Source organism: Pseudacidovorax sp. NFM-22 (assembly GCF_021401245.1).
Taxonomy (GTDB): Bacteria; Pseudomonadota; Gammaproteobacteria; order Burkholderiales; family Burkholderiaceae_C; genus Xenophilus.
In genome coordinates this window covers 1-112,307 of the sequence record NZ_JACBFY010000003.1, presented here as the reverse complement: position 1 = coordinate 112,307, position 112,307 = coordinate 1, and the positions used below count along the sequence as shown (strand labels likewise).

The window sequence follows — 112,307 nt, the reverse complement described above, 5'->3', positions numbered from 1 at the left end:
ATCACCGGCCGCTACCAGTACCGGTTGCGCGGCGCGGCCGAGGAGCCGATCAACAGCAAGAGCCGCGGCAGCAGCACGCTGGGCATGCCGCCCTCGCACCCCACCCTGCCCTCGCTGCTCAAGGACGCCGGCTACCGCACCGCCCTGATCGGCAAGTGGCACCTGGGCTATCCGCCCGCCTTCGGGCCGCTGCGCTCGGGCTACGAGGAGTTCTTCGGGCCGCTGTCGGGCGGGGTGGACTACTTCACCCACTGCGACAGCCGCGGCACGCACGACCTGTTCTTCGGCGAGGAAGAGAAGCACGACGAGGGCTACCTCACCGACCTGTTCTCCCACCGCGCCGTGGACTACGTCGAGCGCATGGCCACCGGCGAGGCGCCCTTCTTCCTGAGCCTGCACTACACCGCGCCACACTGGCCCTGGGAGACGCGCGAGGACGCCGGCCGCGCCCCCGCCGTCAAGGACAACCTGTTCGATCTGGCCGGCGGCAACATCCACGTCTACCGCCGCATGATCCATCACATGGACGAAGGCATCGGCTGGATCGTGGAGGCCCTGCGCCGCACCGGCCAGCTGGACAACACGCTGCTCGTCTTCACCAGCGACAACGGCGGCGAGCGCTTCTCGGACAACTGGCCGCTGGTCGGCGGCAAGATGGACCTGACCGAAGGCGGCATCCGCGTGCCGTGGATCGCCCACTGGCCGGCCGCCATCGCCCCCGGCGGCCGCAGCGAGCAGCTGTGCATGACCATGGACTGGTCGGCCACCATGCTCGACGCCGCCGGCGTCGCCGCAGACCCCGAGTACCCGCTGGATGGCGTCTCGCTCATGCCCGTGCTGCGCGACCCGGCCGCCACCTTCGCGCGCCCGCTGCACTGGCGCATGAACCACCGCGGCCAGCGCGCCCTGCGCGACGGCCGCTGGAAGTACCTGCGCGTGGATGGCCACGACTACCTGTTCGACATCCCGGCCGACGAGCGAGAGCGGGCCAACCTGGCGCCGCGCGAGCCCGCCCGCCTGGCCGCCATGCGCCAGCAGTGGGAGGACTGGAACGCCACCATGCCGCCCATTCCCGAGGACGCCACCGTCAGCCTGGGCTATTCGTCCAAGGACATGCCGCAGCGCTGAGCGCACCCGCTGGCCGGAAAGGCCTGCGCCTTCCTAGAATCGTCCGAGGCATCCGGCCCGCCCCATTCCGGGGGCGCTGCGCCTGCAGCCCCTGGCGCGGGGTGGCGGTGCCATCCGCATAGGGAGGACGCCATGCAACCGCTGAGCTTCGGCCGCTGGGAACACTGGATGCTGGCATCGGCCGTGGTCATGGGGCTGGCAGCCCTGGCCTGGCGCCTGTGGGATGGATCGCGCGCCTGGCGGCAGCGCCACCACCGCATCGACACGGCCCGCTCGCGCTCGGGCACCCTCGCCATGCCGCTGCAAGGCCGCAGCACCGGGCCCGTTGCCCGTGCCCCCGTGCCGTCGCCCGCGGCGGCCCAGCCGGTGGCGAACACCGCGCTGTACGACAACCCGCATCCGACGCTGCGCATTCAGTACACGGACATCTATGGCCAGGCCTCGGACCGGGTGATCACGGTCGAACGACTGGACCTGTACCGCCAGGTCATCATCGCGCGCGGCACGGAGCGCGAGGACCTGCGCACGTTGTCGATCGGCCGCATCCGCATCGCCCGGGACGCCGGCACAGGCGCCCACTTCAGCCTGACCCAGTGGATCGACCGCATGCGCAGCCGCCAGGCCGGGACGGCCCACGACGCGTGATCCGCTGACATCGGCACACCGGCGGCGCCACCATAATCCGGCCGCACTTCCGCGACCTATGCGTGCCGCATCCGTCCCCACCCACTGGCCCTTCGTCCGAGGCGAATGCGCCGCCCTTGCGCGCGCGCTGAACCATGACCGCTGCCCCTTGGGGCCGCCCGAGCAATGGCCGCCGACGCTGCGCATGCTCATCGACATGATGATGCCGTCGCAGGCGGAGATCGTGCTCTTCTGGGGCCAGGACTACGTCGCCTTCTACAACGACACCTACGCGCCCACCATCGGCAACAAGCATCCCGCCGCCTTCGGCCGGCCCGCGCGGGAGCACTGGAGCGAACTCTGGGACGACCTGCAGCCGCTGCTGGACCGCGTGCTGCACTTCGGCGAGACGGTGGCCGCCCAGGACCGGCCCTTCCGCATCAACCGCCACGGGCAGATGGAAGACGTGTTCTTCGACATCTCCTACTCGCCCGTGCGCGAGCATGACGGCCGCATCTGCGGGGTGCTGTGCATCGTCAAGGAGACCACCGCCCGCGTGAACGCCACGCGCCGCCTGGCCGCCAGCGAGGCCCACCTGCGCGAGATGGAAGAGCAATGGCGGCTGGCCCAGGCGGCCGGCGGCGTGGGCGTGTTCGTGCTCGACATCCCGGGCGACACCGTCACTGCATCGCCCGGCTTCTACCGCGCCTTCGGGCTGCCCGCCCATGCCGCGCCCGTGCCCTCCTCGGTGCTGGAGAGCCTGAAGGTGCCCGGCGAGGCGGAGGGCATGTCCGACACCCGCAGCCGCAGCGACGGCAGCGCCCCGCTCGATGTCGAGTACCGCATCCGCCGCGCCGACGACGGCCGGCTGCGCTGGATCTGGCGCCGCGCCGAGATCGTGCGCGACAGCACCGGCACGCCCTTGCTCATGCGCGGCGTGGTGCAGGACGTGACCGTGCGCCACCTGGCCCAGGCCACCCTGCGCGAAAGCGAGGCGCGCTTTCGCGCCCTCGCCCAGGCCGTGCCCAACCAGGTGTGGACGGCGGGGCCCGACGGCGCGCTGGACTGGGTCAACCAGCAGGTGCTCGACTACACCGGCGCCCGCCCGGACGAGCTTCTTGGCCACCGATGGCTGGCGACCCTGCACCCCGAGGACCACGCCTCGATGCGTGCCGCCTGGGCCCGTGCCTGCACCGGTCTGACGTCCTACAGTACCGAGCTTCGCCTGCGCCGCTACGACGGCCGCTGGCGCTGGCAACTGGTGCGCGCGCAGCCCGTGCAGGGCGGCGACGGCAGCGTGCGCTGGATCGGGACCACCACCGACATCGAGGACCAGAAGGCCGCGCAGGCGCAACTGGAGGCCATGAACTCCACCCTGGCGCAGCGGGTGGAGGAACGCACGCGCGACCGCGACCGGCTGTGGCAGCTGTCCACCGACGTGATGGTGATCGCAGACCTGGGCGGTCGCATCCTGCACGTCAACCCGGCCTGGTACGCCATCCTCGGCTGGCGCGAGGAGGAACTGCTGGGTGGCCAGCTGCTGGACTATTCGCATCCCGAGGACCTGGCCGCTGCCGAGCGCGAGTTCGAGCGGCTGGCGCAGGGCATCCCCACGCTGCGCTACGAAGGCCGGATGCGCCACCGCGACGGCAGCTACCGCACGCTGTCGTGGACGGCCGTGCCCGACGCGCCCTATCTGCATGCGGTCGGCCGCGACGTGACGGCGCTGCGCGAGTCCGAGGCAAGGCTGCGCCACAGCCAGAAGATGGAGGCCATCGGCCAGCTCACCGGCGGCATCGCGCACGACTTCAACAACATGCTCCAGGGCATCACCGGCGCCATCGAGGTGATGCGGCGGCGCGTGGCCAAGGGCCAGACCGACGGGCTGGAGCGCTTCATGGACAGCGCCACGCAATCGGCTCACCGCGCCGCCTCGCTGGTGCAGCGGCTGCTGGCCTTCTCGCGCCGCCAGTCGCTCGATCCGAAGCCGCTGGACGTCAACCATCTGGTGCGCTCCATGGAGGAGATGCTGCGCCGCACGCTGGGCGAGCATGTGCGCCTGGACGTGGCGCTGGACACGCAGGCCTGCACCGCCGTCGGCGACGAAAGCCAGCTGGAGAGCGCCATCCTCAACCTGGCCATCAACGCACGCGACGCCATGCCCTCGGGCGGCCTGCTGCGCATCGCCACCACGCACCTGACGGTGAAGGACGGCGAAGTGGAGCCGCTGCGCCCTGGCCACTATGTCCGCATCACTGTGGCCGACACTGGCAGCGGCATGCCGCGCGACGTGCTGGCCAAGGCCTTCGACCCCTTCTTCACCACCAAGCCCATCGGCCAGGGCACCGGGCTCGGGCTGTCGATGGTCTATGGCTTCGCCCAGCAGTCGGGCGGCCATGTGCGCATCGACAGCGTGCCCGACCAGGGCACCCGCGTGGACCTGTACCTGCCCTGCTCCAACGAGCCGCCCGGCGAGCAGCCGGAGGCGAGCCGCGATGCAGGCAGGCCGCTGGCGACCGAGGGCGAGGTCGTGCTGCTGGTGGAGGACGACCCGGGCGTGCGCCTGCTGGTTCGCGAGGTGCTGGTCGATCTGGGCTACCAGACGCTGGAGGCCGCCGACGGCCCATCGGCGCTGCCCATCCTGCAGTCGAACCGCCGCATCGACCTGCTGGTGAGCGATGTCGGCCTGCCGGGCCTCAACGGGCGGCAGGTGGCGGAGATCGCCCGCCAGCAGCGGCCGGGCCTGCAGGTGCTGTTCATGACCGGCTATGCGGCGCGTGCCGCGATCCGGTCGGAGTTCCTCGCGCCCGGCATGGACATGATCGCCAAGCCCTTCGCCATCGAGGAACTCATCGAGCGCATCCGAGCGATGGTGGGACGCGGCCCGACCGAGCGCTGAGTCCTTGCGCATCCGCACCGCGCGGCACGACCGAAACCGACCCTGCGAAGACCGCGCAGCCCGCGGTCCAGAACGCGCTGACGGGCGCTGCTGAAGGCCCGCGCTGGCTGGGGGTTCGCCTCATGGTCGACGCGACGCGGCCCCTTAGAATCCGCCCGCCTTTCGCACCCGGCTCGCGGCCCACAACGCCAGCGTGCCGGGTGTGTTCGTATCTGAGAGGCCCAATTCAAAAATGGAGTAGACATGCAAGGCTTGCTGAGGCTCTCGCGCACCATCGACTGGCTCAATGCACAAGTGGGCAAGGTGGTGATCTGGCTGATCATGGCGTCGACCGCCATCAGTGCGCTCAACGCGCTGGTGCGCTACATCTTCAACACCAGTTCCAATGCCTTCCTCGAGGTGCAGTGGTACCTCTTCGCCTGGTCCTTCCTGGTGGCTGCGGGCTTCACGCTGCTCAACCGCGAGCATGTGCGCATCGATGTGCTCAACAGCCGCCTGCCCAAGAAGGCGCAGATCTGGATCGACATCGTCGGCTTCGCGCTCTTCCTCACGCCGGTGTGCCTGCTGGTGCTGTACTACACGGTGCCCATGACGATGCAGAAGTTCGCCTCGGGCGAAATGTCGGGCAACCCCGGCGGACTGATCCGCTGGCCGGTGTGGCTGGCGCTGCCGATCGGCTTCACCCTGCTGCTGCTGCAGGGCTGGTCCGAGCTGATCAAGCGCATCGCCTTCCTCACCGGCGATGGCCCTGACCCGACCGTCAAGCCCGGCGAGAAGACCGCCGAGGAAGAACTGGCCGAGGTGCTGCGCCAGCGCGCCGAAGCCGACGCCCAAGGCAACACAGCGGCTGCCACGGCGCCGCAGACCCGCTGAACCGGACGGGAGTAACCGACGTGGAGTTCATCACCGCCAACTTCGCCCCGATCATGTTCGCGGGGCTCATCTGCTTCCTGCTGCTGGGATTCCCGGTGGCCTTCAGCCTTGGCGCCTGCGGGCTGACCTTCGGCATCATCGGCATCGAACTGGGTGTGTTCCAGTCCTCGGTGATGGCCTGGCTGCCGCAGCGCCTGATCGGCATCATGGCCAACGACACGCTGCTCGCGGTGCCCTTCTTCACGCTGATGGGGCTCATCCTGGAGCGCAGCGGCATGGCGGAGGACCTGCTCGACACCGTCGGTCAGGTGTTCGGCCCCATGCGCGGGGGCCTGGCGCTGGCCGTGGTCTTCGTCGGCGCGCTGCTGGCCGCCACCACCGGCGTGGTGGCCGCCTCGGTCATCTCCATGGGCCTGATCTCGCTGCCCATCATGCTGCGCTACGGCTATGACCGCCGCTTCAGCAGCGGGGTGATCGCGGCATCGGGCACGCTGGCCCAGATCCTTCCGCCCTCGCTGGTGCTGATCATCATGGCCGACCAGCTCGGCAAGAGCGTGGGCGACATGTACAAGGGCGCCTTCGTCCCGGCCTTCATGCTGGTGGGCTGCTATGTGCTGTACGTGGCCTTCCTGGCCATCTTCCGGCCCGCCAGCGTGCCGGCGCTGCCCGCCGAGGCCCGCATCTACCGCGAGCCCGACGGCAGCGGCGGCTATCGCTCGCTGCTGGTGCTCATGGTCATCTCCTTCATCGTGTCGATGCTGGTCGCACGCCACCTGACCGATGTGCACAGCTGGTGGAGCGGCCAGACGGTGACCTCGGTCGCCACGGACGAAAAGGTGGTCGTGGCGATGTGCGGCGGCACCTTCGTCGCGCTGGTGATCGCCCTGCTCAACAAGTACCTGCGGCTGGGGCTGCTGTCCAGGCTGGCCGAGCGCGTGACCTTCGTGCTCATCCCGCCGCTGCTGCTGATCTTCCTGGTGCTCGGCACGATCTTCCTGGGCATTGCCACGCCGACCGAAGGCGGGGCGATGGGCGCCATCGGCGCGCTCATCATGGGCTGGGCGCGCGGGCGGCTGGACATGACGCTGCTCAAGCAGGCGCTGACCGCCACCACCAAGCTCGGCAGCTTCGTCATGTTCATCCTGATCGGCGCCACCATCTTCAGCCTGGTCTTCCAGGCGGCGGACGGACCGATCTGGGTCGAGCACCTGCTGGCCAGCCTGCCCGGTGGCCAGGTGGGCTTCCTGGTCGCTGTGAACCTGCTGATCTTCTTCCTGGCCTTCTTCCTCGACTACTTCGAGCTGTCGTTCATCGTGGTGCCGCTGCTGGCGCCCGTGGCCGACAAGCTGGGCATCGACCTGATCTGGTTCGGCGTGCTGCTGGCGATGAACATGCAGACCTCCTTCATGCACCCGCCCTTCGGCTTCGCGCTGTTCTTCCTGCGCTCGGTGGCGCCGGACAAGCCGTACGTGGACCGCGTGACCCGCACGGTGATGCAGCCCGTCACGACCATGCAGATCTACAAGGGCGCCATTCCCTTCGTGCTGATCCAGCTGGTGATGGTCGGCGTGATGATCTCGTTCCCCAACCTGGTCACGGGCAGCCTGGACAAGGTGCAGAGCTACGACCTGAAGAGCATCGGCGACCAGATGCGCGAGAGCCTGCAGCCCGAAGGCGGCGGGGCCTCGCCGGATGCCGGCTACGGCAGCGGCGAAGAGCCCTACGGCGGCACGCCCGCGCCCGGCGGTGATCCGGCGCCCGCGGCACCGGCTTCCCCGGAGGCGGCACCCCCCGCACCCGACGCGGACGCGCCGGCGTCCACCCCGGACGATCCGGTCAAGGCGATGGAAGAGGCGCTCAAGCGGGCGCAGCCTTCCAACTAGCCGCCGCCTGCCCGCCCACGTCCAGTGCGGGCGCCTGCGCCGGACGCCGCGCCTCGAGCGACGTCGGCGCGGGGCTCGCGGTCATCACCGCGGGCCATGACGACAGACGCAAAAAAGCCGCGCACTGCGCGGCTTTCTTGTGTGTGCATCGCGTCGTCGAGCCCGCCATCCGGCAGGCCCGGCGCCCGCACCGTCGTCAGATCTTGACGCCGTTCATGTACTGGTTGAACGGGTACTCCGAGAAGCGGTTCCACAGGATCTGGTCGCGCTGGAAGGCGCGCATGCTCTGATGAATGGCCTTGAACTCGGGCGACTTGGCTTCGTGGTCGGCGAAGACTTCCATCGACGACTTGAAGCCCGCATCCATCACGGCCTTGGGGAAGGCCTTCAGCTGGGTCTTCTCGGCCACCAGCTTCTTCAGCGCGATGGGGTTGTAGGCGTCGTACTTGGCGGTCATGTCGGTGGCGGCCACGGCCATCGCGGCGTTCAGGATCGCCTTGTTCTCGTCGGACAGCGCATTGAATTTCTTCACGTTGATGAAGAACTCCAGGTCGGCGCCGCCTTCCCACCAGCCGGGGTAGTAGTAGTAGGGCGCGACCTTGTTGAAGCCCAGCTTGGCATCGTCGTAGGGGCCGACGAATTCGGCCGCATCCAGCGTGCCCTTCTCGAGGGCCTGGTAGACGTCGCCAGCCGGCATGTTCTGCGGCACCACGCCGAGCTTCTGCATCGCCTCGCCGAACACGCCGCCGCCCATGCGCATCTTCAGACCCTTGAGGTCCTCGACGGTCTTGATTTCCTTGCGGTACCAGCCGCCCATCTGCGTGCCGGTGTTGCCGGCGCTGGCGGTGCGGAAGTTGTACTTGGCGAAGAAGTCGTCGAGCAGCTTGCGGCCACCGCCGTAGTCCTTCCACGCGGTGTTCTGGCGCGCGGTCAGGCCGAAGGGCACGGCGCAGCTGAAGGCGAAGACCGGGTCCTTGCCGGTGAAGTAATAGGCGGCGGACTGGGCCATCTCGATGGTGTCGCCTTGCAGCGCATCGACGACGCCGAAGGCCGGCATCAGTTCACCGGCGGGGTGCACGGTGATCTCGAACTTGCCACCCGACATGGCCTTGATCGTCTTGGACAGCATTTCGGCGCTGCCGAAGATGGTGTCGAGCGAACGAGGGAAGCTCGATGCGAGGCGCCAGCGCACTGCGGCCTGCGCGTGCACCGCTGGCGCCACACCGGCGGCCAGGACACCAGCGAGGCCGGCATTTTTGATGATGGAACGACGATCCATGAGCTTGACTCCGTTGAACAGCTGAAATACGAACGCGGCCCGTGGCCGCGTTGTCGACTCTGAAGAGGACCGATTCTAAAAAGATGCACCCGGCGGCCCCGTGGGGTTTCCCCTTGCGGTGCCCGGAACGCGCCCACGCAGCGCGCGGGTCAGGCCGTGCCGAAGCGCGCCTCGACGGCACTGCGGATGCCCGCGGCATCCAGCCCCAGCCCGGCCAACAGGCGGCCCGGGTCGCCATGCTCGATGAAGCGGTCGGGCAGGCCCAGTTGCAGCACCGGACGCTGGATGCCCGCGGCCTGCAAGGCCTCGAGCACGGCGCTGCCCGCACCGCCCATGATGGCCCCCTCTTCGATCGTCACCAGCGCCTCGTGGCCCTCGGCCACCTCGCGCAGCAACGCCTCGTCCAGGGGCTTGGCCCAGCGCATGTTGACCACCGTGGCGTCCAGCGCCTGGCCGGCCTCCAGCGCCGGGTACAGCAGCGTGCCGAAAGCGAGGATGGCGATGCGATGGCCCTGGCGCCGCACCTCTCCCTTGCCATAAGGGAGGGCATCGAGCGACAACGCAGGCACGGTGCCCACGCCCGCGCCGCGCGGATAGCGCACCGCCACCGGATGGTTCTGCGCAAAAGCTGTGGACAGCAACTGCCGGCATTCGGCCTCGTCGGCCGGGCAGGCCACGGCCATGTTGGGCACGCAGCGCAGGAAAGGGATGTCGTACGCCCCCGCGTGCGTGGCGCCATCCGCCCCCACCAGGCCCGCGCGGTCCAGCGCAAAGACCACCGGCAGGTTCTGGATCGCCACGTCGTGGATCAGCTGGTCGTAGGCGCGCTGCAGGAAGGTCGAGTAGATGGCGACCACCGGCTTCAGGCCCTCGCAGGCCAGGCCGGCCGCGAAGGTCACGGCGTGCTGCTCGGCGATGCCCACGTCGTAGTACCGATCGGGGAACTTCTGCTCGAACTCCACCAGGCCCGAGCCCTCGCGCATGGCGGGCGTGATGCCCACCAGCCGGCCGTCCTTGGCCGCCATGTCGCACAGCCACTGGCCGAAGACCTGGGTGAAGGTCTTCTTCGGCGCGGCAGCGGGCTTGACCAGGCCGATGGACGGGTCGAACTTGCCGGGCCCGTGATAGGCCACAGGATCGGCCTCGGCCAGCTTGTAGCCCTGGCCCTTGCGCGTGACCACATGCAGGAACTGCGGACCCTTGAGCTGCTTGAGGTTCTCCAGCGTGGGGATCAGCGAGTCGAGGTCGTGGCCGTCGATGGGCCCGATGTAGTTGAAGCCGAACTTCTCGAACAGCGTGGCCGGCACCACCATGCCCTTGGCCTGCTCCTCCAGCCGCTTGGCGAGCTGGAACAGCGGTGGCGCCGCCTTGAGCACGCTCTTGCCGACCTCCTTGGCCGCCGCGTAGAACTGCCCGCTCATCAGCTGCGCCAGGTAGCGGTTGAGCGCACCCACCGGCGGACTGATCGACATGTCGTTGTCGTTGAGGATCACCAGCAGCCGCGCGTCGTCGTACACGCCCGCGTTGTTCAGCGCCTCGAAGGCCATGCCGGCGGTCATCGCGCCGTCGCCGATCACGGCGATGGCATGGCGCGTCTCGCCCTTCTGGTGCGCGGCCAGGGCCATGCCCAGGGCGGCGGAGATGCTGGTCGAGGAATGGGCCGTGCCGAAGGTGTCGTAGGCGCTTTCGGTGCGCTGCGGAAAGCCGGAGATGCCGCCCTGTTGGCGCAGCGTGGGCATGCGCTCGCGCCGGCCGGTAAGGATCTTGTGCGGATAGGTCTGGTGACCCACGTCCCACACGATGCGGTCCTCGGGCGTGTCGAAGACATAGTGCAGCGCCACCGTGAGCTCCACCGTGCCGAGGTTGGAGCTGAGATGGCCGCCGGTGCGCGACACGTTGTCGAGCACGCAGGCCCGCACCTCGTCGGCCAGCTGGCGCAGCTGCTCGCGCGGCAGGCGACGCAGGTCGGCGGGATCGTGGATCGTGGGGAGAAGAGGTGCCATGGGGCGATGTTCGAAAAAGGCTACCGGTCGCGCGCAACGACCATTCGGGCCAGGGCGGCCAGGGCGGCGGTGTCGGCCAGGCCGCTGGCATCGAGCGCGGCCAGCGCCTGGGCCAGCAGGCGGTCGGCTTCGGCGCGGGCGCCGTCCAGGCCCAGCAAGGCGACGTAGGTGGGCTTGTCGGCGGCGGCATCCTTGCCGGCCGTCTTGCCCAGGGTGGCGGAATCGGCGGTGACGTCGAGCACGTCGTCCACCACCTGGAAGGCCAGGCCGATGGCCGCGCCGAAGGCGCGCAGGCCGTCGGTGGCGACGGCGGGCAGTTCGCCAGCGCAGGCGGCGCCCATCTCGACGCTGGCCTGCAGCAGGGCACCGGTCTTGAGGCGGTGCATCTCGCGCAACTGCGCCTCGTCCAGCCGCCGGCCGACACTGGCCAGGTCGATGGCCTGGCCGCCGGCCATGCCGCAGGCACCGGCGCCACGCGCCAGCAACGCGACGAGGCGGGCCTGCACCTGCGCAGGCAGCGCCACGGCGGTGCCGTCCGGCGGCGCGATCAGTTCGAAGGCCTGGGCCTGCAGCGCGTCTCCCGCCAGCAGCGCGCCCGCTTCGCCGAAGCGCACGTGCACCGTCGGCTTGCCCCGGCGCAGCACGTCGTTGTCCATGCAGGGCATGTCGTCGTGCACGAGGGAATAGGCATGGATCAGCTCGACGCCACAGGCGGCGCGCAGGGCCGCGTCGTCCAGCCAGGCGGGCGCGCTGCCCGATCCAGCCGCCCGCGCGGCGGCCAGCACCAGCAGCGGGCGCAGGCGCTTGCCGCCATCGAGCACCGCATAGCGCATGGGCTCAGCCAGCGAAGCCGGCGCACCGGCGCCCACCCATTGCTCGAGCGCAGCTTCCACACGCGCCAACTGCGGGCGCATCCAGGCCGAGAGTTCGGCCGGCGTCCAGGCAGCCGTGGCCATCAGGCGCCCGTCCATGGCTTGAGGTTGCCGGCGTCCAGCACCTTGATCTGCTCCTCGACGGCCTGCAGGCGCTCGCGGCAGAAGGCCAGCAGGCGGGCGCCGCGCTGGTAGCCGGCGAGCAGTTGGTCGAGAGGAAGCTGGCCCGATTCGAGCGCGGCCACCAGTTGCTCCAGTTCCTGCAGACCTGCCTCGTAGCTGGCGGGCAGATCGGCGGTGTCGGGCGCAGGCGCGGCTGCGGGGGCGGCCTTGGGCATTCGGAAGGTTGTCGGAAGGTGAAACGCGCGATTCTAGGAGGCGCCGTCCGAGGCGCCTGTCGGCCATCGGCGGGACCGGCGCCTTCGTCGCCCACGGTCATGGCACGGGATAAAACCGGGGTACAATTCCGGCTCATTCCCTGCGCCGGCGCCAGCCGGCTTCATTTTTTCTGCCCATTCCTCCAGGAGGCCACCCCTTCCGGGTCAGAGAAAACAGGGGTTTCCACTTCGCGTTACCTCCCTGTGGGGAGCTTGGTCAGGTCACCCATGTCTGATTTAAGTCTTCGACTGCAGCAGGCTTCGAGCCAACTTCCGGTCTCCAGCTACTTCGACGAGGCGCTCTATGCGAGCGAAATGGAAACACTCTTCAAGCAGGGCCCACGCTATGTGGGCCACAAGCTGTGGGTGCCCGAGGCCGGCAGCTACCACACGCTGCCGCAGGAAGGCGAAGGCCGCGCGCTGGTGCACACGCCGCGTGGCGTCGAGCTCATCTCCAACGTCTGCCGCCACCGCCAGGCCGTGATCCTGCGCGGCAAGGGCGAGCTGCCGCGCCAGAGCGGAGGCCACATCGTCTGCCCGCTGCACCGCTGGACCTACAACGCCGCCGGCCCCTCGCCCACCGGCACGCTGCTGGGCGCACCGCATTTCGCCCAGGACCCGTGCCTCAACCTGCACACCTATGGCCTGCGCGAATGGAACGGCCTGCTGTTCGAGGACAACGGCCGCGACATCGAGGCCGACCTGGCCGGCATGGGCCCGCGCGCCCACCTGAACTTCGACGGCTACGTGCTCGACCGCGTCGAGATGCACGAGTGCAACTACAACTGGAAGACCTTCATCGAGGTCTACCTGGAGGACTACCACGTCGGTCCTTTCCATCCAGGCCTGGGCAACTTCGTGACCTGCGACGACCTGCGCTGGGAGTTCAAGCCGCAGTACTCGGTGCAGACCGTGGGCGTGGCCAACCGCCTCGGCCGGGCCGGCAGCCCGGTGTACGAGCGCTGGCATGACGAGCTGCTGCGCTACCGCAGTGGCCGCCCGCCCGAGTTCGGCGCCATCTGGCTGACCTACTACCCCCACATCATGGTGGAGTGGTACCCGCATGTGCTGACCGTGTCGACGCTGCATCCCATGGGGCCGCACAAGACCATGAACGTGGTCGAGTTCTACTACCCCGAGGAAATCGCCCACTTCGAGCGCGAGTTCGTCGAGGCGCAGCAGGCCGCCTACATGGAGACCTGCATCGAGGACGACGAGATCGGCGAGCGCATGGACGCCGGGCGCCTCGCCCTCTTCCAGCGCGGCGACAACGAGGTCGGCCCCTACCAGAGCCCTATGGAAGACGGCATGCAGCACTTCCACGAGTGGTACCGCACGCAGATGACGGCCAGCGCCGCGGCGCGTGCCTGCCTGGGCAACGCCCGCGGCTGAGCCGCCCCAGGCCCAACCGATCGACGCCAGACAGGAGAACCCACCCGCGCATGCAAAGCCTCTGGATGGTCGCTTCGGCCCTGTTCTTCGCGACCATGGGCGTGTGCGTGAAGATCGCCTCGGCTTGGTTCACCAGCGGCGAGCTGGTGTTCTGGCGCGGGGTGATCGGCATGATCTTCATCGCCGTACTGGCGCGGCGCCAGAAGGTGTCGCTGGCCACGCGCTACCCGGGCATGCATGCCTGGCGCAGCGTGATCGGCACGGCCTCGCTGGGTGCCTGGTGGTATGCCATCGCCAAACTGCCGCTGGCCACGGCCATGACGCTCAACTACATGAGCAGCATCTGGGTTGCGGCCTTCCTGGTGGGCGGTGCGCTGCTGGCCTGGGCGCCCGTGCCGGGCCGTGGCGGACGGGTGCCGCTGCCGCCCATGCAGGGCCCGCTGGCACTCACGGTGCTGGCCGGCTTCGCGGGGGTGGTGCTGCTGCTCAAACCCTCGGTGCACGGCACCGACGCCTTCGCGGGCCTGATCGGGCTGCTGTCGGGCATGTCCGCGGCCTTTGCGTACATGCAGGTGATCGCGCTGTCGCGCATCGGCGAGCCGGAGACGCGCACGGTCTTCTACTTCGCCGTCGGCTCCACGGTGGCCGGGCTGCTGTGGACGCTGTTCACCGGCTGGTCGGCCTGGTCGTGGTCGCATGCCATCTGGCTGCTGCCGGTGGGCGTGCTCGCCGCCCTGGGGCAGTTGTGCCTCACCCGCGCCTATGCCAGCGCGAAGACGCAGGCGGCCACGCTGGTGGTGGCCAACCTCCAGTACTCGGGCATCGTGTTCGCGGCCGTCTACAGCGTGCTGCTCTTCGGCGACCGCATCGACGCGGCGGGCTGGGGCGGCATCGCGCTGATCATCGGCAGCGGCATCGCGGCCACCGTGCTGCGCCAGCGCGCGGTGCCCAAGGCGCCGGCCGAAGAGCACTGACCACTCAGGCGCCGGGCAGGCTCCGGCGCCACAATGGCGGCTTCGCCTTCGGAGCCTTGCCGATGCACGACACCCTCATTTCCGTCGACCAGCTGCGCGCGCTGCAGGACAGCCATGCGCGGCTCATGATCTTCGACTGCAGCTTCGACCTGATGAAGCCGCAGGCCGGCCATGAGGCCTGGCTGCAGTCCCACATCCCCGGCGCGCTGCATGCCGACCTGGACCAGCACCTCAGTGCGCGCCACGGTGCCCCCGGCCACGACGGCCGCGTGATGGTCGCGCACGAGGCCGACCGGCCGGCCTCCGGCGGCCGCCATCCGCTGCCCAGCCGCGAACGCTTTGCCGCCTGGCTCGGCAGCATCGGCTTTGCCAACGACATGCAGGCCGTGGTCTACGACCGCAACGGCGCCAACTATTGCGGCCGCCTGTGGTGGATGCTGCAGTGGGCCGGCCATGCCGCGACGGCGGTGCTCGACGGCGGCCTGCAGGCCTGGCAGGCCGCGGGCCTCCCGGTTGCCAGCGGCGAGGAGCCGGCGCACTTCCAGAGCAACTTCGTGCTGGGCGAGCCGCGCGTGAAGCTGGTCGACACCGCCGCGGTCCGCGCCGCCATGGACAGCGGCGCCACCCCCATCGTCGATGCCCGTGCCGCCCCGCGCTACCGCGGCGAGGTGGAACCGCTGGACCCGATCGCCGGTCACATCCCCGGCGCGCTGAACCGGCCCTTCGTGGACAACATCGGACCGGAAGGCCGCTTCAAGCCCGCCGCACAGCTGCGCGCCGAGTTCGAGGCGCTGCTGGGCGAACGTGCAGCCACGGGCGCGATCCACCACTGCGGCAGCGGCGTCAGCGCCGTGCCCAATGTGCTGGCCGCTCGCATCGCCGGCCTGCCCGAGCCCGCGCTGTATGCCGGCAGCTGGAGCGAATGGAGCAACACCCCCGGCCTGCCCACCCGGCAAGGCCCCAACCCGTGATCCGCATGATCCGCATGACCGTTCGACGCCTCACCGCCCTGCTCGCCCTGGGCCTTGCGACCGCCGCGGCACCCGCCCTGGCGCAGCAGAAGCCCGCCCCCCGCGCCCAGCATGCCCATGTACACGGCAAGCTGGAGTTGGACATCGCCATCGAAGGCACCGCCGTCACCATCGAGATGGAAGCCCCGCTGGACAGCCTGCTCGGCTTCGAGCGCGCGCCGCGCACCGATGCCGAGCGCGAGGCCGTGGCCAGCATGACGAAGCGCCTGCGCGCCGCCGACCAGCTCTTCGTGATCGATCCGGCAGCCGGCTGCAAGCTCGGTCCGGTCCAGCTCGATTCGCCGGTGCTCAGCGGCGACAAGCCGACCGAGACCAAGCCAGCGGCCAGCGCCAAGGCTGGCGATGCCAAGGCCGCCGCCAAACCCGCTGCGAAACCCGCGGAGGACGTCGACCATGCCGACCTGGACGCCAGCTTCGCCTTCAACTGCGTCGACGCCGCGCGCGCCCGCTACGTCGAGGTGCAACTCTTCGACGCCTTCAAGAACCTGCGGCAGATCGAATCCGAGATCGTCGCGCCGCAGGGCCAGTTCAAGCGCGTGCTGCGCCGTCCCGCCACGCGGCTGACCTGGGACAAGTGAGCGCCGCTCCCGTCCTCGAAGCCCGGGGCCTGCGCTTCGGCTGGCCTGGCGCGGCCGCGCCCTGCATCGACATCGACCACCTGGCTGTGGCGGCCGACGAGCCCGTCTTCCTGTACGGCCCCAGTGGCTGCGGCAAGAGCACGCTCCTGTCGCTGCTGGCGGGCGTGCTGCTGGCCGATACCGGCGAGGTGCAGCTGCTTGGCCAGGACTGGTCGCGCCTGGGCGGCAGCGCCCGCGACCGCCGGCGCGTGGACCACGTGGGCTACATCTTCCAGCAGTTCAACCTGCTGCCGTACCTGAGCGTGATGGACAACGTGCTGCTGCCGCTGCGCTTCTCGCCGCGCCGCCGGGCCGAGGGATCGCGCGCGCAGGCCGAGGCGCTGCTGGCCCGCATGGGCCTGGACGCCACGCTCTGGAACCGCAGCGCCCTGCAGCTGTCGGTGGGCCAGCAGCAGCGCGTGGCCGCGGCGCGCGCGCTGGTCGGCCGGCCCGAGCTGGTGATCGCCGACGAACCGACCTCCGCACTGGACGAGGAGCGCCGCGAGGCCTTCCTCGACACGCTCATGGCCGCCTGCCAGGAGGCCGGCAGCGCGCTGGTGCTGGTGAGCCACGACCCGCGCATCGCGCAGCGCTTCGCGCGCCAACTGCACCTGCCCTCGCTCAACAAGGCCGCAACGGCCGTTGCCGCTTCCGCCGCATGAAGACGCTGCTCGCCATCGCCGCCCGCAGCGCCTGGAACCGGCGCTTCACGCTGGCGCTCACGGTGTTCTCCATCGCGCTGTCGACGCTGCTGCTGCTGGGCGTGGAGCGTATCCGCACCGAGCTGCGCGACAACTTCTCGTCGGCCGTCTCGGGCACCGACCTGATCGTCGGCGCCCGCACCGGCAGCACGCAGCTGCTGCTGTACTCGGTGTTCCGCATCGGCGCCGCCACCAACAACATGGGCTGGAAGAGCGTGCAGGACCTGCAGGCCCACCGCGGCGTGGCCTGGGTGGTGCCGATCTCGCTGGGCGATTCGCACCACGGCTTTCCGGTGCTGGCCACCACGCCCGAGTACTTCAGCCGCTTCCACTACGGCGACCGCCAGCCGCTCGCCATGCGCGAGGGCAAACCCTTCGAGCAGCTCTTCGACGCGGTGCTGGGCGCCGACGTGGCCGGGCAGTTGGGCTACCGCCTGGGCCAGAAGATCACGCTGTCGCATGGCAGCGGCGAACTCTCGCCCGAGCATGCCGACAAGCCCTTCACCGTGGTCGGCATCCTGGCGCGCACCGGCACGCCGGTGGACCGCACGGTGCACATCGGCCTGGAGGCGATGCAGGCCATCCACCTCGACTGGGTGGCCGGCGTGCCCATGCCGGGCATCAAGATCCCGGCCGAGCAGGTGCGCAAGTTCGACCTCAGCCCCAAGAACGTGACGGCCGCTCTGGTGGGCCTCAAGAGCCGCGCCGCCGTCTTCGCCGTGCAGCGATGGGTGGCCGGCTACACCGAGGAGCCGCTGATGGCCATCCTGCCCGGCGTGGCGCTGGACGAGCTGTGGCAGGTGGTGGGCGTGGGCGAGAAGGCGTTGCTGGTGCTGTCGGGCCTGGTGGGCATCGTCAGCCTGGCGGGGCTGGTGTCGGTGGTGCTGGCCGGCCTGAACGAGCGCCGCCGCGAGCTGGCCGTGCTGCGCGCCGTGGGCGCGGGGGCACGGCACGTGCTGGCGCTGCTGGCGCTGGAAGGGGCGCTGGTCACCGCGCTGGGCGTGTTGCTCGGCGCCATCGCCGCGGCCGTCGCACTGGCCCTGCTGGGGCCGTGGCTGCAATCGACCTACGGGCTCGCGCTGACGATCTCGGCTCCTACACTGAACGAATGGACCTTGCTCGGCGCCCTGCTGGCCGCCGGCTGGCTGGCCAGCCTGCTGCCGGGCTGGCGGGCCTATCGCCTGTCGCTGGCCGACGGGCTCTCTCCCAGGATCTGATGACATGACCGCTTCTTCGCGCTCCCTGCTCGCCGGCCTTGCGGCCGCCTTCGTGATGGCCTCGGCCCAGGCCGCCGGCCCGGCGCCCGAGGCCACCACGGCCACCAATCCGCTGGGCGGCAAGAGCAGCAGCCCTGCCAAGCCCGCCGCGGGCGCCAAGCAGATCACCTGGGTCGAGCTGGTGCCACCGGGCTGGGACCCCTCCAAGGACTTCAAGGACATCGACCTCGGCAAGCTCGAGGACAACGACCCCCGCGCCGCCGAGCTGCTGCAGAAGATGCAGGACGTGCTCAACAACGCCCCCACCAACGCCGCCCTCAACGGCGTGCAGGTGCGGCTGCCGGGCTTCGTGGTGCCGCTGGAGGAAAGCAAGGGGCTGGTGAGCGAGTTTCTGCTGGTTCCCTACTTCGGCGCCTGCATCCACACGCCGCCGCCGCCGGCCAACCAGATCCTGCACGTGCGGCCGCGCACGCCGGTCAAGTTTCGCGCCATGGACGCCGTGTGGGTCAGCGGCCCGCTGCGCACCGAGCGCAACGACTCGATGATGGGCGCCAGCGGCTACAGCATGACGGCCGAAGCCGTCACCAAGTACACCGAGAGCGGCAAGTAGGGCCCGCAGGTCAGCTTCCCGCAGGTCGTATGGCCGCCGCGACCTACAGGTTTGCGCGGGCGACGCTGGCAGCGACTGCCTGCCAGCACCGGAAACTCATCGACACCACTGGTCACACAGCCGAGGCGCCGCGGGTGCACCGCGACAGATGCGGCGCCGTTGACCAGGAACCGGCAGGACTTCTCGTCCTTCCGACCGATGGGGACTTCCAACCATGCCCGCTTTGTCATTCCTTGCCGCCGCGCCGCAGCCATCGCGCGCGGCCGCCACCCCCCGCCCGCTCTGGGCGGCCCTGACGCTGGCCCTGGCGCTCGGCGCCTGCAACCAGACGTCGCCGTCGCCCGAAGCCCAGGCACCCGCTCCGGCCCCTGCCCCCGCAGCCCAGGCCGCCCCAGCCGCCGCGCCGGTTCCTGCGGCCTACACGCCACCTTCGGCCAATGCGCTGTATCGGCTGGTGGCGCCCATCGCGCTGTACCCGGACAAGCTGGTGGCCCAGGTACTGGCCGCCTCCACCTATCCCGACCAGGTGACCGCCGCCCACCAGTGGCTGATGCAGAACCAGCAACTCAAGGCAGGCCCGCTGGCCGATGCCGCCAACCAGCAGCCCTGGGATCCGAGCGTGAAGGGGCTGACCGCATTCCGGCGCGTGCTGGACCAGATGGCCGGCAACGTCGCGTGGACCACGGCCCTGGGTCAGGCCTACTACAACGACCCGACGGACGTGATGAACGCCATTCAGGTCATGCGCCAGCGCGCCCGCAGCGCCGGAGAACTCAAGAGCAGTTCGCAGCTGAAGGTGGTGCAGAGCAGCGCGCCACCGGCGCAACCCGTCACGGTGCAGCCGGGGGTGGTGGTGCAGTCCACCCCGGTGGTGGTGGAGCCGCCGCCGACCTACATCACCATCGAGCCCGCCCAGCCCGACGTGGTCTATGTGCCGCGCTACGACCCGCAGGTCGTGTACGGCGCGCCTGTGCCCTATTACAGCGGCTACAGCTACACGCCGCCCCTGCAGGTGGCCGAACCCGTGCCGGTGCAGCCCGTGGTCGTGGGCGCGCTGGCCTTCGGCGCCGGTGTCATCGTCAGCTCGGCGCTGCAGCGGCACGACTGGGGCTGGCGCAACTGGGACCTGCGCTGGGGCAGCCCGCCGCCGCCCCCGCCGCCTGGCGGCTGGGGACGCGACCGGCCGCCGCCCAACTGGCAACGGCCGGCCGTGGTCTACAACAACAACATCTACATGCCTCAGCCCGCACCGGGCTATGGCCCCCCGCCTCGGCCGTGGGGCGGCCCGCCCCCCGGCGGTCCGGATCCACGCATGCTGGCTGTCCAGCAACAGCAACAGCGGGAGTTGGCCGAGCAGGCCGCACGCCAGAGCCAGGAGCAGCAGCGGCAGACGCAACTGATGCAGCAGCAGATGCAGCGCGACCAGCAGATGCGTGAGATGGCGCAACGTCAGGCCGACGAGCAACGCCGCGTGGCCGACATGCAGCGGCAGCAGGCCCAGCAGCAGCGTCAGCTCGCCGACCAGCAGCGGGACATGCAGATGCGGCAGCAGGCGGCCCAGGCACAAAGCCGCGAACAGCAGGACCGCATGCGCCAGGCCCAGCTCGAACAGCAGCGCCAACAGCAGGAGGCGCAACGGCAGCAGGCGGACATGGCACGCCGCCAGCAGGAAATGCAGCAGCGTCAGCAGCAGGACCAGGCCCGTCGCCAGCAACAGGCCGCCGAAGAACAGCAGCGGCAGGCTCGCGCCCAGCAGGACCAGCGGCAGGCGCAGGCGGAACGCGGCCGCCAGCAAGGGCAGATGCGCGACCAGCAGCGACAGATGCAGGAGCAGGCACGTCGACAGCAGGAGCAGGTGCAGCAGCAGGCCCAGGACCAGATGCGCCGGCAACAGGAGCAGCGCCAGGAGCAAGCGCGGCAACAGCAGCAGCAAGCCCAGGAGCAGGCACGCCGCCAGCAACAGCAGGCCCAGGAGCAGGTCCGCCAGCAGCAGCAACAGGCGCAGGAGCAGGCCCGGCGCCAACAGCAGCAGGCGCAGGAGCAGATGCGCCAGCAGCAGCAACAGATGCAGGAGCGCGCCGGGCAACAGCAGCGGGAGGCGCAGCAGCGGATGCAGGAGCAGATGCGTCAGCAACAGCAGCAGGCGCAGCAGCGCGCCCGCGAGGCCCAGCCGGGGCACGGCGGCGAACGGCGGGACGGGCCGCCTGGGCCGGGCCGGCCGCCGCGCCCGGGCGAACAGCCGCCGTCCTGACCACGGCGCCTGCCGCACCTGAGGGCCAGCATGGCGCGGGCGCAGGCGGTCTGGGCTCGCAGGAAACCGCCTCAGTGCGTGTGCGGGGGCGCAGTGCTCACGGGCGGCGCCACTCCCTCATCGTGCCCATGCCCATGCTCATCGCCATGGGACAGGCGGCTGATCCCCGTCACCAGCACGATGCCCGCCAGCAGCCACAACACCTGCAGCACCGTCTGGCGTGCGGCCAGCCTGCGCTGCAGTTGGGGGATGAGATCGGCCAGCGCCACGTAGGCGAAGCTGCTGGACGCCAGCACCAGGAAGTACGGCAGCCAGCCGTGCAAGCGCTCGACCAGCCACCAGCCCAGGACGCCGCCCAGCGCGGTCACCGTGCCCGCCAGGGACACCTTGATCAGCGCGGCGCGCGCATCCGGCGAGGTCTGTCGCATCACCACCAGGTCACCCACATGGTGCGGCACCTCATGGGCCAGCACCGACAGCGCAGCCAGCAGGCCGAGCCGCGTGTCGGCCATGAAGGCGGAGGCGATGAGCACGCCGTCGCCGAAGCAGTGCACGCTGTCGCCGGCCAGCACGGCCCAGCCGCCGACCCGCGGTGCATGCGCATGTGCGTGGTCGTGGCCCGCGCTGTCGACGGCATGGGCATGAAGAGGCCCATGCCCCGGATGGTCGTGCCCATGTGCCGCGGCGTGCGCATGGGCGTCCGCGACGGGCCCGTGGTGGTGTTCATGCCCGTGGTGCCACAGCTCGGCCTTGTCGAGCAGGAAGAAGAGCACCAGCCCGCCCAGCAGCACGGCGAACAGCACCGAGGGTTCCAGCCCGCTCTCGAAGGCCTCCGGCAGCAGGTGCATGAAGGCCGTCGCCAGCAAGGCGCCCGCGGCCAGGCTCAGCAGATGCTGCGGCCCATGGCCTGCGTCCTGCGGCCGTCCGCGCACGCCCAGGCGCAGCAGCATGCCGGCGATCCAGACGCTGCCGATGCCGGTGACGAGGGTGGCGAGCAGGATCTGGAGCAGCTTCATCGGGGGGCGGACGAACGGGAGGGATGACGAAAAAAAGCCGCCCGAAGGCGGCCCGTGCGGGAGGGTCAGGACAGCGGGCGGGCGCCATTGTCGGCGGCCCGGCCCCGCGTGGCACTCAGGCCACGCCGTTGGCCTTGAACCAGGCCGTGGCGCGCTTCCAGCCGTCCTCGGCGGCACCTTGCACGTAGCTGGGCCGGTAGTCCGCATGGAAGGCATGGCCCGCCTCCGGATAGACAACGAACTGCGAGGCCTGGGCCGCCGGCGAGCCGGCGGCCAGCGCGGTCTTCATCTGCTCGACCGTATCCAGCGGGATGCCCTGGTCCTTGCCGCCATAGAGGCCCAGCACCGGCGCCTTGAGCTCGGCCGCGATCTCGACCGGGTGACGCGGCGTGAGCGGCGAGGCCTGTCCCACCAGACGCCCGTACCAGGCGACGCCGGCCTTGACCCGGCCGGTGGCCGCATAGAGCCAGGTGATCCGCCCACCCCAGCAGAAGCCGGTGATGCCGGCCCGGCTGGTGTCCCCCCCGTTGGCGCCGGCCCAGGCCAGCGCGCCGTCCAGGTCGGCCATGACCTGCGCATCGGGCACCTTGGAGACCACCTCGGCCATCAGCTTGGGGATGTCGGTGTAGCCGCGCGGGTCGCCCTGGCGCGCATACAGCTCCGGCGCGATGGCCAGGTAGCCCAGCTTGGCAAAACGGCGGCAGGTGTCGGCGATGTACTCGTGCACGCCGAAGATCTCCTGCACCACCAACACCACCGGCAGGCCCGCGCGGCCTTCCGGCGCCGCCGCATAGGCCGGCACGTCGAAGCCGGCCACGGTGAACTTGACCGGTCCAGCACGCAGTCCATCGGCTGGCGTGCGGATGGCGGTCTGCGCAGCGATGGGCAGCGTGGCGGCGGCATAGCCCACGCCAAGCGCCGCCTTCAGGGCGGTGCGGCGGCTGGCGCCTTCGGCTTCGGCGCGGCCAGGCCGCAGGGAATCGAAGTCGCGCTGGATGTCGTCTTTCAGCATGCGGTGTCTTCCTTGGCTGTAGGGGGTGTCGGAGTCTAGGGAGCGCGCGGCGCTGCGCTCGCAAAGCCCTGCAGGGTGCAGGGCCGGCCGCGCAGGGCTCTGCAAGCCCAACTCCGCAGTACGACGGGAAGCGCCGGGCGGATCAGTCGACACGCCCGCCACAGGCGGCTCAGCGCGCCGGCACCTTGCCGGCCGACACGTCCATGATCAGCCGCGTCGTCAGATACAGCCGCGGCGCGATGGAGTCGATCAGCACGTATTCGGCATCGGCGGAATGCGCGCCGTAGCCCTGCAGGCCGAAGCGCTCGACCACGGCCGCCTTGCCCGACAGGCCCGCGAAGGCCGCGTCGGTGCCACCGCCGGCCACCTTGTCGTCGGCGCCCAGCGTGCGGCCGAGTTCGCCGTAGATGCCCTGTGCATGCTTCGCCAGCGCCAGCGCGGCGGCATTGGCCTCCAGCGGCGGGCGGCGGCGCTCGAACACGGCCTCGACCTTGGCCTCGGGGATCAGCTGCGTCTTCACCCGCTCCTGGATGGCGCGCTCCAGCCGGTCGTAGTCGGCCACCTTGATCACGCGCACGTCGGCCATGGCCTGGGCCGACGCCGGGATCACGTTGCGGTTGTTGCCGGCCTGCCCCACCGTCCAGTTCATCTTGAGGCCGGTGGACGGGTCCGACAGGTCACGCATCTGCAGCACCTGGTGGGCCATCTCGTAGAAGGCATTGACCCCGCGCTCGGGCGCCGAGCCCGCATGCGAGGCCTTGCCCTGCACCTTGAGCGTGACGGCGCCGATGCCGGCGGTGGCCAGCGACAGCTTGTCGTCGTTGGCATAGGCACCCTCGTGCGACATCACCACGTCGTGCTCGGCGCCCAGCTTGCTGATCAGCGCGCGGGATCCGGGCGAGCTGATCTCCTCGTCGCCGTTGATGAGCACGGTGATGCGGCCGTAGTCCTTGAAGTCCAGCGCCTTGAGCATGGCGAGGGTGTGCAGGATCACGGCGATGCCCTGCTTGTCGTCGGCGATGCCCAGGCCGTAGGCCTTGTCGCCGTCGATGCGGAATGGCTGCCGCGCGCCCATGCCGATGGTGTAGACCGTGTCCATGTGCGCGATGAGCAGGATGCGCGCCTTGCCCGTGCCCTCGAAGGTGGCGCGCACCATCTTGCCGATGTGCTCGGGCGTGTCGCCCATGCGGTAGACCTCGGGCGACTCGGCGCTGCCCGGCTCGATCACCGACACCTGCCCGCCCAGCGCCCGCAGACGCCCGGCCACCAGCGCCGCCATGCGGTCCAGGCCGTCGAGGTCGCGGCTGCCGGATTCGATGGCGACCAGCTGCGAGAGCGTGTCGAGCAGCGGCTGCTTCTGCTGCTGGGCCAGCGTCTCGATGCGCGCGTCCCGCTGGGCGAAGGCGGGCACGGCGGCGGCCGCGAGCACCAGGGCGAGGATGAGGGGGCGGAGGGGTTGGAGCGTCATTGGCATGGATTCCTGGTTTCTGGATGAGTCGCTCGACGGCGACGCACGCGCGTCGTGAGACGGCGGTGAAGGGCAAGAGAAGCCGCGTTGGGGCAAAAGACGCCGAGCATCAGCCGCACCCGGGAGCGCCCTCTCCCCTCGCGGGAGAGGGCCGGGGAGAGGGGCTGCCGCGGTCGCCAGGCGAAGGGCTGGTGCGATGCGCGCGCTCCCTCTCTGCCCAACCCCTCTCCCGCGAGGGGAGAGGGGCTCGTGCACCTCAGGGACACGGTGGCGCGGAGATCAGTGCGCCTTTTCCCAGTTGGGGCCGAAGCCGATCTCGGCGAGCAATGGCACCTTGAGCTCGGCCACGCCCGCCATGATGCGCGGCACCTCGGCCCGCACCCAGTCGACTTCGGCCTCGGGCACCTCGAACACCAGTTCATCGTGCACCTGCATGATCATCTTCGTGCCCAGGCCCTGGGCGTCCAGTGCCTTCTGCACCGCATTCATGCTCAGCTTGATGAGGTCGGCCGCCGTCCCCTGCATGGGCGCGTTGATGGCCGCGCGCTCGGCCGCGCCGCGCCGCGGGCCGTTGGGCGAGCGGATCTCGGGCAAGTACAGGCGCCGGCCGAACACGGTCTCGACGTAACCCTTCTCCTTGGCGCTGGCACGGGTCTCGTCCATGTAGTTCTTCACGCCCGGATAGCGCGCGAAGTAGCGGTCGATGTAGCTTTTGGCCGCCGTGTTGTCGATGCCCAGGTTGCGCGCCAGGCCGAAGCTGCTCATGCCGTAGATGAGCCCGAAGTTGATCACCTTGGCATAGCGGCGCTGCTCGCTGCTGACCTGCTCGGGCGTGCTGCCGAAGACCTCGGCCGCCGTCGCACGGTGCACGTCGATGCCTTCGTTGAAGGCGCGCAGCAGCGCCTCGTCGCCGCTGATGTGGGCCATGATGCGCAGCTCGATCTGCGAGTAGTCGGCGCTAGCGATCACCCGGCCCTCGGGTGCGATGAAGGCCTCGCGGATGCGCCGGCCCTCGGTCGTGCGCACCGGAATGTTCTGCAGGTTGGGGTCGTTGCTCGACAGCCGGCCGGTCACGGCCACCGCCTGCGCATAGTGCGTGTGCACGCGCCCCGTGCGCGGCAGCGCCATCTGCGCCAGCTTGTCGGTGTAGGTGCTCTTGAGCTTCGAGAGGCCGCGGTGCTCCAGGATCTTGGCCGGCAGGGGATAGTCCTCGGCCAGCTTCTCCAGCACCTCCTCGTCGGTGCTGGGCGCGCCGCTCGGCGTCTTCTTGACCACCGGCAGGCCCAGCTTGTTGAAGAAGATGTCGCCGATCTGCTTGGGGCTGCCCAGGTTGAAGGGCTGGCCGGCAATCTCGTAGGCCTGCTGCTCCAGCGCCACGATGCGCTGGCCCAGCTCATGGCTCTGCGCGGACAGCGCGCCAGCGTCGATCAGCACGCCGTTGCGCTCGATGCGGTAGAGCGTCTCGCTGCTGGCGATCTCCAGCTCATAGACGAACTTCAGCCGCTCGTCGGCCTGCAGCTGCGGCCACAGCACGCGGTGCACGTCCAGCGTCTGGTCGCTGTCCTCGCACGAATACTCGGCCGCCTTGTCGATGGCCACCTGGCTGAAGGGAATCTGGTGCGCGCCCTTGCCGCACAGGTCTTCGTAGTCGATGCCGCTGCGGCCCGTGTGGCGTTCGGCCAGGCTGGCCAGGCCGTGGGGCTTGTGCACTTCGAGCACATAGCTCTGCAGCATGGTGTCGTGCACATAGCCCTGCACCTCGATGCCGTGGTTGGCGAACACATGGCGGTCGTACTTGATGTGCTGGCCCAGCTTGTGGCGGCTGGCGTCCTCCAGCCAGGGCTTCATGCGCGCCAGCACCTCGTCGCGCGGCAGCTGCTCGGGCGCGTCCGGGTAGTCGTGGGCGAGGGGCACGTAGGCGGCTTCGCCGGGCGTCACGCTGAAGCTGATGCCGACGATCTCGGCCTTCATCTCGTCGAGCGAGCTGGTCTCGGTGTCGATGGCGACCAGCTTTGCGGCCTGCAGCTTGGCCATCCAGGCATCGAAGGCCGGCCAGTCGAGCACCGTGTCGTAGACCAGGTTGCTCGCCCGCTCGGCCGCCGCGGCCAGGGTGCCGTCGAGCAAGCCGGTGCCGCCCTCGCCCGGCTGCGCGGCGCCATGGCCCAGCAGCTCGGGCGCGGCGGCGTGGGCCTCCAGGCTCTTGGCCAGGCTCTTGAAGCCGTACTGCTCGTAGAAGTCCTTCAGCGCGTCGGTCTGCAGCGGCTGGATGGCGATGCCCTCCAGCGCCGGCAGTCCCTCTACATGGCCGGCCAGGTCGCAGTCGGTGCGGATGGTGACCAGCCGTCGGCCCTGCGGCAGCCAGTCGAGCGCGCGGCGCAGGTTCTCGCCGGCTTGGCCCTTGATCTCGGCCGCGTGGGCGATCAGTGCGTCGAGCGAGCCGTACTGCGTGAGCCACTTGGCGGCAGTCTTGGGGCCCACCTTGTCCACGCCCGGCACGTTGTCGACCGCGTCGCCCACGAGCGTCTGGTAGTCCACCATCAGCGAAGGCGGCACGCCGAACTCGGCCGTCACGCCCGCCACGTCGCGGCGCTTGCCGCTCATGGTGTCGATGATGGTGACGTGCTCGTCGACCAGCTGCGACAGGTCCTTGTCGCCGCTGCTCACGATCACCTCGATGCCCTGGCCCGCAGCGGTGCGCGCCAGCGTGCCGATCACGTCGTCGGCCTCCACGTCGGGCACGCACAGCACCGGCCAGCCCAGCAGCCGCACCACCTGGTGGATCGGCGGGATCTGCGTGCGCAGGTCGTCGGGCATGGGCGCGCGGTGGGCCTTGTACTCGGGGTACCAGTCGTCGCGGAAGGTCTTGCCCGGAGCGTCGAACACGCACGCAGCGTAGTCGGCGCGCACCTCACGCCGCAGGGCCTGCATCATGTTGATCATGCCCCGGATGGCGCCCGTCGCGGGGCTGTTGGGGTCGCCGGGCACCGCACGCAGGTCGGGCATGGCATGGAAGGCGCGGTACAGGTAGCTGGAGCCATCGACCAGCAGCAGCGTTTTCTTCTCGGTCATCGGGCCATTCTCCCCTGCCGCCGGAATGCGGCTGTGCGTCGGCGCCTACGGGCTGCGGCAGCCTTCGACGACAGGGGGCAAGGCCGCGGGAACAAGGGGTGCGCACCTACAATCGCCCGACCATGCCTGCCCATTCCTCCCCGTCCGTGCGCGCAGCCCTGCTGGCTGCGGGACTGTCGCTCCTTCCGGCCCTCGGCCATGCCCAGACCCCGCCGCCCCAGTCGGCCTCGGCAGCCCCGGCGGCGGAGTCGCAGCCCCTGGACGGCCGCCGCAACCAGAAGATCGAGCACATCACGGTGGAAGACCGCGGCGCCAAGGTCGACGAGGTGCGCTACGGCGGCGTGACGCAGAGCATCACCGTCCAGCCCAAGGATTCGGCACTCCCCTCCTACGACATCCAGCCGACGGACGGCACGCGCCAGCGCACCGGCGCGACCGACGGCAACAGTTCCAGCGGCGGTCAGCGCGTCTGGAACGTCCTCAAGTTCTGAACCGCCCGTGGCGGTCTTCACTGAAGTCCAGGCCGACGACGCGGCCGAACTGATGCGCCGCCTGGGGCTGGGCGAACTCACCGCACTGCGCGGCATCGAGGGCGGCATCGAGAACACGAACTACTTCGCCACCACCGAGCGGGGCGAGTACGTGCTGACGCTCTTCGAACGCCTGACGCCGGCACAACTTCCGTACTACCTGGGGCTGATGAAGCACCTGGCCGAGCGCGGCATGCCGGTGCCCGAGCCGGCGGCGCGGGGCGCCGAAGGCGGTCCGCTCTTCGACGCCGAATCTCCAGACAGAGCCTGCCCGCTGCTGCACACCATCGCCGGCAAGCCCGCGGCCGTGGTGCGCAAGCTGCAGGGCCGCAGCGAGCTGGCCCCGACGGCCGACCATTGCAGCGCGCTCGGCGACCTGCTGGCCCAGCTGCACCTGGCGGGCCGCGACTATGGACAGGTGCAGCCCAACCTGCGGGGCCTGCCCTGGTGGAACGAGACCGTTCCGGTGGTGCTGCCGCATGTGGATGACGCCCAGGCCGCCCTGCTGCGCAGCGAACTGGCCTACCAGAACCATGTGGCCGAGTCCTCGGCCTACGCGGCCCTGCCCCGCGGCCCCGTGCATGCCGACCTGTTCCGCGACAACGCCATGTTCGCCCACGACGGCAAGGGTGGCACGCTGCCCGTGGTCACCGGCGTGTTCGACTTCTACTTCGCCGGCACCGACACCTGGCTCTTCGATCTGGCCGTGTGCCTGAACGACTGGGCCATCGACCTGCCCACCGGCCGTGCCGACCCGGCACGCAGCCGCGCCCTGCTCGATGCCTACCAGGCCCGCCGGCCGCTGGGCGCCGCCGAGCGCGAGCTGCTGCCCGCCATGCTGCGTGCCGGCGCCCTGCGCTTCTGGATCTCGCGCCTGTGGGACTTCCACCTCCCACGCGAGGCCAGCATGCTCAAGCCGCACGATCCGACGCATTTCGAGCGTGTGCTGCGCGAGCGGGTGCGCGCGCCGCAGGTGCCGGCCCTGCAGGCCGAACCCGTCGCCGAAACGCTGGGCGCCTGAGCGCCCCTTGCGCCGGCTCCGGCCGCCCCCTTCTCCTGCTCATGAAACTCCAAATCGTCTCGCCCCGCACCGGCGTCCAGTGGATGCGCGAGGGCCTGCGCGCCTTCCGCCGCCAGCCGATGGCCTTCTTCTCGCTGTTCATGCTGTTCATGTCGGCGATCGCGATGCTCTCGGTGGTGCCGCTCATCGGCGGGCCCCTGGCCGTGGCCCTGGGCCCGGCCACCACGCTGGCCCTGATGGTGGCCAGCGAGCGCACCGTCCACGGCCGTGCCGACCCCGCCGCGGGGCGGGCGGCCTCGGCCGGCATCTTCCTGCAGGCGCTGCAGGCCGTGCGCGTACAGGCCCGGCCGCTGGTGGTGCTGGGGGTGCTGTATGCGCTGGGCGCCCTGGCCGCTGGCGGGCTGGCCACGCTGATCTTCGGCGACCCCTTCGACGGCGCCTTCGGCAACGACGGCGCGCCGCAGGCCGAGGTGGTGCAGAGCACCGGCTTCCAGATCGCCGTGCTGGCCCGGCTGCTGTTCTATGTCCCGGTGGCGCTGGCCTTCTGGCATGCGCCAGCGCTGGTGCACTGGCATGGCGTGGCGCCGGTCAAGAGCATCTTCTTCAGCCTGGTGGCCTGCTGGCGCAACATGGGCGCCATGACGCTCTACGGTCTGGCCTGGGCTGGCGTGGTGCTGGCGCTGAGCCTGCTGATGAGCGTGGTCGCCTCGCTGCTGATCGCCGTGAGCGGGGCCGGGGCGCTGGGCATGGCCGTGATGGTGGGCGGCTCCTTCCTGCTCTCGGCCGCCTTCCTGGCCTCCGCCTGGTTCACCTTCCGGGACAGCTTCAGCGTGGAGTGAAGGCGCGGCGCGCCCTGCACTTCATCACTCGACCGGCGTGAGCTTGGCCACGCTCAGGGCCAGCCACTTGATGCCGTGGCGGTTGAACTTGACCTGGGCGCGGGCGTCGTCGCCGCTGCCTTCCAGCGCAGTCACCGTGCCTTCGCCGAACTTGTTGTGGAAGACCTGCATGCCGGTGCGCAGGCCATGCGACGGCGCCGCGCGTTGCGGCACCGGGGCCGGCGCCGGGCTTCCGCTGGCGTAGCCACCGCTGTAGCCGGACGACGAGAAGCCGCCGAAGCCACCGCTGCCGCCGCGCGAGCCACCGCCCGCGCCGCTGCCGCCGAACTGCCCGAAGCCGGACTGCTTGGGCGTGAGCCACTTGAGTGCCTCTTCCGGCAGCTCGTCGAAGAAGCGGCTGCGCAGGTTGTAGCGGGTCTGGCCGTGCAGCAGCCGGGTCTGCGAATGGCTCAGGTACAGGCGGCGTCGCGCGCGCGTGATGGCCACGTACATCAGGCGACGCTCCTCTTCCAGGCCCTCGAAGTCACTCAGCGAGTTCTCGTGCGGAAAAAGGCCCTCTTCCATGCCGGTGATGAACACGCAGTCGAACTCCAGGCCCTTGGCCGCGTGCACCGTCATCAACTGCACGGCGTCCTGGCCGGCCTGGGCCTGGTTGTCGCCGGACTCCAGCGCGGCGTGCGTGAGGAAGGCGGCCAGCGGGCTCAGCGTCTCGCCGGTGTCGGCATCAGGCGCCAGCGGGTCGTCCAGCACGGGCAGGTTCGGGTCCAGGCCCTGGCTGACGGCGCTCTGGCGCAGCTCGTCCACCGGCAGCGCCACGGCGTCGCGGCCAAAGCCTTCCTGCGTGACGAAGGCCTCGGCGGCGTTGACCAGTTCCTCCAGGTTCTCCAGCCGGTCCTCGCCCTCGCGGTCGGCCTTGTAGTGCTCGACCAGGCCGCTCGCGTCCAGCACCAGCTCGACGATCTCCTTGAGCGACAGGCCCTGCGTCTGCTCGCGCATGACGTCGATCTTGGCGACGAAGGCGCCCAGGTTGGCGCCGGCCTTGCCCGGCAGGCCTTCCACGCCCTTGGTCAGCGACACGCCACGGCTGCGCGCCGCGTCCTGCAATTGCTCGATGCTGCGCGCGCCGATGCCGCGGGGCGGAAAGTTCACGACGCGCAGAAAGCTGGTGTCGTCGTCCGCGTTCTCCAGCAGGCGCAGGTAGGCCAGCACATGCTTGATCTCGGCCCGCTCGAAGAAGCGCAGGCCGCCATACACGCGGTAGGGCATGCCGGCGTTGAACAGCGCCGTCTCGATCACCCGGCTCTGCGCATTGCTGCGGTAGAGCACGGCGATCTCCTTGCGTTCGACGTCGTCGCGCACCAGCTGGCGCATCTCCTCGACCATCCACTGGGCTTCGGCGAAGTCGCTGGGCGACTCGTAGACGCGCACGGGCTCGCCGGGCCCCTGGTCGGTGCGCAGGTTCTTGCCCAGCCGCTTCTTGTTGTGGCTGATGAGGGCGTTGGCCGAGTCCAGGATGTTGCTGAAGCTGCGGTAGTTGCGCTCCAGCTTGATCTGGTGCTGCACGTCGAACTCGCGCACGAAGTCGCTCATGTTGCCCACTCGCGCACCGCGGAAGGCATAGATGCTCTGGTCGTCGTCGCCCACCGCCAGCACGCTGTTGCCGCCCGACGTGAAATGGCCCAACGCATCGGTGTGGCCGGCCAGCATCTTGATCCAGGCGTACTGAAGGCGGTTGGTGTCCTGGAACTCGTCGATCAGGATGTGGCGGAATCGGCGCTGGTAGTGCTCGCGTACGGCATCGTTGTCGCGCAGCAGCTCGTAGCTGCGCAGCATCAGCTCGCCAAAGTCGACCACGCCTTCGCGCTGGCACTGCTCTTCGTACAGCGCGTAGAGCTCGATCTTCTTGCGGTCGTCCTCGGCGCGGGCCTGCATGTCGCCGGGGCGCAGGCCGTCTTCCTTGGCTCCGGCGATGAAATATTGGGTCTGCTTGGCCGGGAAGCGCTCGTCGTCGACGTTGAACTGCTTCATCAGCCGCTTGATGGCCGAGAGCTGGTCCTGCGTGTCCAGGATCTGGAAGCTCTGCGGCAGGTTGGCCAGCTTCCAGTGCGCGCGCAGGAAGCGGTTGCACAGGCCGTGGAAGGTGCCGATCCACATGCCGCGCACGTTGACGGGCAGCAGCGCCGTCAGGCGCGTCATCATTTCCTTGGCGGCCTTGTTGGTGAAGGTGACCGCCAGCACGCCACCGGGCGAGACCTGGCCGGTGGAGATCAGCCAGGCGATGCGCGTGGTGAGCACGCGGGTCTTGCCGGAACCGGCACCGGCCAGGATGAGCGAATGCCCCTCGGGCAGCGTGACGGCCGCGCGCTGCTCGTCGTTGAGGTTGGCAAGAAGGGGGGAGTCGGCCGCCGTCGGCTCGGCGTGGGGGCCAGGAAAGGACATCCCCCGATTGTAGGAAGCGGGCCTGCGCCGGCCCCGCGCAGGGCTGCTTACTTGGCCAGCGCGAAGCTGCCCTTCATCATGCCGGAATGGCCCGGGAAGGAGCAGAAGAAGGTGTAGCTCTCACCCGCCTTGAGCTTGCTCACGTCCACGGCCACCGAGTCGCTCTCGCCACCGCCCACCACCTTGGTGTGGGCGATCACGCGGGTGTCGCCGGGCTTGATGTACTGCTTGTCCAGACCGGCGGCGATGCCGTCGTTGGCCACGGCCTGCACGTCGGCGGTCTTGGCCAGCACCCAGTTGTGGCCCATCGCGGCCTTGGGCATCTTGCCGGCGTGCTTGAGCTGAACGGTGAAGCTCTTGCAGGCCTTGGGCACTTCGATGGCGGTCTTGTTGAACTGCATGGCGTCGTTGCCTTCGATCTGCACGCTGCAATCGGCGGCGTAGAGGGGCGTGGAGACAGCGGCCAGCAGGGCTGCGGCAACGATGAAACGAGACGACATTGAGAGTCTTTCGGGATGCGGTTGAAGTCGGATGCGGCCGCGCCAGCGCGAGCCGCAGGGGCATTGTGCGAAGCGCACCACAGCATCCGCATGACATGGATCAAGCAACCGGCAGCGGCCTTCGCGCGGCCCCGCGGACTTGCGCCGCGTCAACACCGGCCCCGGGTCCCTTGCAGACACTGACCTGGCATTCACAACCAGAGCACAGCGTATGTCCAGACTGTTCGCCCTCCGGGGCACCACCCTCCTCCTTGCCGCGCTGCTGAGCGGCGGCGCCTTTGCCCAGAGCACCTCGACGCCCGAGGGCAACTGGCTCGTGCGTGCACGCGCCGTGCGGCTCGACCCGGCCAACAAGTCCAGCGCCATCCCCTCGCTGCTCGTGCCGGCCGACGCCATCCACGTCAACGACAAGACCATCCCCGAGCTGGACGTGACTTACTTCTTCACGCCCAACATCGCCGCCGAGCTGGTGCTCACCGTGCCGCAGAAGCAGCGCGTGACCGTCCAGCAGAGCGCACTGGGCGGCCCGGTGGACATCGGCAGCTTCAAGCACCTGCCGCCCACGCTGATGCTGCAGTACCACTTCCTGCCCGAGGGCACCTTCCGCCCCTACGCGGGCGTGGGCCTCAACTACACCCGCATCAGCTCGGTGAATCTGGCCGTGCCGACCGTGGGCAACCTGTCGCTCGACAAGAGCAGCGTCGGCCTGGCGCTGGGTGCCGGCGTGGACATCAAGATCGCGCCGCAGTGGTTCCTGAACTTCGACGTGAAGAAGGTGAAGATCGACTCCGACGTCCGTCTGGGCTGGCAGACCGTCTCCAAGGTCAAGATCGACCCGTGGCTCGTGGGCGTGGGCATCGGCTACCGCTTCTGAGCTCCCGCCTCGGCGAAAGCCTCACAACCTTGCGTCTATAGAGGCTATACGCAAACCCATAGGCCGCCCTTCGCGGGGCGCGCCTACACTCAATCACCGGGCCCAAGTTTCTTGCGCCCGGTTTTTTTGTGCCCTGCTTTTCCTGCAACGGCGGCACAGGAGGACCGGCCAGGCCAAGCGCTCATCCTTTTCGTTCAACCACGATTCCCGGAGCCTGGACTGCCATGCAGATCTTCGATTACGACAACGTTCTGCTCTTGCCGCGCAAATGCCGCGTGGAGAGCCGCGCGGAATGCGACACCACCGTGCAACTCGGCAGCCGCCGATTCAAGCTGCCGGTGGTGCCTGCCAACATGAAGACGGTCATCGACGAGGCACGCTGCCTGTGGCTCGCACAGAACGGCTACTTCTACGTGATGCACCGCTTCGACCTCGACAACCTGGCCTTCACGCGCCGGATGAAGTCGCAGGGTGCGTTCGCCTCGATCTCGCTGGGCGTCAAGGACGCGGACTACCGCACCGTGGACGCCATGGCCGCCGAAGGCCTGGTGCCCGACTACGTGACCATCGACATCGCCCACGGCCATGCCGACAGCGTGCAGCGCATGATCGGCTACCTCAAGCAGAAGCTGCCGCAGACCTTCGTGATCGCCGGGAACGTCGGCACGCCCGAGGCCGTGATCGACCTGGAAAACTGGGGCGCCGACGCCACCAAGGTGGGCATCGGCCCCGGCAAGGTCTGCATCACCAAGCTCAAGACCGGCTTCGGCACGGGCGGCTGGCAGCTGTCGGCGCTCAAGTGGTGCGCCCGCGTGGCCACCAAGCCCATCATTGCCGATGGCGGCATCCGTGAGCACGGCGACATCGCCAAGAGCATCCGCTTCGGCGCCACCATGGTGATGATCGGCTCGCTGCTGGCCGGCCTGGAAGAAAGCCCGGGCGAGACCGTCGAGGTGGATGGCAAGCGCTACAAGGAGTACTTCGGCTCGGCCTCGGACTTCAACAAGGGCGAGTACAAGCACGTCGAAGGCAAGCGCATCCTCGAGCCGGTGCGCGGCACCTGGGAAGGCACCCTGCGCGAAATGCAGGAAGACCTGCAGAGCGCCGTGAGCTACGCGGGCGGCAAGCAGCTGATGGACATCCGCAAGGTCAACTACGTGATCCTCGGCGGCGACAACGCGGGCGAGCACCTCTTGATGTGAGCCGCAACGCTGCGCATATAATCGCGCGATTGCGTTGGGGGGGTAGCTCAGCTGGGAGAGCGCCGCGTTCGCAATGCGGAGGTCGGGAGTTCGATCCTCCTCCTCTCCACCAACACTTCCAAACCCGTTGATTCGTCAACGGGTTTTTCTTTTTTGCGCCCCCCCGGGACCCGCGCTGAGTTGGCGTCTCAAAGGACTTTCGTGCCTCTGCAGGCGGGGTAGGTCGAGCAGCCCCAGAACGGCTGGCCGGCGGCGCTTCCTCGCCGGGCCACCCGCTTGACCATGGCGCTGCCGCAGGCCGGGCACGCAGGCGTCGTCGCTGCCCTGGATGGCATGGATGACGCCTCGGGGACTGCTGAACGTCTGCCTGCCCGGATCAAACGCCGCAGTTCCTCTCCGGTCACGAGTTTGATGTTCCGACCTTCGACGAAGGCGACGGCGTCATCGGTGAAGCGGCCGGAGGTCACGATGAACGCGCCGTCTGCGCCTTTGGCTGCCATGACGCCATAGACCTCGCGAGCCACGGCGACGCCGACCCGTGTGGCCCTCCACTGCTTGCACTGGACGAGGAATGTTTCCCGGCCTTTGCGCAGCACCAGGTCAATCCCACCGTCTGCGCCCCCGCCTCCGGTCTCTTCCACGCTGTAGCCCTGCTGCCTGAAGCCTTCGCCCACCAGCAGCTCGAACTGCTTCCAGGTCATGTCGTCCAGCGCGCTGGCACTCCTGGCCTCCTGCACCGTCTTGAGCAAGTTGCTCCGCTGCCGACGCTTGATGGCGGAAGCCGCAGCACCGGCAAGACAAATCAATGGGACCACCCACTGACCGACATAGGCTGCCGCGTGAAGGAACCCCGCCGTCACGACATTGGCGACGTCCTTCGTCGTGGTGCCTTGTGGCAGTGGCTCAGAGGCCCACCCATGCAACAACGCGAAGCTCACCACAGCGAGCCCCACGCCCGCCCACCAGGGCAGCAAGGCCACCACCTCCATCAAGTCTTCCGCAGCACCCGTGCTCTTGCGTCTCGCCACCTGCTTCTCCTGGAGCATCCACTTCGACTGCGAACATTTTGATACGTAGCCGAATCGAAGATGAACAGCCAGGCTCAGCCATTTGGCAGGTCAGCGGGAACCTTCCTGGTCGTTTCTCTCGTGTGCGGCCAGCACGCCCTCCTGAACTCTCCTGGCACGCGTCTCTGCCTTTGCGGCCTCGTCAATGCGGCGGACGATGAAGTTCCGCTTGCCCGGCGGCAGGGCATCGAAGGCCGCCTGGGCGCCTTCCGCCGCCAATGCAGCCCGCAGATCGTCCGGAATCTCCACCCTGCTGCGGTCCAGGACAGTGATCCTCAGGCGAACGCGGTCACCCGTGCGGGTGGATGTCTGCTTGCGGATCCGGGCCTTGATCCGGATGTAGTGCCGCCCTCCACCCACGGGAAACAGACTCACCTGAAAAGGCTCGGAGTCATTGAGACGCGCCATGACCAGCACCGGCCCTTTGGTACCCAGCGCCTCGGTGATCTCGGCCGGCACAGCAACAGCGCAGTAGTCCATGCCTTCCGCCCAGTCCTCGAGGACCGCCTCGAACATGAACTGCTTGCCTGCTGGGGGTGCCGACGACTTCATGCAGGACGATCCCCGGCAGCGCCCGCCGCCTCGTCGAGCGGTTGCCGATCGAATTGGCCCGGGGTCGAGGCAAATAGCTCGCTGCGGTTGCGGCCGTTGGCCTTGGCCCGATAGAGCGCCGCGTCCGCCGAACGAAGCAGTTCGCGCCCAACGGCACCATGTTCCGGGTACAAGGAAATTCCGCAGGACAGCGTAGCCCTGATCGACGCCTCCCCAAAACCGACGGGGCACTCCATGAATCGACGCCGCAGTTGCTCGGCGCGCCGGGCGGCCAGATCGGCGGGGCAATCGGGCAGCACGATGACGAATTCCTCGCCGCCGTACCGGTAGACCAATTCGTCGCTGCGCGCGGCGGCCTTCATGATCGATGCCAGCGACTTGAGCACCTCGTCGCCCACGTCGTGGCCATGCTGGTCGTTGATGTTCTTGAAGTGGTCGATGTCCACCATCAGCAGGGCCAGTTCGCGCCCCTCGATCTGGGCCGACTCGATGGCGGACGGCAATGCCTTTTCCAGATGTCGGCGGTTGAGCAGGCCCGTGAGCGGATCGGACATCGTCTGTTCATAGAGCCTGGCCTGCAGCGTCCTGATCTCCTCGACCTGCGCGCGGAGCTTCATTTCGCTGCGGTGCTGGTGCATCGCCCGGCGATAGCCGTCGAGCGCATAGGTCACGAAGAACAGCGTGAGCGACAGCATCGCCAACAGGATGGTGCGCAGGTCGGTCTCGAAATGCACGCCGCCCCAGTTCCCGCTGGCGATCACCAGGCCGGCGCCGAGCCCCATGGCGCCGATCACCATCGGCAGCCCGCGCAGCCCATAGAAGACCACCATGTGAAGGCAGGCGCCTGCAAACATGGCGAAGGAAATCCACAACGGGAAGCCCAGGCCGGCCATCCAGCAACCCGCCCAGAAGCCATCCAGCAACTGGTTGCGATGCTCGGCCTTGCGCTGATCTGCCGACCGCAGCGCCACCCCATACGCAAGCTGGGGATACAGCAGGAATTGAAGCGCCAGCAGCAGCCACGCCGTGAAGCTCGAACCCACCACCCACAGGTGCGAGGCGACGGTGAGGAACAGCAGCACATAAAAGATGCTGCGGTTGCGCCGGTTCATCCTCACGAGCCAATAGACACGGCGCTGCCCCCCGGAAGGCGCGGCGGACGCAGAGGGGTGCGGAAAAATCTTCAGCATCGCGCCGAGCTGCGGGCGTCGGACGGAGAAGCCGTATCGTGCCGAATCCGACGCCGGACGATGCCTCCAGGGCCCCGCTGCAAACTTTTTGCTGAAACTCGCATGTCGGCAACATTCTGATGCACATCGACACTGGCTCGATGCACCGATGAAAGCCGTTCGAGCCGCCCATATGGGCCCCTTGCCCTGGAATCCGGCCCTGCGCGCGGCGCGATGCCTCAGGGCTGCCCTTCGAAGGAGGCCACGCCGTCCGGCAGGCCGACCCAGTCCAGTCGCCGCTGCGTCCAGATCTCGCGCTGCGGCACACCCAGCGCGTGGCGCTGCTTGATCGTGCCGATGCGCAATGAATAGACCTGGGGATCCTCGGTGGCACAGGCATACAGCGAGCTGCCGCACACCTCGCAGAAAGCGAGCAGGCGCCGGTTGCCGCTGGCCGCAGTCTTGACGTAGGTGCGGGGCGTCCCGCGCAGCAGCCGGAAGCCCGCCGCGGGCGCCGGCATGTTGGCGCGAAAGGCAGAACCTGATTGCATCTGGCAATCCGCGCAGTGGCAGACCGTGATCGTGCCGGGCCCCACCTCGGCCTCATAGGCGATGGCCCCGCAATAGCACTCACCTTGAACCTTCATCGACGACTCCTTGGCAGGGGGCGCGCTCGCCCCGACCCCGCCGACTTTAGCCAGGGTGGCCCCGCCATGCAGGCAGCGCGGGCGGGCGCCCCGCCGCCGCTCGGCGCGCTAACGGCGGGGCACCGGGCCCGCGGCAGCCCAAGCTCAGAGCGCCGCCCCCGCCGCCTCGAGTGCCGGCTTGACGCTCTCCAGCGCACCCCCACCGTCGCACGGGATCACGGCGCCCGAGATGTAGCCCGCATAGGGCGAGCCCAGGAACAAGGCCAGGTTGGCGATGTCGTCCAGCCCGCCGAAGCGTTGCAGCGGCACCTGCCTGCGCGCGAACTCGCGGTCCTCCGGCGTCGGCGCCATCAGCTTGCGAAAGCCTTCGGTGCCATCGATGGGCCCGGGCGAGATGCCGTTGAGCCGGATGCCCTCCCCACCCCATTCGAGCGCAAGTGCCCGCGTGAGCTGATCTACACCCGCCTTGGCGGCGCTGGCATGGGCCTGGTAGCGCATGGGCACGAAGGACTGCGGCGCCGTGATGTTGATCACCGAGGCGCCCGGCCGGCGCAGGTGCGCATGCGCCTGGCGCAGCACATGGAAGGTGCCGAGCAGGTCGATGTCCACCACCACCTTGAAGCCGTTGGCCGACATGTCCTTCGCCGCGCACAGGAAGTTGCCGGCTGCGCCGGAGACCAGCACGTCGATGGGACCGAAGGCCTCGGCCGACCGCGCGAAGGCTGTGCCTACGGCGTCGAAGTCGCGCACGTCGGCGCTGACACCCTGGACCTCGCCGCCGTGCTGGCGCAGCGCGACGACCGCCGCATCGACGTTCTCCGGCTTGCGGCTTGCCACGGTGAGACGGGCGCCCTGGCGCGCGAAGGCATCGGCGATGCCCAGGTTGATGCCGGTGGTGCCGCCGAACACCACGACATGGCGGCCGGTGAAATCGAGATCGATCTGCATGGAAGGAAGGCTGCCAGCGAAGAGGCAGCGTCAATGGAAGGCGAAACGCGGCAGGGCGGCGGCACCGCTGCCGTAGAGCGCCAGCCGTCTACAGCCGGCAAAGATCGACTTGGGCGTGAGTCCGTAGATCTGCCGGATCGAGTGGCTGAAATGGGTCGAATCCGGATAGCCGACATCCAGCGCGATGGCGGCCAGGTTCGAGTTCCGGGTGACGAAATAGAGCAGGCTGCGTGCGCGCTGCCAGGTGCGGAAGCTGCGGAACGGCGCGTCCACCTCGGCGCGGAACAGATGCAGGAAGCGCGACACCGACAGATGGCAGCTGGCCGCGCAGTCCTCGGCCGGGAAATGGCGGTTGGGGTCGTCCTTGATGCGTGCCAGCACCTGGGCGATGCGGCGGTCCAGGGGCCGCGCAGGCAGGGCCGCACCGAAGAAGGCACGGTCGAAGTCGGCGGTGCTGGCGTACTGCCGTGTACTGCCGAGCCGGAAGCGCAGCAGCGCCTCGCGCAGCGACTGCACGGCCTGCGGGTCGTGGATGGCCCCCCGCCCGGCACGAAGCACGCCGCACAGATCGGCCGCCCGCACCGTGTCGGCCTCGACGAGCACATTGCATATCATCCGGTCCACCGAGACGATGCGGTGCGGGACGTAGGGCGGCACCACCGACAGCAAGGTCTCCTCCCAGCGGCCGCCCTCCACGCAGATGCGATGCGGACGGGCGAGCGACAGGTACAGCGAGTAGGCGCCGAAGGTGCGCACCGAGGGCGCGCCCAGCAGGCCCACGTACAGCACCCGGTCGGCGTTGAGCCACATCAGCGGCTCGGCCGGCCCGGCCACGGCCGCCGGGTCCGCTGGTCCCCGCGCGGGATCGGTCGCACTGTGCATCGATATCTCCTTGGCGGTCTGTAGGCAGGGCCGCGGCGCGGCGCCTATCGGTACTTGGCCAGTTCGAGCTTGCCGATCTGGGCGCAATGCACCTCGTCGGGCCCGTCGGCCAGGCGCAGCAGCCGCGCCGTGGCATAGGCCGAGGCGATGCCGAGGTCGTTGTTGGTACCGCCACCGCCATGGGCCTGGATCACCCAGTCGATCACCTGGCAGGCCATCTGCGGTGCCGCCACCTTGATCATGGCGATGTCCGCCTTGGCCCCCTTGTTGCCCAGCGTGTCCATGCGGTGCGCCGCGTTGAGCGTGAGCAGCCGCGCCTGCTCGATCAGGATGCGGGCCTGGGCGATGCGCTCCAGCGTCACGCCCTGCTGCGCAATGGGCTTGCCGAAGGCCACGCGCGAGAGGCTGCGCCGGCACATGCGCTCGAGCATGCGCTCGGCCAGGCCCACCAGCCGCATGCAGTGGTGGATGCGGCCGGGCCCCAGCCGCCCCTGCGCGATCTCGAAGCCGCGGCCCTCGCCCAGCAGCATGTTGGCTGCCGGCACCCGCACGTTCTCGAAGATCACCTCCGACGCACGGTCGGGCACGCCGTAGAAGCCGAACACCGCGATGGGCCGCACCACCTTCACGCCGGGCGTGTCCATGGGCACGAGGATCATGGACTGCTGCCGGTGGCGGTCGGCGTTGTCCGGGTCGGACTTGCCCATGAAGATGCAGATGCGGCAGCGCGGATCGGTGGCATTGGTCGTGTACCACTTGTGGCCGTTGATGACGTAGTGGTCGCCGTCGCGCACGATGCTCGACGCGATGTTGGTCGCGTCGCTGGAAGCGACCGCAGGCTCCGTCATGGCGAAGCAGGAGCGGATTTCGCCGGCCAGCAGCGGCGTGAGCCAGCGCGCCTGCTGCTCGGGCGTGCCGTAGCGGGCCAGCACCTCCATGTTGCCGGTGTCGGGCGCCGAGCAGTTGAACACCTCCGGCGCCAGGTGCGAGCGGCCCATGATCTCGCACAGCGGCGCGTAGTCGAAGTTGCTCAGGCCGGCGCCATGCCCGGAGTCCGGCAGGAACAGGTTCCACAGCCCCGCCTCGCGCGCCTTCGGCTTGAGTTCCTCCAGGACCGGCGCGACCTTCCACGGGCCCAGCGCCTCGGCCTCCTTGTAGTAGCGGTCCTCGTTGGGATGGATGTGCTCGTCCATGAAGGCGAGCAGGCGCTGCTGCAGATCCTGGACTTGGGGAGAGAACGCAAACACGAAAGGCCTTTCGAGAGATGGGGCAGGCAGCGGGCAACCGTGGCCCACATGGTGATTCGGCCAAATGGTAGGAGGATTTCGTCTGACGATATTAGGTACTTGCACCGGCCGCCGTCGCGCGGGCGACGCGCATCGAAGTGCGCCGCCACGCCGATCGGCGCGGGTCCGCAGCGTAGGACGGGAGGGTCTTTCCGTCTTGCGTCCACCTGCTGGAGGCCTCTCGCTGCGTGCCGGCACGGAGTCCCGATCGGGCCTCATCGCCCGACAATGGCGCAGGCCGACATCCCCACCCATGAACGACAACAAGCCCGCCGCCGCACGCCGCCCCGCCGAGCGCAAGACACCCGCCCCCATGACCCCAGCCCATCCGCGCAGCACGCCCGACCGCGTGGCCGACGCCATCGGCAAGGGCATCCTCAATCGCCGCTTCGTGGTGGGCCAGCGCCTGGTCGAGACCGACCTGATGCGCGACCTGGGCGTGGGCCGCAGCACGGTGCGCGAAGCGCTGCGCGTCCTGGCCGCCAGCGGCGTGGTCGAGCTCACACCGCACCGGGGCGCCGTCATCCGCTCGCTCACGCACGAAGACGCGGCCAGCCTGCTGGGCGTGCTGGAGGTGCTTTCGGGCCTGGCCGCGCGGCTGGCGGCCCAACGCATCCGCCTGGGCGACAACGCCAGGCGCTTCGAGGCGGCCGCCCACAAGCTGGTGCGGGCCGAGACGCCCGAGGCGCTGGACCACGTGCTCGACGCACGCGCCCACTACTACAAGGTCCTGTTCGACATCGCGGCCAGCCCCGAACTCGACCGCGTGCTGCCGCAGGCCCGGGCCCATCTCTTCCGCGCCCAGTTCCACCACCTGCTCACGCCCGCCGACGTGCGCGCCATGGTGGCCGAATACCGCGGCATCACCGAGGCCATCCTGCAGGGCGATGCCGACAAGGCGGAAAGGCGCATGCGCCGCCATCTGCAGAAGTCCGGCGAGCGCACCCTGCCCCGCATGCGGGCGCCCGGACTGGACTGAGCGCCTCGACGCAGCGCCCGGGATGCGCCCTCAGCGCCGGCCCACCGCCATGCGCAGCCGGCCCACGACACCGCTGGGGAAGAAGTACACCGACAGCACGAAGACCAGCCCGAACCAGAGCATCCAGCGGTCCGGGTGGAACAGCTTGGCCAGCAGCGGCGCGGCGGCCAGGGAGCCGCTCAGCCCCGCCATCAGGCTCTGCAGGTAGTTCTCGGCCACGATGTACAGCGTCACGCCGATGACCGCACCGTAGATGGTGCCCAGGCCGCCGATGACGGCCATCAGCAGGATGTTGAGCATCACGTTGAAGCCCACCGTGGTCTGTGGCCCCACGTAGCGCAGCCACAGCGCCATCAGGATGCCGGCGCAGGCGGCCAGCGCGGCGGCCAGGCAATTGACCGCGATGCGGTAGTGCAGCGTGCGATAGCCGATGGCCTCGGCCCGGAACTCGTTCTCGCGGATGGCTTCCAGCACCCGGCCGAAGCGCGAGTTGACCACCCGCAGCATGAGCAGGAAGAGCAGCAGCGACACGCCGAAGACCAGGTAGTAGGTCAGCAGGCGGCCGTTGATGGCCGTGCCCAGCACCTCGTCCTCGACCAGGCGGAAGGCCGGCGTCAGGGCCTGCGGCAAGCGGAAGGTGCGGCCATCGTCGCCGCCGGTGATGCCGCTCAGGCGCATCACCAGGGCACCGAAGGCGGCCCCGAAGGCCAGCGTCATCATGGTGTAGAAGATGGCCTTGACCCGCAGCGAGATCAGCGCGATCAGGAAGGACAGCAGCACCGACAGCCCGATCGCCGCCAGCGCCCCGACGCCCATGGCCGTCCACGTGGGCCCCAGCGTGTGCATGGCAATGGCCACGCCATAAGCGCCGATGCCATAGAACATGGCATGCGCGAAGGACACCACGCCGCAGTAGCCCAGCAGCAGGTCGAAGGACGCCACCAGCACGATGAACACGCAGATGGTGGCCGCCACGTTCAACGGCCGGGCACCCGAGAAGAGGAAGGGCGCCGTGGCCAGGTAGAAGAGCACCAGGAGCAGCAGCACGGTCAGCGCCCGGCTGCGCGGCAGGTCGCCTGAAAGAAGTCGTGTGAGCATCGCGCGCGCCTTCCTACGGCTTGTGGACCGGGTACAGCCCCTGCGGCCGCCAGAGCAGCACGGCCATCATCACGAGGATGTTGGACACCAGCGCCAGGTCGGGCAGCAGAAAGCTCACGTAGTTGGTGGTCAGCGCCACCAGCATGGCACCGGCGAAGCAGCCGGCCACCGAGCCCAGCCCGCCGATGATGACGATGATGAGCATCTGCACCAGCACCTCGGCGCCGATGGCGACGGTGAACTGCTCGCGGTAGAAGCCCCACATCACGCCGCCCAGGCCCGCCAGCGCCGAGCCGGCCACGAACACGCCGACGAAGACGGTGCGCACCCGGTAACCCAGGGCCTCGACCATGGCACGGTTCTCCACGCCCGCCCGGATCAGCAGGCCGATGCGCGTGCGTCCGAGCACCAGCGTCAGCCCCACGAAGACGGCCAGCCCCACGCCGACGGCCACCAGCCGGTAGCGCTCGATGGCCACGTCGTCGCCCAGCAGGATCGAGCCGCGCAGGGCCTCGGGCAGCGGCAGCAGCATCTGGTTGGCGCCGAACACCACCAGCACCAGCTGCTCCATGACGATCATGGCGCCGATGGTGATGAGGATCTGCTTGAGATGGTCGCCATAGACCGGCTTCACGAACAGCCGCTCGTACACCCAGCCCAGCAAGGCCGTCACGGCCATGGCGACCGCGACGACGGCCAGGATGGCCGCCATGCCGGCCCATATCGAGGCCGACTGCAGCAGGGCCTGCAAGGGCCCGACCATCAGCGTCGCCGTGTAGGCGCCGACGGCCACGAAGGCCGCATGACCCAGGTTCATCACGTCCATGAGGCCGAAGACCAGCGTGAGCCCGCTGGCCATGATGAACAGCATCATGCCCATGGCCAGGGCCGCCACGGTCAGCGTGACCCAGGTGGGCAGGCTGCCCGTCACCGGCAGCGCGACGGCGATGAAGGCCAGGATGGCCAGGACGGGCACCAGATCGCGGCGCCGGCCCGGCAGTGCCTCCAGCGCCGCGGGCGTGGCGGGCATGGCAGCAGCCTGCGGCGGGCCGGCCAGGGTGGAGTCGGTGGCGGACATTCGTCGGTCTCCTCAATGGACGGCGCCGGCTTGCAGGCCGAGCAGCCGGGCCTGCAGCGACTCGTCCGCGTCCAGCGCGGCCATGGTGCCGGTGTGCACGATGCGGCCGTCGTCCATCACCGCGACATGGTCGCCCAGCGCCCGCACGAAATGGAAGTTCTGCTCCACCAGCAGGATGGTGGTGCCCCGGGCCTTCAGCGCCTCGAAGGCATCGGCCAGGTTGTCGACGATGGCCGGCGCCAAACCCTTGGTGGGCTCGTCGATCAGCAGCAGCTTGCGCGGCTCGATGATGGCGCGGGCAATGGCCACCATCTGCTTCTGGCCGCCCGACAGCGTGCCGCCCGGCCGCAGCCAGAAGCGCTTGAGCGCCGGGAACAGGCCGAAGATCCAGTCCAGCCGCGCCTCGTCGAAGCGCCCGCCGATGGCCGCCAGGCGCAGGTTCTCCTGCACCGTGAGCCCGGCGAACACGCCCATGTCCTCGGGCACGAAGGCGATGCCGCGGCGTGCGATGTCCGGCGTGCGGGCGGCGGTGATGTCCTCGCCGTCGAAGCGCAGCGTGCCGCGGCTGGCGTGCCACAGGCCCATGATCGTGCGCAGCGTGGTGCTCTTGCCGGCGCCGTTGCGCCCCAGCAGCACGGTCAGGCCGGCGCGCGGAACCTGCAGGTCCACGCCCTGCAGGATGTGGTATTCGCCGATGTGGGTGTGCACGCCGGTGAGCGACAGCAGCGGCTCATCGCCCGCCTTTGCAGGGGTGGCCTCATGCATGGGCAAACTCCCTGCGTGCCGCGCGTTGACGGCGCACGCCCAGGTAGGCCTCCTGCACGACGGCCGAGGCCATCACCTCGGCGGGCATGCCGTCGGCCACCAGGCGGCCGTTGTGCAGCACGACGATGCGGTCGGCCAGCGAACGGATCACGTCCATCTTGTGCTCCACCAGGAGGATGGTGCGGTTGCCCTGCGCCTTCAGGCGGGCGATCAGGTCCAGGATCACCGGCACCTCGTCCACGCTCATGCCGGCCGTGGGCTCGTCGAGCATGACGACCTGCGGCTCCAGCGCCATCAGGATGGCGACCTCCAGCTTGCGCTTGTCGCCGTGCGACAGCCGCGCCGCCTGCTCGTCCAGGCGCGCGGCCAGGCCCACCTGCTGCACATGCTGGCGGGCCTGCTCCACCAGGTCGGCCCGGCTGCGCCACACGGCCAGCATGTTGAAGCCGGCGCGGTGGCGGCTCTGCACCGCCAGCCGCACGTTCTCGAGCACGCTCAGCCGCGGAAACAGGTGGGTGAGCTGGAAGGCGCGGCCGATGCCGCGGGCCGTGCGCCGCGCGGCGTCGAGCCGCGTGACATCGTCCCCATGCAGCAGCACGCGGCCCGCCGTGGCCGGCAACTGGCCCGACAGCAGGTTGAAGTAGGTCGTCTTGCCGGCCCCGTTGGGCCCGACGATGGCGGTCAGCGTTCCCGCATGGAAGGCCGCGCTCACGTCGTCCACGGCGGCATGGCCACCGAAGCGGATGCCCAGTCCCCGGCTTTCGAGGACCGGCGCCGCACCCGCAGGCCGCGGCGCCTGCGCCGTTGCGTCGTGCATGCGCTCAGCGCTTGACGGTGATCGGCAGCGGCATCTCGGACGCCGGGATCTCGCGCACCAGCTCGAACAGGTCCCACTCGTTCGCGGGCGCCTTCTTCATGCGGAACTGGTACTGCGACTGCAGCGCCTGATGGTCTTCCTTCCGGAAGGTCATCTTGCCCTTGGGGGTGTCGAACTCCATGCCTTCCATGGCGGCGATGAGCTTGGGCGTGTCGACCGAGTTGGCCTTCTTCACCCCGGCCACGATGGCCGCCGCCGTGACGAAGCCGCCCGCGGTGAACAGGTCCGGCGGCGTCTGGTAGCGCTTGCGATGCTCCGCCACCAGCCAGTCGTTCATCGGGTTCTTGGGAAAGTCGTAGTAGTAGAAGGTGCCGCCGGTGATGTCCAGGCCGCGCCACGGCTTGGCGTTCTCGAGGTTGGCGCCGCCGATGGACAGGAACTCGATGCCGTAGCGCCCCGGGTTGAGCTCCGAGATCTTGCGGATCGGGTTGGGCGCTCCCCAGATCACCACCAGGTACTTCTTGCCCTGCACGTCCTTCATGCGGTCGAAGATGCGCTGCATGGGCGCGGTGAAGTCGGTGGTGGACAGCGGGATGTACTCCTCGTGCACCACGGTCGCCTTCTTCTTGGTGGCGGCCAGCGCCTCCTTGGCCGCCTTCACGCCGTCCTTGCCATAGACATAGTCGGGCGCCAGGAAGGCGACGTTGTCGCCGTCCTTGAGCGCCGCGGCACTGGCCAGCGCGTCCTGGAAGGAATTGCGGCTGGCGCGGAAAAGGTACTTGTTCCAGGCCGAGCCCGTGAGCGAGTCGGCGATGGCCGGCTCGACCATCAGCAGCTTGCCGTAGTCCTCGGCCACCGGCGCCATCGAGAGCGCACCGCCCGACCAGGAGGTGCCGATGGCGATGTCGGCCTTGTCGTCCGCCAGCGCCTCGGTGAGCATGGCCTTGGACAGCTCGGGCTTCATCTGGTCGTCCTTGACGATCAGCTCGATCTTGCGGCCGAGCAGCGTCATCGAGCCCTGGGTGAGGTATTCGAGGCCCAGGCGCAGCCCGCGCTCGGTGTCTCGGGCATAGGCCTCGGACGGCCCCGTCTTGCTGGCAATGAGCGCGATCTTGATCGGCTTGTCCTGCGCGCAAGCCTGTGGCGCGAGCCAGCAGGCCGCAGCCGCGGTGGCGGCCATGGCGAGTTTCTTCAGCATGCTTGTCTCCGTTGTGGATGGGAACGGGCGCCTCTTCGTGCGCCCGGGGGAACACGGACCTAGCCCACGGCGCGCGTCTGGCCTTTCCAGTAGGGCTCGCGCAGCACGCGCTTGAGCACCTTGCCGCTGGGGTTGCGCGGCAGCGCCTCGACGATGTCGACGGTCTTCGGGCACTTGTAGTGCGCGAGGTTCTCGCGCATGAAGTCGATGATGGTCCGCGCGTCGGCCGTGGCACCCGGGCGCAGCACCACGCAGGCCTTGACCGATTCGCCCCAGGTGGGATCGGGCACGCCGATGACGGCGCCGTCGGCCACGGCCGGGTGGCGCATCAGCACGTTCTCCACCTCGGCCGGATAGATGTTCTCGCCGCCCGAGACGATCATGTCCTTGATGCGGTCGTTGATGTAGAGGTAGCCGTCCTTCACATAGCCCGCGTCGCCCGAGCGGAACCAGCCGCCGTTGGCATTGCGGCCTTCCGGGTAGGCGGCGGCCGTGGCCTCGGGGTTGCGCCAGTACTCCTTGAGGTTGCGGTCGGACTCGATCCAGATCTCACCCACCTGCCCGTCGGGCAGGTCCTTGAGATCGATGGGATCGACGATGCGGATGCGCCCGCCCCCGATGGGCCGGCCCGCCGAACGCAGCAGTTCGGCGTCGCCGGCGCGGTGGTCCTCGGGAAAGAGGAAGGTCGCCGGGCCGGAGACCTCCGTCAGGCCATAGACCTGCAGGAAGTCGCAGCCGAACACCTCGAAGGCCTGGTGCAGCACCGACTCGCTCACCGGCGAGCCCCCATAGGCGATGAGCTGCAGCCGGCTGAAGTCGAAGGTCTTCGCCTCGGGGACCTGCAGCATGAACAGGATCATGGCCGGCACCAGGAAGGTGTGGGTGATGCCATGCTCGCCGATGGCACGCAGGTAGGCGCGCGGATCGAACTCCGGGTACGACGAGGTCTGGCCGCCCGTGTAGAGCGTCAGCAGCAGCATCGTCATGCCCGCCACATGGAAGACCGGCAGTGGGTTGCCCAGCACATGCCGGTGGTCGAACTTCCATTCGCGCGACACCGCCCGCGAGGTGGAGAGCAACCCCGCATGCGTGAGCACGATGCCCTTGGGCAGGCCCGTGGTGCCCGAGGAATAGAGCTGCAGCGCCGCGTCATGCGTGTCTGCGGCCACCGGCTCGAAGCGGTCGGACTGGCCGGCGCACCACTGGGCGAGCGAGGGCAAGGCCGTGCCCTCGGCCGTGCACACGCGGATGCGCACGCCCGGCAGCTCGGCCTTCTCCAGCAGGGGCAGGAACTCGGCATCGGCCATCAGGAAGGGCGCTTCGCCGTTGTTGACGATGTACTCCACCTCCTTGGCCGCCAGCCGCCAGTTGACCGGCATGCACACGGCCCCCAGCTTGCAGGCGGCCAGCGTCACCAGGATGCATTCGACATGCTGCTTGGTCAGCACCGCCACGCGCGTGCCGCGCCCCACGCCCGCGCCGGCCAGGGCGTGGGCCAGGCGGTTGGTGAAGGCCTCGACGTCGCGGTAGCTGAGCTGCCGCTCGCCCTGCCGGTAGGCGATGGCGTCCGGCTGATCGGCCAGTTGACGGCGCAGCCCGTCGATGAGGGTGAGGTCTTCCATGGCGTGTCTCCGATGTGGGGGATGCGTGAGGCGGTCGGGCGGCGCTCAGCCGGGCAGCCGGTCGGACAGGCGCCGGCCGCTGCGAACGAGCTCCGACAGCAGCGGCGCCACGCGCCAGTAGCCGAAGCGGTCGCCGCGGGTGCGGCCGTAGAAGGTCAGGCGGTCGGCCACCGTCGCCAGGCCGAGCGCGTCGGCCCACCACATCGGCCCGCCCAGGTGGTCGGGGAAGCCGTAGCCCGCCGTCCACACGATGTCGATGTCGCCCGGCCGGTAGGCGATGCCCTCCTCCAGGATCCGCACGCCCTCGTTGATCAGCGGATACAGCAGCCGCTCCACGATCTCCTGCGCGCCGATGTCCGTGCGGCGCGCGATGCCATGGGCCGCGGCCAGTTCGGCCGCGATGCGGGCGACCTCGGGGTCGTCCACCGGGGTGCGGCCTTCGTAACGGTAGTAGCCTGCGCCGGTCTTCTGGCCGAAGCGGCCCAGTTCGTAGAGCCGGCGCACCATGGCGCGGTAGCTGTCGTCCGGCGGCAACCCACCGGCCTTGCCGTACTCGATGACGGTGCGGGCCCCCACGTCGATGCCGGCCATGTCGAGCATGCGGCATGGGCCCATCGCCATGCCGAGCGCCTCCACCGCGCCGTCGACCTGCGAGGGGCTTGCGCCTTCCATCAACAGGAACTCCGCCTCGCGCATGTAGACCTCGGCCATGCGGTTGCCGATGAAGCCGTAGCACACGCCCGAGACGACCGCCACCTTGCGGATGGTGCGTGCCAGCTGCATGGCCGTGGCCAGCACGTCCGGCGCGGTGCGGGCGCCGCGCACCACCTCCAGCAGGCGCATCACGTTGGCGGGGCTGAAGAAGTGCAGGCCGACGACATCGGCCGGCCGGCCGGTGGCCTCGGCCAGTGCGTCCACGTCCAGCGTGGAGGTGTTGGTGGCGATGATGGCGCCCGGCCGGCACACGGCCCCCAGCCTCGCGCAGACCTGCCGTTTGAGGGCCATGTCCTCGAACACGGCTTCGATGACCAGGTCGCAGTCGGCGAGCGCGGTGTCGTCGAGCGTGCCGTGCAGCAGCGCCATGCGCTCGTCCACCTGCGCGGACGTCATGCGGCCCTTGGCGGCGCTGGCCTCGTAGTTGCGGCGGATGATGCCCAGGCCCCGCGCCAGGGCCTCGGCCGAGGCCTCGACCAGTGTGACGGGCACCCCGACGTTGGCGAAGTTCATCGCGATGCCGCCGCCCATGGTGCCCGCGCCCAGGATGCCGACGCGCCGCACCGCCCGCAACGCGGTCTCGCGCGGCAGGCCCGGAATGCGCGCCGCCTGGCGCTCGGCGAAGAACAGGTGGCGCAGCGCCTGCGATTCGGGCGACACGCGCAGCTGCTCGAACAGCCGCGCCTCGGTCGCCTCGCCATCGGCAAAGGGCTGCGTGGCCGCCGCCTGCACCGCCAGCACGATGCTGCGTGCGGCGGGATGGCAAGGCTTGCGCTGCGCGGCGGCCTTCAGTGCCTGCGCGAAGAAGTCGGCCGGCAGGCCCTCGTCGGGCACGGGCTGCGCGCTCAGGCGCCGCACGCCCTCGCCACGGGCCTGCAGCTCGCCCAGGTAGGCCAGCCCCACGGCCAGCGGATCGCCCGCACGCACGGCGTCGACGATGCCGGCGTCGCGCGCGGCCTCGGCGTCCAGGCTGCGTCCGGTCGAGATCATGTCCAGCGCCAGCCGGACGCCCACCGCGCGCGGCAGGCGCTGCGTGCCCAGCGAACCGGGCAGCACGCCCAGCTTGACCTCCGGCAGCCCGAACTGCGTGCCGGGCACCGCGACACGGGCGTGGCAGGCCAGCGCCAGCTCCAGCCCGCCGCCCAGCACGGTGCCGTGCAGCGCGGCCACCACCGGACGGTCCTGGGCCTCGATGCGGGCCAGGGTGCGGTTGTAGGGCGCGGCCGAGAAGGCCGGATCGTCGAAGCTGCCGATGTCGCCGCCCGCCACGAAGGTGCGGCCCGTGCAGTGCACCAGCAGGCCGGCAAAACTGCGGTCGGCCTCGAAGGCCTGCACGGCCTCGGCCAGGCCCGCCACCACCGCCGTGGAGAGGGCATTGACGGGCGGATTGGCGATGGTCAGCACGGCCATGTCGCCATGGCGTGCAAGGGAAACGACGGGCTCGATCATGGGTGTCTTCAGGGGCCTTCGCGCCCGTGGCGGGCAGCGAAGAAAGGCTAGCAAAGGGGTTCTTCGGCCTCTTGCGTCTACACGCTGTCCGGGTCGGTATCGACCCGGGGCCGCGGTCGGGGGCGCGGGCTCAGCGGCCCGTCCACACCGGCCGGCGCTTCTCGTTGAAGGCGGCCAGGCCCTCGCGCGCGTCCTCGGTCATGGCGAGCAGCGCGATCTGGCTCTCGGTGTAGGCGATGCCTTCGTCGAAGGACATGGCGGCCATGGCCCGCATGGCGTACTTGCCGCGGCGCAGCGCCGTGGGCGACTTGTCGGCCAGGCGGTCGACCAGCCACTGGGTCTTCGCGTCCAGTTCGGCCGCGGGCACCACATGGTTGAGCAGGCCGGCCGCGTGGGCCTCGGCCGCGCCGAAGGGCTCGCCGCTCAGGCACCACTCGCGCAGCACGCGGCGCGGCACCAGGTCCTGCAGCAGGCTCAGCACCTGCATGGGAAAGAGGCCGATCTTGACCTCGGGCAGGCCGAACTGCACGGCCTCCGCCGCGACGGCCATGTCGGTCATGCACAGCAGCCCGATGCCGCCGGCCATGCAGGTGCCGTTGATGCGCGCGATGCTCGGCAGCGTGGCGTTCTGCACCTCGCGCAGCAGGTCGGCATAGTCGATGTTGGGCCGCGAGAGGTCGAAGGCGAAGCCGGCCCCCGGCTGCAGGTCGCCCCCGGCGCAGAAGGCCTTGTCGCCGGCCCCGGTGAGCACGATCACGCGCACCTCGGGGTCGGCATGGGCGCGCCGCCAGCCCTCGCGGATGCCCGCGACGACCTCATTGTTGATGGCGTTGCGCTTGTCGGGCCGGTTGAGGATGACCCACAGGGCATGGCCCCGCTTCTCGCACAGCACGGCGGGCGCCGCGGCGGGCGCTGCGTTCTCTGTCATGGACGTCTCGCTGGAAGGAATGGAAAGGGAGGCGCGCGTGCCTTCACGCGGGCTCGGCCGGCGCCACCGCCTCGATCTCGGCGACCACGCGGCTTGCCGCCACCTGGTCGCCGGTCTTCACATGCAGCGCGACCAGCCGGCCCGCCACGGGCGCGGCATGCACGTGTTCCATCTTCATGGCCTCCAGCGTGAGCACCGGCTGGCCGGCCTGCACCGTGTCGCCGATGGCGGCCAGCACCGCCACGACACGGCCGTTCATGGAGGCGCGCACCTTGCCGTCTCCGCCCGCCTCGCCCTGGCGCGCCGCCGCGGCGCGCGTGCGGTCCTCGATGCGCATGGGCAGGCCGGCGTAGTGCAGCAGCAGCGTCGCGCCATCGCGGTGGAAGGCGGCGCTCTCCTGCAGGCCGTCGCAGGTGAAGCGGGCGCGGTGCTGCGCCAGCCCGTCCAGCGCAATGCGGTAGGTGGCCTCGCCGATGCCGACCGCGAAGTGACGCCCCTCGGTCAGCACCACACTGGCGGCCACGGCCTCCCCGCCCACCTGCAGGCGCATGCCGATGGGCAGGCTGGGCGCCAGCCGCCGCTGGCCGGCCGCCGGCGGTGCGGCGGTGGTCTCGTACAACAGCACGGCGGCGATGGCCGCGGCCCGCGCGCGCAGGGCCGCGTCGGGCGCCAGCAGCGCGGCCTGGTGCTCGGCGATGAAGGCGGTGGTCGCGCCACCGGCAGCGAAGACCTCGTGGCCCAGGCAGCGGTGCAGGAAGGCCTGGTTGGTGGTCACGCCCAGCGCCACCGCGTCCTCCAGGCCGGCCATCAGCAGGCGGCGCGCATCCTCGCGGCTGTCGCCGAGGGCGATCAGCTTGGCGATCATGGAGTCGTAGTACGGCGGGATGTCGGCGCCGGACTGCAGCGCATGCTCCACCCGCAGCTGGGGCGGCATCTGCCACAGGGCCATGGTGCCGCTCTGGGGCATGAAGCCCTGGTCGGCGTCCTCCGCGCACAGGCGCACCTCGATGGCATGGCCGCTGAAACGCACATCCTCCTGCGCGATGGCGAGCGGCTCACCCGCGGCCACACACAACTGCAGCGCCACCAGGTCCAGGCCCGTGATGGCCTCGGTGACCGGATGCTCCACCTGCAGCCGCGTGTTCATCTCCATGAAGTAGTAGCGGCCCTCGGCGTCGAGCAGGAACTCGAGCGTGCCCGCACCTTCATAGCGGATGGCCTTGACGGCGGCCACCGCGGTGGCGCCCATCCGTGCCCGCAGGTCGGCGTCGACGGCGGGCGATGGCGCCTCCTCGATCAGCTTCTGGTGACGGCGCTGCACCGAGCAGTCGCGCTCGCCCAGGTGGATGGCGTGGCCGTGACGGTCGGCGAAGACCTGGATCTCGATGTGCCGCGGCCGCACGATGGCGCGCTCCAGGATCACCTCGGGGTCGCCGAAGGCGCTCTGCGCCTCGGAGCGGGCGCTGCGCAGCAGCTCGGGAAACTCGGCCGCGCTGTTCACCAGCCGCATGCCCCGGCCGCCGCCGCCGGCCGTGGCCTTGATCATGACCGGGAAGCCGATGCGCCCCGCCTCGTCGGCCAGGCGCGCCTCGCTCTGGTCCTCGCCCTGGTAGCCCGGAATGCACGGCACGCCTGCGCCCTGCATCAGCACCTTGGCGCCGGCCTTGTTGCCCATGGCCCGGATCGCCTCGGCCGAGGGGCCGATGAAGACCAGCCCGGCGTCGTGGCAGGCCTGGGCGAAGTCCTCGTTCTCGGCCAGGAAGCCGTAGCCCGGGTGCACCGCATCCGCCCCGCTGCGGCGGGCGGCCTCGATGAGCGCCGGAATGCGCAGGTAGCTCTGCGCGGGCAGCGGCTCGCCGATGCATACCGCCTGGTCGGCCTCGCGCACATGGCGCGCGCCGGCATCGGCGGTGGAATGGACGGCCACGGTGCGGTAGCCCAGGGCGCGGGCGGTGCGGATGATGCGCAGCGCGATCTCGCCGCGGTTGGCGATCAGGATCTTGCGGAAGGGCGTGCGCGCGGGGGTGTCGGCGGTCATGGCGTGGGTGTTCGATCGGTCGCGGGAGGTCATGGCCGGGCCACGGAGAACTGCATGGCTTGCGGCTGGCGCAGTTCGGCATCGCGGCAGATGGCCAGCACGTTGGCCAGCACGGCGCGGGTGTCGCGCGGGTCGATCACGCCGTCGTCCAGCAGGTGCGCGCTGGTGGTGAACACGCTCATCTGGCTGTCGAAGCGCTCGACGATGCGGCGCTCCAGCTCGGCCAGCTTCGCGTGATCCACCTCGCCGCCCTTGCGCTTCATGGCGGCCTCGGTCACGTTGACCATGGTCTGCGCCGCCTGCTCGCCGCCCATCACGGCCGTCTTGGCGTTGGGCCAGCTGAAGCAGAAGCGCGGCTGGAAGCCGCGGCCGCACATGCCGTAGTTGCCGGCCCCGAAGGAGGCACCGCAGTAGATCGTGATCTGCGGCACCGTCGCATTGGTCACGGCCTGGATCATCTTGGAGCCGTGCTTGATGATGCCGGCCTCTTCGTAGGCGCGGCCCACCATGAAGCCGGTCGTGTTGTTGAGGTAGAGGATGGGCGTGCGCGACTGGCAGCAGGCCTGGATGAAGTGCGTGGCCTTGGCCGCGCCGGCCGGGTCGATGGGCCCGTTGTTGGTGACGATGCCCAGCGGCATGCCTTCGATCTTGATGTGGCCGACGACGGTGGCGCTGCCGTAGCCGGCGCCGAATTCGAGGAAGTCGGAGTCGTCGGCGATGCGGGCGATGACCTGCTTCATGTCCACGGGCCGCTTGTGGTCCATGGGCATGATGCCCAGCAGTTCCTCCGCGTCGTGGCGTGGCGGCTTGAAGGGACGCGGGGGCTCGGCCGGCATGCTGCGCTGCCAGTCGATGTTGGCCAGGATCTCGCGGGCCAGGCGGATGGCGTCGCGGTCGTCCTCGGCCAGGTAGTCGCCGAGGCCCGAGATGCTGGTGTGCATGAGGGCGCCGCCCAGTTCCTCCTCGGTCGCGATCTCGCCGGTGGCGGCCTTGAGCAGCGGCGGCCCGGCCAGGAAGGCCCGAGAGCGGCCGCGCACCATGATGATGTAGTCCGACAGGCCCGTCTGGTAGGCCCCGCCCGCGGTGGACGATCCATGCGTGACGGTGACCACCGGCAGGCCGGCGGCGGAGATGCGCGCGATGTTGCGGAACAGGCTGCCGCCGGTGACGAATTCCTCGACCTTGTAGGTCATGAGGTTGGCGCCGGCCGACTCCACGAGCTGCATGTAGGGCAGCTTGTTCTCCAGCGCCAGCTCCTGCATGCGAAGCTGCTTGGGGATGCCCATGGGCTGCAGGGCGCCAGCGTCGATGCCGGAGTCGGACGCATTGACCATGACCCGCACGCCGCTGACCCAGCCGATGCCGCCGATGACGCCGCCACCGGGGACGCTGCGGTCGAGGTCGGGGTTGTCGAGGCCCAGGCCGGCGAGGGCACCGATCTCGAGGAAGGGCGTGCCGGGGTCGAGCAGCAGGGCCAGGCGCTCGCGTGGGAGCAACTGGCCGCGCTTTTCAAAGCGCTCTCTGGACTTGGCAGAGGTGGTGATGCTGCGTTGCTGGTAGGTGCGCACGCGCTCGATCAGCGCGAGCATGCCGGCGCGGTTGGCTTCGAAGGCATCGCTGCCGGGGGAGATGGTCGACTCGATGATGGCCATGGGCTGCTTCTGGTGCGGGCGTCTGCGGTGCTGCGGACGCCCGCCGGGTGGGATGGGGGTCAGCTTAGGCAGCGGGGCGTTGCGGGTCTTGCGCGAAGTGGCTGTCTGGCGTGCGTCGGGCACTTCGGTCGGGGGCGCACGGTGCACTTCGGTCCGGGGTGCAGGGTGCACTTCGGTCCGGGGTGCGCGCGTCGGGGCCGGGGCCTGGGGGCCGCGGGCTCATACTTTTTCAGAAATCGCCCGCGGCCCCCAGGCCCCGGCCCCGACGCGCGGGACACGGTGGTGGTGCACTGGGGGGAGGCCCGTGCTGGATTGAACGCGCCGACGAAGCAAAGGTCTCGAGCGTTGGCGCAGCGCTCATGCCGGCCGATCAACCATCCCGCAGGCCCTGGTGCCGGTGAGGGCGTGGCGGCGCGCCTGTGGGGCGCCGAGGAGCGCAGGGCGGACGGGCTGCGGGCCTGCCGAAGGACAGGCCCGCTTCGTGAACTGACTCGCGGCAGTTGTTTGAGCGCAGCGCGAAGCGCGTAGCGAGTTCTGCCGCGGCCCGTCCGTCCGAGCACCGCAGGGAAGTCGGCGCGCAGCGCCGACCGCCCCACTTGAAGCGCCGCCACGCCCTCACCGGCTCCAGGGCCGGACCATCGTCAACGACTGAGCCCTCACCTGCACCAGCGCCGGACCATCCCCACGAACGTTGGACCACCGCAAACCCCCACCGTCGGCGAGGGGCCAGGGTCAAAGCGAACGTGCCACCCGCCACTTCGCCAGCAAGGCCTGCGGCGCATACGACCGCTTGCTCCGCCGGAACCCCGGATTGCCCATGTCCTGCTCGAAGTTCAACCAAAGCACCGGACGCGCGAACGATCGACAGAAGTGCTGGAACATGAACGGGTAGATGCCCACATGGCTGTCCAGCCCCTTGGCGAAACGGATGGCGAAAACACCCGGCTCCAGCGCCTGTGCAAGCACGAAAGCCACCGGCTTCGATTGCACGAAGTACACGAAGCCCTCGAACCCGAAGCGACCGGCGTGCGTGAGAGCCTCCAGGCACGCGTGCTCGTCGGCCTCGCCCGCGCCCTTGCCCTTCTGGGTCATCCAGCCCGCCAGTACCTCGCGCGCCGCGGCCTCCAACGATGGGCCGAAAGGCACGGCCTCGGGGACGTGATGGGCCAGGAACTGGCGCACCAGGTTGCGCTTCTTGGCCAGGGCCGGCCCTGCATAGTCGCGGAAGGACTGGGCCGCATAGAGGTAGTCCGCGTCGTCGTCGTTGGCACTCCATACAAAGCGACCGGCCGGCAAGGTCTGGAGCTGACGCTCGGCCACCGGATAGAGACAGCCATGCATCTCGATGAAGGCATCCAGCACCGGCCACGGCGCAGTGCCGATGTCGAAGAGCGGCATGAAGTGCGTGGCACCGTCGTAGGTGCGGCCCGCCACGCCCGGCCATTCGCCGGGCAGGAAGCGGTACGCATGGGCCTCGCGGAACAGATGCAGGTTGGAGAAGGCATGGTCCGACAGCGCCTGCGCGCCCTGCCCCGCCCGCAAGGCCGCCAGCGCCGCGTCGATGCGCGGCTGCAGCTCCAGCGTGATCGGCAGGCCGTTCAAGCGACAGGGTCGAGGTAGTCCACCCGGCGCACACCCGGCGGCGGCGCGCTCGCCGGTTCGCCGGCAAAGCACTGGGCGATCTGCAGCCATTCGCGTGCGGCGCCGTCGCTGTGGCGCAGCGCCGTGTCGGCCAGGTTGCGGCGTTGCGTCACCACCAGGCAGAAGTCCTCGGCCGTGCCGCGCACCCATTCGGGCGACGCCGGGTCACCCCAGGTCCAGGCGCCCTCGCCTTCTGCGCCGCCGGGTGGTGGCTGCAGTTCCACGTATGGCACCACCGCCGGCACCGGCAGGCCGCGGTTGACGAAGCTCCAGCCGAAGGTGGTCACGCCGATGTGCGCGATGTGGCGAAGCCGCGGACCGACCGGGCGACGACGCCTCACCACGTCCCACACGTCCTGGCCATGGGCCCAGGTCTCCATCAGCCGCGCGGTGGCGAAGGAGCGCGCGCTCATGCTGGGGCCGTACCAGGGCAGCCGCGCCTTGGGGTCGAGCGCGGCCAGTGCGTCGGTCAGTTGCGCGGACACGGGCTCCCAATGGGCCAGCAAGGCCGCGCCATCGAGGTGGCCGTATTTCTCGCGCGCGATGGCGCTGATCTCGCGGCCGGCCGTCAGCTGTGCCGTGAGGGCCGCGGTGTCGCGCGCGAAGGCCTCGGCGTCGGTCGCGGCCAGCAGCGCGGTCTCGTCGAAGTACAGCAGGTGCGCGATCTCGTCCCAGGGCGTCCAGCCGTAGAACCCGCTGCGCAGGCGCCACTGTTCGGTGCTCAGGCCGCGCGCAAGCCCGGCCAGTTCGGCGTACTCGGCGCGCAGGTCGTCGATGGTGTCGTTCATCGTGGTCGTCGTCTTGTTCGTCGCATTCAGATGCCCAACTGCCGCGCAGCCAGGTCCTTCATCACTTCCTCGGCACCGCCGCCGATCATCATGACCTTGACCTCGCGGTAGATGCGCTCGCTCTTCGTGCCGCGCATGAAGCCCATGCCGCCCAGCAGCTGCACGGCCTGGTCGGCACAGAACTGCATGGTCTGCGTGGCCTGCACCTTGGCCAGGCACACGCGCGCCACCAGCTGCGCCGGCTGCGCCAGCTGGTGTTCGATGCGGTAGGCCAGGTCATGCAGCAGCGCGCGGGTCGCGTCGATGCGCATGACCATGTCCATCAGCTTGTGACGCACCACTTGCCGGTCGGACAGCAGGCTGCCGCCCACGCTGCGCTGGCGCGTCCAGTCGAGCGCCTCGTTCAGACAGACCTCGGCATAACCGCAGGCCAGCGCGGCCATCAGCAGGCGCTCGCTGTTGAAGTTGTTCATCACCAGCTTGAAGCCGTGGTTCTCTTCGCCGACGAGATGCGTCACCGGCACCCGGCACTGGTCGAAGCGCAGGTGCGCGGTGTCGGAGCTCCACCAGCCCATCTTCTTGAGCGGTGTGCGCGTCAGGCCCGGCGTGTCCCCGTCGATCACCAGCAGCGAGATGCCGCCCGCGCCCTTGGCCGTCAGGTCGGTGCGCACGGCCGTGGTGATGAAGTCGGCGCGCACGCCGGAGGTAATAAAGGTCTTCTCGCCACTCACGATGTAGTGGTCGCCGTCGCGCACGGCCGTCGTGCGCAGACTGGCCACGTCGGAGCCACCAGATGGCTCGGTGATGGCCAGGGCCGCGATCTTCTGCCCCGCCAGCACCGGCGGAATCACCCGCTGGCGCAGCGCCTCGCTGCCGGCCTTGAGCACCGGCGGCAGCGCGATGCTGTGCGACAGGAGCGAGGCCTGCACGCCGCCGCTGCCGCAGCGCGCGAACTCCTCGGCCACGACCAGCTGGTAGAACAGGTCAGTGGGTGTGCCGCCATAGGCTTCGGGGTAGCCCAGGCCCTGCACGCCAAGCTCGGCCATGCGGGCATAGAGCGAGCGCGGAAAGGTCTCGGCCTCGTCCCACTCGTGCACATGGGGCGTGATCTCCCGAGCGATGAAGTCGCGCAGGCTGGCGCGGAACTGCTCGTGCTCGGGCGTGAAATGAAAGGGAAGCGGCGGCGCTTCGAGCAGGTCCATCGCGGTCTCCTGATGCTGCTGCAAGGCTACCGGCAGCGGAGATCCCAGTCTTGTGCGAACTGGCTGCCGGCAGCGAGTTCACGCAAGCCAGCCAGGCCTTCGCTGCCTAGGCTGACGGGTTCCGCGTTGCCGCACTCTTCTTCGCTGCCCATGGCCGATCTGCCCCCCGCCGATACCCTCGTCCCGCCCGGCCTGCTGCTGCCGGCCGCACTGCACCACGCAGCCCTGCGCCATCACCACGTGACCGCCTACATCGACGGCGAGCGCCGCTTCGCCTTTGCCGACCTGGACGCCGCAAGCCGCCGCCTCGCCAGCGCGCTGCTGCACATGGGCCTGGTGCGCGGCGACCGCATCGCCGTGCTGTGCTTCAACCAGATCGAATGGCTGCAGCTCTTCTTCGCGGCGACGCGAATCGGCGTCGCCGTGGTGGCACTGAGCCCGCGCTACCGCGAGGCGGAGATCGGCTTCATGCTCGCCGACAGCGAGGCCCGGGCTGTGTTCACCACGCGCTGCATCGACGGCTTCGACTTCCAGGCCGCCATCGATGCGATGGCGCCCACCCTGCCCGCGCTGCGCCGCGTGCTCGCCATCGATGGCGAGGCCTTCGCGACGATGGCCGGCGCCCGCATCGACGAAGGTGCGCTCCAGGCCGCCACGGCGGCCGTGCAGCCCGACGACCTGGCGATGGTGATCTACACCTCGGGCACCACCGGCAAGCCCAAGGGCTGTGCGCTCACCCACCGCAGCCTGCTTGCCTCGGCGGCCGCGCAGGCCCGCCACACCCGCGTGCAGCCGGGCGAGCTGATGCAGCTGGCCAACCCCTTCAACCACGTCGGTGGCATCACCTGCGGCATCCTGGCCCAGATGCTGGCAGGCGGCAGCTGCGAGCTGGTGCCGGTGTTCAAGGCCAAGACCGTGCTGGACATGATCCGGCGGCATCCGCCCGCCATCCTCGTGGGCGTGCCGACCATGATGACGCTGCTGCTCACGCATCCGGACCCTGCCGAGGTCGACCTGAGCTCGGTACGGCTGATCATCACCGGCGGTTCCAATGCCGATGCCACGCTGCTGTCCCAGCTGCGCCAGCGCATGCCAAGCGCCACCGTGATGAACCTCTACGGCCTCTCCGAAGCCTCGGGCGCGCTGGTGATGACGCCCTGGCACGGCACGGACGAGGACCTGATGCGCAGCATCGGCATGCCGCTCGAAGGTGTCGAGGTGCGTGTGTGCGCGCCCGACGGCGGCACCGTGCCCGCCGGCGAGATCGGCGAGCTGCAATTCCGCGGTGGCGGCGTGGTGCGCGGCTACATCGGTGCGGCGGCCGGCCAGGGCGGCTTCGAGGACGGCTGGCTGCGCACCGGCGACCTGGGCGAGGTGGATGCACGCGGCTTCATCACGCTGCGCGGCCGCATGAAGGACATGTACATCCAGGGCGGCTTCAACGTCTACCCGGCGGAGGTGGAAGCCCTCATCGCCACCCACCCGGCCGTGCTGATGGTGGCCGGCGTGGGTGTGCCCGACCCGGTGCTCGGCGAGGTGGGACGCTACTTCGTCGTGGCCCGGCCTGGCAGCGCGCTCACGGCCGAAGAGGTGCTGGCGCACTGCGAGGGGCGCATCGCCGACTACAAGATGCCGCGCCAGGTGGTGGTGCGCGACGCGCTGCCCCTCACGCCGGCCGGCAAGATCCACAAGGCGGCGCTGCGCGAGGACGCCTCGGCCTAGGGCCTGTTAACGCTATTCAAGGGGTCGCGTTGCTTCGCCAAGGGGCTGGATGCAAGGCGCCTGCGCGCAGCAAGGCCGAGGCCTTGCAAGCGCGGGCAACGCCGCAGACGGCCCCTTGGCGAAGCAACCCGAAGGGAAGCTCATCCCAGCCCGCCCCTCGGCGTTGCGCTCCTTGTGCGTGTGGACACACGCACGGCGTCGCGCGCCTTGATGGGCGGGCTGGGATGAGCTTCGCGACCCCTTGCATAGCGTTAACAGGCCCTAGGGCGCAGACCTGGCCACCTCGACATCAGCGAGTTGGCGCAAGCCCGGTGCGACCCCTCTCGCTAAGCTGGTTCTATCCAAGGAAACGCGCATGACAGACACGCCGAACAACGCCCCCCGCACGGTCCGCATCGGCGGCGCCTCGGGCTTCTGGGGCGACAGCATGGTGGCCGCGCCGCAGCTCGTGAAGGGCGGCCGGCTCGACTACCTGGTCTTCGACTACCTGGCCGAGACGACCATGGCCATCCTGGCCGCGGCCCGGGCCAAGAACCCCGAACTGGGCTACGCCACCGACTTCGTCGACATCGCCATGAAGCCCGTGCTGGCCGAGGTCAAGCGCCAGGGCATCAAGGTGGTGAGCAATGCGGGCGGCATCAACCCGCACGGCTGCGCCGCGGCGCTGAAGGCCGTGGCCGATGCGCAGGGCATCGCACTGCGCATCGCCGTGATCGAGGGCGACGACGTGAGCGGCCTGATGCCCGGCCTGCGCGCCGAGGGCGTGCGCGACATGTTCACCGGCGAGGCCCTGCCCGACAAGGTGCTGAGCGCCAACGCCTACCTGGGCGCCGCGCCCATCGCCGCCGCGCTCGCGGCCGGCGCCGAGGTGGTCATCACCGGCCGCTGCGTCGACAGCGCGGTCACGCTGGGTCCGCTGATGCACGAGTTCGGCTGGACGGCCACTCAGCACGACCTGCTCGCGTCGGGCAGCCTGGCCGGCCACATCATCGAATGCGGCTGCCAGGCGACCGGCGGCCTGCACACCGACTGGGAGGACATCCCGGACTGGGCGCACATCGGCTACCCCATCGTGGAATGCCACGCCGACGGCAGCTTCGTCGTCACCAAGCCGGAGGGCACCGGCGGCAAGGTGATCCGCGCGGGCGTGGTGGAACAGCTGCTCTACGAGATCGGCGACCCGGGCGCCTACCTGCTGCCCGAGGTGAGCTGCGACTTCCGCGAAGTGCGCGTCACCCAGCAGGGCGAGAACCGCGTGCACGTGAGCCCGGCCAAAGGCCGCGCGCCGACGCCCCATTACAAGGTGTCGGCCACGCAGCTCGACGGCTTCCGCTGCGCGGGCAGCATGGTGATCATCGGCATCGACGCCGAGAAGAAGGCGCGGCGCACGGCCGAGGCCATCCTCGAGCGCACCGGCGAGATCCTGCAGGCCCAGGGCCTGCCACCCTTCACCGCCACCTACATCGAGGTCATCGGCGCGGAGACGCTCTACGGCCCGCAGTCGCGCACCCGCCAGGTACGCGAGGTGATGATGCGCGTGGTCGCCAACCATCCGCAGAAGGCGGCGCTGGCCATGTTCGCGCGCGAGATCGCGCCTTCCGGCACGTCATGGTCGCCGGGCACCACCAGCCCCGGCGGCGGCCGGCCGGCGGTGTCGCCGCTGGTCAAGCCCTTCGCCTTCCTGCTCGAGAAGACCGCGGTGCAGCCGGGCTTCGTGCTGGAAGGCGTGCGGCATGCGGTGGACATTCCCGCGGGCGCGGCGCCCTCACCCCTGCCGGCCCTGCCCGCCCCCCCTGCCTGGGCCGGCGACGAGCCCGCCACCGAGACGGTGCGCCTGATCGACCTGGCCTGGGCACGCAGCGGCGACAAGGGCAACCTGTCGAACATCGGCGTGGTGGCGCGCCGGCCGCAGTGGCTGCCGCTGCTGTGGCAGGCGCTGCAGCCGGCGGTGGTGGAGGCCTGGTTTAGGCACCTGCCCGCCGGGCACGTCACGCGCTACCACCTGCCCGGCACGGATGCGATGAACCTGCTGATCCACGATGCCCTCGACGGCGGCGGTCCCTCGTCCATGCGCATGGACCCGCTGGGCAAGGGCATGGCCCAGATGCTGCTGGACATGCCCATCGCCGTGCCGCCGAGCGTGGCGGCCGAAGCGCTCAGGCGCGCGGGCCGAACATGATCACCGCCATGCCCGCCAGGCACAGCGCGACGCCGGCCAAGTCATAGGCGGTGGGCGCGACGCCGTCCACCCGCCAGAGCCACAGGATCGCCACGCCCACATACACGCCGCCATAGGCTGCATACACGCGGCCACTTCCGGTGGGATGCAGGGTCAGCAACCAGGCGAAGAGCGTCAGGCTGGCCGCGGCCGGCAGCAGCAGCCAGGCCGAGCGGCCCTGCCGCAACCACAGCCAGGGCAGATAGCAGCCCACGATCTCGGCCAGGGCCGTGAGCACGAAGAGTCCGAAGGTCTTGAGCAGGTACACGGTGGGCATTCTCGGAGGGGGACGGACGGACAGCCTCGTTGCGGCAATGCGCCTTCGACTCGTCGGTGGGCGGCATCAAGGCCGTCCACCCTCATGGCTCGGTGTGCCAAATGCGCTGCCAGGTGCGGACCAGCATTCCGCGCGGATCGCGGACACCGCCCCGCAACGCCGGGGGCGCCGGCTGCCAGGCGCTCTCCTGCCAGCGCGCCACGCGGTAGTTGAAGCTGTAGTCGGGCTCGGCCCCCATGCGCAGGTCCGACACGATGAGCGCGTCACCGTCGCGCGCGGCCTTCAGGAAGCCATGGGTGAACCAGCGAAGCCGCGCCACGGCGGCGTCCTCCGACAAGGCTTGCAGCGCCTGCACGTCGCTGGCGTGGTGCGTGAAGCGCATGGGACCGCTGTCGGCCACGAGCGACCGCTCGCCCTCCATGAAGCCATCCGGCGTCATGACTACCACCCGCCACAGCAGCGTGTTGAAGGGCGACGCCACCACGAGGCGAGGCGCGTCCTGCAGGCCCTGCGCGGCCAGCGAGCGTGCCGCGACGCGGTCCACCCACTGCTGGGCGACCAGGCTCCAGCCCAGGTAAAGGCTGCTGAGCATCAATGCGCCCGACAGCCAGCGCTGCCCGCGTGGCCGCGGACCGGCCACCGCCGCCACGATCACGGCGACCAGCAGCGGCAAGGTGTAGAGCGGATCGATGATGAACATGCTGCCGCCCATGACAGGCGGCGTGGGCGCGGGCCACCACAGTTGCGTGCCATAGACGGTGAAGGCGTCCAGCAGCGGATGCGTGATCAGCGCCAGCCAGATGGCGACAAGCCAGCCGCGTGGCGCTGCCCGAACGCGCGCGCTCCAGCGCCGCGCAAGCAGCCAGATCAGCCAGCCCGTCACCAGCAGCACCGGCAGCGAATGCGAGGGGCCGCGATGCCAGGTGACGTTGGTCACGGCATCGACGCCCATCCAGGCCAGCGGCAGGCCGTCGAGGTCGGGCAGCGTGCCGAGCACGGCACCGGCGACCAGGGCCACGCGCCGGTCGCGGGCCGGCACGGCCACGGCGGCGACCGAGGCGCCGAGAACGATCTGGGTGAGGGAGTCCAAACGGTGCTGTCCCGGAGAAGGTGAAGACGGGAGCGGGCATCCTCGCCTAAGCCGGCCCCGCCGCCTGCCGGACATGGCCGACCAACGCGGCGCGCCATTGGACGACCTGCGGCAGTGACGCCAGCTCGGCGCGCGTGATGAAGAACATGGGGCCCGACGCCAGCGGCCGTTGCAGCAGCAGCGCCTTCACCACGCCGCGTGCCTGGTAGTGCTCGACGGCCGTCTGCGGCGCCACGGCCAGCAGCCGGCCGGCGCCCGCCAGCGCCAGGCTGGTGTGGAAGGAGGTCGACTCCACCGCCGCCGCCGGTGGCTGCAGGCCGCTCTCCAGGAACCAGCGCTCGACGTTGCGCCGCGTGTTGGTGGCCGGCGGCGGCAGGATCCAGCGCTCGGCCTGCAGCGCCGCCAGGGTGTGCCGCCGGCGGCCGACCAGCGGATGGTCGGGCGCGGCCGCGATGGCCATGCGCTCTTCCCAGAGCTGCTCGATCTGCAGGTCGCCCATGGCGTGCTCGCCGGCTTCGAGGCGGCCGATCACGCAGTCCACCTCCCCATCGCGCAGCAGACGCATGAGCTGGTCCACGTTGGCCTCGCGCAGCACCAGCCGGGGCAGTTGTCCGGCGGTGTCGATGGCGGCAGTGACGGCGGGCAGCACGGCCACGGCGACCAGCGGCAGGATGCCCATGCGCAGCACCGGCGTCGCCAGGGCCGCATCGGCGCCTGCCGCGGCATCGAGCGCGCCGAGCGCCACGCGCAGCCGGTCCAGCGCCACGCGGCCGGCCGGGCTCAGCCGCGCGCCGCGGGCGCTGCGTTCGATCAGGCCCACGCCCAGCGCGGCCTCGATCTCCTGCAGCATCTTGGTGGCGCCCGGCTGGCTCACCTGCAGGCGCTCGGCCGCGGCGCTCAGCGAGCCGGTCTCGGCCACCCAGTGCAGCAGTCGCAGGTGCCGCACGCGCAGGCGGTCCATGCGCCGGGCGCGGCGCTCGTCGTCGCGGGCGGTGGAGGTCGGCTCCGGCTGGAGGTCGGTCTTGGCCATATCGATCAGTGATGGCTTCTTTCGAAACCAATAATTGTGGGACATGGCCCGCGCTTCCAGAATCCGTGCATTCGAACGACGGAGACAACCGGCCATGAACAAGACCCCCTTGCGTCGGCGCGGGCTGCTGCTCGGCGCCCTGGGCCTGGCCGCCGGCCGCGGCGCCCTGGCGGCCGCGCCCGAGGCCGCGACACGCTACCCCGAACGGCCCGTGCGGCTGATCGTCCCCTACGCCGCGGGTGGCGGCCCGGACATCCAGGCCCGACTGCTCGGCCCCGTGCTGGGCAGGCAGCTCGGCCAGGCCATGGTGCTGGAGAACAAGGTGGGTGCAGGTGGCATCCTGGCGGCGGAGTACGTGAACCAGCAGCCGCCCGACGGCTACACCCTGCTGCTGGGCAGCTCCACCCACGTCACGCAGAAGCTGCTGCAGCCGTCGGTCAAGTTCGACCCGCAGGCCTTCAGCCACATCTGCTGCACCGGCACCAGCGGCTGCCTGCTGGTGGTGGGCGCCGATTCGCCGCTGCGCAGCGTCGAAGACCTGCTGGAGGCCGCACGGCGTGCGCCTGGCCGGCTGAACTACGCCTCGGGCGGCATCGGCAGCGCGGCCCATCTGTTCGCGGCCGCCTTCCTCTCGGCGGCCGACGTGCAGGCCACCCATGTGCCCTACCGCGGCTCGGTGGAGATCGGGTTGGCGCTGATCCGCGGCGATGCGCAGTTCGCCTTCCCCGTCATCTCCACCGCCCTGCCCCCGGTGCGCGACGGCAAGCTGCGCGCCCTGGCCGTCACGGCCGGCGAACGCGACCCGACCCTGCCGGAGGTGCCCACACTCAACGAGGCCCTGCGGCGCCAGGACCTGAACCTGGTGTCGTGGTCCGGCATCTGGGGACCGCCCGGCCTTCCGGATCCTCTGGTGCAGCGCCTGTTCGGCGCCGTGCGCACGGCCATGCAGGACCCGGGCCTGCGCGCCGCCTATGCGCGCGACGGCACGGTGCCCAGCGTGTCCGAGTCGCCTGCGGAATTCAGCCGCTTCATCGAGCAGGAGACCGGGCGCTACCGCACGCTCATCACCCGCAACCGCATCAGCCTTTCATGAGCACCGCCGCCATACCCGCCACCGCTCCGCTCGCGCCCGTGACCGACTTCGCCCCGCTCGCCAGCGTGCGCATCCTGGACTTCTCGCATGTCATCGCCGGGCCCTTCGCCACCTTCCTGCTGGCGCGGCTGGGCGCGCAGGTCACCAAGGTCGAGAGCCTGGACGGCGACGTGATGCGCCGGGCCGGCCAGGGCGGCGACAAGTTCCTGGCCCTCAACGCCGGCAAGCAGCACATCCGGCTGGACCTGCGCAGCGAGGACGGCCGGCGCCAGGCCGAGGCGCTGGCCCTGGCCAGCGACGTGGTGGTCGACAACCTGCGGCCCGGCGTGCTCGAAGGCTTCGGCCTGGGCTACGCGGCCCTGCAGGCGCAGCATCCGGGCCTGCTGTACTGCACCATCTCCGGCTATGGCCGGGGTGCGGAGGAATGGCGCAAACGGCCCGCCTACGACCATGTGATCCAGGCCGCGAGCGGCATGGCCTGGATGGCCGGCGCCGAGGGCGATCCGCCCGTCAAGACCGGCTTTCCCGTCGTCGACTCGGCCACCGGTCTGCTGGCGGCCCTGGCCATCCTCAGTGCCTTGTGCGAGCGCGAGCGCAGTGGCCGCGGTGCGCTGGTCGATGTCTCCATGGCCGGCGCGGCGCTGCAACTCATGTACCCGCTGGCCTGCGATGCCCTCACCACCGGCAGCGTGCCGCCGCGCGTGGGCAACCAGGGCTACTCGGGCAGCCCGGCGGCCGACTTCTTCCAGGCCGAGGACGGATGGCTGGCCATCGGCGCGAACACGCCGCGCCAGCTGCTGGCCGTGCTGCAGGTGCTGGGGCTGGGGCATCTGGCCAGCGATCCGGCGGTCTTCGCGCAGCCGCTGGACGCGGCCGGGCCGGTGAGCTTCGTGCGGGCGCTGGATCCCGCTGCGCTCAAGACGGCACTGGCCGGCGTCATCGCATCGCGCGGTGCGGCCGAACTCGAAGCGGCGATCAGCGCGGCTGGCGCCCCGGCCGCGCGGCTGCGCACCATCGCCGAGTTCAGCCGCGAGGCGGCCGACAACGGCTGCATCGGCACGGTGGCGCTGAACGAGGGCGAGACCACGGTGCGCTCGACAGGCCTGGGCTTCCAGATCTATAGGCCGCGGGACTGAGTACCGGGCGCGGCGCTGCCGGCGCCGCCCGCCCTCACCGCACGCCGATGGCTTTGTCCGTGGCCGTGGCGTCGAAGACCAGCCGTCCTGGCCACTGCGGCCACGCCTTGTCCAGCGCTGGCACGTTGGGATCCCCGCTGCGCGCGAAGGCGCCCAGGCTCGCCATCATGGCCTGCGACAACGCGAGCCGCCCCGGCGCATTGGCCCGGCTGAACGAGATGTTGGCGAACAGCGAGGGGCCGAAGTTGCCGAAGACGAAGGGCAGGTCGAAGGCATGGGCGGCGCCGAAGATCCGGTCGAAGGGCGCGGGCAGCCCGTCCCATTCGAACTCGTAGGCCCACAGCTCGCGCTGCTGGCTCTGCAGCGCATTCATCAGGTCGTCGCGAATGGCGGTGAACCACAGGCGGTCGAGCTCGGCCGCCCGGGCATCGAAGCCGGTGCGCGGCGCGTCCGTGGGCAGGTAGGCGGGCGGAATCCATTGCTCGATGCGGGTCTGCGGTGGCGCCTCCGGGTCGTAGCGATGGGCCAGGGCGAAGACGGCGGCATCGTCCAGCAGCCGGCCGCTGGTGCCGCCCAGGTCGGGCCGCAGCGCGAAGAGCTGGGGAAAGAGCTTGGTCTCGTCCCGCGCGTGGCCGGCCAGCACGGGCACCTTCACATAGCGGCCGGCGCGCACCGCGGCGATCGGGTCCGGTGGCAGCACCCAGCCATCGGGAATGGGGTTGGAGGCCGCCATGCCGCGGGCGGCCAGGCGGGTGCGAACCAGATCGAGCAGCGTGTCGGCCGGCATGGCGCGCAGCCAGGCGGCCAGCTGCGCCGGCGCGGCGTCGCGTGCAAGCTGACGGGCCTGCGCTTCGTTCGCCGCATGACCGCCTGCCATCAGGCTTTCGGCCAGCAAGGCTTCTCCGCGCGTGGCCCAGACGGACCTCGGAAGCACCCCAGCGATGGCGCCCCGCGGCAGCGTCGCCGCGGTGGACAGCCCGCCGCTCAGCGCCGCCACACGGTGGAACAGCGGCCGCGCACGCGCCACCAGCATCGGCGAGACCATCAGCGCATCGACGTTGACGGCGCCCGCGGACTGGCCCATCAGCGTCACCCGTTCCGGATCGCCGCCGAAGGCCGCGATGTTGCCAGCCACGAAGCCCAGCGCCTGCACGATGTCCAGCAGCGCGAAGTTGCCCGAGTCCTCCTCGCGCTGGCCGGTCTTGAGCGGCGCCGCATCCAGGAAGCCGAAGATGCCCAGCCGGTAGTTGACGCTGACGACCACGGCGTCCTGCGAGCGCGCCAGCGCGGCGCCGTCGTAGACCGGGTCGGCGGTGTAGCCGCTGATGTTGCTGCCGCCATGGACGAAGACGATCACCGGCCGCGGCGCTACCGGGCGGGAGGCCGGCGTCCAGATGTTGAGGTAGAGGCAGTCCTCCGACCCCACGGTACGGCCGAGGGCAGTGCCCACGGTCTCGTCGTAGCGGTTGTTCAGACCGGGCCCGTACAGCCGCTGCGTCTGGACGCAGGCCGGGGCGAAGTGGGTGGCGTCGCGCACCGCGGTCCACGGCTGCGGCGCCTGCGGCGCGCGCCAGCGCAGCGGACCGATGGGCGGCTGCGCATAGGGCACGCCCGTCCAGCGCCAGGTGCCGTTCTGCGTGGCGTCATCGCGCCCGACGACCGGGCCGAAGGTGGTGTCGCGCCGCAGGGCGTTGGCGCCGGAGCCCGCGCCCGTTCCGGCACAGGCGGCCAGGCCGATGGTGGCCACGACGCTCGCCAGGCGCAGCACGCGGGCCAGCGGCCCGGCCCCATGGATGACGCCATTCATGATTCGGCCGTGATGTTGGCGGCCTTGATGATCTGCGCCCACTTGCGCGTCTCGGTGCCGATGAAGGCGCTGAAGGCCTCGGCCGTGCCGCCGCGCAGTTCCAGCCCCGCGGCCTCGGCCTTGCGCCGCACCTCGGCGTCGGCGATGGCGGCATTGATCTCGGCATTGAGCCGCTCAACCACCGGCGCCGGCGTGCCGGCCGGTGCCAGCAGGCCGTACCAGCCATAGCCCACCACCTGCGCCAGGCCCTGCTCGCGCAGCGTGGGCGCGTCGGGGTAGAGCGGCGTGCGCGTCTCGTTGGCCACGCCCAGCACACGCAGCTTGCCGGCCTGGATGTGCGGCACCGCCGTGGAAATGGCGGTGAGCGTCGCATCGATGCGCCCCGCCAGCAGCTCGGTGTAGGCCGGCGCATCGCCGCGGTACTGCACCACGATGCCCTTGGCGCCGGCCGCACGCAGCAGCAGTTCGGCCGTCAGGTGCGGCGCCGAACCCGCGCCGGGCGAACCGAAGGTTGCGCCCTTGGGGTTGGCCTTGGCGTACTGCACGAACTCCGCCAACGTCTTGTACGGCGCCTGCGCATTCACCACCAGGAAGAGCGGCGCGATGGCCGTGCTGCCGATGGCGGCGAAGCTCTTGTGCACGTCGTAGGGCAGGTCCTTGTAGAGCGCCTCGCCGATGGCGATGGGCGCGGCGGCATGCAGCAGCGTGTAGCCGTCGGGCGCGGCCTTGGCCACGTAGTCGTTGGCGATGCGCGTGCCGGCGCCCGCCTTGTTCTCCACCACCACGCTCTGGCCGAGGCGGCGGCCGAGGAAGTCGCCCAGCACCCGCGTGAGGATGTCGTTGGAGCCGCCCGCCCCGTAGGGCGCGACGAGCCGGATGGCCCGGGCCGGCCAGGCGTCGGCCGCGGCGGCGTCGAGCTGCCAGGGCAGCGCCAGGCCGGCAGCGGCGGTGGCCAGGAAGTGGCGGCGGGGAAGGGTCTTGCGCATGTCTTTGTCTCCGTTCTTGCTTTGTCGTCGGGTCGCTCAGAGCCGCCGGATCGGCGGGTAGTCGAAGCGCAGCGCCAGGTGCGCCTCCTGGGGCTGGTAGAGGCGCAGCACCACGTAGAAGGGCTCGCCGGCCGGCGCCGGCAGCCAATTGAACCCCGGCCCCGGGTCCTCGGCCTGCAGGCGGATCGCCAGGCTGCCGTCGGGGTCGTGCACCAGGCCCGGCGTGCGGTCGCCGATGGAATAGCGGTCGATGGGATTGGCCACGAACAGGCAGTCGCTGCGGCGGTACATCGTGAGCGACCAGAAGGCGCCCACCTGCGGCCCGCGGCCGGGGGCGAAGCGCAGTTCGTAGCGCTGGGCGCCGTCGAGCACGGCGCCGTCGGCGCCCACCTCGGCGGTGGGGTACATCGCCTCGTCCATGCCCAGCGCGCCGATGAAGTTGCGCGCGATGCGAGCGCGGGTGAGCAGGTCGTCGCCCCAGTGCGTGCGCACCAGCACCGGAATGGCCCAGCCGCCGCCGAGGTCGTGCGGCTGGCCGGCGATGCGCAGGTGCTCGTACACCGCCGGCAGCGCGACGGCCAGGGCCTCGGGCGCCAGCGGCCATGCCAGCGCCTCGCCCTCCGGCGGCGGGTTGCCGGCCAGCGCGGCATCCACCACGCGCCGGTAGGTGGCGACGTCGGGCGCGCGGGTGTCGCGGCCGTCGATGCCCGTGTCGACGCGCATCGCGGCGTCGCTGCCGTCCAGCCGCTGCATGCGCAGGGCGGCCTGCAAACGCCGCACCTGCTGCGCGTCCGGCCCGTCGTCCTCCACCAGGATGCGCCCGATGAGCCAGACGTCGTGGCCCGGGGCGGCGATGACCTGCGTCACCTCCGGCGGCACCCTGCCCTGCCAGCCCGGGCCGTGCACCAGTGTGCGCTGCGGCCGGTTGCCGGTGGTGCGGCGGCCCACGTAGGCGAAGGGATTGGTCCAGGCATCGAGCAGGCCCAGCGTCCAGTAGCGCTCGCCCATGTCGGGTGACTCGATCAGCACCGGTCCATCGGACAGGTCCAGCCAGGCATTGCTGTAGACGGTGTCGTTGTTGGGGCTGACCACCTCCTTGTCCTGCGGGCCGAGGCGGCGGTGGGTGTGGGTGAACTGGTTGACCCAGCGCCAGTGCGAGTCGCGCTCGGGCGCCGCGAAGCCGAGCTGCGGATGACGCCGGGCGGTGGTCGCGGCACGCATGCGCATCATCTCGAACAGCGGCAGGGTCTGGATCACCGCCTGCTGCGCGGCGTCCGGACGGACAAGGTGGGTGTCAGGGCTCATCGGGTCGTCTCCGTCTCGTTGTTCTTGCGGCATCCGCCGACGACGCCGTCGCGGCGCAGGGCGTCGATCTGCTCGGGCGAGAAGCCGAGGTCGGCCAGCACGGCATCGGTGTCGGCGCCCACGGCCGGCGCCGCGGGCGGGGCGGCGCGCGGGGCGGCGTCCAGCGTGTAGGGCAAGGCCAGCGTGGTGTAGCGGCTGCCATCGGCGGCCACCGCCTCGACCAGCATGCCGCTGGCCTGCACGTCGGCGCTCTGCAGCACCTGGCTGTAGCTGCGTACGGCGCCCACCACGATCTGGTTGCGACTGAGCAGGGCCACGCATTCCTCGCTGCTGAAGGCGGACAGGCACTCGCGCAGCACCGTGCGCAGTTCATCGCGGTGGCGCACGCGTTGCGCATTGCTGCAGAAGCGCGGGTCGTCGACGAGGGCCTCGCGGCCCACCACGCGGCAGAAGCGCGCCCAGTGCTCGTCGGCATAGGCCGAGAGCACGATGTGGCCGTCGCGCGTGGGCACCACCTCGGCGGCCGGCGCGTTGTGGGGCTGGCCGTCGCCGATGCGCGTGGGCTCGGGCGCGCCGCCCAGGTAGTCGCTCCAGGTGGTGGCCTGCAGGTGCAGCGCCACTTCCAGCAGCGAGGTGCGCACCGTGGCGCCCTGCCCGCTGCGCTCCCGCCCGTAGAGCGCGGCCAGCACGGCCTGCGCGCCCAGGTGCGCCGCCGCCGCATCGACGATGGGCACGCCCACCTTCTGCGGCAGGCGGTCGGGTTCGCCGGTGACGGACATCAGCCCGCTCTCCGCCTGGGCCGCGATGTCGTAGCCGGGCCGTCCGCGCGACGGGCCCTGCATGCCGAAGCCGGAGATCGACAGGTACACCAGACGCGGATGGCGTGCGCGCACCGCATCGGGGCCAAAGCCCAGCGCCTCCACGGCGCCCGGGCGCAGGTTCTGCACCAGCACGTCGCTGGCGCCGATCAGCCGCCAGGCCACGGCGCGGCCCTCGTCGCGCTTGAGGTCCAGCGCGATGGACTGCTTGCCGCGGCTGTAGGCGCGCAGCATCGATTCGCCGTAGCGCCCGATGTGGCGCGCCTGGTCGCCGGCCAGCGGCTCGATCTTGATGACCTGGGCGCCCAGCTCGGCCAGCACCATGGCGGCGCCGGGACCGGCGATGTACTGGCCCATGTCGATCACGCGCACGCCCTCGAGTGGCGCGGCGGCGCGGACTGTCTCTGTCTCTTGGAAGCTCATGGAGCGCGAAGTTACCGGCGGCGGCCATTCTTGAAAATTCAATAATCGTGAGGTCGTGATCACCAGGCGCTATCGCCAGCCACCCCCATGGACAGCCGGACCGACCACCTCGTGCGCAAGCTGCGCCTGCGCCACCTCGAACTGCTGGTCGCGCTGAGCGAGACCGCCACCATGCGCGGGGCGGCCGCCCGCCTGCACCTGAGCCAGCCGGCACTGAGCAAGATGCTGGGCGAGATCGAAGCCTGCTTCGACGCCCGCCTCTTCGAGCGAAGCCACCAGGGCATGCAGCCCAATGCGCTGGGCGCGAGCGCCGCCTACCGCGCGCGGGCCGTGCTCCATGAACTGGAGCGCGCCACCGAGGAGGTGGCGGCACTGAAAAGCGGCGCGGTCGCCCTGCTGCGCCTGGGTGCGCCGTCGGTGACCGCCGCCGTGCCCGCCGCGGTGGCCGACTTGCGCCAACGGCTGCCCGGCGCCGTCGTGCAGATTCGCGAAGGGCGGGTGCACGAACTGATCCAGCGCCTCCTGGCGGGCGAACTGGACTGCGTGTTCGGCGCGGTCACGCCAGAGCTGCTGGCCAGCGACGTCACGCCCCGGCTGGAGCCGGTGCTGATGCTGGAGGACGAGCTGTGCGTGCTCACGGCCGGCCCGGCGCCGCGCGCCGGCAAGGGGCCGTTGCGCTGGGCCGATCTGCGCGATGCGCCATGGATGGTGCCGCCGCGCGACACGCTGGTGCGGCAGGCGTTCATGACGGCCTTTCTCAACGACGCCGCCGTGCCGCCTGCGCCGGTGATCGAGGTCATGTCCTCCGTGACCATCGGGGCGCTGCTGCGCGCGGATCCGGCCTTGCTGTGCGCCGTGCGGCGCGAACACGCCACCGACGAACTGGCGCGCGGCGGCGTGCGCCACGTGGACGTCACGCCCCGCGTGCCGCTGCCTTCCTTCGGGCTCTTCCTGCGGCGGGACGGCCTGCCGCGTCCGGCCATCCTTACCGCCTTTGCCGATGCCCTGCGCCGCGTGGCGAGCCCGCCACGGTCTGGCCGGTCCCAGACCCCGCGCTTACGAAGAACTTCGACATCGTGACAAATTGTGTCCTTAGAATCCGGGCGGTTTGCAGGAGGGCAAACGCCGGCCTCTTGCCGCACCACGGCGACCCGGGCTGGCACGAAGATCGCTTCGGCGCGGAGCCAGGCGACCGGGCGGAGGGCCCGAGGCCCGTTGCGCTCCATCCTGCGTCAGACCCCTGTCACATCGCGAGAGGACATTTGCGTCATGGACCACAAGCAGTACGCGGCTCGGCGGAGGGCAGACCGCATCGGCAAGACGATCCTGGCCGTGCTTGCCGTCTGTCTGGTGGTGGTGATCGTCGTGCGCATCGCATGAACGCTCGCCAGCAAGGCGAGGTGGATCGGGCGCCAGCCCTCGAGCGCGGCGCGCCCTGCCACTAGAATGCGCGGCTTCGCCTCAGCCGGCCGCCCCCGCCTCCCGCAGGTGATTCGCGGTGGACGCGCTGCCCTTCTTCACTGCCCGTAGCTCAACTGGATAGAGCAGCTGCCTTCTAAGCAGCAGGTCGGGGGTTCGAGCCCCTCCGGGCAGGCCATCCCTAGCGACGACGCGCTGGGCGACACGCGTCGACGACGTTGCAGTACGCTGCGCCGGAATTGTCAAAGTCCAATTCCAAGGCTCAACATGTCCTGGCGATCATTGTTCATGACGGCATGGATCTCGCTGCTCGTCGGCTGCGCATCACTGCCGCCTCCGTCGCAGGATCGCGGTGTCGACACCGCGATCGCCGCCAGCAGTGCCACTGCCCTGGGCCGCAGGGCCGACCAGAGCGTGGTGCCAGGACAAGCCTCGGCCTTCCGGCCATTGCCGCTGAGCGCGTATTCGATGGATGCACGGCTGGCCCTGGCGCGCAACGCGCAAAGCTCGCTGGACCTGCAGTACTACCTGCTCCAGAACGACGAGACCGGGCGCACGCTGTTGCGCGCCGTGAAGGACGCAGCGCTGCGCGGCGTGCGGGTCCGGGTGCTGGTGGACGACATGTACACGGCCACCAGCGACACGATGCTGCTGGCCCTGGCCGCCTATCCCCATGTGCAGGTGCGGCTGTTCAACCCCTTTCCCGCGGGGCGGTCGTCGACGGTGGCGCGCTGGGCCCTGTCGCTGTTCGACTTCAGCCGGCTGAACCATCGGATGCACAACAAGATGTTCATTGCCGACGGCGCCTTCGCCGTGGCGGGTGGACGGAACATCGCCAACGAATACTTCTTCCACGACAAGGAAGGCAACTTCCTCGACTTCGACCTGCTCGTCGCCGGCGCGGCCGTGCCGAAGATGCAGGCCATCTTCGACACCTACTGGAACAGCCCGCAGGTCTACCCGCTGCATGAGATCGAGCGCAGCCCGGACTCGGCGCAGGCGCTGCAGGCGTCGTTCGAGAGCCTGGTCGCCGGGACCGAGACGTCCTATCCAGACCTGCCCCCGACGGTGCCCGACCTCATGGGCTACCTGCCGCTTTCCGCCGACCTTGCGCAGCCCGGGCCGCTCAAGATGCTCCACGGCGAGGTGGAGGTCGTGGCCGATGACCCGGCCAAGGCCACCGGGCGCGCGCAGCGCGGCGACGACCCGAGCACGGTCACGGCCCATGTGATCGAGGCCATGCGGGCGGCCCGCTCCGACATCGCGCTGTGCACGCCCTATTTCATTCCGGGCGACCGCGGGCTGACCCTGCTGTCCGAACTGCGGCAATCGGGGCGGCGCATCTCCCTGCTCACGAATTCGCTGTCCTCCAACGACGAACCGCTCGCGAGTGCGGCCTACGCCAGGTACCGGGTGCCGATGCTCAAGCTCGGCGTGGAGATCGACGAGGTCGACGCCACCGGACTCAAGCAACTCGCCATGCGCACGACCGGCATCGACGACCGGGCCGCCCGCCCGGCCGCGCCCGGCACGCCCGGCGGCATGACCGCCGCGCTGCTGCGCAACGCGGTGGGCCGGTCCCACGCAAAGCTGCTGGTCATCGACGGTCGCAAGAGCTTCGTCGGCTCCATGAACATGGACCTGCGATCCTCGCGCTTGAACACGGAGTTGGGCCTGTTCGTCGACTCCACCGCCCTGGCCAGGAACCTCAGCGACCTCATCGACGGCGCGCGCAACCTGGGCAGCTACCACCTTCGCCTGGCCGAACCGGGCGATCGGCTGCAATGGGTGGGCACGACCAACGGCGTCGAGAGGGTCCATGACGAGGAGCCGGACGTCGGCCTGGGAACGCGCCTGCAGTTGCGCCTGCTCTTCCCCTTCGTCAGCGAAGACCTGCTGTAGGCGCCGCCATGGCGCCGGCGCCACGCTGGCAGAGGGTCTGACCTGTCGAGGCACGCGCGCCCGAAGGGCGGTCGAGACGCCGCGCTGCGTCGTTCACACGGCCTCGATGTCGTCCCGCGTGTAGGCCCGGCTGCCCGACACCGGGTTCGCGTAATGGAAGCGCGGCACGAAGGCGGCCGGATAGGGCTCGTAGTCCACCGAGGGCGGCAGGTCGGGCTGGTGCCGCAGGCGCAGGTCGCCCTGCGGCGAGCGCGCCTTCGCCCAGCCTTCGTCGAAGGGCGTGTGGTAGGTGCGGTAGAAGTGCAGCCGGTGCAGCTTCCACACGCCGCCTTCCTTGCGATAGCGGATTTCGTAGGGACCTTCGCCCCAGGTCGCCTTGGCGCCGAACTCGGCGATCTGCATGAAGCAGCGCCAGCGGCCGCTGGCACCCAGCCCGTCCTCGTCCAGGTGCACGATGCCCTGCACGATCAGGTGGTTGTACAGGCGCCCCCACACCAGTCCGTTCTCGTCGCTCATGGCGGGGCCCTTGCCCAGGATGTCGCGGAACAGCTGCGCAGCACGGTCGCGTCCCACGTACACGCCCAGCGCCGAGATCTCCACGCTGCAGTCCTCGGTGAACAGGTCGATGATCTCGGACCACAGCGCCTTGTCGAGGTAGTAGCCGTACATGCGGGTGAGGCGCTCGATGGCTTCGGTGTCTTCGGCGCGGGCGATGCGCCGCTCCAGCAGGTCGATGCGGCGTTGCAGGGCTTCGAGGTCTTGGTTCACGGAATGCGTCATAGGGTCGGTTCGAAAGTCAATCCAGCCGCACGCCCGTCTGGCGGATGATGCGGCCCCAGGCCTGGTAGTCGTCGCTGACGATGCGGCGGAATTCCTCGACGCTGGTGCCGGTCAGCTCCAGGCCCAGCGGCTCGAACTGGGCCTTGATCTCCGGCGCGCGGATCGCGGCGACCAGCGCCGCATTGAGCCTGGCGAGCACATCGGGCGGCAGGCCTGCCGGCCCGAAGAAGCCCATCCAGCCGGCGACGTCGAGCGCCGGAAAGCCCTGCTCGCGGCCCGTCTGCACGTCCGGCAGTTCGCGGATGCGCGTCGGCCCGGTCACCGCCAGCACCTTGAGCCGGCCGCTGCGCAGGTGCGGCAGCGAGGTCGTCGGCGAATCGAACTGCACCTGGATGAAGCCGCCCAGCAGATCGCGCATGGCATCGGCCGAGCCCTTGTAGGGCACATGGTTCAGCCGCGCGCCGTATTGCTGGTTGAGCATCTCGATGTAGAGGTGACCGTTGGTGCCTGGCCCCGGCGAGCCGGCCGGCACCGGCTGGGCCGCGTCGCGGCTGAGCTGGATCAGCGACTTGAGGTCGTTTGCCGGCACCGAAGGATGGGCCACCAGCGCGCCGCCGTTGCGGTAGATCTGCGTGATGGGCGTGAAGTCCTTGAACGGGTCGTAGGGCGGCTTGGAGAACATGTGCGGCACCTGTGTGTGCGTCGTGTTCAGGCCCAGGAAGAGCGTGTGGCCGTCCGCCGGCGCACGCGCCACGGCCAGTGCGGCGGGCACGCTCGCGCCGCCCGGCTTGCTCTCCACGATGACGGGCACGTTGTCCAGTTGCGCACTCAGGTGGGCGCCGAGTGCGCGACCCAGGATGTCGGCCGGCCCGCCCGGTGGCGCTGGAATGACGATGCGGATCGGGCGCCCCGCAATGGGGAAGCCCTGCGCGAAGGCCCAGCGGGGCGAGCAGGCGGCCAGCGCGAGGCCGCCGGCGAGGAAGGCGCGCCGATGCGGCGCAGCAGCGGTGGGGTCAGGCATGCACGATGTCTCCGTGTTCTTTTCTTGGTGCCGGGATCGTAGGCAGCCCATCTCCCGCTTGCCATCGACAAATCGGCCCCGCCATCAACCGCTGGTTAACATCCTCCGATGACCTTGCCGATCTCGCTGGCACGGCGCCTTCGCTTCCATCAACTCGAACTCGTCGTGGCGCTCGTGCAGTCGGGCAATCTGGGCGTGGCCGCGCAGCAGCTGCATGTGACCCGGGCTGCGCTCAGCAAGTCACTGCGCGAGCTGGAGTCGGCGCTCGGCATCCAGCTCTTCGATCGCTCGTCGGCCGGCATGACGCCGACCGCGGCGGGCCTGAAGATGGCCCGCCATGCGCGCCTGCTGCTGGGCGAGCTGGATTCATTGCGGCGCGACATGGCCGACACCTCGCCCGCACAGACGCCGCTGCTGCGTCTGGGCATGCCGCCCTTCATCGCCGCCCATGTGGCGCCGGATGTGCTTGCGCGGCTGCGTGCCGCGGCCCCACCGCCGGGGCCGCTGGTCCAGGTGCATGAGGGCCGCCTCCATGCCCTGATCGAGCTGCTGCTGCGCGGCGACATCGATGCCGTGCTCGCGCTCTACGCGCCGCAGGCCGTGGTGGGGCTGGACCTGGGCATGCTCTCCCTTCAGCCCTGCGGCGAGGTGCAGATGGTGGTCGTCGCTGCCCGCGGGCTTCGGCTGCCGGGGCGCAGCCCGTACGACTGGGAGGCGCTGGGCGCCCTGCCGTGGATCCTGCCCCACACGGGCACGCACCTGCGCACCTCGGTCGATCAGATGTTCAAGGCGGGCGGTGAGGCCGCGCCTGTGCCGACCATCGAATCGAACTCGCTGGAAGCCAACGTGCAGTTCGCCGTGGCGGGTCTGGGCCTGGCCGTGGTGCCTGCGCAGGCGGCCGGGGCCGAGATCGCGGCAGGCCGGCTGCGCATCGTGCGCACGCGCCAGCCGCTGCCCGCCACGCAGCTCATGCTCATGGTCCGCAAGGTGGCCACGCTGTACGTGGATGTGCTCGACCAGCTGGCCGAGGCACTGCGCCCGTCGCGCTGAGATCCCTGCGGGGCCGGTGGCCAGCGGCCACTGCCACGCGCATCGGTGCAGGCGCCGCCAGGACGCCGGCGGGCTGGCGCCTTCCCCACATTCAGGCCGGTGGCTCCGCTGCCGCCCGCCGTGCCGCGCGCTCGAATGCGTCCATCTCCTCCTCCAGCGAGCCTCGGCTGCGGAAGCGGCGGCCGCCGCGGTCGTACCAGTTCTCGGCGTCCTCCAGATCGCCTTCCTGCAGGTGCACGATGCCGTGCAGCCAGGCGGCGAGCAGCGAGTCGTGGCGCTGCACCCGGTCGTGCGCCGCGTTCCAGCGGCCCGCACGCAGTTCCGCCAGGATGTCCAGGAGTTCTTGCGCCATGCGTGTCCGTTTGTCGGTTGATTCGATCCGTGCAATGGATTGTTGAGCAGCGCGGCATATACGGCGCCGGGCCCGGGCCGTATCTTCACCGGCTCGAAGGCGCGGCCGCCCGGCCGCGCTCCACGGTCGATTCTTCTCCCTTCCTTCTTACGCCATGCACCTGCCCTATTCCTGCTCCTGCTGCTCCCCTGCTCCCGGCCTCACACGCCGCCGCCTGCTGCTGGGTGCAGCCGGGGCTGGCGCGCTGCTGGCCGGCTGCGCCGCCACGGGCGGCGGCGTGGCGCCGGCCGGCAACAGCTACGTGCTGCGTGGCGGCCATGTGATCAGCATGGACCCGGCCATTGGCGACATCGCCGGTGCCGACGTGCTGGTGCAGGGGGGCCGCATCGCCGCCATCGGCACCCGCCTCGCCGTGGGCGATGCGCAGGTGGTCGATGCCCGCGGCATGATCGTCATGCCGGGCTTCGTCGAGACCCACTGGCACATGTGGAACTCGCTGCTCAAGAACATGCTGCGCCCCGGTGTCGAGTACTTCGGCCTGAAGGCGGGGCTGATCGAGTACCACCAACCGCTCGACTACTACCGCGCCAACCGGCTGGCCATCGTCGAGGCCATCAACGCCGGCTTCACCACCGTGAACAACTTCGCCCACAACACCCGCACGCCGGCGCATGTGGACGCGGAACTGCAGGCACTGGCCGAGACGGGCATCCGCGCCCGCTATTCCTACGGCTACATCGACCCCATGCCCGCGGAGCAGACCATGCCACTGGCCGACCTGCGCCGGGTCAAGGCGCAGTGGTTCGGCACCGGCTCGCCCTTCGGCGACCGCGTGGACCTGGGTGTGGCCCTGCGCGGCGACCAGGGCTCGACCCGCGAGGTCTTCCGGCAGGAACTGGCGGTCGCCCGCGAGCTTGGCCTGCCCAAGGTGATGCACATCGGCCAGTCGCGGCGCTTCCGCGTCAACGTGGCCGAGCTGGTGCGCCTGGGCTTCATCGACCAGCAGACGCTGCTGGTGCACGGCATGGCCGCCACGCCCGAGGACCGGGCCGCCATGGCCTCGCTGGGCCTGTCGCTGTCGGTGTCGCCGCAGTCCGAGCTGCGCCTGGCCGGCGACGGCGACTACCGCGAGCAGCTGCTGCAGATGCTGGCCGCGAAGATCAACGTGTGCTTCTCCATCGACGCCACCTCGCTGGGCACCGTCTCGCCCTTCGACGCCATGAACACGACGTGGAGCCTGGGCATCCCCTGGACGCAGACGCCGTCGAAAAAGCTGCCGCGCGTGGACTTCGACCAGTGCCTGCAGATGGCGACCATCAACGGCGCCCGGGCGCTGAGCCTGCAGGACCGCATCGGCTCGCTGTCGCCGGGCAAGCAGGCCGACATCGTGCTCGTGCGCACCACCGACCTCAACATGAGCCCGCTGGGCGAGCCACGCAGCGCCGTGGTCCGCTCGGCCGCGCCGGCCAACGTGGACACCGTCATCGTCGGCGGCCGCTTCCTCAAGCGCGGCGGCCGGCTGATCGGCGTGGACCCGGCGCAGGTGATGGCCGATGCCGAAGACTCACTGCGCGCCATCCGCCAGCGCGCCGGTGGCGCCTGGGCGCCGAAGGCCTGACGGCGTCGCCCCCAGCGTCCGCGCTAGGCGTGGTGCCCCGCACCCGACCCGGCAGCGGCGGCGATTCTTTCCTGCAGCACCTCCACGAAGGCCCGCACCTTGGCGGGCCGGAAGCGCGTGGCCGGAAACACCGCATGGATGCCGCCGGAGGGCAGCGTCCATTCCGGCAGCACCGGCACCAGATGGCCGGCGGCCAGGTCGTCGGCCACCACATAGTCGGGCAGCACCGACAGGCCGGCACCCTGGCGCACCGCCTCGCGCACGGCCAGCGTGGCGTCCAGCGAGATCACGGATTCCACGGTCACGCTGCGCGGCTGCGCGTCCCCGCGCGAGAAGGTCCAGCGCCCGGGCTCACGCAGCGCCGCATTGGCCACGAAGGGCAACGCGCCGAGGTCCTCGGGATGCACCAGTCCAACCAGGCGGGGCAGCCACCACGGCGCCGCCACCAGCAACTGGCGGAAGGTGCCAATCTGCCGGGCCTGCACGCTCGGCGCCGTCAGCCAGCCGACGCGGATGGCCAGCTCCACGTCGCCGGCCATCACATCGAGCCACTGGTCGCTCAGCTTGGCGTCCACCTTGCAGCGCGGATAGCGCGTGGTGAACGCGGTGATCGCGGGCACCACGGCGGCGATGCCGTAGTCGAGCGGCGCGGTGAGCCGCAGCGTGCCGGAAGGCATGGCCGCCGCCTCATTCAACTCGTCGAAGGCATCGTGCGCCTGCGCCAGGATCGGCGCACAGCGCTCGTAGAAGGCCTGGCCCGCGGCCGTGGCCACCACCCGCCGCGTGGTGCGGGTGAGCAGCGCGGTATGGAACTCCCGCTCCAGCCGCGCCACCTGCTGGCTCACCACCGCCTTGGTGATGCCCAGCCGCTCGGCCGCCGCGGTGAAGCTGCCGGTCTCGACCACGGCGGCGAAATAGGCCAGCCGCTTGAGGTTGCCCAGGTGCCCGCTCTCGGCCTCGGTCGGATTGTTTGCTTTTGCCATACGCATCATCTGCCTGTGCTGGATTTATCCCGACATTCTGGCTGCCTACGATCACCCTTCTTCTTCCGGAGCCCCACCATGACGCCCACCCTGCACTACATCTTCGACCCGCTCTGCGGCTGGTGCTACGGCGCCGGCCCGGCACTCGCAGCCCTGGCCGCCGCGCCCGGAATCACGGTGCGCCTGCAGCCCAGCGGCCTGTTCTCCGAAGCGGGCGCGCGCCCCATGGACGACCACTTCGCCACCTATGCCTGGAGCAACGACCAACGCATCGAGCGGCTGACGGGCCAGCCCTTTTCCGCGCGCTACCGCGACCAGGTGCTCGCCGACCGCCAGCAGCGCTTCGACAGCGGCCCGGCCACGCTGGCACTCACCGCCGTGGCGCTCACGGCGCCGCAGCGCGAAGCCGACGCGCTCAAGGCCATCCAGCAGGCGCGCTACGTGGAAGGCCGCGACATCACCAGCACCGAGACGCTGGTCGGCGTGCTCCAGTCCCTCGGCCTCGATGACGCGGCCGCGCGGCTGCAACAGCCCGATATCGCGCTCCTCACGGCCAACCAGCAACGCGTGAGCCAGGCACAGGCCCTGTTGCGGCAGGCCGGCGCCGGCGGCGTGCCGACCTTCGTCCTGGAGCGCGACGGCCAGCGCCAGGTGCTTCATTCGGGCACGGCGTTTTCCGACCCTCAGGGCTTCGTGGCCCAACTGACGTCCAGCCGCTGAACCCCACCCGCTGCCCCCATACAAGGACCCTTCATGACCACCCGCAGACACTTCATCCAGACCGCCGCAGCCGCCGGCGCCGCCGCCGCGCTGGCGGGCTGCGCCGCCACCTCGCCCGCCCCGGCGCCGCTGCAATGGAAGCACTTCCCCACGGGCGAAGCCGGTTTCTTCCGCGCGCCGGTGTTGCTCTCCGGCAGCCGCGACGCCATCCTGATCGACGGCGGCTTCTCGCTGCCCGACGGCCGCGCCGTGGCCGAGGCGATCAAGGCCTCCGGCAAGCGGCTGACGACCCTCTACATCAGCCAGAGCGATCCCGACTACTACTTCAGCCTGGGCCCGATCAAGGCGGCCTTCCCCGAAGCCCGCGTGATCGCCGCCTCCGACACCCTGGCCGCCATCCGTGCCAGCGCGCAGAAGAAGATCGACACCTGGGCGCCCATGCTCAAGGAGAACGGCCCGCAGAAGCTGGCGGACATCGTCTTCCCGGAGGCTTTCGACGGCCCGTCGCTCAGCCTGGAAGGCCAGACGGTCGAGATCGTGAAGGCGACGGACCTCGGCGCACGCCGCTATCTGTGGGTGCCGTCGCTCAACGCCGCCTTCGGCGGGGTGCTCGTCTTCTCAGGCCTGCATGTGTGGACCGCCGATACGCCCATGCCGGCCTTGCGCGCCGCATGGGTGAAGAACCTCGAAGCCCTCGCCGCCCGCCGGCCGGCCGTGGTCGTGCCGGGCCACCTGTCGGCCAACGGTGCGCTGGATGTCTCCGCGGTGAACTACACGCGCGACTACCTGCTGGCCTTCGAGCAGGAACTGGCCCGTGCACCAAACGCCGACGCTCTGATCGCGGCCATGACCCGCCGCTATCCCGATGCCGGGCTGTCGACCGCACTGCAGATCGGCGCCAAGGTGGCCAAGGGAGAGATGAAGTGGGGTTGAACAGGCGGCGGTCCGAACCCATGCCGATGGGTCGGCCCCATGCCGATGGGTCGGCCCGCCCACCGTTCGGGCTGAGCCTGTCGAAGCCCTGCCCTAGATCACCAAGCCCTTCGACAAGCTCAGGGCGAACGGGTGGGTGCCACGGCACACGGGTCGTTGTCAGGCGAACGAGGTAATCCTCAGTCGGTGGCCTTGAAGCCCGTGGCCTTGACCAGCGCCGCCCACCGGGCCGTGTCCCGCGCGATCTCGCCCTCGAACTCCGGAATCGAGACATCGGGCACATCGAAGTTCAGCATCTCGAGGCGGGCGCGGTAGGCCGGCTCCTTGTGCGCCTTCAGCACCGCGCTGCGGATCTGTTCCACCAGTTTCGGATCGGTGCTGCGCGGCACGAAGACGCCGAACCAGATCGTCGTCGTCAGATCACCCTGGCCGACCTCGGCCAGCGTGGGCACGTCGGGCAGGTAGCGCGAGCGCTTCGGCCCGGTCACGGCGATGGCCGTGAGCTTGCCTTCCTTGATCTGCGGCGTCGCGGCCGCCAGCTGCGTGAAGCCGAACGGCACCTGCCCGCCCAGGATGTCGGTGATCTGCGGCGCCGAGCCCTTGTACGGGATGTGGACCATCTTGGCCTTCAGCTTCTCGTTGAGCTGGTAGCCCAGGAAATGCGAGGGCGTGCCTGGGCTGAACGAGGCATAGGCTGCCTTGTTGGCCGGGTCCTTGACCCAGGCCTCCAGCTCTGCGAAGTTCTTCACCTTGACCGACGGGTTGGTCACCAGCACCAGCGGTGCCTCGACGGCCTTGAGCACCGGCACGAAATCGGACGGCTTCCACCGCAGCTGCGCAAAGGCCGCCGGGTTGATCGTCATCATGGACTGCGTGCCGATCCACAGCGTGTTGCCGTCGGTGGCCTTCAGGGCCATCTCGGCACTGAGGTTGCCGTTGGCGCCGGGCCGGTTGTCCACGATGAAAGTGCCGCCGGTGGTCTTGTTGAGCTGATCGGCCAGGGCCCGGGCGAAGGGGTCGAGCGCGCCCCCTGCGGGCACGCCGACCATGATCGTCACGGGCTTGGTGGGCCAGGTCTGCGCCATCGCAGCGCCCCCTGTCATGCACAGCCCTGCCATCAGGGCTGCAAGTGCCCGCGTCTTCGTTCGTCGATTCATCAGAGTCTCCACACCTGTCCTTACTGACAGGCAAAGTTTTCGGCGTTTTCGATGCTGCCCTGGCCCGTGTACACGGCCGTCTTCGGGAAGGGGCACAGCGGGCGCGTGCGACCGGGCCAGGGCGTGCTGGCGGCAGCGGTGCCGACCACGCGGTCAGGCGCCTTGCCGGCCTCGACCCAATCCACCACCGACTGGAAGGGACTGACGTTGGTCGACGGGCCGCCGCTGCAGTGTTGCATGCCGGGCGCCATGAACAGGCGGGCGAAGGTCTGGGTCTGCGCGTAGTTGAAGGCGCTGCCGCCGTTGGCCGCATTGAGCTTCTGGTAGTAGTCCACCATGGCCAGCGGCGAGAACGGGCCACCGGTCTGCGGCTGGTAGATCAGCAACTTGCCGCCCTTGGCCTTGAACTTCGACAGATCGGTCGAGGACGTCTCGTACAGGTCGTAGCCGGACACCGGAAATTCCGGCGTGGTCCGGGACAGGCTGCTCACGTACAGGTCCAGGTCGAGGTTCATGACGTAGTTGGTCAGCGCCTCGTTGGCCACCGGCGAGGGCATGACCGGCGGCGTCGGCACCACGACGGTGGATGCCGCGCCGCCCCGGGCCGCGGTGTACGCGCTGGCGGTGTTGACGGCCGTGGCGCGATTGGTCTGGTACGTGCCCAGGTTCCACGTGCGCCAGCCCGTGGCGATGTTGGTCGCGCCGGGCACGTTGCAGTCGGCGGCGCTGGTGCAGCCGGCGATGCCTGCGTCCCACATCCAGCCGTAGTACGGGCGGTTGCCCGAGGGCGTGCTCGGCCCGTCGTAGTAGGCGACCATGGTGTCGATCTGGTCGCCCGTCAGGCAACTGGCCGTCTTGGCGCCGGTGCAGCGCAAGGCATCCAGCTTGGGCTTGACGCGCGGCGTCGTGCAGAGCAGGGGCTGGTTGATCATGCCGTCGGTCAGGCCGTCGAGCGCGTCGCAGGCGTCGAGCACCGCCTTGGAGACCAGCTGCAGGTCCTGGTTGGTGTAGGTGTTGCTGGCCAGCGGCACCCCGTTGGCCGAGAACTCGCCCTGCTTCTTCGCGAGGTTGCCGAAGAGTTGTGCGATGTACACGGACTTGGCGCTCACCGATGCGAACTTCAGCGCCGGGTCGCCCGCCACCACGCCGTCGAACTGCTCCGGCAGACGCTGCGTGACCATCAGCGCCTCGCGGCCGCCCATGGAGCAGCCTTCGAAGTAGGAGTACTGCGGGTCCTTGTCCTGGTAGGTCACGATGAAGCCCTTGGCCAGCTGCGTGGTGAGCTGGATGGCGCGGTAGGCGAAGTCCACGCGCGCGTCGAAGTCCGTCCCGAAGGCACCGGCCGAGGCCGCCAGGTCGTCGGAGTTGGTGTTGTTGTCGTGGCCGGAGTCGTTGGCCGCGATGGCGTAGCCATTGGCCAGCTGGCCCGTGGTGCTGGGAATGCTGCCGTCCAGTCCGCCGCCGCCCGGCATGTAGAAGCGTCCGTTCCACTGCGTGGGGATGCGCACCTGCCACTTGATGGCATAGGTCTGCGTCTTGCCCGGTGAGCTGTTCGCGCCCTGGCGCTCGTTCATCGTGCCGAGCAGGTTGCAGTGCTCCGGCAGCTGCGCCGTGGCCGCGACCAGTTCCGCCGTCGTGACCTTGACGTTGGGCGGGAAGAGGTCGCGGTTCGCCGCGGCGTCCACCAGCGCTGCGCAGGACGCGGCACCGGGCGCCGCATGCTCGCGCACCGCCCAGGCCAGGCGGGTGTTGGGCACCACGTTGGCGGCATGGCGCAAGGTGATGGTGTCCTGCGGATCGGCGCTGGCGTTGGCGCCCAGGGCACCGACCCGCACGATGCCGTCCAGCACCGTGACTTCGCCACTGGTCGAGGTGGCCGTCGCAATGGCGCTCTGCAGCGCGGTCCCGCCGTTGACCACCCGGACGCGGTACACCGTGTCGGTCATGCCGCCGGGCGCGCTCGTCGAACTCAGCTTGTCGAGCAGCGTGACGCCGGCCGCCACCGGCGGATTCGAGGGATTGGAAGGGTTGGCGGGCGGGGTCTGGGTCCCGGTGCCGGTGGTCTGGCCGCCCAGTGCGGCCAATGCGGCAAGGTTGGCACCATTGCCACCGCTTCCTCCGCCGCATGCAGCGAGGCCGACGACCGTGCAACAGGCCGCGGCAACGAGGCCGAGGTATCGGCCGGGGGGGTTCTTCATGATCTTGTCTCCTGGACTCTTGGGGGGCGCCCGGCGAATCTAGGTCACGACAAGATGGTTGCAAAAATGAACTATTCCTAGGGTTTGCGCGCCCTCGCCTACCTCCGATGCAACTTGCGGCGGTCCGCCTTCGGCAGGTCCTCCTGCGATACCAGCGTGCCCGCTGTCGACTCCAGCATGGACATCAGGCGCCCCAGTTCGGCGCGGTCTTCGGCCGAAAAGCCTGCGAGCAGCGCGCTTTCAAGATCCCGCACCACCGGATAGAGATCCGCGTAGATGTCCCGCGCCCGCTGCGTCAGATGGATCTCGATGCAGCGCCGGTCGTTCGAGCGCGGAATCCGTTCGGCCAGTCCCCGTGCGACGAGTTGCGTCACGGTGCGCGAGGTGCGGGCGGGCTCGACGCTGGCGCGACGAGCCAACGTCGTGGACAGCAAGGGCCCCTCCTGGCTGAGGACGACGATCAGGCGCCACTCGCGCCGGGTGATGCCGTACTTGCCCTCGCACAGCCGCACCAGCGGCTGGCCACTCACCGAGGCCAGCTTGGCCAGGCGAAACAAAAAGAGGTCAGCCGTTCTCTCCAAAGCTCGTCTCCACCATCCGTGTGCGCCGCATTGCGGGTGATCCCTGTGATTGATTGATTAGAACAAGCGATATGCCGGCCCCTAGAGTGCCCGCGACCCACTGTGGGCAGACGACGAGACAAGCAAGCACCGTGACCCATTCATTCGAGCAGCCGCATCTGTGCGGCGGCCATTGCGCACGCCCATCGATTTTCGGCCACACCCTTGCCGCCTGCGAACCACGTCGCCGTCCCCACGGGCGTGGTGAAGGACCTGCTGCCCACCTTCCTGGACATGGCCGGCATCGCCGTGCCTACGCAGCAATACGCGGGCAAGGCGATCGTGCCGGTCACAGGCGTCTCGTTGCGCACCGCGTTGCAGTCGGCCTCGGCCGTGCCCACCGTGCGGCCGCCCACCGAGTCCGTCGCCTTCGAGTACCTGGGACAGGGCTACGTGAACGGCCCTGACGGCTGGAAGCTCAGCCGCACCGCCGTGCCGGGCATGCCGGCGCGCACCTACGCCGACCTGCCCTGGAAGCTCTTCAACACGCTCGAGGACCGGGGCGAGACCAAGGACCGCGCCACCGAGCGGCCGGACCTCGTGGATGCCCTCAAGAAGGACTGGGGTCGGTACGTGCTCGACAGCCAGGTGCTGATTCCGGCCACGCCGCCCGCGCCGAAGCGCGACCCCGCCGCGTTGTGAGCAGGGCTGGAGCGAACGCCCGCCGACGAGGCGCCGCCACCCCGGGCTGCGGACCGCGACATCCGCCGCCGGCCCGCGAAAGGCGCAGCATCGGCCCGCGAGCGTCGCGTTGCGGGTCGCTCGCTCAGACGCTGTCAGCCGCCAGTTCCGGGTGCAGGGACGCGGCGCTCTGCCGTCCCTGCCGCACATCGGGCGGCGCGAACCAGCGGGTCAGGTGATCCAGCAAGGTCCTGAGCGACGCGCTCATCGTGCGACGCGAGGCATAGACCGCGTGGATGCCCAGCGCGCGCGGCGGGCTATGGGGAAGCAGTACGACCAGCCGCCCCATGGCCAGCCAGGGGCTGGCGGCATGCAGCGGCTGCAGGGCGATGCCGGCGCCTTCCAGGGCGGCCTGCAGCAGCACGCACGGATCGTTGGCGCGCAGCTTGCCGGCCACGCGCACACCCGCCGCCCTGCCGCCCTGGGTGAAGTTCCACTGGTCCGAGCCGAAGTGGGTGTAGATCAGGCAGTTGTGGCCGGCGAGGGATTCCACGCTCTGGGGATGGCCATGCCGACGCAGGTAGGCCGGCGAGGCGACGAGCACCGACTCGCAGGCGCCGAGACGGCGTGCGATCAGTTGCGCGGGCAGCCGGTCTGTGATGCGGATGGCCAGATCGATGCGCTCGCGCACCAGGTCCACGCTGTCGTTGCTCACCTGGAGTTCGACGCTGGTTCGCGGATAGCGGGCCATGTAGTCGGCCAGCGCCGGCATCAGCAGGCACTGCCCCATCGACTGGGAGCAGGCCACCCGCAACAGGCCATGGGGCTCGTCCAGGTCGGCATCGGCGACCGCGGGCACCGCCTGCGCCGCGGCCAGCAGTTGCTCGCATCGCGTGAGTGTCTCGGCGCCGGCGGCGGTCAGCCCCACGCTGCGGGTGGTGCGGTGCAGGAGCCGCGCACCAGCCCAGGTCTCCATCTCGGCCAGGTACCGGCTGACCATCGGCCGGGACATGCCCAGGGCGTCCGCCGCGGCCGCCATGCTGCCTCGCTCATGAATGGCCACGAACACCTGCGCGGCCACGATTCGATCCATGTGTCTGCTTCCCCTCGACGCCTTCGCGGCGGTGCGCAGGCGCCCCACTGCGCCCCCAGAAGCTGACGCCTGCGAGCAAGATCTGCGCCGCAGGAAGTGCGGCCCGCCGGGGGGCGCAGCCGCACGGCGCTCAGGGCACGAGCACGAGCTTGCCCTGCACCGCCCCCACGTCGAGCAACGCATGCACCTCGCGCGCCTGTGAAAGCGGATAGGTCGTTACCGGCGAAGCCTTGACGGCTCCGTCGCGCATCAGGCCGATGGCGGCCTCCATCAGTGCGCGCCGCTGCGTGCGGTCGGCGTCGAAGGTGTGGATGGAGAAGGTGCGCACCGCCAGGCTTCGGCTGAGCAGCGAGCGCAGGGTCTGGAACACGTCCTCGGCCGGCGGGCCGCCGGCGATGTTGTACGAGATGGCCGTGCCCATGGGCGCCAGCGCGCGGATGCAGGCGATGAGCAGCCGGTCGCCCACGTGGTCGAAGGCCAGGTCCACGCCGCGCCCGCCGGTGGCGGCCATCACCCGCTCGGGCAGGCCCGCCGGATCGCCGTCCACCAGCGTGGTCACGCCGTGGGCCAGTGCATGGGCCTGCTTGGCGGGTGTGGAGGCGGTGCCGATCACCGTCATGCCATGGTGGGCCGCCAGTTGCGTCAGCGCCGTGGCCACGCCGCCGGCGGCGCCGGGCACGAGGATCGACCGCACGGGCAAGCCGCCCTGCGTGCCCAGCAGCATGGCCTGCGCGAGCTGGACATTGCCCAGGCTCACGGCCTCGGTGTCCGAGATCGCATCGGGCAGCACGAAGGGCGCATCGGCCGGCACGGCGATGTACTCGGCATAGCAGCCACCGCGCTGCGGCAGCTCGCGGGCGCTGACGAACACGCGCTGGCCGATGCGTTCGGCCGGCACGCCCTCGCCCACCGCCTCGATCACCCCGGCCATCTCGTTGCCGGGAATGGCCGGCATGGGCGGCATCCACTTGTAGATGCCCTTGCGGATGAGCACGTCCGGCCCGCCCGCGCCGATGGCGCGCGCGCGCACCAGCACTTGGCCCGGCCCGCAGGCGGGCACGGGCAGTTCCACCTGTTCCAGCACCTCGGGGCCACCGGGCACCCGCAGCTGGATCGCCTTCATCGTCGTCGCCATCGTGGGTCTTGCTCCTGCGGCTCGGGCTGCGCTCAACGCTGGCCGTCGTGGACCGAGACCTGTTCCTTGGTCAGGCCACCGAGCCGGGCATGCACCCGGCCACCGGTGCCCATGACCAGGGCAAAGAGGATCTCGTCCGGCCGCGGCGCGTCCTGGATGCCGACTTCCATGCTGTTGAAGTGGCTGCGCACATAGGCGGCATGGATGTAGTGCAGCGGCACCATCAGGCGGTAGCCCGTGGCGGCCACGGCCTTGGCCGCCGGCACGATGGCCTTGGGCTCGCCCAGCACGGCGCGCATGGCCCAGCCGCCGGCTTCGTGCCAGACGGCACCGTGCTCCATCTCGCCGTTCACGCCCACGATGGCGGCCTTGCTGTAGACCTCCACCTGGTCGCGGCCCAGCGTCTCCACCAGCTCCGTCGCGAGCGAGGTGCCCAGCGAGCGCAGCTCGGCCATGAAGGGCATCAGGTCGGGCTCGTAGCGCCCGGCGTAGGGGTTGCGGATGACGGCGCAGGCAGCGGCCAGCTTGAGCGGCCGGTCGGCCACCGGGCCGCCCTCGTGGTAGATGGTCTCGACAGTCAGGCTGCGCTTGCGGATCTGGATCAGGGACATGGGAGCACCTCGCTCGTTCATTGTTTGGGAATCTGGGCCTCGTTGACCACCACGGTCCATTTCTTGAGTTCGCTCTGGACCATGGCCGTCATCTCTTCGGGCGTGCCGCCACGCGCTTCGCCGCCGATGTCTTCGAGGCGGGTGCGCACCTGCGGTTGCTGCAGCGCCTTCTGCACCGCGGCGTTGAGCTGGTCGACGATGGCCCGCGGCGTGCCCGCCGGCGCCATCAGGCCGGCCCAGGACGTGACCTCGTAGCCGGCGACGCCCTGCTCGGCCACCGTGGGCAGTTCGGGCATCTGGCCCCAGCGGCGCGCGCCGGTGGTGGCAATGGCGCGCATCTTGCCAGCCTTGATGTTGCCCATCACGGCCGTGGGCGGCGCGATGATGAAGGGCACCTCGCCCGACAGCAGCGCCGTGACCGAGGCCGCGTCGCCGCGGTAGGGCACATGCAGCATGCGTGCGCCGGACATCTTCACCAGCAGCTCGCCGGCCAGGTGGTGCGTGGAGCCGATGCCCGCCGTGCCGTACGACACCTGGCCGCCCGGCGCGCGGGCGGCCTTGAGCAGGTCGGCCAGCGACGTGTAGGGCGAGTCCGCCTTCACCACGAGCAGGAAGGGGAAGAAGGTGATGGTGGAGATGCACTCGAAGTCCGCCACCGTCTGGTAGCTGAGCTTGTTGTAGAGCGCCCCCGCCACCGCATGGCCGCCAGTGGCCAGCAGCAGCGTGTAGCCATCGGGCTTGGCCCGCGCCACCGTGCCGGAGGCGATGGTGCCGCCGGCGCCGGTCTGCGCCTCGACCACGAAGGGCTGGCCCAGGGTCTTGCCCATCTCGGTGCCGACCACGCGGGCGATGGTGTCGGCATTGCCGCCGGCCGCAAAGCCCTGCAGCACGCGGATGGGCTTGTCGGGATAGCCCTGCGCCAGGGCCGTGAAGGGGAAACTGCAGGCAAAGCCGAGGCCTGCAGCGAGAGCATCTCTACGCCGCATGATGGTTGTCTCCGTTGAAATTCTTGTCGCTCACGCCACCGGGTTTGCCGGTAGGCGATGTGTCACGCACCCCGGGCGGGATGCGCCGCACTCAAGGACATCGACCGGCGCGGTGCGCGCCGTCGATGCCGGGGCTTCAGGCCTGCTGGACGATGGGGTTGCGCAGGGTGCCGATGCCTTCGATCTCCACCTCGCACACGTCGCCCGCCTTCATGAACTGCGAGGGCTTCTTGCTCCAGCCCACGCCGGCCGGCGTGCCGGTGGCGATCACGTCGCCGGGGCTCAGGGTGAAGATGGTCGAGGCGTAATTGATCAGCGTGGGGATGTCGAAGATCATGTGGCCGGTGTGGCTGGACTGCACCACTTGGCCGTTCAGGCGGGTCACCAGCTTGAGCTCGCGGCCGGGGGCGATCTCGTCGGCCGTCACCATCCACGGGCCGAAGCCGCCGGTGGATTCGAAGTTCTTGCCCGAGGCGATCTGCTTGGCATGGAACTGCCACTCGCGCACGCTGCCGTCGTTGTAGCAGGAGTAGCCGGCGACGTGCTCGTAGGCCTTGTCCTTGGGAATGTCGCGGCCGCCCTTGCCGATGATGACGGCCAGTTCGCCTTCCCAGTCCAGCGAATCCGACACCTTGGGATTCACGATGGGCGCGTTGTGCGCCGTCTGCGAGCGCCACACGCGCAGGAAGATCGGCGGCATCTCCGACAGCTCGCGCTGCATGCCGGCGGCCAGCACTTCCTGGTGGTGGTCCATGTAGTTGCGCACGGCGCAGACGATCTTCTCGGGCCGCGTGATCACCGGCAGGTAGGTGATGTCGGCCAGCTTGGCCACCACCGGCAGGCCTTCGACATGCTGGGAGGCCTGCAGGTAGTCGCCCGAGGCGATGTAGTCGAGCAGCGTGGGCTGATGCGGGCGGGCCTGGCCGAGGTCGACGACGCCGTCGCCGACGACGGCGCCCCAGGTTTCACGGCCTTGGTGGAGGAAGGACAGCAGTTTCATGGGTGCTCCATTCGAGTGGGAAAGAGGGAGGGAAGAAAGATGCGGCGCCGAAGCCGGCACCGTGTGGATCACGCGCGGGCAGCCGATGCCGACGCCGCAGGGGCCTTGGCCTGGAACCGGGCCTGCCACTGGTCCAGCGGCATGAAGGTGGGATCGGCGCGGCAGATGGCCTCGGTCTCGCGCATCAGCGTCTCGTCGTCCTTGTCGAGGTCGAGCGGGTCGCCGTGCGGCTGGGCCACGTAGAAGGGCATGTCCACATACACCTCCACGGTGTTGCCTTCGGGGTCGCGCATGTACATCGACAGCGCGTTGCCGTGGTTGAGGCCGCGCACCTCGGTGGCGCCGCGCTCCCGGGCGCGCTGCGTCACCTCGCGCAGATGCTGGATGCTGGGCACGACGAAGGAGATCTGCATCACCGTGCTGAAGCTCGCATCGGCGGGTCGGCCCGAGGCCAGCACCAGCTGGTGGTGCTGGTCCTCGCTGGCGCTGGTGAACACCAGCTCGTTCTTGAAGGTGCTGCCCACGCCGCGATCGGTGATCGTGAGGTCGAAGGTCTCGGTATAGAACGCCACCATCTTCTCCAGGTCGGTCACGAAGATGCCGAAGTGGGAAGGCGTGGGCCGCAGGACTTTGAGCATGGGGTTTCTTGTCTCCGTTGTTGTCTCGAATGGGTCGCCAGCCGTGTGTGTTCAGGGCGGCGGCAAGTCTTTCAGGATGTTCTCGACGTTGCGCTGCGTGCTGCGCATGTGCTCTTCGAGCAGGGCGCAGGCGGTGTCGGCATCGCGCCGCAGGGCGGCGTCCATGATCCGGCGGTGCTCGTTGGTCTTGCGCTTGGCCACCTTGCGGAAGCGCCCGCTGAAGCGCCGGTAGCGCTCGGCCTGGTCGAACAGGCTTTCGCCCCAGCGCCGTTGCCGCTCCGACGGACAGGCGGCCAGCAAGGAGAGGTGGAAGGCACGGTGCAGGTCGGACCAGTGGTCGTCCAGGATCACCGGGCCGTCGGGCAGGCGGGCTTCGACCAGCTCCAGCCGATGGAAGGCCGCCACCACCTCGCTTTCCCAGCGGTCGTCGCCGTGCTGGATGGAGTCGCGCAGGGCCGGCACGTCGAGCATCAGGCGCATGCGGGTGATGTCGCCCATGTCCTCGGCCGACAGGGGCGCGACGCGAAAGCCCCGGCGCTCGTCGGCGCGGATGAGGCCTTCCTGCGCCAGCCGGCTGAGGGCTTCGCGCAGCGGACTGCTGGAGAAGCCATAGGCGTTCTGCAGCTCGTCCACCTTCAGCTTGACGCCGCCGGCATAGGTGCCGCTGAGCACGTCCTGCCGCAGCCGGGCAAAGGCCTGGTCCACCAGCGTGGGTTCGCGCAAGACGGCATCCGTTTTTTGCATGGACGCGATTTTATGCATAAACTTTTCTTCCGTGCATAGTTCAATGAATCGATCGATGAATGTTTCTTCCGACATCAGGCCTGCAGCGGCGGTTCGCCTGCTGGCCATCTCCGGCAGTCTGCGCCGCGCCTCTCACAGCACCGCGGTGCTGCGCCACATGGCCACGCTGCTGCCGGCAGACGCCCAGCAGCGTCTCTTCACGCTGGAGGAGATACCGCCCTACGACGGCGACCTGGACGGCCCCCAGCCGCCCGCGGCCGTCGCGGAGCTGAAGGATGCCATTGCCCAGGCCGATGGACTGGTGATCTGCTCGCCGGAATACAACTACGGCATGCCCGGCGTGCTGAAGAACGCCATCGACTGGGCCTCGCGGCCCGCCTTCGCCTCGCCGCTCAAGGGCAAGCCCGCGCTGGTGATCACGGCATCGCCCGGCGCCCTGGGCGGGGTGCGGGCCCAGGCGCAGATCCGCGACGCCCTGGCCGCCACCCTGGCCCGACCGCTGTCGCGGCCCCACGTGGCCATTCCGCTGATCGCGTCGCGCTTCCAGGACGGCCAACTGAGCGACGCCACGACGCTGGAGACGCTGCAGGCCGCCCTGGCCGACCTGCTGGCGGAGATCCGCCTGCTGGCCGCCGCGCGTGGCTGAAAAGCGTTCAATCGTCCTTCTTCTGCCAGCCGGGCAACCACTGCAGCAGGTGGTCGGCGAAGGCCTCGGCCGCTGGCGGCAGGGTGCGCACCGTCGAGCGGTAGAGGCAGACCGTGCGCACCGTCTCGGGCTCGACCACGCGGCGCATCACCAGGCCGAGCGGCCGCGCGACCACGCCCACGTAGGCCGGCGCAAGCGTCGCCGCCAGCCCCTGGGCGGCAATGCCCAGGGCGGTGGAGACGTTGTCCACCACGTCGACCGGCTCCACCCGCGCATCCGCCGGGGCATTGACATGCATCTGCGAGACGCTGCGCTCATGGTCGCGGCCTGCCGCCACCAGGGCATGGCCGTGCAGGTCGGTCCAGCGCAACTGCCTGCGGCGTGCCAGCGGATGGTCCGGGGCGCACCACAGCACCCAGCGGCTGTCGAAGACGGCGGTACCTTGCACACCTTCGCCGGTGGGCCGATCCGGCCCGACCGCCAGGTCGACGTCGCCGGCCGTCACCGCATCCACCAGCTGGTCGACCGGCAGGTCCTTCACCCGCACAACCACACGAGGCCGCAGGGCCTGGAAGGCGCCGATGGCCGCCGGGATGGCCGCGCCGGCCAGCACCTGCGGCGCACCGACCCGCACGATGCCGGCCGCCTGATTGCGCACATCGGAGGCCGCGATCTCCGCGGCCTGCACATGCCGCAGAACCGTCTCGGCGGGCCCCAGGAAGTGCTGGCCCGCGCTGGACAGCGCCACGCGCCGCGTGGTGCGCTCGAAGAGGCGGAAATCGACGATCGCCTCCAGCTCGGCGATCAGCTGGCTCACGGCCTGCGCCGTCAGCCCCATGCGCTGCGCCGCGCCGGTGAAGCTGCGCTGCTCCGCCACGGCGACGAAAGCCTCGAGCTGGCGAAGGGTGTAGCGCGTCAGGGCCATCGGTCGATTATCAAGCGCTGCTTGATCACTGTTCCAAATCCATTGCTTGTGGCGGACGACCGCCTTGCCGAGACTTCACCTTCATCAAAACGGCCTCCTGCCCTTCATGACAGGGCAGCCCAGGAGACACACCCATGACCGATTTCCAGGATTCCCAGGAGCGCAACCGCGCGCTCGCCCAAGAGCTCATCGAGGCCGAGCGCAGCCGCCAGCCCGTCGAGCACTTCAGCAAGCGCCTGTCCGGCATGACCATCGCCGACAGCTACGCCATCCAGCGCGAATGGACGGCGCTCAAGCTGGCCGGTGGCGACACCATCGTCGGCCGCAAGATCGGCCTGACCTCGCGGGCCATGCAGATCGCCTCGCAGATCACCGAGCCCGACTACGGCGTGCTGTTGCAGAGCATGGTGATCGACAACGGCACCGAGGTGGAAGCCGCCCGCTTCCTGGTGCCGCGGCTCGAAGCCGAATTCGCCTTCATCCTCGCGAAGCCGCTGCGCGGGCCCAACGTCACGCTGTTCGACGTGCTCAATGCCACCGACTACGTGATCCCCGCCCTGGAACTGATCGATGCCCGCATCGAGCAGTTCGACCGCGTGACCAAGGCGCCGCGCAAGGTGCTGGACACCATCGCCGACAACGCCGCCAGCGCCGGCATCGTGATGGGCGGCCGACCGATGCGCCCGGACCAGGTGGACTGGCGCTGGGCCGGTGCGCTGCTCTTCAAGAACGGCGTGATCGAGGAATCGGGCCTCGGCGCCGCGGTGCTCAACCACCCGGGCAACGGCGTGGCCTGGCTCGCCAACAAGCTCGCGCCCCACGGCGAGGGGCTGGAAGCCGGCCAGATCGTGCTGGGCGGCTCCTTCACGCGGCCGGCGCACTGCGCCGCCGGCGACACCTTCCACGCGGACTACGGCCCGCTCGGCTCCATCTCCCTGAAGTTCGTCTGATGACCTCCACCGTGAACACCTTCAAGGCCGCGCTGGCCGTACCCGGCGCCCAGATCGGCCTCTGGCTCGGCCTGGCCGAGCCCTACACCGCGGAGCTGTGCGCCACCGCCGGCTTCGACTGGCTGCTGGTCGACGGCGAGCACGGCCCCAACGACCTGCGCTCCATGCTGGGCACGCTGCAGGCCGTGGCGCCCTACCCCGCCCATCCCGTGGTCCGCATTCCGCACAGCGACGCGGCGCTGGTCAAGCAGGTGCTGGAGATCGGCGCCACCACACTGCTGGTGCCGATGGTGGAAGATGCCGAACAGGCCCGCGGCCTGGTGCAGGCCATGCGCTATCCGCCGCAGGGCATCCGCGGCGTGGGCAGCGGCCTGGCGCGCTCCTCGCGCTGGGGCGCCGATGCGCAGTACCTGCAGACCGCCAACGACCGCATGTGCCTGCTGGTGCAGGTCGAAACGGCCTCCGCCCTGTCGCGCATCGACGAGATCGCGGCCGTGGAAGGCGTCGATGGCGTGTTCATCGGCCCTGCGGACCTGTCGGCCTCGATGGGCCTGCTGGGCCAGCCCGGCCATCCGGACGTGCGCGCAGCCATCGAGCATGCATTCGCGCGCATCCAGGCCGCCGGCAAGGCGCCGGGCATCCTGGCCACCGACGAGACGGCCGCCCGCCACTGGATAGGCAAGGGCGCACGCTTCATCGCCGTGGGCGTGGACGCGACCCTGCTGGCCCAGGCCAGCCGCGCCCTGGCCCGCCGCTTCAAGGAAGCCCCGGCGCCCGCCGCCGGCAGCACCTCGGGCTACTGAGCATGCAGGCCGCACTGGACGAACTGCGCCAAGCCTTCGCCGGCCGCCTGCTGGTGGACGAGGCGGACAAGGCGCCCTTCCTGACCGACTGGCGCCGCAAGTGGACCGGCCAGGCCGTCGCCGTGGCCCAGCCCGACAGCGCCGCCGATGTGGCCGCAGTCGTGCGCTGGTGCGCCCAGCACCGCATCGCCGTGGTGCCGCAGGGGGGCAACACCGGCCTGTCGGGCGGCGCCACGCCCGATACGTCGGGCCGCACGCTGGTGCTGTCGCTCACGCGCCTGAACAAGGTGCGCGCCATCGACACCATCAACAACACGCTGACGGTGGAAGCCGGCGTGACGCTGCAGCAGGTGCAGGACGCCGCGCGCGAAGCCGGCCGGCTGTTCCCGCTGAGCCTGGCCGCCGAAGGCACCTGCACCATCGGCGGCAACCTGGCCAGCAATGCCGGCGGCGTGCAGGTGCTGCGCTACGGCAATGCGCGCGAGCTGTGCCTGGGCCTCGAGGCCGTCACGGCACAGGGCGAGCTGTGGGACGGCCTGCGCGGCCTGCGCAAGGACAACACCGGCTACGACCTGCGTGATCTGTTCATCGGGAGCGAAGGCACGCTGGGCGTCATCACCGCCGCGGTGCTCAAGCTGCACCCGCTGCCCGCGGCGCAGGTGGCTGCCTTCGTCGCCGTGCCCGACCCGGCCGCCGCACTGCAGCTGTTGCAGCTGGCCCAGTCGCGCCTGGGCGCCGGCCTCACGGCCTTCGAACTGATGAGCGACACCTGCATCGCGCTGGTGGAAAAGCATGTGGACAGCGCGCGCCTGCCGCTGGCCGAGCGCTCGCCCTGGTATGTGCTGCTGGAAGTCAGCGACAACGTGGACGAAGCCCATGCCAGCGCCGCCATCGAAGGCCTGCTGGAAGCCGCGCTGGAGCAGGAGCTGGCCACCGACGCCGCCCTCTCGGCCACGCTGGCCCAGTTCCAGGCCCTGTGGGCACTGCGCGAGGACATCTCCGAATCGCAGGGCGCCGAAGGCCGCACCATCAAGCACGACATCGCGCTGCCCATTTCCCGCATCGCCGACTTCATCGCCACCATGGGCGCGCAGATCGAGCGGCAGTGGCCGGGCGAGCGGCTGGTCGTGTTCGGCCACCTGGGCGACGGCAACCTGCACTACAACCTCTCGCCCGCCGCCGACCGGCTGGGCGCGGAGCACCGCGCCGCCTTCGAGGCGCTCGAAAAGCCCATCAACCAGTGCGTGCACGACGCGGTCGTGGCCCATGGCGGCTCGATCTCGGCCGAACACGGCCTGGGCGTGCTGCGCCGGGACGAATCCGCGCGCCACAAGTCGCCAGTCGAACTGCGCCTGATGCAGGCCGTCAAGGCCGCGCTCGACCCGCACGGCCTCATGAATCCCGGCAAGTTGCTGCCACCCAACCAGGAGCATTCCGAATGACCACTTCCCTGCTGGACGTGGCGGGCGTCAAGGTCTCGCCCGACCACTACATCGACGGCCGTCGCGTGCCCTCGGCCACCACCTTCGAGCTCTTCAGCCCCATCGACCAGAAGCCGTTGGGCCGCATCGCCGAAGGCCTGGAGGACCACACCGAGGCCGCCATCCAGGCCGCGCAGCGCGCTTTCCCGGCGTGGAGCGCCATGAGCGCCGCCGAGCGACTGCCCTACCTGGAGCGCTTCGCCGAGGAGATCGGCAAGCGCGCCGACGACTTCTGCCGGCTGGAGAGCACCGACGCCGGCGTGCTGCTCTCGCGCATGCGCCACGGCGTGGTGCCACGCGCCATGCTCAACATCCGCTGGTTCGCCCAGCATGCGCTGGAGCTGCAGAACCGCCCCATCGACACCGAGCAGGCCCACCACATCGTGCGCCACGACCCGGCCGGCGTGGTGGTGATCATCACGCCGTGGAACGCACCGCTGATGCTGTCCACCTGGAAGCTGGGCCCGGCCCTGGCCGCGGGCAACACCTGCGTGCTGAAGCCGCCAGAGTGGGCACCGCTGACCTGCTCGCTGCTGGCCGACTGCGCCGACGCGGCCGGCCTGCCGCCGGGCGTCTTCAACGTGGTGCAGGGCACCGGTGCCAGCACCGGCGCACGGCTGGTCGGCGATGCGCGCATCGCGCGCGTCTCCTTCACCGGCAGCGTGCCCACGGCGAAGTCCATCGCCCAGGCCGCCGGTGCCAACCTGGTGCCCTGCAGCCTGGAGCTGGGCGGCAAGAGCCCCTTCATCGTGCTGGAAGATGCCGACCTCGACGGCGCCGCCGCCACTGGCGCGCTGATGTACCGCAACGCCGGCCAGGTCTGCCTGGCGGGCACGCGCTTCCTGGTGCACGAGAAGGTGGCCGAGCGCTTCATCGCCACCATGCGCAGCCACGTCGAGAAGCTCAACGTGGGTGACCCGCGCGACGAGGCCACCGAGGTGGGCCCCATCATCCATCCGCGCCAGGTGGAGCGCGTCGAAGGCTTCGTGCAACGCGCCGTCGCGGCCGGTGCCGAGCTGCTGTGGGGTGGCGAGCGTCACGGCTTCGGTGCCCAGTACTTCAAGCCGACCATGGTCACCCAGGTGGCGCAGGACAGCGAGATCGTGCAGAACGAGGTCTTCGGCCCCGTGCTCACGCTGCAGACCTTCGCCAGCGACGAAGAGGCCATCGCGCTGGCCAACGGCACCGACTACGGCCTGGGCGGCGTCTGCTACGGCGAGACCGGGCACGCCACCGAGATCGCCAAGCAGGTGCGCACCGGCTTCATCTGGGTCAACAGCTTCGGCATCCGTGACCTGGCCGCGCCCTTCGGCGGCATCAAGCGCTCCGGCGTGGGCCGCGAAGGCGGCGACTGGAGCTTCGAATTCTTCTGCGACATCAAGGACGTCGTGGTTCCCAAAAAGCCGTTCAAGGCGAGCTTCAGCCACCGCTGAACGCCATCAGGAGACATTTCCATGGGACAGATCGTTGGATCGGCCATCGTGTCGCATCACCCCGGCCTCATGCAGTGCGAGGAATTCCGTCGCCTGCAGGGCGCCGGTGAAGACTCGGACCTGATCGCCGGCTATGCCCGGCTGCGCGAGCGCATCGCGGCCGCGAAGCCGGACGTGGTCATGATCTTCGACAGCCACTGGTTCACCACCGGCTACCACCTGGTGGACGGCGGCGCGCGCTACAGCGGCACCTACATCTCCGACGAGATGCCGTGGTACCTGCACGGCGTGCCCTTCGCCTACCGCGGCCATCCGCGGCTGGCCCGGGCGCTGGAGACCGCCTCGCGTGCACGCCAGGGCTATGTGCGCGTCATCGACCACCCCGATCTGGGTCGGCATTACGCCACGGTCAACCTGGTCAAGCATTTGCGGCTGGAACTGGACGACACGCCGGTGGTGACCGTGAGCTCGTGCCAGAACTGCCGCTGGGAGCAGTTCGTCCAGTCCGGCGAGGACATCGGCGAGGGCATCCGCGCCAGCGGCCTGCGCGTGGTGCTGCTGGCCTCGGGCGCGCTCAGCCACAAGTTCAACGGCATCGACTGGAAACCGAACCATCCGCGCATCTTCCACGAGAGCAACGTCTCCTCGCCCGAGAACATCGAGAGCGACAAGGGGGCCATCGCGTTGATGGCTGAAGGCCGCCACGACCTGATCCTGGAGCGCTGGGACGGTGAATACCGCCGCAAGCCCTGGGAGGCCTTCGGCGCGCACTACCTGCAGATGCTGGGCGCCATGGGCGGCGCCGACTGCCGCGCCAAGGGCGAGGCCCTGTCCGCCTACGAGAACGCCCGGGGCACCGGGAACATCCACATCTGGTTCCCCGCCTGAGCCCCCACACAAGAATCGCCATGAACTTCGAATTCCCACTCCAGAGCCTGCCCACCGTGATGCAGGGCCCCCGCGTCGAGCGACGCCGCGTCCTCATCGGTGGCAGCGCCTTCTGGGGCACGATGGTGGAAGAAGGCGCCGACGCCGGCCGCCTGCGCCTGGACGATGGCCGCATGCTGGACGCCGAGGCGCAGACCTACCTGCCGCCGGTCAACCCGAGCAAGATCATCGCGGTGCACATCTCCTACAGCTCGCGCAGCATGGAGACGCGCAACAAGCCCAAGCCGACCGAGACGCCCACCTACTTCACCAAGCCGCCGACCTCGCTCAACGGCCACAAGGGCCAGATCCTCAAGCCGGCGGACTGCAAGTACCTCAACTACGAGGGCGAATACGCCGTCGTCATCGGACGCACCTGCCGCAACGTGACGCCCGACGAAGCCTGGGACTACATCGAAGGCTTCTGCCCCGCGCTGGACATGGGCCTGCAGGACTTCCGCGACACCGACCAGGGCAGCATGCTGCGCGTGAAGGGCGCGGACACGCTGCTGCCCATCGGCCCCGGCATCGTGCGCGGCGTCGACCTGTTCGCGCAGACGCTGCGCACCACGGTGGACGGCCTGGTGGTGCAGGAAGCGCACATCGGCGAAGAGACCATCTGGGGCCCGCACTACGTGATTGCCGACATCGCCCGCCACATCACCCTGATGCCCGGCGACGTGATCCTGATGGGCACGCCCTGCCATTCGCGCAGCGTCAACCCGGGCAACGTCGTGGCCTGCGAGATCACCGGCATCGGCCGCGTGGAAGGCACGGTGGTGGCCATCGACGCGCCGCGCGCCGCCGCGCTGGGCGTGGGCCATGCGCCCACCGACAGCCCCGAAGTGCGCCGCGTGGCGCTGGGCTTCGACGAACGCGTGCCGGAACACTTCAAGGCCAACCTTCGCACGGCCAAGGGCGAATGATCGGCAAGGTCTGCATCGTCGGGGCGGGCGCCATCGGCGGTTTGATCGGCACCCGGCTGGCGGCAGCCGGCCAGGCCGAGGTCTGCGCCCTGGCGCGTGGCTCCACCCTTGAATCGCTGCGGCGTGACGGCTGGCAACTGCAGGAGGCCGACGGCGAGCGGCTGCAGGTGCCCACCCGCGCCTCCGACCGGCCGGCCGAGCTGGGCCCGCAGGACCTGGTCGTCATCGCGGTCAAGGGGCCGGCGCTGGCCAGCCTGGCGCCGACGCTGGGGCCGCTGCTCGGCCCGAACACCCTCGTGCTGCCCGCGATGAATGGCGTGCCCTGGTGGTTCTGCCAGCGCATCAACGGCTTCGTCGAGACGGGCCTGCGCAGCGTCGACCCCGAAGGCCGCATCGCCGCGGCCATCGGCTATGAGCGCGTGCTGGGCGCCGTGGTGCATGCCAGCGCCTCCACGCCGACGCCCGGCGTGGTGCAGCACCACATGGGCCGCGGCCTGATCGTGGGTGAGCCCGACGGGCGGCCCAGTGAGCGTGCCGACGCGGTGGTGTCGCTGCTCGCACGCGCGGGCTTCGACGCCACCCGCAGCGACGATGTGCGCACGGCCATCTGGTACAAGTTGTGGGGCAACCTCACGATGAACCCGGTGAGCGCCATCACCGGCGCCACGGTGGACCGCATCCTGGCCGACCCGCTGGTGCGCGACTTCTGCTCGGCCGCCATGCAGGAAGCCGCCCTCATCGGCCGGCAGATCGGCTGCTCCATCGACGAAGCCCCCGAGGCCCGCCACGCGGTGACGGCCAAGCTGGGCGCCTTCCGTACTTCCATGCTGCAGGACGCCCAGGCCGGCCGGCCGCTGGAACTCGACGCCATCGTGGGCGCCACCCATGAGATCGGGCAGCGGCTGGGGGTCGCCACCCCCGCCATCGGCGCGCTGCTGGGCATGGCCCGGCTTTTCGGCCGCGTGCACGGCCTCTACCCCGAATCCACACCTTCACCCGCATGACCACCAAGACCCACGGCAACTACATCGGCGGCGAATGGACCGAAGGCCAGGACGCCGCGCCCAATATCAACCCGTCGGACACGCGTGACGTGGTCGGCCTGTACGCCCGCGCCAGCCGCGCCGACGCCGAGGCCGCCATCGCTGCAGCGCAGGCGGCCCAGCCTGCGTGCGCCGCACTGTCGCCGCAGCAACGCGCGGATGCGCTCGACCAGGCCGGCAGCGAGATCCAGTCCCGCAAGGCCGAGCTGGCCGAACTGCTCGCGCGCGAGGAAGGCAAGGCCCTGCCCGACGCGGTGGGCGAAGTGGTGCGCGCCGCGCAGATCTTCAAGTTCTTCGCGGGCGAGGCCCTGCGCGTCGGCGGCGAGCTGTTGCCCTCCACCCGCCAGGGCATGAGCGTGGAGATCACGCGCGAGCCGGTGGGCGTGGTGAGCATCATCACGCCGTGGAATTTCCCGATCGCCATCCCGGCCTGGAAGATCGCACCGGCGCTGGCCTACGGCAATGCCGTGGTGTTCAAGCCGGCGGACCTGGTGCCGGGCAGTGCCTGGGCGCTGGCCGAGATCCTCAGCCGCTGCGGCCTGCCGGCCGGCACCTTCAACCTCGTGATGGGCCGGGGCCGCGAGATCGGCGACACCCTGCTCGAAGACCCGCGCGTCTCGGCGGTCACCTTCACCGGCTCGGAAGCCACCGGCCGCAAGGTGGCGCAGGCCTGCGTGTCGCGCCCCGGCGCGATGGCCAAGTTCCAGCTCGAAATGGGCGGAAAGAACCCGATGGTCGTGCTCGACGATGCCGACCTGGAGGTCGCCGTGTCCTGCGCCATCAATGGCGCCTTCTATTCGACGGGCCAGCGCTGCACCGCATCCTCCCGCCTCGTCGTCACCGAAGGCATCCACGACCGCTTCGTGGCCGCCATGGTCGAACGCATGCGTGGCCTGGCCGTGGGCGATGCGCGCGCACCCGGTACCGTGATCGGCCCCGTCGTCGATGCCAAGCAGCTGGAACAGGACCTGGACTACATCCGCATCGGCCGCGAGGAAGGCGGACGTCTGGTGGCCGGCGGCGACGCCCTGCCCCAGGTCGACGGCAAGCCGGGCTTCTATCTGCAGCCGGCCCTGTTCACCGAGACCACCAACGCCATGCGCATCAACCGCGAGGAGATCTTCGGCCCGGTGGCCACGGTCATCCGCGTGCGCGATGCCGATGAAGCCCTGGCGGTCGCCAACGACACGGCCTTCGGCCTGTCCTCGGGCGTGTGCACGACCTCGCTGAAGCAGGCGGCACGCTTCAAGCGCCAGCTGCAGGCCGGCATGGTGATGGTCAACGCACCGACGGCTGGCGTGGACCCGCACGTGCCCTTCGGCGGCCGCAAGGCGTCGAGCCACGGCCCGCGTGAACAAGGCCGCTACGCCGCCGAGTTCTACACCACCGTCAAGACCGCCTACGTGCAACCCTGAGGAGATCGCCCATGGCATCGTCGTTGTTCAACTTCCTGCGCTCCGCCGCCGATACGCCGTCCCTGCCCGAGGGTGCGGCGCTGAGCCGGCGTCGCCTGCTGGCCGCCGGCTGCCTCTGCTGCGCGCTGCCCCTGGCCGGTGCTCAGACCAAGGGTCCGCTGCCGGCCGCGGCCCAGGCCCACCTGGACGCGGCTCGCCGCGCCGCGGGCACCGACCTGCTCGCCTACATGCGCCTGGGCGACGGCATCGCGCCCACGCCGAGCGCACCGCCGGTGTCGCCCGACGCGCTGATGGCGATGCCCGCACCCGCGCCGGGCTGGGCCTTCGACAACCTGGGCTTCGTCGGCAACAAGTGGGTGAGCGCCTGGGGCATCACCACGTCGGAAGGCCTGGTCGTGATCGACGCCATGGACAACGACGACGAAGCACGGACGCTGGTGGCCGCGGGCCTGCGCAAGCTGGGCCAGGACCCGGCGACGATCCGCGCCGTGCTGATCACGCACGGCCACGGCGACCACTACGGCGGCTTCGCCCATCTGAAGTCCCTTTCGGGCGCACGGGCCGCCATGAGCGAGGCGGACTGGACGATGACCGAGACCAAGCTCGAGTTCGACCGGCCCGACTGGGGCCGCCCGCCCAAGCGCGACCTGGTGCTCAAGGAAGGCGAGACGCTGACCTGGGGCGACACCAAAGTCGACGTGCTGCTCACCCCGGGCCACACCATGGGCACCGTCTCGCTGCTGTTCGACGTGCGCGAAGGCACGCGCCGCCACCGCGCGCTGCTGTGGGGCGGCACCGCCTTCAACTTCCAGAAGAGCCCCGACCGCATGCAGCGCCTGCAGGCCTACATCGACCAGACGGAACGTGTGCGCAGCCTGGTGAAGGCCCAGGGCGTGGACGTGTTCATCTCCAACCACGACATCTTCGACGAGGCGGTGAACAAACTGCAGGCCCGCCAGCAGGGCGGCGCCGCCCGCAACCCCTTCGTCATGGGTACGGACAACGTCGTGCGCGCCCTGACCGTGATGAACGAATGCGCGAGGGCCACCCAGGTGGTGTGGAGCGCCTGAGACGGGCGATCACGCGAAGCCGTAGAGCCACGCCGGGTTGTCGACCAGGATCGCCCGGCGCACCTGCGCGTCCGGCACCCAGTCGCAGAACTGGTCCACCAGGTCCGCATCGACCGGCACCTGCGCCGGCGCGAACAGCGCCGGGTGCGGCCAGTTGGTGCCGAAGACGAGCCGATCCGGACGGGTATCGACCAGGGCCTGGACCAGCGGGCGCATGTCCTCGCATCCGGGCACCGCATCCGACCGGCGATACCAGCTGGAGACCTTGACCCAGCAGTCGTCGCGCCGCTGCAGGATGCGCAGCATCGCCTGGAAGCCGGCGTGATCCACGCCCTCGCTGCCGCGCACGCAGCCCAGGTGATCGAACACCAGCGGCACGGGCAGGCGCAGCAACGATGCTTCCAGCGCAGCGATCTCCGCCGCGTGTTCGAAATGCAGCTGAAGGTGCCAGCCCAGCGGCTGGATGCGCGCGGCGATGCCTGCCATCGCCTCGCTGCCCCCATAGCCTTTCACCAGCGTCGACACGCGCACCCCGCGCATGCCGCCGTCATGCAGCGCATGCAGTTCGGCCTGCGTGGTCGACGCGGCAATGCCGGCCACACCGCGGGCCCGGTCCTGGCCCAGCTCGGCGATGAGGTCGAGCGTGAGCCGGTTGTCTGCGCCGTAGACGCTGGCACTGACCTGCACCGTGCGCTCCAGGCCCAGGCTGCGGCACAGGGCGGCGTAGGCATGACGGTCCGCGAGGCGCGGTGTGTACGAGCGCTCGGCGCCCCACGGATGGCGGACCGGGTCCTCGAAGACATGGCAATGGCAGTCGGTGGCGCCCGGCGGCAGACGATTCCACGGCGCGCGCAGGGCCGGCATCGGCGCCAGGCACAAGGGCGGCGCGCGGAGCGTCGCCGATTGCGGCAAGGGTGTCGTCATCGGACCTGCACTCCGGCTTCCTTGACCACGCGCGACCATTTGTCGATCTCCGAGCGCAGCAGCGCGTCGAAATCGGCCCCGCTGCCCGTCACGACGTCGGAGCCCAGGGCCTCGAATTTCTGGCGGATCTCCGGCGCCTGCAGCAGCTTCGCCATGGCGGCCTGCAATCGGGCGATCACCGGCGCTGGCGTGCCCGCGGGAACCATCAGCCCGGCGGTGGTGCTGGCCTCGAAGCCGGGCAGGCCGGATTCGGCCAGCGTCGGAATGTCCGGCACGATGGACGACCGTCGGGCCGTGGTCACACCGATCGCGCGCAGCTTGCCGGCGCGGATCTGCTGCAGCGTCGAGGCCAACTGGTCGAAGCTCGAATCGACCTGCCCCCCCAGCAGGTCGGCGATGGCTGGCGCGCTGCCCTTGTAGGGCACATGCAGCAGCTTGACGCCCGCCTGGATCTGGAAGAGCTCCGCGGTGAGATGGGCCGCCGTGCCGCTGCCCGACGAGGCCACCGTCACCTTGCCGGGATGGGCCTTGGCATGCGCCATGAAGTCCGCGACGGTCTTCACGGGCAGCGACGGATCGAGCACCAGCAGCAGCGGCGCACGCGCGATGGGCGAAGCGGCCACCAGGTCCTTGGCCGGATCGAGCTTGATCTCCGGATTCAGGGCCTTGGACGTGGCCAGCGCACCGGACGAACCCAGCAGCAGGGTGTAGCCATCGGCCGGGCCGCGGGCCACCAGCTCCGATCCCAGCACCCCGCCGGCACCGGCCCGGTGGTCGACCACCACAGGTTGCCCCAGTTGCTCGGACAGGCCCTGGGCCACGATCCGCGCGGTGGCGTCGATGTTGCCGCCCGGCGTGAACGGCACCACGAGGCGCAGGGGCCGGTCGGGGTATTCGGCGTGGGCGGCGAGGAAGGCGCCACCGAGGACGCTCACCAGGAGGCCCCGGGCGAGGCGTGCGAGAAGGCTCATGCGGATGTCTTCTGTCTTGTCGTGGAAGGGCTTAGCGCGGCCCGGAGGGAGCCGCCCGAGACGCACGCTCACTCCGCGGTAGCGCCGGAGTCGCGCACGATGGCCTTCCACTTCTCGTGCTCGCGCTGCGCGAAGGCGCCGAATCGCTCCGGCGTGCCGCCCGCGGGCTCGGCCCCTTCGCGCACCAGCTGTTCCTCCAGCGAAGGCAGCGCGTCGTTCACGGTCTTGTTGATCAGCCGGATGACGGAGTCCGGCGTGCCCTTCGGGGCGAAGAAGCCGAACCAGGAACTGGCCGAGAAGCCCGGGAAGCCCTTCTCGGCCACCGTCGGCACGCCGGGCAGCGAGCGCGAGGGCTGGTCGCCGGAGACGGCCAGCGCCCGCAGCTTGCCCGCGCGGATGTGCTGGATCACCGTGGGCGCGGTGGCGAACATGAACTGCAGCCGCCCCGCCAGGAGGTCGGTGAGCGCATTGGCACCCTTGTAGGGCACGTGCACGGTCTCCACACCGCCGCGCTGGCTCAGCATGAAGCTCGACAGGTGCGAGGACGTGCCCACGCCGGTCGAGCCATAGGAGAGCTTGCCCGGGTTGGCCTTGGCATAGGCGATGAACTGCGCCAGGTCCTGGGCCGGCACGCTGGGATGCACGACCAGCACATTGGGCACGTCGGCGATCTGCACCACCGGCACGAGGTCCTTGAGCGGGTCGTAGGGCAGGTTCTTGTAGAGGGTCTGGTTGACCGTCATCGGCCCGACCGAGTTGACGATCAGCGTGTAGCCGTCCGGCGCGGCACGCACCGCCATCTCGGTGCCGATGTTGCCGCCCGCCCCCGGCTTGTTGTCGATGACGAAGGGCTGGCCCAGCTTCTCAGTGAGCTTCTGCGCCGTTGCGCGGGCCAGGATGTCCGTGGTGCCGCCAGCCGTGAAGGCCACGATCACCTTCACGGGTTTGGTGGGGTAGGCCTGCGCCAGCGCGCCGGCGGACAGGGTCAGCGCTGCAGCGCCGGCCAGCAGGCGGCGGCCCAGCTGCGAAAGAGTGAGGGGATTCATCGCGATGTCTCCAATGTCGTGGTTGTTCTTCCGGATCGTCAGAGCGCGTAGCTCGGGTCCAGCCGGTCGAGCTTGCGTCGCAGGGCGGGCCACTCCATCAGGCCGTAGGGCCGGCGGGTGCCAGGCTGGTACTGGTTCCAGGTCTCTTCCAGCACCGGCGCAGGCACGGGCCGCAGCGGCACGCCGCAGGCCATCGCACCCAGCTGGGCGCGGCAGGCGAGTTCGAGCCGGTGCATCCAGTTGAAGGCCTCGCCCACCGTGCGGCCCACCGTCAGCACACCGTGGTTGCGCAGGATCAGGGCCTCGCCCTGGCCCAGGTCCTCGATCAGCGAGGCCTGCTCCTTGGTGTCGAGCACCACGCCCTGGTACTCGTGGTAGCCGACCTTGAGGAAGCGCATGGCGGTCTGTGTGATGGGCAGCAGGCCGCAGTCGAGCGCGGAGACCGCCATCGAGGCCCAGCTGTGCGTGTGGATCACGCAGGCGACCTCGGGCCGCGCCTCGTGCACGGCGCTGTGGATCACGTAGCCGGCCTTGTTGATGCCGTAGCCCAGCGCGCCGAAGTCGGGCGTGGCCAGGATGGTGCCGGCGTGGTCCACCTTGATCAGGCAGGAGGCCGTGATCTCCTCGTACATCATGCCGTAGGGGTTGATGAGGAAGGCCTCCTCGCCCGGCACGCGCATGGAGATGTGGTTGGCCATCATGTCGGCCATGCCGTAAAGGTCGATCAGGCGGTAGCAGGCGGCCAGATCGACCCGGGCCTGCCATTCCGCCTCCGAACACCGGCCGCGCATCGAAGCGACCTGGACCTTGCCATCCTGAACCTGCATGAGATGCCCTCGCTGCTGAAAAGAGCGGCATCGTCCTGCGTCATCGGCGACCGGTCCAATCGCTAATGGTGCGGGCGTCATATCCTTTATTCATGGACTACAACCTGCGCGACCTCAAGTTCTTCGAAACGGTGGCGACTTTGGGCAACGTCAGCCGCGCCGCCGAAGTGCTCGGCCGCAGCCAACCGGCCATCACCAAATGCATCCGCCGCCTCGAGTCGGCGGTGGGCGAGCGGCTGATCGAGCGCGATGCCCAGGGCGTGGCACTGACGCCCTCGGGCCTGTTGCTGCTGGAGCGCGCCCGGCCGCTGCTCCAGCATGCCAGCCAGGTTCAGCAGGAGCTGCGCGACTTCTCGACAGGCGCGACGGGCCATGTGCGCATCGGCAGCGGCCTGAGCACGGCGGCGCATGTGCTGCCGCAGATCTGCGCACAGTTGCTTTCGCAGAGCGGCATCCAGTTCGAGGTGCTGCTGGGCACCAACATCGGCATGCGGCGCGAGCTGCGCGAAGGCCGCATCGACCTGCTGCTGGGGCTGCTGCCGCCCGAGTCCGACCTGCGCACCGTGCCGCTGGTGGACGACGTGGTCGGCCCTGCCGTGCGTGCCGGCCATCCGCTGGCCGGCGGCCAGGCGCCAAGCGCCGCCGACCTGATGGCTTGGTCCTGGGCGATGCCCACGCAGGACATCCCCAGCCGCCAGTGGTGGCACGGCCAGCACCACGCTCAGCAAGGCCGGCGCGATCAGGCGCACGTTCATCAAGGGATTCATCAGGCGGTGTTTCATGGTCTTCACCTCTTTCAGGTCTTCAGGGCTGCTACAGGACAGGGTCGAACACGCCGGCGCCCTCGCAGGGGCGCCGCTCAAAATCACAGGGGCGGCCGCCGCACGCGGCGCACAGGCACAGGTACGCATCGGCGCGTCACCCGCCAAGCGCTCCGGAGGCCCGCTGCGCAACGCCCGCACGCACGGACGACGCGCCGTGTCGGGCAGCAGGAACAGGCATCGGGGAGGTCGGCTGCGCCGGCGTACGCGAGGCAGCGGCAGCACCTGCAGCAGCCGCGGCGCTGGCAGGGACAGCAAAGGCGTCCGCAAAGGACGGCGCGATGGAAGATGGGGTGGACGGGGTCATCGGCTCGCCAAAGGACGAGGCCGGCGTCAGTGCAATGGAGCCCAGCATGGACGGCGTGCGGGCTGCCGACATGGGCATGCCAGCAACGCGGGCAGCAGCAGTAGCAGTAGCAGCCGTCCGGCCCACCTGCACCATCTGCCCACGCCCGCCCGCCGGCTCGTCACCCACCCTCAGCCGGTAGCCCCAGCCATGCACCGACAGGATCGGACACGGCGCGCCCGAGCGCTCGAGCTTCTTCATCAGCCGCATCAGGATCATGCGCATGCTGCTGGTGGCCAGCGGCTTCTGCCCGAAGTTCGCCCGCGTCTGCGTCAGCAGCTCGATCAGCCCACCCAGTGACAGCGCGTGCTGCGGCGCGCACACCATCGCGCTCAGGATCGCCCGCTCGCACAGGTTCAGCCTCAGCCGGAATCCATCCGGCGCCACCAGCACCCATCCGTCGCGCAGCAGCGACCACCCCGTCTCGCCCAGCGCCCCGTCGATGCGCGGCAGCACGCCGCCAGCACCACCGCTGCCGGAGGCGGCGCTCGCCGAAGAGAGGAAGTCGGATGCGCTCGAAGCGCACGCGCCCCGGTCGTTCGCAGCCGCCGGCGAGGCCAGCAGGGACGACAGCGGGGAGAAAAGAGTCGGGGAAGAAAGGGCCGACGACGAAAAGGGTGCGGCCGGAAGAGACGCAGACGCCGCGAAGGACGTGACCCGACCACAGGCCGCAGTCGACGCACTGGAGGCTGCAGGCACGGCTCGCTCAGCCGGCTCGGCCTCCCGCGGCGCATCAAAAATCTGGCGGCAGGCCTGCACCGTCTCCAGCACGGCCCGCAGCTCCTGCTCCAGCCGCTGCAGGTGCCGCACCAGCGGCGCCCCCGGCCCCCCGTACAGGCCGTCCGCCGTCACCCCACCAGCAGGCCGGCTGACCCCCTCCCGCCCCCCGTCCATCGCAGCACGGGCCCCGCGTGCGCCGCCCGCCGGAACCTGCCTTGGACAAAAAGGTTCCTTTAAATCCTAATAGCTACCAACTTTCTCAGGGCGACCGTTGTTACTCGTGGAGCACACAAACGTGATGGATGTAAATGACGCGGACAAAAAGG

97 protein-coding genes, 2 tRNA genes and 1 pseudogene (1 of these 100 running past the window's edge) are annotated in these 112,307 nt (G+C 70.0%); 43 read left to right on the top strand and 57 right to left on the bottom strand.

The genetic code is table 11. The annotated features are described in order from the left end of the window. The 5 genes from L0984_RS11415 to L0984_RS11395 all read left to right on the top strand — a co-directional run. On the top strand, positions 1–1,128 hold the 3' portion of the coding sequence (locus tag L0984_RS11415) for a sulfatase family protein (RefSeq protein ID WP_234193843.1). The gene continues 213 nt to the left of window position 1, outside the view; only the last 1,128 of its 1,341 coding nucleotides appear in the window; its start codon lies beyond the left edge, outside the window; its stop codon occupies positions 1,126–1,128. A gap of 132 nt (positions 1,129–1,260) precedes the next feature. Then, entirely contained in the window at positions 1,261–1,773 is a 513-nt protein-coding gene (locus L0984_RS11410) for a hypothetical protein (protein WP_234193842.1), read from the top strand. Between the two features lie 58 nt (positions 1,774–1,831). After that, positions 1,832–4,651 (top strand): hybrid sensor histidine kinase/response regulator, encoded by a 2,820-nt coding sequence (locus L0984_RS11405; protein ID WP_234193841.1) that lies wholly within the window; start codon positions 1,832–1,834, stop codon positions 4,649–4,651. 243 nt (positions 4,652–4,894) lie between these two features. After that, positions 4,895–5,524, top strand: a complete 630-nt coding sequence (locus L0984_RS11400; protein ID WP_234193840.1) for a TRAP transporter small permease subunit — start codon at positions 4,895–4,897, stop codon at positions 5,522–5,524. A 20-nt stretch (positions 5,525–5,544) separates the two neighbouring features. Next, positions 5,545–7,407, top strand: coding sequence for a TRAP transporter large permease (locus tag L0984_RS11395; protein WP_234193839.1), 1,863 nt, complete (start codon positions 5,545–5,547; stop codon positions 7,405–7,407). Positions 7,408–7,603: 196 nt separating this feature from the next. Here L0984_RS11395 and L0984_RS11390 read toward each other — a convergent pair whose 3' ends face one another. The 4 genes from L0984_RS11390 to xseB all read right to left on the bottom strand — a co-directional run bounded on the left by L0984_RS11390 (position 7,604) and on the right by xseB (position 11,899). Next, positions 7,604–8,686, bottom strand: a complete 1,083-nt coding sequence (locus L0984_RS11390; RefSeq protein WP_017762306.1) for a TRAP transporter substrate-binding protein — start codon at positions 8,684–8,686, stop codon at positions 7,604–7,606. Between the two features lie 149 nt (positions 8,687–8,835). After that, positions 8,836–10,689, bottom strand: a complete 1,854-nt coding sequence (gene dxs / locus L0984_RS11385; protein WP_234193838.1) for a 1-deoxy-D-xylulose-5-phosphate synthase — start codon at positions 10,687–10,689, stop codon at positions 8,836–8,838. A 20-nt stretch (positions 10,690–10,709) separates the two neighbouring features. Beyond that, on the bottom strand, positions 10,710–11,660 hold the full coding sequence (locus tag L0984_RS11380; protein ID WP_370645944.1) for a polyprenyl synthetase family protein: 951 nt from the start codon (positions 11,658–11,660) through the stop codon (positions 10,710–10,712). Next, positions 11,645–11,899: an exodeoxyribonuclease VII small subunit gene (xseB, locus tag L0984_RS11375; RefSeq protein ID WP_234193837.1), complete on the bottom strand. Its 255-nt coding sequence runs from the start codon at positions 11,897–11,899 to the stop codon at positions 11,645–11,647. Before xseB ends, L0984_RS11380 begins: the two co-directional genes overlap by 16 nt. A 267-nt stretch (positions 11,900–12,166) precedes the next feature. Between xseB and L0984_RS11370 the strand changes: the two genes are divergently transcribed. The 8 genes from L0984_RS11370 (at position 12,167) to L0984_RS11335 (ending at position 20,731) form a co-directional block, all read left to right on the top strand. Beyond that, a complete protein-coding gene (locus L0984_RS11370; RefSeq protein WP_043117725.1) occupies positions 12,167–13,330 on the top strand; it encodes an aromatic ring-hydroxylating oxygenase subunit alpha in 1,164 nt (387 codons plus the stop codon). A 50-nt stretch (positions 13,331–13,380) separates the two neighbouring features. Next, positions 13,381–14,304, top strand: coding sequence for a DMT family transporter (locus tag L0984_RS11365; RefSeq protein WP_234193836.1), 924 nt, complete (start codon positions 13,381–13,383; stop codon positions 14,302–14,304). Positions 14,305–14,366: 62 nt separating this feature from the next. Beyond that, a complete protein-coding gene (locus tag L0984_RS11360; RefSeq protein WP_234193835.1) occupies positions 14,367–15,275 on the top strand; it encodes a sulfurtransferase in 909 nt (302 codons plus the stop codon). Between the two features lie 14 nt (positions 15,276–15,289). Further along, a complete protein-coding gene (locus tag L0984_RS11355; protein ID WP_234193834.1) occupies positions 15,290–15,913 on the top strand; it encodes a DUF2796 domain-containing protein in 624 nt (207 codons plus the stop codon). Further along, on the top strand, positions 15,910–16,614 hold the full coding sequence (locus L0984_RS11350) for an ABC transporter ATP-binding protein (RefSeq protein WP_234193833.1): 705 nt from the start codon (positions 15,910–15,912) through the stop codon (positions 16,612–16,614). Before L0984_RS11355 ends, L0984_RS11350 begins: the two co-directional genes overlap by 4 nt. Beyond that, complete coding sequence (locus L0984_RS11345; protein WP_234193832.1) at positions 16,611–17,870, top strand: ABC transporter permease; 1,260 nt, start codon at positions 16,611–16,613, stop codon at positions 17,868–17,870. The genes L0984_RS11350 and L0984_RS11345 overlap by 4 nt, the downstream gene beginning before the upstream one ends. A gap of 4 nt (positions 17,871–17,874) precedes the next feature. After that, positions 17,875–18,480, top strand: coding sequence for a DUF3299 domain-containing protein (locus L0984_RS11340; protein ID WP_234193831.1), 606 nt, complete (start codon positions 17,875–17,877; stop codon positions 18,478–18,480). Positions 18,481–18,694: 214 nt separating this feature from the next. Beyond that, positions 18,695–20,731 (top strand): DUF3300 domain-containing protein, encoded by a 2,037-nt coding sequence (locus L0984_RS11335; RefSeq protein ID WP_234193830.1) that lies wholly within the window; start codon positions 18,695–18,697, stop codon positions 20,729–20,731. A gap of 71 nt (positions 20,732–20,802) precedes the next feature. Here L0984_RS11335 and L0984_RS11330 read toward each other — a convergent pair whose 3' ends face one another. From L0984_RS11330 to polA, 4 genes are all read right to left on the bottom strand, one after another. Continuing rightward, positions 20,803–21,747 carry a ZIP family metal transporter gene (locus L0984_RS11330; RefSeq protein WP_234193829.1) on the bottom strand — a complete coding sequence of 315 codons (945 nt, stop codon included), beginning with the start codon at positions 21,745–21,747 and terminating at the stop codon, positions 20,803–20,805. Between the two features lie 115 nt (positions 21,748–21,862). Continuing rightward, positions 21,863–22,759, bottom strand: coding sequence for a dienelactone hydrolase family protein (locus tag L0984_RS11325; RefSeq protein WP_234193828.1), 897 nt, complete (start codon positions 22,757–22,759; stop codon positions 21,863–21,865). A 169-nt stretch (positions 22,760–22,928) separates the two neighbouring features. Next, positions 22,929–24,227 (bottom strand): M20/M25/M40 family metallo-hydrolase, encoded by a 1,299-nt coding sequence (locus L0984_RS11320; RefSeq protein WP_234193827.1) that lies wholly within the window; start codon positions 24,225–24,227, stop codon positions 22,929–22,931. A gap of 279 nt (positions 24,228–24,506) precedes the next feature. After that, positions 24,507–27,296 carry a DNA polymerase I gene (gene polA, locus L0984_RS11315; RefSeq protein ID WP_234193826.1) on the bottom strand — a complete coding sequence of 930 codons (2,790 nt, stop codon included), beginning with the start codon at positions 27,294–27,296 and terminating at the stop codon, positions 24,507–24,509. A 122-nt stretch (positions 27,297–27,418) separates the two neighbouring features. On the opposite strand from polA, the gene L0984_RS11310 reads away from it, so the two are divergent. Genes L0984_RS11310 through L0984_RS11300 form a run of 3 tightly spaced genes read left to right on the top strand, consistent with a single transcriptional unit; the run spans position 27,419 to position 29,686 of the window. After that, positions 27,419–27,787, top strand: coding sequence for a hypothetical protein (locus tag L0984_RS11310; protein ID WP_234193825.1), 369 nt, complete (start codon positions 27,419–27,421; stop codon positions 27,785–27,787). Positions 27,788–27,794: 7 nt separating this feature from the next. Continuing rightward, positions 27,795–28,847 (top strand): homoserine kinase, encoded by a 1,053-nt coding sequence (locus tag L0984_RS11305; RefSeq protein WP_234193824.1) that lies wholly within the window; start codon positions 27,795–27,797, stop codon positions 28,845–28,847. 41 nt (positions 28,848–28,888) lie between these two features. Next, positions 28,889–29,686: a BPSS1780 family membrane protein gene (locus L0984_RS11300; RefSeq protein ID WP_234193823.1), complete on the top strand. Its 798-nt coding sequence runs from the start codon at positions 28,889–28,891 to the stop codon at positions 29,684–29,686. A gap of 24 nt (positions 29,687–29,710) precedes the next feature. On the opposite strand, the gene L0984_RS11295 is transcribed toward L0984_RS11300, so the two are convergent. Beyond that, positions 29,711–32,125 (bottom strand): UvrD-helicase domain-containing protein, encoded by a 2,415-nt coding sequence (locus L0984_RS11295; protein ID WP_234193822.1) that lies wholly within the window; start codon positions 32,123–32,125, stop codon positions 29,711–29,713. A 47-nt stretch (positions 32,126–32,172) separates the two neighbouring features. After that, complete coding sequence (gene azu, locus L0984_RS11290; protein WP_234193821.1) at positions 32,173–32,625, bottom strand: azurin; 453 nt, start codon at positions 32,623–32,625, stop codon at positions 32,173–32,175. 211 nt (positions 32,626–32,836) lie between these two features. Between azu and L0984_RS11285 the strand changes: the two genes are divergently transcribed. The 3 genes from L0984_RS11285 (at position 32,837) to L0984_RS11275 (ending at position 34,813) form a co-directional block, all read left to right on the top strand. Then, positions 32,837–33,499: an OmpW/AlkL family protein gene (locus L0984_RS11285; protein WP_234193820.1), complete on the top strand. Its 663-nt coding sequence runs from the start codon at positions 32,837–32,839 to the stop codon at positions 33,497–33,499. A 224-nt stretch (positions 33,500–33,723) separates the two neighbouring features. Beyond that, positions 33,724–34,701, top strand: a complete 978-nt coding sequence (locus L0984_RS11280; protein ID WP_234193819.1) for a GMP reductase — start codon at positions 33,724–33,726, stop codon at positions 34,699–34,701. A gap of 36 nt (positions 34,702–34,737) precedes the next feature. Then, positions 34,738–34,813: transfer RNA gene (locus L0984_RS11275), tRNA-Ala, on the top strand. 76 nt (positions 34,814–34,889) lie between these two features. Here the strand turns inward: L0984_RS11275 and L0984_RS11270 are convergent. The 7 genes from L0984_RS11270 to L0984_RS11240 all read right to left on the bottom strand — a co-directional run bounded on the left by L0984_RS11270 (position 34,890) and on the right by L0984_RS11240 (position 41,213). Further along, positions 34,890–35,729 carry a restriction endonuclease gene (locus L0984_RS11270; protein ID WP_441338951.1) on the bottom strand — a complete coding sequence of 280 codons (840 nt, stop codon included), beginning with the start codon at positions 35,727–35,729 and terminating at the stop codon, positions 34,890–34,892. A gap of 90 nt (positions 35,730–35,819) precedes the next feature. Further along, a complete protein-coding gene (locus L0984_RS11265; protein WP_234193817.1) occupies positions 35,820–36,320 on the bottom strand; it encodes a YdeI/OmpD-associated family protein in 501 nt (166 codons plus the stop codon). Beyond that, on the bottom strand, positions 36,317–37,432 hold the full coding sequence (locus tag L0984_RS11260; protein WP_234193816.1) for a sensor domain-containing diguanylate cyclase: 1,116 nt from the start codon (positions 37,430–37,432) through the stop codon (positions 36,317–36,319). The genes L0984_RS11265 and L0984_RS11260 overlap by 4 nt, the downstream gene beginning before the upstream one ends. A 296-nt stretch (positions 37,433–37,728) precedes the next feature. Continuing rightward, complete coding sequence (locus L0984_RS11255) at positions 37,729–38,136, bottom strand: GFA family protein (RefSeq protein ID WP_234193815.1); 408 nt, start codon at positions 38,134–38,136, stop codon at positions 37,729–37,731. A 144-nt stretch (positions 38,137–38,280) separates the two neighbouring features. Further along, positions 38,281–39,084 carry an SDR family oxidoreductase gene (locus tag L0984_RS11250; RefSeq protein WP_234193814.1) on the bottom strand — a complete coding sequence of 268 codons (804 nt, stop codon included), beginning with the start codon at positions 39,082–39,084 and terminating at the stop codon, positions 38,281–38,283. A gap of 30 nt (positions 39,085–39,114) precedes the next feature. Then, complete coding sequence (locus L0984_RS11245) at positions 39,115–39,966, bottom strand: helix-turn-helix transcriptional regulator (protein WP_234193813.1); 852 nt, start codon at positions 39,964–39,966, stop codon at positions 39,115–39,117. 44 nt (positions 39,967–40,010) lie between these two features. Beyond that, entirely contained in the window at positions 40,011–41,213 is a 1,203-nt protein-coding gene (locus L0984_RS11240) for an acyl-CoA dehydrogenase family protein (protein ID WP_370645943.1), read from the bottom strand. 292 nt (positions 41,214–41,505) lie between these two features. Here L0984_RS11240 and L0984_RS11235 point away from each other — a divergent pair, with 292 nt between their 5' ends. Then, a complete protein-coding gene (locus L0984_RS11235) occupies positions 41,506–42,231 on the top strand; it encodes a GntR family transcriptional regulator (protein WP_234193812.1) in 726 nt (241 codons plus the stop codon). 30 nt (positions 42,232–42,261) lie between these two features. Here L0984_RS11235 and L0984_RS11230 read toward each other — a convergent pair whose 3' ends face one another. The 13 genes from L0984_RS11230 to L0984_RS11170 form a co-directional block, all read right to left on the bottom strand. Beyond that, positions 42,262–43,329: a branched-chain amino acid ABC transporter permease gene (locus L0984_RS11230; RefSeq protein WP_234193811.1), complete on the bottom strand. Its 1,068-nt coding sequence runs from the start codon at positions 43,327–43,329 to the stop codon at positions 42,262–42,264. 13 nt (positions 43,330–43,342) lie between these two features. Then, positions 43,343–44,359 carry a branched-chain amino acid ABC transporter permease gene (locus L0984_RS11225; RefSeq protein ID WP_234194387.1) on the bottom strand — a complete coding sequence of 339 codons (1,017 nt, stop codon included), beginning with the start codon at positions 44,357–44,359 and terminating at the stop codon, positions 43,343–43,345. A gap of 60 nt (positions 44,360–44,419) precedes the next feature. Then, a complete protein-coding gene (locus tag L0984_RS11220) occupies positions 44,420–45,172 on the bottom strand; it encodes an ABC transporter ATP-binding protein (RefSeq protein ID WP_234193810.1) in 753 nt (250 codons plus the stop codon). Next, positions 45,165–45,989, bottom strand: coding sequence for an ABC transporter ATP-binding protein (locus L0984_RS11215; protein ID WP_234193809.1), 825 nt, complete (start codon positions 45,987–45,989; stop codon positions 45,165–45,167). The genes L0984_RS11220 and L0984_RS11215 overlap by 8 nt, the downstream gene beginning before the upstream one ends. 4 nt (positions 45,990–45,993) lie before the next feature. Then, positions 45,994–47,184: a substrate-binding domain-containing protein gene (locus L0984_RS11210; RefSeq protein WP_370645985.1), complete on the bottom strand. Its 1,191-nt coding sequence runs from the start codon at positions 47,182–47,184 to the stop codon at positions 45,994–45,996. A 62-nt stretch (positions 47,185–47,246) separates the two neighbouring features. Continuing rightward, positions 47,247–48,809, bottom strand: coding sequence for a long-chain-fatty-acid--CoA ligase (locus tag L0984_RS11205; protein WP_234193807.1), 1,563 nt, complete (start codon positions 48,807–48,809; stop codon positions 47,247–47,249). A 45-nt stretch (positions 48,810–48,854) separates the two neighbouring features. Then, positions 48,855–50,972 carry a 3-hydroxyacyl-CoA dehydrogenase NAD-binding domain-containing protein gene (locus L0984_RS11200; RefSeq protein ID WP_234193806.1) on the bottom strand — a complete coding sequence of 706 codons (2,118 nt, stop codon included), beginning with the start codon at positions 50,970–50,972 and terminating at the stop codon, positions 48,855–48,857. 130 nt (positions 50,973–51,102) lie between these two features. After that, entirely contained in the window at positions 51,103–51,900 is a 798-nt protein-coding gene (locus L0984_RS11195) for an enoyl-CoA hydratase/isomerase family protein (protein WP_234193805.1), read from the bottom strand. Positions 51,901–51,943: 43 nt separating this feature from the next. Further along, the gene (locus L0984_RS11190) at positions 51,944–53,938 is read right to left on the bottom strand and encodes an acetyl/propionyl/methylcrotonyl-CoA carboxylase subunit alpha (RefSeq protein WP_234193804.1); all 1,995 of its coding nucleotides are present in this window, start codon (positions 53,936–53,938) and stop codon (positions 51,944–51,946) included. Between the two features lie 29 nt (positions 53,939–53,967). Further along, a complete protein-coding gene (locus tag L0984_RS11185; RefSeq protein WP_234193803.1) occupies positions 53,968–55,590 on the bottom strand; it encodes an acyl-CoA carboxylase subunit beta in 1,623 nt (540 codons plus the stop codon). Between the two features lie 732 nt (positions 55,591–56,322). Then, the gene (locus L0984_RS11180; RefSeq protein WP_234193802.1) at positions 56,323–57,192 is read right to left on the bottom strand and encodes a phosphatidylglycerol lysyltransferase domain-containing protein; all 870 of its coding nucleotides are present in this window, start codon (positions 57,190–57,192) and stop codon (positions 56,323–56,325) included. Further along, positions 57,189–58,019: a TIGR03084 family metal-binding protein gene (locus tag L0984_RS11175; protein WP_234193801.1), complete on the bottom strand. Its 831-nt coding sequence runs from the start codon at positions 58,017–58,019 to the stop codon at positions 57,189–57,191. Before L0984_RS11175 ends, L0984_RS11180 begins: the two co-directional genes overlap by 4 nt. A 26-nt stretch (positions 58,020–58,045) precedes the next feature. Then, on the bottom strand, positions 58,046–59,221 hold the full coding sequence (locus L0984_RS11170) for an acyl-CoA dehydrogenase family protein (RefSeq protein ID WP_234193800.1): 1,176 nt from the start codon (positions 59,219–59,221) through the stop codon (positions 58,046–58,048). Positions 59,222–59,371: 150 nt separating this feature from the next. Between L0984_RS11170 and L0984_RS11165 the strand changes: the two genes are divergently transcribed. Continuing rightward, positions 59,372–60,943, top strand: a complete 1,572-nt coding sequence (locus tag L0984_RS11165) for a class I adenylate-forming enzyme family protein (protein WP_234193799.1) — start codon at positions 59,372–59,374, stop codon at positions 60,941–60,943. Between the two features lie 355 nt (positions 60,944–61,298). Continuing rightward, complete coding sequence (locus L0984_RS11160) at positions 61,299–63,122, top strand: acyclic terpene utilization AtuA family protein (RefSeq protein ID WP_234193798.1); 1,824 nt, start codon at positions 61,299–61,301, stop codon at positions 63,120–63,122. On the opposite strand, the gene L0984_RS11155 is transcribed toward L0984_RS11160, so the two are convergent. The 3 genes from L0984_RS11155 to L0984_RS11145 all read right to left on the bottom strand — a co-directional run bounded on the left by L0984_RS11155 (position 63,100) and on the right by L0984_RS11145 (position 65,558). Next, a complete protein-coding gene (locus L0984_RS11155) occupies positions 63,100–63,438 on the bottom strand; it encodes a YnfA family protein (RefSeq protein WP_234193797.1) in 339 nt (112 codons plus the stop codon). The two genes, L0984_RS11160 and L0984_RS11155, sit on opposite strands and share 23 nt — an antisense overlap. 82 nt (positions 63,439–63,520) lie before the next feature. Next, positions 63,521–64,528 (bottom strand): metal-dependent hydrolase, encoded by a 1,008-nt coding sequence (locus L0984_RS11150; RefSeq protein WP_234193796.1) that lies wholly within the window; start codon positions 64,526–64,528, stop codon positions 63,521–63,523. A gap of 46 nt (positions 64,529–64,574) precedes the next feature. Continuing rightward, positions 64,575–65,558 carry a LysR substrate-binding domain-containing protein gene (locus L0984_RS11145; protein ID WP_234193795.1) on the bottom strand — a complete coding sequence of 328 codons (984 nt, stop codon included), beginning with the start codon at positions 65,556–65,558 and terminating at the stop codon, positions 64,575–64,577. A 94-nt stretch (positions 65,559–65,652) separates the two neighbouring features. Here L0984_RS11145 and L0984_RS11140 point away from each other — a divergent pair, with 94 nt between their 5' ends. Next, positions 65,653–66,651 carry a tripartite tricarboxylate transporter substrate-binding protein gene (locus tag L0984_RS11140; protein WP_234193794.1) on the top strand — a complete coding sequence of 333 codons (999 nt, stop codon included), beginning with the start codon at positions 65,653–65,655 and terminating at the stop codon, positions 66,649–66,651. Next, positions 66,648–67,787: a CoA transferase gene (locus tag L0984_RS11135; protein ID WP_234193793.1), complete on the top strand. Its 1,140-nt coding sequence runs from the start codon at positions 66,648–66,650 to the stop codon at positions 67,785–67,787. Before L0984_RS11140 ends, L0984_RS11135 begins: the two co-directional genes overlap by 4 nt. Before the next feature lie 34 nt (positions 67,788–67,821). Here L0984_RS11135 and L0984_RS11130 read toward each other — a convergent pair whose 3' ends face one another. From L0984_RS11130 to L0984_RS11115, 4 genes are read right to left on the bottom strand one after another with little or no spacing between them, the layout of a single operon-like run. Further along, positions 67,822–69,594: a carboxylesterase/lipase family protein gene (locus L0984_RS11130; RefSeq protein WP_234193792.1), complete on the bottom strand. Its 1,773-nt coding sequence runs from the start codon at positions 69,592–69,594 to the stop codon at positions 67,822–67,824. Next, positions 69,591–70,580 (bottom strand): Bug family tripartite tricarboxylate transporter substrate binding protein, encoded by a 990-nt coding sequence (locus L0984_RS11125; protein ID WP_234193791.1) that lies wholly within the window; start codon positions 70,578–70,580, stop codon positions 69,591–69,593. Before L0984_RS11125 ends, L0984_RS11130 begins: the two co-directional genes overlap by 4 nt. Before the next feature lie 36 nt (positions 70,581–70,616). After that, entirely contained in the window at positions 70,617–71,885 is a 1,269-nt protein-coding gene (locus L0984_RS11120) for a DUF1254 domain-containing protein (RefSeq protein ID WP_234193790.1), read from the bottom strand. Then, positions 71,882–73,126: a CaiB/BaiF CoA transferase family protein gene (locus L0984_RS11115; RefSeq protein ID WP_234193789.1), complete on the bottom strand. Its 1,245-nt coding sequence runs from the start codon at positions 73,124–73,126 to the stop codon at positions 71,882–71,884. Before L0984_RS11115 ends, L0984_RS11120 begins: the two co-directional genes overlap by 4 nt. An 87-nt stretch (positions 73,127–73,213) precedes the next feature. Between L0984_RS11115 and L0984_RS11110 the strand changes: the two genes are divergently transcribed. The 3 genes from L0984_RS11110 to L0984_RS11100 all read left to right on the top strand — a co-directional run bounded on the left by L0984_RS11110 (position 73,214) and on the right by L0984_RS11100 (position 76,447). Continuing rightward, positions 73,214–74,206: a LysR family transcriptional regulator gene (locus tag L0984_RS11110; RefSeq protein ID WP_234193788.1), complete on the top strand. Its 993-nt coding sequence runs from the start codon at positions 73,214–73,216 to the stop codon at positions 74,204–74,206. Positions 74,207–74,646: 440 nt separating this feature from the next. Further along, a tRNA-Arg gene (locus L0984_RS11105) sits at positions 74,647–74,723 on the top strand. 110 nt (positions 74,724–74,833) lie between these two features. Beyond that, positions 74,834–76,447, top strand: a complete 1,614-nt coding sequence (locus L0984_RS11100; RefSeq protein ID WP_234193787.1) for a phospholipase D family protein — start codon at positions 74,834–74,836, stop codon at positions 76,445–76,447. Between the two features lie 93 nt (positions 76,448–76,540). Here the strand turns inward: L0984_RS11100 and L0984_RS11095 are convergent, their stop codons facing one another. Together L0984_RS11095 and L0984_RS11090 are read right to left on the bottom strand one after the other, a co-directional pair. Continuing rightward, the gene (locus L0984_RS11095; RefSeq protein WP_234193786.1) at positions 76,541–77,215 is read right to left on the bottom strand and encodes a nuclear transport factor 2 family protein; all 675 of its coding nucleotides are present in this window, start codon (positions 77,213–77,215) and stop codon (positions 76,541–76,543) included. A 28-nt stretch (positions 77,216–77,243) separates the two neighbouring features. Continuing rightward, complete coding sequence (locus tag L0984_RS11090; RefSeq protein WP_234193785.1) at positions 77,244–78,248, bottom strand: Bug family tripartite tricarboxylate transporter substrate binding protein; 1,005 nt, start codon at positions 78,246–78,248, stop codon at positions 77,244–77,246. A gap of 108 nt (positions 78,249–78,356) precedes the next feature. Here L0984_RS11090 and L0984_RS11085 point away from each other — a divergent pair, with 108 nt between their 5' ends. Beyond that, a complete protein-coding gene (locus tag L0984_RS11085; protein ID WP_234193784.1) occupies positions 78,357–79,298 on the top strand; it encodes a LysR family transcriptional regulator in 942 nt (313 codons plus the stop codon). Positions 79,299–79,389: 91 nt separating this feature from the next. Here the strand turns inward: L0984_RS11085 and L0984_RS11080 are convergent, their stop codons facing one another. Next, on the bottom strand, positions 79,390–79,650 hold the full coding sequence (locus tag L0984_RS11080; protein ID WP_234193783.1) for a hypothetical protein: 261 nt from the start codon (positions 79,648–79,650) through the stop codon (positions 79,390–79,392). Between the two features lie 154 nt (positions 79,651–79,804). Between L0984_RS11080 and L0984_RS11075 the strand changes: the two genes are divergently transcribed. Further along, the gene (locus tag L0984_RS11075; RefSeq protein WP_234193782.1) at positions 79,805–81,268 is read left to right on the top strand and encodes an amidohydrolase family protein; all 1,464 of its coding nucleotides are present in this window, start codon (positions 79,805–79,807) and stop codon (positions 81,266–81,268) included. Positions 81,269–81,291: 23 nt separating this feature from the next. On the opposite strand, the gene L0984_RS11070 is transcribed toward L0984_RS11075, so the two are convergent. Further along, positions 81,292–82,251 (bottom strand): LysR family transcriptional regulator, encoded by a 960-nt coding sequence (locus L0984_RS11070; RefSeq protein ID WP_234193781.1) that lies wholly within the window; start codon positions 82,249–82,251, stop codon positions 81,292–81,294. Between the two features lie 78 nt (positions 82,252–82,329). Here L0984_RS11070 and L0984_RS11065 point away from each other — a divergent pair, with 78 nt between their 5' ends. Together L0984_RS11065 and L0984_RS11060 are read left to right on the top strand one after the other, a co-directional pair. Continuing rightward, entirely contained in the window at positions 82,330–82,971 is a 642-nt protein-coding gene (locus L0984_RS11065; protein ID WP_234193780.1) for a DsbA family protein, read from the top strand. A 33-nt stretch (positions 82,972–83,004) separates the two neighbouring features. Next, entirely contained in the window at positions 83,005–83,904 is a 900-nt protein-coding gene (locus L0984_RS11060) for an MBL fold metallo-hydrolase (RefSeq protein ID WP_234193779.1), read from the top strand. 179 nt (positions 83,905–84,083) lie between these two features. Here L0984_RS11060 and L0984_RS11055 read toward each other — a convergent pair whose 3' ends face one another. The 3 genes from L0984_RS11055 to L0984_RS11045 form a co-directional block, all read right to left on the bottom strand. Continuing rightward, positions 84,084–85,061, bottom strand: coding sequence for a Bug family tripartite tricarboxylate transporter substrate binding protein (locus tag L0984_RS11055; protein ID WP_234193778.1), 978 nt, complete (start codon positions 85,059–85,061; stop codon positions 84,084–84,086). Between the two features lie 20 nt (positions 85,062–85,081). Beyond that, a complete protein-coding gene (locus L0984_RS11050) occupies positions 85,082–87,259 on the bottom strand; it encodes a tannase/feruloyl esterase family alpha/beta hydrolase (protein ID WP_234193777.1) in 2,178 nt (725 codons plus the stop codon). Between the two features lie 98 nt (positions 87,260–87,357). Next, on the bottom strand, positions 87,358–87,840 hold the full coding sequence (locus L0984_RS11045; protein WP_234193776.1) for a MarR family transcriptional regulator: 483 nt from the start codon (positions 87,838–87,840) through the stop codon (positions 87,358–87,360). A 204-nt stretch (positions 87,841–88,044) separates the two neighbouring features. On the opposite strand from L0984_RS11045, the gene L0984_RS11040 reads away from it, so the two are divergent. Continuing rightward, positions 88,045–88,521 carry a hypothetical protein gene (locus L0984_RS11040; RefSeq protein ID WP_234193775.1) on the top strand — a complete coding sequence of 159 codons (477 nt, stop codon included), beginning with the start codon at positions 88,045–88,047 and terminating at the stop codon, positions 88,519–88,521. Between the two features lie 124 nt (positions 88,522–88,645). Here the strand turns inward: L0984_RS11040 and L0984_RS11035 are convergent, their stop codons facing one another. The 7 genes from L0984_RS11035 to L0984_RS11005 all read right to left on the bottom strand — a co-directional run bounded on the left by L0984_RS11035 (position 88,646) and on the right by L0984_RS11005 (position 94,725). Next, positions 88,646–89,593, bottom strand: a complete 948-nt coding sequence (locus tag L0984_RS11035) for a LysR family transcriptional regulator (protein ID WP_234193774.1) — start codon at positions 89,591–89,593, stop codon at positions 88,646–88,648. 130 nt (positions 89,594–89,723) lie between these two features. Further along, positions 89,724–90,728 carry a zinc-dependent alcohol dehydrogenase family protein gene (locus tag L0984_RS11030; RefSeq protein WP_234193773.1) on the bottom strand — a complete coding sequence of 335 codons (1,005 nt, stop codon included), beginning with the start codon at positions 90,726–90,728 and terminating at the stop codon, positions 89,724–89,726. A gap of 32 nt (positions 90,729–90,760) precedes the next feature. Next, a complete protein-coding gene (locus L0984_RS11025; RefSeq protein ID WP_017762358.1) occupies positions 90,761–91,339 on the bottom strand; it encodes an amino acid synthesis family protein in 579 nt (192 codons plus the stop codon). A gap of 17 nt (positions 91,340–91,356) precedes the next feature. Continuing rightward, positions 91,357–92,325: a tripartite tricarboxylate transporter substrate binding protein gene (locus L0984_RS11020; protein WP_234193772.1), complete on the bottom strand. Its 969-nt coding sequence runs from the start codon at positions 92,323–92,325 to the stop codon at positions 91,357–91,359. Positions 92,326–92,461: 136 nt separating this feature from the next. Further along, the gene (locus tag L0984_RS11015; protein ID WP_234193771.1) at positions 92,462–93,325 is read right to left on the bottom strand and encodes a fumarylacetoacetate hydrolase family protein; all 864 of its coding nucleotides are present in this window, start codon (positions 93,323–93,325) and stop codon (positions 92,462–92,464) included. A gap of 68 nt (positions 93,326–93,393) precedes the next feature. Beyond that, positions 93,394–93,963, bottom strand: a complete 570-nt coding sequence (locus L0984_RS11010) for a VOC family protein (RefSeq protein WP_234193770.1) — start codon at positions 93,961–93,963, stop codon at positions 93,394–93,396. 51 nt (positions 93,964–94,014) lie between these two features. Next, on the bottom strand, positions 94,015–94,725 hold the full coding sequence (locus L0984_RS11005; RefSeq protein WP_234193769.1) for a GntR family transcriptional regulator: 711 nt from the start codon (positions 94,723–94,725) through the stop codon (positions 94,015–94,017). A 37-nt stretch (positions 94,726–94,762) separates the two neighbouring features. On the opposite strand from L0984_RS11005, the gene L0984_RS11000 reads away from it, so the two are divergent. Next, on the top strand, positions 94,763–95,353 hold the full coding sequence (locus tag L0984_RS11000; protein WP_234193768.1) for an NADPH-dependent FMN reductase: 591 nt from the start codon (positions 94,763–94,765) through the stop codon (positions 95,351–95,353). A 7-nt stretch (positions 95,354–95,360) separates the two neighbouring features. On the opposite strand, the gene L0984_RS10995 is transcribed toward L0984_RS11000, so the two are convergent. Beyond that, positions 95,361–96,278: a LysR family transcriptional regulator gene (locus tag L0984_RS10995; protein WP_234193767.1), complete on the bottom strand. Its 918-nt coding sequence runs from the start codon at positions 96,276–96,278 to the stop codon at positions 95,361–95,363. A gap of 134 nt (positions 96,279–96,412) precedes the next feature. On the opposite strand from L0984_RS10995, the gene hpaH reads away from it, so the two are divergent. The 9 genes from hpaH to L0984_RS10950 are packed head-to-tail and all read left to right on the top strand — an operon-like array spanning position 96,413 to position 106,326. Beyond that, positions 96,413–97,228: a 2-oxo-hept-4-ene-1,7-dioate hydratase gene (gene hpaH / locus L0984_RS10990; RefSeq protein ID WP_234193766.1), complete on the top strand. Its 816-nt coding sequence runs from the start codon at positions 96,413–96,415 to the stop codon at positions 97,226–97,228. Next, positions 97,228–98,031 carry a 4-hydroxy-2-oxoheptanedioate aldolase gene (hpaI, locus tag L0984_RS10985; protein ID WP_234193765.1) on the top strand — a complete coding sequence of 268 codons (804 nt, stop codon included), beginning with the start codon at positions 97,228–97,230 and terminating at the stop codon, positions 98,029–98,031. The genes hpaH and hpaI overlap by 1 nt, the downstream gene beginning before the upstream one ends. A 2-nt stretch (positions 98,032–98,033) precedes the next feature. After that, positions 98,034–99,473, top strand: coding sequence for an FAD-binding oxidoreductase (locus L0984_RS10980; protein ID WP_234193764.1), 1,440 nt, complete (start codon positions 98,034–98,036; stop codon positions 99,471–99,473). Continuing rightward, a complete protein-coding gene (locus L0984_RS10975) occupies positions 99,470–100,945 on the top strand; it encodes an aldehyde dehydrogenase (protein ID WP_234193763.1) in 1,476 nt (491 codons plus the stop codon). The genes L0984_RS10980 and L0984_RS10975 overlap by 4 nt, the downstream gene beginning before the upstream one ends. Positions 100,946–100,966: 21 nt before the next feature. Continuing rightward, entirely contained in the window at positions 100,967–101,833 is an 867-nt protein-coding gene (locus tag L0984_RS10970; RefSeq protein WP_234193762.1) for an extradiol ring-cleavage dioxygenase, read from the top strand. Positions 101,834–101,853: 20 nt separating this feature from the next. Then, positions 101,854–102,798, top strand: a complete 945-nt coding sequence (locus L0984_RS10965; RefSeq protein ID WP_234193761.1) for a fumarylacetoacetate hydrolase family protein — start codon at positions 101,854–101,856, stop codon at positions 102,796–102,798. Further along, complete coding sequence (locus tag L0984_RS10960) at positions 102,795–103,802, top strand: ketopantoate reductase family protein (RefSeq protein WP_234193760.1); 1,008 nt, start codon at positions 102,795–102,797, stop codon at positions 103,800–103,802. The genes L0984_RS10965 and L0984_RS10960 overlap by 4 nt, the downstream gene beginning before the upstream one ends. Continuing rightward, positions 103,799–105,256 carry an aldehyde dehydrogenase family protein gene (locus tag L0984_RS10955; RefSeq protein ID WP_234193759.1) on the top strand — a complete coding sequence of 486 codons (1,458 nt, stop codon included), beginning with the start codon at positions 103,799–103,801 and terminating at the stop codon, positions 105,254–105,256. Before L0984_RS10960 ends, L0984_RS10955 begins: the two co-directional genes overlap by 4 nt. An 11-nt stretch (positions 105,257–105,267) precedes the next feature. Next, the gene (locus L0984_RS10950) at positions 105,268–106,326 is read left to right on the top strand and encodes an MBL fold metallo-hydrolase (RefSeq protein WP_234193758.1); all 1,059 of its coding nucleotides are present in this window, start codon (positions 105,268–105,270) and stop codon (positions 106,324–106,326) included. Positions 106,327–106,335: 9 nt separating this feature from the next. On the opposite strand, the gene L0984_RS10945 is transcribed toward L0984_RS10950, so the two are convergent. The 4 genes from L0984_RS10945 to L0984_RS10930 form a co-directional block, all read right to left on the bottom strand. Continuing rightward, positions 106,336–107,250, bottom strand: coding sequence for an amidohydrolase family protein (locus L0984_RS10945; protein WP_234193757.1), 915 nt, complete (start codon positions 107,248–107,250; stop codon positions 106,336–106,338). Continuing rightward, entirely contained in the window at positions 107,247–108,221 is a 975-nt protein-coding gene (locus L0984_RS10940; RefSeq protein ID WP_234193756.1) for a Bug family tripartite tricarboxylate transporter substrate binding protein, read from the bottom strand. The genes L0984_RS10945 and L0984_RS10940 overlap by 4 nt, the downstream gene beginning before the upstream one ends. Before the next feature lie 68 nt (positions 108,222–108,289). Further along, entirely contained in the window at positions 108,290–109,267 is a 978-nt protein-coding gene (locus tag L0984_RS10935; protein ID WP_234193755.1) for a Bug family tripartite tricarboxylate transporter substrate binding protein, read from the bottom strand. A gap of 38 nt (positions 109,268–109,305) precedes the next feature. Then, entirely contained in the window at positions 109,306–110,094 is a 789-nt protein-coding gene (locus L0984_RS10930; RefSeq protein ID WP_234193754.1) for a class II aldolase/adducin family protein, read from the bottom strand. Positions 110,095–110,159: 65 nt separating this feature from the next. Here L0984_RS10930 and L0984_RS29960 point away from each other — a divergent pair. Beyond that, positions 110,160–110,783, top strand: a pseudogene (locus L0984_RS29960) (LysR family transcriptional regulator); the annotation flags it as partial. 229 nt (positions 110,784–111,012) lie between these two features. Here L0984_RS29960 and L0984_RS10920 read toward each other — a convergent pair. Continuing rightward, a complete protein-coding gene (locus L0984_RS10920) occupies positions 111,013–112,113 on the bottom strand; it encodes a helix-turn-helix domain-containing protein (protein WP_234193752.1) in 1,101 nt (366 codons plus the stop codon). Between the last annotated feature and the right edge of the window lie 194 nt (positions 112,114–112,307).

What these genes read in the sequence shown, in the direction of transcription:
- L0984_RS11260 (WP_234193816.1), bottom strand. Translation starts at nt 37,432, where the DNA reads ATGAACCGGCGCAACCGCAGCATCTTTTATGTGCTGCTGTTCCTCACC.
- L0984_RS11090 (WP_234193785.1), bottom strand. Translation starts at nt 78,248, where the DNA reads ATGCCTGACCCCACCGCTGCTGCGCCGCATCGGCGCGCCTTCCTCGCC.
- L0984_RS11380 (WP_370645944.1), bottom strand. Translation starts at nt 11,660, where the DNA reads ATGGACGGGCGCCTGATGGCCACGGCTGCCTGGACGCCGGCCGAACTC.
- L0984_RS11410 (WP_234193842.1), top strand. Translation starts at nt 1,261, where the DNA reads ATGCAACCGCTGAGCTTCGGCCGCTGGGAACACTGGATGCTGGCATCG.
- L0984_RS11280 (WP_234193819.1), top strand. Translation starts at nt 33,724, where the DNA reads ATGCAGATCTTCGATTACGACAACGTTCTGCTCTTGCCGCGCAAATGC.
- L0984_RS11285 (WP_234193820.1), top strand. Translation starts at nt 32,837, where the DNA reads ATGTCCAGACTGTTCGCCCTCCGGGGCACCACCCTCCTCCTTGCCGCG.
- azu (WP_234193821.1), bottom strand. Translation starts at nt 32,625, where the DNA reads ATGTCGTCTCGTTTCATCGTTGCCGCAGCCCTGCTGGCCGCTGTCTCC.
- L0984_RS10945 (WP_234193757.1), bottom strand. Translation starts at nt 107,250, where the DNA reads ATGACGACACCCTTGCCGCAATCGGCGACGCTCCGCGCGCCGCCCTTG.
- L0984_RS11390 (WP_017762306.1), bottom strand. Translation starts at nt 8,686, where the DNA reads ATGGATCGTCGTTCCATCATCAAAAATGCCGGCCTCGCTGGTGTCCTG.
- L0984_RS11020 (WP_234193772.1), bottom strand. Translation starts at nt 92,325, where the DNA reads ATGCGGCGTAGAGATGCTCTCGCTGCAGGCCTCGGCTTTGCCTGCAGT.
- L0984_RS11070 (WP_234193781.1), bottom strand. Translation starts at nt 82,251, where the DNA reads ATGGCAAAAGCAAACAATCCGACCGAGGCCGAGAGCGGGCACCTGGGC.
- L0984_RS11170 (WP_234193800.1), bottom strand. Translation starts at nt 59,221, where the DNA reads ATGGACCTGCTCGAAGCGCCGCCGCTTCCCTTTCATTTCACGCCCGAG.
- L0984_RS11205 (WP_234193807.1), bottom strand. Translation starts at nt 48,809, where the DNA reads ATGGAAGACCTCACCCTCATCGACGGGCTGCGCCGTCAACTGGCCGAT.
- L0984_RS11340 (WP_234193831.1), top strand. Translation starts at nt 17,875, where the DNA reads ATGACCGCTTCTTCGCGCTCCCTGCTCGCCGGCCTTGCGGCCGCCTTC.
- L0984_RS11320 (WP_234193827.1), bottom strand. Translation starts at nt 24,227, where the DNA reads ATGACGCTCCAACCCCTCCGCCCCCTCATCCTCGCCCTGGTGCTCGCG.
- L0984_RS11355 (WP_234193834.1), top strand. Translation starts at nt 15,290, where the DNA reads ATGACCGTTCGACGCCTCACCGCCCTGCTCGCCCTGGGCCTTGCGACC.
- L0984_RS11365 (WP_234193836.1), top strand. Translation starts at nt 13,381, where the DNA reads ATGCAAAGCCTCTGGATGGTCGCTTCGGCCCTGTTCTTCGCGACCATG.
- L0984_RS11400 (WP_234193840.1), top strand. Translation starts at nt 4,895, where the DNA reads ATGCAAGGCTTGCTGAGGCTCTCGCGCACCATCGACTGGCTCAATGCA.
- L0984_RS11085 (WP_234193784.1), top strand. Translation starts at nt 78,357, where the DNA reads ATGACCTTGCCGATCTCGCTGGCACGGCGCCTTCGCTTCCATCAACTC.
- L0984_RS11030 (WP_234193773.1), bottom strand. Translation starts at nt 90,728, where the DNA reads ATGGCGACGACGATGAAGGCGATCCAGCTGCGGGTGCCCGGTGGCCCC.
- L0984_RS11130 (WP_234193792.1), bottom strand. Translation starts at nt 69,594, where the DNA reads ATGAATGGCGTCATCCATGGGGCCGGGCCGCTGGCCCGCGTGCTGCGC.
- L0984_RS10935 (WP_234193755.1), bottom strand. Translation starts at nt 109,267, where the DNA reads ATGAATCCCCTCACTCTTTCGCAGCTGGGCCGCCGCCTGCTGGCCGGC.
- L0984_RS11370 (WP_043117725.1), top strand. Translation starts at nt 12,167, where the DNA reads ATGTCTGATTTAAGTCTTCGACTGCAGCAGGCTTCGAGCCAACTTCCG.
- L0984_RS11235 (WP_234193812.1), top strand. Translation starts at nt 41,506, where the DNA reads ATGAACGACAACAAGCCCGCCGCCGCACGCCGCCCCGCCGAGCGCAAG.
- L0984_RS11015 (WP_234193771.1), bottom strand. Translation starts at nt 93,325, where the DNA reads ATGAAACTGCTGTCCTTCCTCCACCAAGGCCGTGAAACCTGGGGCGCC.
- L0984_RS10995 (WP_234193767.1), bottom strand. Translation starts at nt 96,278, where the DNA reads ATGGCCCTGACGCGCTACACCCTTCGCCAGCTCGAGGCTTTCGTCGCC.
- L0984_RS11100 (WP_234193787.1), top strand. Translation starts at nt 74,834, where the DNA reads ATGACGGCATGGATCTCGCTGCTCGTCGGCTGCGCATCACTGCCGCCT.
- L0984_RS10950 (WP_234193758.1), top strand. Translation starts at nt 105,268, where the DNA reads ATGGCATCGTCGTTGTTCAACTTCCTGCGCTCCGCCGCCGATACGCCG.
- L0984_RS11120 (WP_234193790.1), bottom strand. Translation starts at nt 71,885, where the DNA reads ATGAGCCCTGACACCCACCTTGTCCGTCCGGACGCCGCGCAGCAGGCG.
- L0984_RS11195 (WP_234193805.1), bottom strand. Translation starts at nt 51,900, where the DNA reads ATGACAGAGAACGCAGCGCCCGCCGCGGCGCCCGCCGTGCTGTGCGAG.
- L0984_RS11330 (WP_234193829.1), bottom strand. Translation starts at nt 21,747, where the DNA reads ATGAAGCTGCTCCAGATCCTGCTCGCCACCCTCGTCACCGGCATCGGC.
- xseB (WP_234193837.1), bottom strand. Translation starts at nt 11,899, where the DNA reads ATGCCCAAGGCCGCCCCCGCAGCCGCGCCTGCGCCCGACACCGCCGAT.
- L0984_RS11225 (WP_234194387.1), bottom strand. Translation starts at nt 44,359, where the DNA reads ATGCCCGCCACGCCCGCGGCGCTGGAGGCACTGCCGGGCCGGCGCCGC.
- L0984_RS11000 (WP_234193768.1), top strand. Translation starts at nt 94,763, where the DNA reads ATGAATGTTTCTTCCGACATCAGGCCTGCAGCGGCGGTTCGCCTGCTG.
- hpaI (WP_234193765.1), top strand. Translation starts at nt 97,228, where the DNA reads ATGACCTCCACCGTGAACACCTTCAAGGCCGCGCTGGCCGTACCCGGC.
- L0984_RS11220 (WP_234193810.1), bottom strand. Translation starts at nt 45,172, where the DNA reads ATGCATGAGGCCACCCCTGCAAAGGCGGGCGATGAGCCGCTGCTGTCG.
- L0984_RS11135 (WP_234193793.1), top strand. Translation starts at nt 66,648, where the DNA reads ATGAGCACCGCCGCCATACCCGCCACCGCTCCGCTCGCGCCCGTGACC.
- L0984_RS11125 (WP_234193791.1), bottom strand. Translation starts at nt 70,580, where the DNA reads ATGCGCAAGACCCTTCCCCGCCGCCACTTCCTGGCCACCGCCGCTGCC.
- L0984_RS10970 (WP_234193762.1), top strand. Translation starts at nt 100,967, where the DNA reads ATGGGACAGATCGTTGGATCGGCCATCGTGTCGCATCACCCCGGCCTC.
- L0984_RS11050 (WP_234193777.1), bottom strand. Translation starts at nt 87,259, where the DNA reads ATGAAGAACCCCCCCGGCCGATACCTCGGCCTCGTTGCCGCGGCCTGT.
- L0984_RS11295 (WP_234193822.1), bottom strand. Translation starts at nt 32,125, where the DNA reads ATGTCCTTTCCTGGCCCCCACGCCGAGCCGACGGCGGCCGACTCCCCC.
- L0984_RS11025 (WP_017762358.1), bottom strand. Translation starts at nt 91,339, where the DNA reads ATGTCCCTGATCCAGATCCGCAAGCGCAGCCTGACTGTCGAGACCATC.
- L0984_RS11160 (WP_234193798.1), top strand. Translation starts at nt 61,299, where the DNA reads ATGACAGACACGCCGAACAACGCCCCCCGCACGGTCCGCATCGGCGGC.
- L0984_RS11075 (WP_234193782.1), top strand. Translation starts at nt 79,805, where the DNA reads ATGCACCTGCCCTATTCCTGCTCCTGCTGCTCCCCTGCTCCCGGCCTC.
- hpaH (WP_234193766.1), top strand. Translation starts at nt 96,413, where the DNA reads ATGACCGATTTCCAGGATTCCCAGGAGCGCAACCGCGCGCTCGCCCAA.
- L0984_RS11140 (WP_234193794.1), top strand. Translation starts at nt 65,653, where the DNA reads ATGAACAAGACCCCCTTGCGTCGGCGCGGGCTGCTGCTCGGCGCCCTG.
- L0984_RS10975 (WP_234193763.1), top strand. Translation starts at nt 99,470, where the DNA reads ATGACCACTTCCCTGCTGGACGTGGCGGGCGTCAAGGTCTCGCCCGAC.
- L0984_RS11405 (WP_234193841.1), top strand. Translation starts at nt 1,832, where the DNA reads ATGCGTGCCGCATCCGTCCCCACCCACTGGCCCTTCGTCCGAGGCGAA.
- L0984_RS11080 (WP_234193783.1), bottom strand. Translation starts at nt 79,650, where the DNA reads ATGGCGCAAGAACTCCTGGACATCCTGGCGGAACTGCGTGCGGGCCGC.
- L0984_RS11230 (WP_234193811.1), bottom strand. Translation starts at nt 43,329, where the DNA reads ATGCTCACACGACTTCTTTCAGGCGACCTGCCGCGCAGCCGGGCGCTG.
- L0984_RS10930 (WP_234193754.1), bottom strand. Translation starts at nt 110,094, where the DNA reads ATGCAGGTTCAGGATGGCAAGGTCCAGGTCGCTTCGATGCGCGGCCGG.
- L0984_RS10980 (WP_234193764.1), top strand. Translation starts at nt 98,034, where the DNA reads ATGCAGGCCGCACTGGACGAACTGCGCCAAGCCTTCGCCGGCCGCCTG.
- L0984_RS11145 (WP_234193795.1), bottom strand. Translation starts at nt 65,558, where the DNA reads ATGGCCAAGACCGACCTCCAGCCGGAGCCGACCTCCACCGCCCGCGAC.
- L0984_RS11345 (WP_234193832.1), top strand. Translation starts at nt 16,611, where the DNA reads ATGAAGACGCTGCTCGCCATCGCCGCCCGCAGCGCCTGGAACCGGCGC.
- L0984_RS10940 (WP_234193756.1), bottom strand. Translation starts at nt 108,221, where the DNA reads ATGAGCCTTCTCGCACGCCTCGCCCGGGGCCTCCTGGTGAGCGTCCTC.
- L0984_RS11190 (WP_234193804.1), bottom strand. Translation starts at nt 53,938, where the DNA reads ATGACCGCCGACACCCCCGCGCGCACGCCCTTCCGCAAGATCCTGATC.
- L0984_RS11155 (WP_234193797.1), bottom strand. Translation starts at nt 63,438, where the DNA reads ATGCCCACCGTGTACCTGCTCAAGACCTTCGGACTCTTCGTGCTCACG.
- L0984_RS11175 (WP_234193801.1), bottom strand. Translation starts at nt 58,019, where the DNA reads ATGAACGACACCATCGACGACCTGCGCGCCGAGTACGCCGAACTGGCC.
- L0984_RS11200 (WP_234193806.1), bottom strand. Translation starts at nt 50,972, where the DNA reads ATGATCGAGCCCGTCGTTTCCCTTGCACGCCATGGCGACATGGCCGTG.
- L0984_RS11325 (WP_234193828.1), bottom strand. Translation starts at nt 22,759, where the DNA reads ATGCTGAAAGACGACATCCAGCGCGACTTCGATTCCCTGCGGCCTGGC.
- L0984_RS10965 (WP_234193761.1), top strand. Translation starts at nt 101,854, where the DNA reads ATGAACTTCGAATTCCCACTCCAGAGCCTGCCCACCGTGATGCAGGGC.
- L0984_RS10960 (WP_234193760.1), top strand. Translation starts at nt 102,795, where the DNA reads ATGATCGGCAAGGTCTGCATCGTCGGGGCGGGCGCCATCGGCGGTTTG.
- L0984_RS11005 (WP_234193769.1), bottom strand. Translation starts at nt 94,725, where the DNA reads ATGCATAAAATCGCGTCCATGCAAAAAACGGATGCCGTCTTGCGCGAA.
- L0984_RS11055 (WP_234193778.1), bottom strand. Translation starts at nt 85,061, where the DNA reads ATGAATCGACGAACGAAGACGCGGGCACTTGCAGCCCTGATGGCAGGG.
- L0984_RS11250 (WP_234193814.1), bottom strand. Translation starts at nt 39,084, where the DNA reads ATGCAGATCGATCTCGATTTCACCGGCCGCCATGTCGTGGTGTTCGGC.
- L0984_RS11265 (WP_234193817.1), bottom strand. Translation starts at nt 36,320, where the DNA reads ATGAAGTCGTCGGCACCCCCAGCAGGCAAGCAGTTCATGTTCGAGGCG.
- L0984_RS11165 (WP_234193799.1), top strand. Translation starts at nt 59,372, where the DNA reads ATGGCCGATCTGCCCCCCGCCGATACCCTCGTCCCGCCCGGCCTGCTG.
- L0984_RS11115 (WP_234193789.1), bottom strand. Translation starts at nt 73,126, where the DNA reads ATGAGCTTCCAAGAGACAGAGACAGTCCGCGCCGCCGCGCCACTCGAG.
- L0984_RS11255 (WP_234193815.1), bottom strand. Translation starts at nt 38,136, where the DNA reads ATGAAGGTTCAAGGTGAGTGCTATTGCGGGGCCATCGCCTATGAGGCC.
- dxs (WP_234193838.1), bottom strand. Translation starts at nt 10,689, where the DNA reads ATGGCACCTCTTCTCCCCACGATCCACGATCCCGCCGACCTGCGTCGC.
- L0984_RS11215 (WP_234193809.1), bottom strand. Translation starts at nt 45,989, where the DNA reads ATGCACGACGCAACGGCGCAGGCGCCGCGGCCTGCGGGTGCGGCGCCG.
- L0984_RS11310 (WP_234193825.1), top strand. Translation starts at nt 27,419, where the DNA reads ATGCCTGCCCATTCCTCCCCGTCCGTGCGCGCAGCCCTGCTGGCTGCG.
- L0984_RS11010 (WP_234193770.1), bottom strand. Translation starts at nt 93,963, where the DNA reads ATGCTCAAAGTCCTGCGGCCCACGCCTTCCCACTTCGGCATCTTCGTG.
- L0984_RS11065 (WP_234193780.1), top strand. Translation starts at nt 82,330, where the DNA reads ATGACGCCCACCCTGCACTACATCTTCGACCCGCTCTGCGGCTGGTGC.
- L0984_RS11110 (WP_234193788.1), top strand. Translation starts at nt 73,214, where the DNA reads ATGGACAGCCGGACCGACCACCTCGTGCGCAAGCTGCGCCTGCGCCAC.
- L0984_RS11035 (WP_234193774.1), bottom strand. Translation starts at nt 89,593, where the DNA reads ATGGATCGAATCGTGGCCGCGCAGGTGTTCGTGGCCATTCATGAGCGA.
- L0984_RS11335 (WP_234193830.1), top strand. Translation starts at nt 18,695, where the DNA reads ATGCCCGCTTTGTCATTCCTTGCCGCCGCGCCGCAGCCATCGCGCGCG.
- L0984_RS11360 (WP_234193835.1), top strand. Translation starts at nt 14,367, where the DNA reads ATGCACGACACCCTCATTTCCGTCGACCAGCTGCGCGCGCTGCAGGAC.
- polA (WP_234193826.1), bottom strand. Translation starts at nt 27,296, where the DNA reads ATGACCGAGAAGAAAACGCTGCTGCTGGTCGATGGCTCCAGCTACCTG.
- L0984_RS11060 (WP_234193779.1), top strand. Translation starts at nt 83,005, where the DNA reads ATGACCACCCGCAGACACTTCATCCAGACCGCCGCAGCCGCCGGCGCC.
- L0984_RS11245 (WP_234193813.1), bottom strand. Translation starts at nt 39,966, where the DNA reads ATGCACAGTGCGACCGATCCCGCGCGGGGACCAGCGGACCCGGCGGCC.
- L0984_RS11300 (WP_234193823.1), top strand. Translation starts at nt 28,889, where the DNA reads ATGAAACTCCAAATCGTCTCGCCCCGCACCGGCGTCCAGTGGATGCGC.
- L0984_RS11185 (WP_234193803.1), bottom strand. Translation starts at nt 55,590, where the DNA reads ATGGCCATCATCGAGTCGACCATCTCCCCCGGCAGCGATGCCTTCGAA.
- L0984_RS10955 (WP_234193759.1), top strand. Translation starts at nt 103,799, where the DNA reads ATGACCACCAAGACCCACGGCAACTACATCGGCGGCGAATGGACCGAA.